The organism is Massilia terrae, from assembly GCF_024753145.1.
Lineage (GTDB): Bacteria > Pseudomonadota > Gammaproteobacteria > Burkholderiales > Burkholderiaceae_D > Telluria > Telluria terrae.
The window spans coordinates 1,486,889-1,602,231 of sequence record NZ_JANUGU010000001.1; the positions used below are offsets into that span (position 1 = coordinate 1,486,889).

Annotated in this window: 84 protein-coding genes, 3 tRNA genes and 1 pseudogene (2 of these 88 running past the window's edge); 56 read left to right on the forward strand and 32 right to left on the reverse strand. The window is 66.6% G+C overall.

Going from position 1 to position 115,343, the window contains the following annotated elements:
• Positions 1 to 2,054, reverse strand: partial view of a sensor histidine kinase gene (locus tag NX778_RS06475; RefSeq protein ID WP_258810853.1) — the 5' portion only. The gene continues 1,888 nt to the left of window position 1, outside the view; only the first 2,054 of its 3,942 coding nucleotides appear in the window; its start codon is at positions 2,052 to 2,054; its stop codon lies off the left edge, out of view.
• A gap of 108 nt (positions 2,055 to 2,162) precedes the next feature.
• Between NX778_RS06475 and NX778_RS06480 the strand changes: the two genes are divergently transcribed.
• The 4 genes from NX778_RS06480 (at position 2,163) to NX778_RS06495 (ending at position 3,775) form a co-directional block, all read left to right on the forward strand.
• A tRNA-Arg gene (locus NX778_RS06480) sits at positions 2,163 to 2,239 on the forward strand.
• A 262-nt stretch (positions 2,240 to 2,501) separates the two neighbouring features.
• A tRNA-Arg gene (locus NX778_RS06485) sits at positions 2,502 to 2,578 on the forward strand.
• A gap of 120 nt (positions 2,579 to 2,698) precedes the next feature.
• Positions 2,699 to 2,775: transfer RNA gene (locus tag NX778_RS06490), tRNA-Arg, on the forward strand.
• A gap of 439 nt (positions 2,776 to 3,214) precedes the next feature.
• The gene (locus NX778_RS06495; RefSeq protein WP_258810854.1) at positions 3,215 to 3,775 is read left to right on the forward strand and encodes an FxDxF family PEP-CTERM protein; all 561 of its coding nucleotides are present in this window, start codon (positions 3,215 to 3,217) and stop codon (positions 3,773 to 3,775) included.
• A 100-nt stretch (positions 3,776 to 3,875) separates the two neighbouring features.
• On the opposite strand, the gene NX778_RS06500 is transcribed toward NX778_RS06495, so the two are convergent.
• The gene (locus NX778_RS06500; protein WP_258810855.1) at positions 3,876 to 5,768 is read right to left on the reverse strand and encodes a sensor histidine kinase, YfiR-like protein-associated; all 1,893 of its coding nucleotides are present in this window, start codon (positions 5,766 to 5,768) and stop codon (positions 3,876 to 3,878) included.
• The gene (locus tag NX778_RS06505; RefSeq protein ID WP_258810856.1) at positions 5,765 to 6,343 is read right to left on the reverse strand and encodes a TOL_0243 family YfiR-like periplasmic protein; all 579 of its coding nucleotides are present in this window, start codon (positions 6,341 to 6,343) and stop codon (positions 5,765 to 5,767) included. The genes NX778_RS06500 and NX778_RS06505 overlap by 4 nt, the downstream gene beginning before the upstream one ends.
• A 368-nt stretch (positions 6,344 to 6,711) precedes the next feature.
• On the opposite strand from NX778_RS06505, the gene NX778_RS06510 reads away from it, so the two are divergent.
• From NX778_RS06510 to NX778_RS06520, 3 genes are all read left to right on the forward strand, one after another.
• Complete coding sequence (locus tag NX778_RS06510) at positions 6,712 to 7,548, forward strand: response regulator (RefSeq protein WP_258810857.1); 837 nt, start codon at positions 6,712 to 6,714, stop codon at positions 7,546 to 7,548.
• Positions 7,549 to 7,747: 199 nt separating this feature from the next.
• The gene (locus NX778_RS06515) at positions 7,748 to 10,774 is read left to right on the forward strand and encodes an ATP-binding protein (RefSeq protein ID WP_258810858.1); all 3,027 of its coding nucleotides are present in this window, start codon (positions 7,748 to 7,750) and stop codon (positions 10,772 to 10,774) included.
• Between the two features lie 136 nt (positions 10,775 to 10,910).
• Positions 10,911 to 11,906: a GGDEF domain-containing response regulator gene (locus tag NX778_RS06520; RefSeq protein ID WP_258810859.1), complete on the forward strand. Its 996-nt coding sequence runs from the start codon at positions 10,911 to 10,913 to the stop codon at positions 11,904 to 11,906.
• A 174-nt stretch (positions 11,907 to 12,080) separates the two neighbouring features.
• Here the strand turns inward: NX778_RS06520 and NX778_RS06525 are convergent, their stop codons facing one another.
• A complete protein-coding gene (locus NX778_RS06525) occupies positions 12,081 to 12,533 on the reverse strand; it encodes a hypothetical protein (protein WP_258810860.1) in 453 nt (150 codons plus the stop codon).
• A 264-nt stretch (positions 12,534 to 12,797) separates the two neighbouring features.
• Here NX778_RS06525 and NX778_RS06530 point away from each other — a divergent pair, with 264 nt between their 5' ends.
• Positions 12,798 to 14,429 (forward strand): response regulator, encoded by a 1,632-nt coding sequence (locus NX778_RS06530; RefSeq protein ID WP_258810861.1) that lies wholly within the window; start codon positions 12,798 to 12,800, stop codon positions 14,427 to 14,429.
• Between the two features lie 96 nt (positions 14,430 to 14,525).
• Here the strand turns inward: NX778_RS06530 and NX778_RS06535 are convergent, their stop codons facing one another.
• Positions 14,526 to 14,993, reverse strand: a complete 468-nt coding sequence (locus NX778_RS06535; protein WP_258810862.1) for a hemerythrin domain-containing protein — start codon at positions 14,991 to 14,993, stop codon at positions 14,526 to 14,528.
• A 158-nt stretch (positions 14,994 to 15,151) separates the two neighbouring features.
• On the opposite strand from NX778_RS06535, the gene NX778_RS06540 reads away from it, so the two are divergent.
• From NX778_RS06540 to NX778_RS06560, 5 genes are all read left to right on the forward strand, one after another.
• On the forward strand, positions 15,152 to 15,853 hold the full coding sequence (locus NX778_RS06540; protein WP_258810863.1) for a sensor histidine kinase: 702 nt from the start codon (positions 15,152 to 15,154) through the stop codon (positions 15,851 to 15,853).
• A 96-nt stretch (positions 15,854 to 15,949) separates the two neighbouring features.
• Positions 15,950 to 16,696 (forward strand): molybdate ABC transporter substrate-binding protein, encoded by a 747-nt coding sequence (gene modA, locus NX778_RS06545; RefSeq protein WP_258810864.1) that lies wholly within the window; start codon positions 15,950 to 15,952, stop codon positions 16,694 to 16,696.
• A 12-nt stretch (positions 16,697 to 16,708) separates the two neighbouring features.
• The gene (gene modB, locus NX778_RS06550; protein ID WP_258810865.1) at positions 16,709 to 17,380 is read left to right on the forward strand and encodes a molybdate ABC transporter permease subunit; all 672 of its coding nucleotides are present in this window, start codon (positions 16,709 to 16,711) and stop codon (positions 17,378 to 17,380) included.
• 10 nt (positions 17,381 to 17,390) lie between these two features.
• Positions 17,391 to 18,137 (forward strand): ABC transporter ATP-binding protein, encoded by a 747-nt coding sequence (locus NX778_RS06555; protein ID WP_258810866.1) that lies wholly within the window; start codon positions 17,391 to 17,393, stop codon positions 18,135 to 18,137.
• On the forward strand, positions 18,134 to 18,949 hold the full coding sequence (locus tag NX778_RS06560) for a TOBE domain-containing protein (RefSeq protein ID WP_258810867.1): 816 nt from the start codon (positions 18,134 to 18,136) through the stop codon (positions 18,947 to 18,949). Before NX778_RS06555 ends, NX778_RS06560 begins: the two co-directional genes overlap by 4 nt.
• A 115-nt stretch (positions 18,950 to 19,064) precedes the next feature.
• Here NX778_RS06560 and NX778_RS06565 read toward each other — a convergent pair whose 3' ends face one another.
• The 5 genes from NX778_RS06565 to NX778_RS06585 all read right to left on the reverse strand — a co-directional run bounded on the left by NX778_RS06565 (position 19,065) and on the right by NX778_RS06585 (position 23,752).
• On the reverse strand, positions 19,065 to 19,706 hold the full coding sequence (locus NX778_RS06565) for a hydrolase (protein ID WP_258811056.1): 642 nt from the start codon (positions 19,704 to 19,706) through the stop codon (positions 19,065 to 19,067).
• 114 nt (positions 19,707 to 19,820) lie between these two features.
• Entirely contained in the window at positions 19,821 to 21,116 is a 1,296-nt protein-coding gene (locus NX778_RS06570; RefSeq protein WP_258810868.1) for an NAD(P)/FAD-dependent oxidoreductase, read from the reverse strand.
• Positions 21,117 to 21,205: 89 nt separating this feature from the next.
• Positions 21,206 to 21,679: a hypothetical protein gene (locus NX778_RS06575; protein WP_258810869.1), complete on the reverse strand. Its 474-nt coding sequence runs from the start codon at positions 21,677 to 21,679 to the stop codon at positions 21,206 to 21,208.
• Between the two features lie 77 nt (positions 21,680 to 21,756).
• Positions 21,757 to 22,521 (reverse strand): LytR/AlgR family response regulator transcription factor, encoded by a 765-nt coding sequence (locus NX778_RS06580; RefSeq protein ID WP_258810870.1) that lies wholly within the window; start codon positions 22,519 to 22,521, stop codon positions 21,757 to 21,759.
• The gene (locus NX778_RS06585; protein WP_258810871.1) at positions 22,514 to 23,752 is read right to left on the reverse strand and encodes a histidine kinase; all 1,239 of its coding nucleotides are present in this window, start codon (positions 23,750 to 23,752) and stop codon (positions 22,514 to 22,516) included. Before NX778_RS06585 ends, NX778_RS06580 begins: the two co-directional genes overlap by 8 nt.
• 202 nt (positions 23,753 to 23,954) lie before the next feature.
• Between NX778_RS06585 and NX778_RS06590 the strand changes: the two genes are divergently transcribed.
• From NX778_RS06590 to NX778_RS06615, 6 genes are read left to right on the forward strand one after another with little or no spacing between them, the layout of a single operon-like run.
• A complete protein-coding gene (locus tag NX778_RS06590; RefSeq protein WP_258810872.1) occupies positions 23,955 to 24,626 on the forward strand; it encodes a hypothetical protein in 672 nt (223 codons plus the stop codon).
• Positions 24,627 to 24,682: 56 nt separating this feature from the next.
• Positions 24,683 to 24,805 (forward strand): hypothetical protein, encoded by a 123-nt coding sequence (locus NX778_RS06595; protein ID WP_258810873.1) that lies wholly within the window; start codon positions 24,683 to 24,685, stop codon positions 24,803 to 24,805.
• A 46-nt stretch (positions 24,806 to 24,851) separates the two neighbouring features.
• On the forward strand, positions 24,852 to 25,820 hold the full coding sequence (locus tag NX778_RS06600) for a cation diffusion facilitator family transporter (protein ID WP_258810874.1): 969 nt from the start codon (positions 24,852 to 24,854) through the stop codon (positions 25,818 to 25,820).
• A gap of 9 nt (positions 25,821 to 25,829) precedes the next feature.
• Positions 25,830 to 26,216 carry a hypothetical protein gene (locus tag NX778_RS06605; RefSeq protein WP_258810875.1) on the forward strand — a complete coding sequence of 129 codons (387 nt, stop codon included), beginning with the start codon at positions 25,830 to 25,832 and terminating at the stop codon, positions 26,214 to 26,216.
• Between the two features lie 55 nt (positions 26,217 to 26,271).
• Positions 26,272 to 27,645, forward strand: a complete 1,374-nt coding sequence (locus NX778_RS06610; protein WP_258810876.1) for a TolC family protein — start codon at positions 26,272 to 26,274, stop codon at positions 27,643 to 27,645.
• Positions 27,642 to 29,015, forward strand: a complete 1,374-nt coding sequence (locus NX778_RS06615; protein WP_258810877.1) for a multicopper oxidase family protein — start codon at positions 27,642 to 27,644, stop codon at positions 29,013 to 29,015. The genes NX778_RS06610 and NX778_RS06615 overlap by 4 nt, the downstream gene beginning before the upstream one ends.
• 3 nt (positions 29,016 to 29,018) lie before the next feature.
• Here the strand turns inward: NX778_RS06615 and NX778_RS06620 are convergent, their stop codons facing one another.
• On the reverse strand, positions 29,019 to 29,408 hold the full coding sequence (locus NX778_RS06620; RefSeq protein WP_258810878.1) for a LysR substrate-binding domain-containing protein: 390 nt from the start codon (positions 29,406 to 29,408) through the stop codon (positions 29,019 to 29,021).
• A 114-nt stretch (positions 29,409 to 29,522) separates the two neighbouring features.
• On the opposite strand from NX778_RS06620, the gene NX778_RS06625 reads away from it, so the two are divergent.
• Complete coding sequence (locus NX778_RS06625) at positions 29,523 to 30,101, forward strand: transglutaminase-like domain-containing protein (protein WP_258810879.1); 579 nt, start codon at positions 29,523 to 29,525, stop codon at positions 30,099 to 30,101.
• On the opposite strand, the gene NX778_RS06630 is transcribed toward NX778_RS06625, so the two are convergent.
• The 4 genes from NX778_RS06630 to NX778_RS06645 all read right to left on the reverse strand — a co-directional run bounded on the left by NX778_RS06630 (position 30,098) and on the right by NX778_RS06645 (position 36,329).
• Complete coding sequence (locus NX778_RS06630) at positions 30,098 to 32,536, reverse strand: heavy metal translocating P-type ATPase (protein WP_258810880.1); 2,439 nt, start codon at positions 32,534 to 32,536, stop codon at positions 30,098 to 30,100. The genes NX778_RS06625 and NX778_RS06630 overlap by 4 nt on opposite strands.
• 54 nt (positions 32,537 to 32,590) lie before the next feature.
• Entirely contained in the window at positions 32,591 to 33,595 is a 1,005-nt protein-coding gene (gene tssG / locus NX778_RS06635) for a type VI secretion system baseplate subunit TssG (protein WP_258810881.1), read from the reverse strand.
• Positions 33,559 to 35,379 carry a type VI secretion system baseplate subunit TssF gene (gene tssF, locus NX778_RS06640; RefSeq protein ID WP_258810882.1) on the reverse strand — a complete coding sequence of 607 codons (1,821 nt, stop codon included), beginning with the start codon at positions 35,377 to 35,379 and terminating at the stop codon, positions 33,559 to 33,561. The genes tssG and tssF overlap by 37 nt, the downstream gene beginning before the upstream one ends.
• Before the next feature lie 308 nt (positions 35,380 to 35,687).
• Positions 35,688 to 36,329 (reverse strand): response regulator transcription factor, encoded by a 642-nt coding sequence (locus tag NX778_RS06645; RefSeq protein WP_258810883.1) that lies wholly within the window; start codon positions 36,327 to 36,329, stop codon positions 35,688 to 35,690.
• Positions 36,330 to 36,590: 261 nt separating this feature from the next.
• On the opposite strand from NX778_RS06645, the gene NX778_RS06650 reads away from it, so the two are divergent.
• A complete protein-coding gene (locus tag NX778_RS06650; protein ID WP_258810884.1) occupies positions 36,591 to 37,289 on the forward strand; it encodes a lipid-binding SYLF domain-containing protein in 699 nt (232 codons plus the stop codon).
• A 23-nt stretch (positions 37,290 to 37,312) separates the two neighbouring features.
• Here the strand turns inward: NX778_RS06650 and NX778_RS06655 are convergent, their stop codons facing one another.
• The 10 genes and pseudogenes from NX778_RS06655 to NX778_RS06700 form a co-directional block, all read right to left on the reverse strand.
• Positions 37,313 to 39,598: a TonB-dependent receptor domain-containing protein gene (locus NX778_RS06655; RefSeq protein WP_258810885.1), complete on the reverse strand. Its 2,286-nt coding sequence runs from the start codon at positions 39,596 to 39,598 to the stop codon at positions 37,313 to 37,315.
• 119 nt (positions 39,599 to 39,717) lie between these two features.
• Complete coding sequence (locus NX778_RS06660) at positions 39,718 to 41,241, reverse strand: pectinesterase family protein (protein WP_258810886.1); 1,524 nt, start codon at positions 41,239 to 41,241, stop codon at positions 39,718 to 39,720.
• A gap of 135 nt (positions 41,242 to 41,376) precedes the next feature.
• Entirely contained in the window at positions 41,377 to 42,225 is an 849-nt protein-coding gene (locus NX778_RS06665) for an alpha-N-acetylglucosaminidase C-terminal domain-containing protein (protein ID WP_258811057.1), read from the reverse strand.
• Positions 42,226 to 42,252: 27 nt separating this feature from the next.
• Positions 42,253 to 43,575: pseudogene (locus tag NX778_RS06670) on the reverse strand (alpha-N-acetylglucosaminidase); the annotation flags it as partial.
• A 63-nt stretch (positions 43,576 to 43,638) separates the two neighbouring features.
• Positions 43,639 to 46,599, reverse strand: coding sequence for a TonB-dependent receptor plug domain-containing protein (locus NX778_RS06675; RefSeq protein ID WP_258810887.1), 2,961 nt, complete (start codon positions 46,597 to 46,599; stop codon positions 43,639 to 43,641).
• Positions 46,600 to 46,734: 135 nt separating this feature from the next.
• The gene (locus NX778_RS06680) at positions 46,735 to 49,119 is read right to left on the reverse strand and encodes a polysaccharide lyase 8 family protein (protein WP_258810888.1); all 2,385 of its coding nucleotides are present in this window, start codon (positions 49,117 to 49,119) and stop codon (positions 46,735 to 46,737) included.
• A 10-nt stretch (positions 49,120 to 49,129) separates the two neighbouring features.
• Positions 49,130 to 51,295, reverse strand: a complete 2,166-nt coding sequence (locus NX778_RS06685) for a glycoside hydrolase family 88 protein (protein WP_258810889.1) — start codon at positions 51,293 to 51,295, stop codon at positions 49,130 to 49,132.
• A 17-nt stretch (positions 51,296 to 51,312) separates the two neighbouring features.
• Complete coding sequence (locus NX778_RS06690; RefSeq protein ID WP_258810890.1) at positions 51,313 to 52,806, reverse strand: hypothetical protein; 1,494 nt, start codon at positions 52,804 to 52,806, stop codon at positions 51,313 to 51,315.
• A complete protein-coding gene (locus tag NX778_RS06695; protein ID WP_258810891.1) occupies positions 52,806 to 55,847 on the reverse strand; it encodes a TonB-dependent receptor in 3,042 nt (1,013 codons plus the stop codon). Before NX778_RS06695 ends, NX778_RS06690 begins: the two co-directional genes overlap by 1 nt.
• 79 nt (positions 55,848 to 55,926) lie before the next feature.
• Positions 55,927 to 59,241, reverse strand: a complete 3,315-nt coding sequence (locus NX778_RS06700) for a TIM-barrel domain-containing protein (RefSeq protein WP_258810892.1) — start codon at positions 59,239 to 59,241, stop codon at positions 55,927 to 55,929.
• Between the two features lie 338 nt (positions 59,242 to 59,579).
• Here NX778_RS06700 and NX778_RS06705 point away from each other — a divergent pair, with 338 nt between their 5' ends.
• The 8 genes from NX778_RS06705 (at position 59,580) to NX778_RS06740 (ending at position 69,546) form a co-directional block, all read left to right on the forward strand.
• Positions 59,580 to 60,716: an SIS domain-containing protein gene (locus NX778_RS06705; protein ID WP_258810893.1), complete on the forward strand. Its 1,137-nt coding sequence runs from the start codon at positions 59,580 to 59,582 to the stop codon at positions 60,714 to 60,716.
• Entirely contained in the window at positions 60,703 to 61,659 is a 957-nt protein-coding gene (locus tag NX778_RS06710; RefSeq protein WP_258810894.1) for an ROK family protein, read from the forward strand. The genes NX778_RS06705 and NX778_RS06710 overlap by 14 nt, the downstream gene beginning before the upstream one ends.
• On the forward strand, positions 61,656 to 62,975 hold the full coding sequence (locus NX778_RS06715) for a D-tagatose-bisphosphate aldolase, class II, non-catalytic subunit (RefSeq protein WP_258810895.1): 1,320 nt from the start codon (positions 61,656 to 61,658) through the stop codon (positions 62,973 to 62,975). Before NX778_RS06710 ends, NX778_RS06715 begins: the two co-directional genes overlap by 4 nt.
• 33 nt (positions 62,976 to 63,008) lie before the next feature.
• Entirely contained in the window at positions 63,009 to 63,776 is a 768-nt protein-coding gene (locus tag NX778_RS06720) for a DeoR family transcriptional regulator (RefSeq protein WP_258810896.1), read from the forward strand.
• Positions 63,777 to 64,862, forward strand: a complete 1,086-nt coding sequence (locus NX778_RS06725) for an N-acetylglucosamine-6-phosphate deacetylase (RefSeq protein ID WP_258810897.1) — start codon at positions 63,777 to 63,779, stop codon at positions 64,860 to 64,862.
• 19 nt (positions 64,863 to 64,881) lie between these two features.
• Positions 64,882 to 66,603, forward strand: a complete 1,722-nt coding sequence (locus tag NX778_RS06730) for an MFS transporter (RefSeq protein ID WP_258810898.1) — start codon at positions 64,882 to 64,884, stop codon at positions 66,601 to 66,603.
• Between the two features lie 145 nt (positions 66,604 to 66,748).
• Complete coding sequence (locus tag NX778_RS06735) at positions 66,749 to 68,872, forward strand: TonB-dependent receptor (protein ID WP_258810899.1); 2,124 nt, start codon at positions 66,749 to 66,751, stop codon at positions 68,870 to 68,872.
• 8 nt (positions 68,873 to 68,880) lie between these two features.
• On the forward strand, positions 68,881 to 69,546 hold the full coding sequence (locus NX778_RS06740) for a PepSY-associated TM helix domain-containing protein (protein ID WP_258810900.1): 666 nt from the start codon (positions 68,881 to 68,883) through the stop codon (positions 69,544 to 69,546).
• Positions 69,547 to 69,652: 106 nt separating this feature from the next.
• On the opposite strand, the gene NX778_RS06745 is transcribed toward NX778_RS06740, so the two are convergent.
• Both NX778_RS06745 and garD read right to left on the reverse strand, forming a co-directional pair.
• Positions 69,653 to 70,228, reverse strand: coding sequence for a PEP-CTERM sorting domain-containing protein (locus NX778_RS06745; RefSeq protein ID WP_258810901.1), 576 nt, complete (start codon positions 70,226 to 70,228; stop codon positions 69,653 to 69,655).
• 273 nt (positions 70,229 to 70,501) lie between these two features.
• Positions 70,502 to 72,055: a galactarate dehydratase gene (gene garD / locus NX778_RS06750; RefSeq protein WP_258810902.1), complete on the reverse strand. Its 1,554-nt coding sequence runs from the start codon at positions 72,053 to 72,055 to the stop codon at positions 70,502 to 70,504.
• Between the two features lie 151 nt (positions 72,056 to 72,206).
• On the opposite strand from garD, the gene NX778_RS06755 reads away from it, so the two are divergent.
• From NX778_RS06755 to NX778_RS06825, 15 genes are all read left to right on the forward strand, one after another.
• Positions 72,207 to 72,956: a FadR/GntR family transcriptional regulator gene (locus NX778_RS06755; RefSeq protein WP_258810903.1), complete on the forward strand. Its 750-nt coding sequence runs from the start codon at positions 72,207 to 72,209 to the stop codon at positions 72,954 to 72,956.
• A gap of 90 nt (positions 72,957 to 73,046) precedes the next feature.
• Positions 73,047 to 73,955 carry a 5-dehydro-4-deoxyglucarate dehydratase gene (gene kdgD, locus NX778_RS06760; protein ID WP_258810904.1) on the forward strand — a complete coding sequence of 303 codons (909 nt, stop codon included), beginning with the start codon at positions 73,047 to 73,049 and terminating at the stop codon, positions 73,953 to 73,955.
• An 11-nt stretch (positions 73,956 to 73,966) separates the two neighbouring features.
• Positions 73,967 to 75,550 carry an aldehyde dehydrogenase (NADP(+)) gene (locus tag NX778_RS06765; protein WP_258810905.1) on the forward strand — a complete coding sequence of 528 codons (1,584 nt, stop codon included), beginning with the start codon at positions 73,967 to 73,969 and terminating at the stop codon, positions 75,548 to 75,550.
• Between the two features lie 81 nt (positions 75,551 to 75,631).
• Positions 75,632 to 77,011 (forward strand): MFS transporter, encoded by a 1,380-nt coding sequence (locus NX778_RS06770; RefSeq protein WP_258810906.1) that lies wholly within the window; start codon positions 75,632 to 75,634, stop codon positions 77,009 to 77,011.
• The gene (locus tag NX778_RS06775; protein WP_258810907.1) at positions 77,004 to 77,888 is read left to right on the forward strand and encodes an SMP-30/gluconolactonase/LRE family protein; all 885 of its coding nucleotides are present in this window, start codon (positions 77,004 to 77,006) and stop codon (positions 77,886 to 77,888) included. Before NX778_RS06770 ends, NX778_RS06775 begins: the two co-directional genes overlap by 8 nt.
• A gap of 65 nt (positions 77,889 to 77,953) precedes the next feature.
• The gene (locus NX778_RS06780) at positions 77,954 to 78,763 is read left to right on the forward strand and encodes an NAD-dependent epimerase/dehydratase family protein (protein ID WP_258810908.1); all 810 of its coding nucleotides are present in this window, start codon (positions 77,954 to 77,956) and stop codon (positions 78,761 to 78,763) included.
• A 47-nt stretch (positions 78,764 to 78,810) separates the two neighbouring features.
• Positions 78,811 to 78,987, forward strand: coding sequence for a hypothetical protein (locus NX778_RS06785; protein ID WP_258810909.1), 177 nt, complete (start codon positions 78,811 to 78,813; stop codon positions 78,985 to 78,987).
• Between the two features lie 288 nt (positions 78,988 to 79,275).
• On the forward strand, positions 79,276 to 80,313 hold the full coding sequence (locus NX778_RS06790; protein ID WP_258810910.1) for a LacI family DNA-binding transcriptional regulator: 1,038 nt from the start codon (positions 79,276 to 79,278) through the stop codon (positions 80,311 to 80,313).
• A gap of 29 nt (positions 80,314 to 80,342) precedes the next feature.
• On the forward strand, positions 80,343 to 81,098 hold the full coding sequence (locus NX778_RS06795; protein ID WP_258810911.1) for an SDR family NAD(P)-dependent oxidoreductase: 756 nt from the start codon (positions 80,343 to 80,345) through the stop codon (positions 81,096 to 81,098).
• Positions 81,099 to 81,117: 19 nt separating this feature from the next.
• Positions 81,118 to 83,112, forward strand: coding sequence for a DUF4962 domain-containing protein (locus NX778_RS06800; RefSeq protein WP_258810912.1), 1,995 nt, complete (start codon positions 81,118 to 81,120; stop codon positions 83,110 to 83,112).
• A gap of 10 nt (positions 83,113 to 83,122) precedes the next feature.
• The gene (locus NX778_RS06805) at positions 83,123 to 84,124 is read left to right on the forward strand and encodes a sugar kinase (protein WP_258810913.1); all 1,002 of its coding nucleotides are present in this window, start codon (positions 83,123 to 83,125) and stop codon (positions 84,122 to 84,124) included.
• A gap of 37 nt (positions 84,125 to 84,161) precedes the next feature.
• The gene (locus tag NX778_RS06810; RefSeq protein WP_258810914.1) at positions 84,162 to 85,481 is read left to right on the forward strand and encodes an MFS transporter; all 1,320 of its coding nucleotides are present in this window, start codon (positions 84,162 to 84,164) and stop codon (positions 85,479 to 85,481) included.
• Positions 85,478 to 86,248 carry a polysaccharide lyase family 7 protein gene (locus NX778_RS06815; RefSeq protein ID WP_258810915.1) on the forward strand — a complete coding sequence of 257 codons (771 nt, stop codon included), beginning with the start codon at positions 85,478 to 85,480 and terminating at the stop codon, positions 86,246 to 86,248. Before NX778_RS06810 ends, NX778_RS06815 begins: the two co-directional genes overlap by 4 nt.
• A gap of 129 nt (positions 86,249 to 86,377) precedes the next feature.
• Positions 86,378 to 89,098, forward strand: a complete 2,721-nt coding sequence (locus NX778_RS06820; RefSeq protein WP_258810916.1) for a TonB-dependent receptor domain-containing protein — start codon at positions 86,378 to 86,380, stop codon at positions 89,096 to 89,098.
• A 569-nt stretch (positions 89,099 to 89,667) separates the two neighbouring features.
• Positions 89,668 to 92,193 carry a TonB-dependent receptor gene (locus NX778_RS06825; RefSeq protein WP_258810917.1) on the forward strand — a complete coding sequence of 842 codons (2,526 nt, stop codon included), beginning with the start codon at positions 89,668 to 89,670 and terminating at the stop codon, positions 92,191 to 92,193.
• 121 nt (positions 92,194 to 92,314) lie between these two features.
• Here the strand turns inward: NX778_RS06825 and NX778_RS06830 are convergent, their stop codons facing one another.
• Entirely contained in the window at positions 92,315 to 93,139 is an 825-nt protein-coding gene (locus NX778_RS06830; RefSeq protein WP_258810918.1) for an NAD-dependent epimerase/dehydratase family protein, read from the reverse strand.
• A 161-nt stretch (positions 93,140 to 93,300) separates the two neighbouring features.
• Here NX778_RS06830 and NX778_RS06835 point away from each other — a divergent pair, with 161 nt between their 5' ends.
• Entirely contained in the window at positions 93,301 to 94,293 is a 993-nt protein-coding gene (locus NX778_RS06835; protein WP_258810919.1) for a LacI family DNA-binding transcriptional regulator, read from the forward strand.
• 36 nt (positions 94,294 to 94,329) lie between these two features.
• Here NX778_RS06835 and NX778_RS06840 read toward each other — a convergent pair whose 3' ends face one another.
• On the reverse strand, positions 94,330 to 95,286 hold the full coding sequence (locus NX778_RS06840) for an alginate lyase family protein (RefSeq protein WP_258810920.1): 957 nt from the start codon (positions 95,284 to 95,286) through the stop codon (positions 94,330 to 94,332).
• Between the two features lie 69 nt (positions 95,287 to 95,355).
• On the opposite strand from NX778_RS06840, the gene NX778_RS06845 reads away from it, so the two are divergent.
• The 11 genes from NX778_RS06845 (at position 95,356) to NX778_RS06895 (ending at position 113,031) form a co-directional block, all read left to right on the forward strand.
• Positions 95,356 to 97,557 carry a glycoside hydrolase family 88 protein gene (locus tag NX778_RS06845; protein WP_258810921.1) on the forward strand — a complete coding sequence of 734 codons (2,202 nt, stop codon included), beginning with the start codon at positions 95,356 to 95,358 and terminating at the stop codon, positions 97,555 to 97,557.
• Positions 97,558 to 98,027: 470 nt separating this feature from the next.
• On the forward strand, positions 98,028 to 98,762 hold the full coding sequence (locus tag NX778_RS06850) for a FadR/GntR family transcriptional regulator (RefSeq protein WP_258810922.1): 735 nt from the start codon (positions 98,028 to 98,030) through the stop codon (positions 98,760 to 98,762).
• Positions 98,763 to 98,898: 136 nt separating this feature from the next.
• Positions 98,899 to 100,197, forward strand: coding sequence for a glycoside hydrolase family 28 protein (locus tag NX778_RS06855; protein ID WP_258810923.1), 1,299 nt, complete (start codon positions 98,899 to 98,901; stop codon positions 100,195 to 100,197).
• A gap of 98 nt (positions 100,198 to 100,295) precedes the next feature.
• Positions 100,296 to 103,106, forward strand: a complete 2,811-nt coding sequence (locus tag NX778_RS06860; RefSeq protein ID WP_258810924.1) for a TonB-dependent receptor plug domain-containing protein — start codon at positions 100,296 to 100,298, stop codon at positions 103,104 to 103,106.
• Positions 103,107 to 103,174: 68 nt separating this feature from the next.
• Positions 103,175 to 104,836 (forward strand): glycoside hydrolase family 43 protein, encoded by a 1,662-nt coding sequence (locus NX778_RS06865; RefSeq protein ID WP_258810925.1) that lies wholly within the window; start codon positions 103,175 to 103,177, stop codon positions 104,834 to 104,836.
• Between the two features lie 11 nt (positions 104,837 to 104,847).
• A complete protein-coding gene (locus NX778_RS06870) occupies positions 104,848 to 106,683 on the forward strand; it encodes a glycoside hydrolase family 28 protein (protein ID WP_258810926.1) in 1,836 nt (611 codons plus the stop codon).
• A gap of 9 nt (positions 106,684 to 106,692) precedes the next feature.
• Entirely contained in the window at positions 106,693 to 107,469 is a 777-nt protein-coding gene (locus NX778_RS06875) for a rhamnogalacturonan acetylesterase (RefSeq protein ID WP_258810927.1), read from the forward strand.
• Between the two features lie 14 nt (positions 107,470 to 107,483).
• A complete protein-coding gene (pelA, locus tag NX778_RS06880) occupies positions 107,484 to 108,725 on the forward strand; it encodes a pectate lyase (protein WP_258810928.1) in 1,242 nt (413 codons plus the stop codon).
• A gap of 940 nt (positions 108,726 to 109,665) precedes the next feature.
• Complete coding sequence (locus tag NX778_RS06885) at positions 109,666 to 110,547, forward strand: TauD/TfdA dioxygenase family protein (protein WP_258810929.1); 882 nt, start codon at positions 109,666 to 109,668, stop codon at positions 110,545 to 110,547.
• Positions 110,548 to 110,568: 21 nt separating this feature from the next.
• A complete protein-coding gene (locus tag NX778_RS06890; RefSeq protein WP_258810930.1) occupies positions 110,569 to 111,150 on the forward strand; it encodes an RBBP9/YdeN family alpha/beta hydrolase in 582 nt (193 codons plus the stop codon).
• Positions 111,151 to 111,252: 102 nt separating this feature from the next.
• Positions 111,253 to 113,031 (forward strand): NPCBM/NEW2 domain-containing protein, encoded by a 1,779-nt coding sequence (locus NX778_RS06895; protein ID WP_258810931.1) that lies wholly within the window; start codon positions 111,253 to 111,255, stop codon positions 113,029 to 113,031.
• A 66-nt stretch (positions 113,032 to 113,097) separates the two neighbouring features.
• Here the strand turns inward: NX778_RS06895 and yjfF are convergent, their stop codons facing one another.
• The 3 genes in view from yjfF to NX778_RS06910 are tightly spaced (each overlapping or abutting the next) and all read right to left on the reverse strand, a layout consistent with a single transcriptional unit that may run on beyond the window.
• Entirely contained in the window at positions 113,098 to 114,090 is a 993-nt protein-coding gene (gene yjfF / locus NX778_RS06900) for a galactofuranose ABC transporter, permease protein YjfF (protein ID WP_258810932.1), read from the reverse strand.
• Entirely contained in the window at positions 114,087 to 115,130 is a 1,044-nt protein-coding gene (locus tag NX778_RS06905; protein ID WP_258810933.1) for an ABC transporter permease, read from the reverse strand. The genes yjfF and NX778_RS06905 overlap by 4 nt, the downstream gene beginning before the upstream one ends.
• A protein-coding gene (locus tag NX778_RS06910; RefSeq protein WP_258810934.1) for a sugar ABC transporter ATP-binding protein crosses the window boundary here: on the reverse strand, positions 115,127 to 115,343 show its end. It continues 1,298 nt past the right edge of the window; only the last 217 of its 1,515 coding nucleotides appear in the window; the start codon falls outside the window, past its right edge; the stop codon is at positions 115,127 to 115,129. Before NX778_RS06910 ends, NX778_RS06905 begins: the two co-directional genes overlap by 4 nt.

The following is a 115,343-nucleotide window of genomic DNA, read 5'->3' on the forward strand; positions in this document are numbered from 1 at the left end:
GGGTTCTCGCGCACTTCCGACGGCACGAAGGCGGTCATGCCGTTGACGCCGCCGAAAAACAGCTCGCCCTGCGGCGAGGCCCACGCCGAGCCGACAAAATAGGAGCCGTCGATCAGGCCATCCTCCGCCGTATAGGACTTGAACTTGCCGGTGACCGGGTCGTAGCGCGAGATGCCGACCGTGCTGCTGACCCACAGCGCGCCGGTCGCATCCTCCAGGATGGCGCCGATCGGATTCGAGGCCGGACTGGCGCTGAGCGGCACCAGCTTGAAGCGCGGCGGCTTGCCGGGACGCTCCTCCATCCGGTGCAGGCCGCCGGCGGTGCCCACCCATAGCTCGCCGCGGGTCGATTCGAGCAGGTAGTAGACGCGGCTATGGCGCAGCGAGTCCGGATCGCGCGGATCGTGGCGGTAGTGGGTGAAGGTATTGGTCGCGCGGTCGTAGCGTTCCAGTCCGCTGTCGGTGCCGATCCAGATGGCGCCATGCCGGTCTTCCAGCACCGCGAAGCCGAGGTCCTCGCCAAGGCTGGCCGGATCATCGGGGTCGTGGCGCCAGCTGCGCACGGTGCCGTCGGGACTGCGCGCGTACAGGCCAAGGCGGGTGGCGATCCACAGGGTGCCATCGCGCCCGGTGCGCAAGCCGTTGATGAAGCCCGCGCTGACATCGGGCGCCAGCGGCTGCCGCACGAAACGTCCGTGCGCCGCGTCGAACCAGCACAATCCGGCCTGGGTGCCGATCCACAGCCGGCCGCCGGCGCTGGCCAGTGCGGTGACGGTGTCGTCGGGCAGGCTGGCGGGATCGCTTGTGTGCCGGTAGTGCTGCGCGCGGCCTGTCTCCGGCTCGAAGCGGGTCAGGCCGCCGCCGGTGGCGCCGATCCACAGCCAGCCGTCGCCGGCGCCGAGGATCGCGCGCACCTTGTTGCTGCCGATGCCGCCCTGCTGCCCGACGGTGTGGGTGAAGCGCGAAAAGCCGCCGCTGGCGAGGTCGACCCGGCATACGCCGTCGAACTGGGTGCCGACCCACAGCGTGCCGCTGCGGTCGACCCAGATCGATCCGACCTGGTTGCCCGACAGGCTGTGGCGGTCGTAGGCCTGGCTGCGGAAGGCGAGGAAGGTGCCGGTCGCGGGATCGCGCCAGCGCAGGCCGTCCTGGTCGGTGCCGACCCACAGGTTGGATCCGGCGTCGTGATACAGCGAGCGCACCGGCACGTCGCCCATGCCGTCGGACGCGGCGATATGTTGGCGCTGCGGGACAGCTTCGTCCAGGCGCCAGGCTTCGAGCCCGGCGCTGGTGCCGATCCACAGCGTGTTGCGCGGTCCCATCGACAGCGCCTGGATGCTGTTGCGGCGCCCGTCCTCCGCGGGCAGCACGCGGTAGTGCTGGAAGCTGTGCGATCCGGCCGCGAGGCGGTCGATGCCATTGCTGGTGCCGACCCACAGCGCGCCATCCGGTGCCAGCGCCAGCGCGTTGACGTGGTCGTCCACCAGGCTGGCGGTCTCCAGCGGGTCGTGCCGCATCAGGGCGAACTGGCCGGTGGCGGGATCGAAGTGGCGCAGTCCGGTCGCGCTGCCCAGCCACAATCCGCCCTTGCCGTCCGGCGTGATCGCCGTGATGCCGCGGATCGCGGCCGAGCCGTAGCCGCTACCGGCCGGCAAATAGCGCACAAATTTCTGGGTCGCCTCGTCAAAGCGCGCGAGGCCGCCCTTGGTACCGAACCACAGCCGGCCGGCATCGTCCTCGTAGGATGCGGTAACGAAATTGTCGGGCAGGCTGCCGGGATTGTCGGGGTCGGTGCGGAACACCGTCATGCGGTAGCCGTCGTAGCGGTTCAGGCCGGCCTGGGTGCCGAACCACATGAAGCCGTTGTGGTCTTGCAGCATGGTCAGGACCGATTCCTGCGACATGCCCTGCTCCACGCCAATGCGCACGAAGCGCAGCGTGCGCGGCCCGGCGGCCAGCGCGCCGGCGCAGTACATCAGCAGCAGCCAAGCGCACAGCCAGCGCAGCACGCGCCGCGCCCGGGCGGCCCCCTCTCGAGTGGTCGACGCCACCATATCATTCCCGTCAGATTCGCGACGCTTTAATCTACCAGAGCCCTTGCGAACATGAAAGAAATTAAGACTTCCGGAAACGAAATCACGCTGCTATAATGCGTGCCTCGGGCGGCTGTAGCTCAGCTGGATAGAGTACTTGGCTACGAACCAAGGGGTCGTGGGTTCGATTCCTGCCAGCCGCACCAGAAGACATGAGGGACCAGGTTGAGAAACCTGGTCCCTTTTTTGTTTGCGTTCAGCCCCGAACGTCGTTCCCGCGCAGGCGGGAACCCCATTTTGAATGCGCCCTGACACAACCTGCGCTTCGATCAAGAAATGGGATTCCCGCGTGCGCGGGAATGACAGCAGCTCTTCAGGCACGCTGCCATGGTCAATCTCCGCCCAATTCGCACCACCCAATTCGCAACTTTGCCATTTTGCGCACTGCTGTTATAATGCGTGCCTCGGGCGGCTGTAGCTCAGCTGGATAGAGTACTTGGCTACGAACCAAGGGGTCGTGGGTTCGATTCCTGCCAGCCGCACCAGAAGACATGAGGGACCAGGTTGAAAAACCTGGTCCCTTTTTTCTTTTGCATGAGGTCTCACGCGCGGGTCGCGGTGGCACTTTGCCATTTCGGGCAGGCCTGCTATAATGCGTGCTTCGGGCGGCTGTAGCTCAGCTGGATAGAGTACTTGGCTACGAACCAAGGGGTCGTGGGTTCGATTCCTGCCAGCCGCACCATCTTTTCAAAGTGGTCCAGAGGAAACTCTGGGCCATTTTTCATTTCTGCCCCTTTTTTCTACTGATGAGTTAGCGACAGTACCGCTGAGTTGCCGCTTTTTGTCGCCAATACACACACCATCCGTCTTAAACCGGCCTTAAAAACGGGCGCGTTGCGCCGGACAGCCTCTCTTCTCTGCGTAGGACTATCCTGACGATTAGCTTGCGCGCGCGGGAATCGTTGCCTTCTCTCAAGCACAATTTGATCGTTTTCCCTCTGGAGCCCGCTTGCAGCGTCTAGCTGTCGGGAAAACATTTTTCCGACAGCACTTTTCCCCATAGAAGCACACCGATCCGTGCACTTATACGATTTTGATCACGCTTTTGCTAATCTGGACTTCCCCCGATTCTTGAACAACCAAGCTGCAGGACGCGGCTGTTTCTCTTGAGAGGTTTAGACATGAAAAAGACTTTGCTCGCTGCACTCGTCATCGCCACTGCCTCGTTTGGCACCACTGCGATGGCAGATACGATAGGCAAGACTCCGCAAGTGCTCAACCTGACGGACAATGCCGGCTTCTTTGGCGATGTATTCGGCGCCAATAACAAGGGCAACACTTTCGCCGACAAGTTCACCTTCTCCGTGAGCGGCAGCTCCATGATGAACATGAACGCCATTGTGTCGTCGATCAGCCCCAGCGCTGACACCGGCCTCGATTTCACCGGCCTGGCACTGTACGGCGTTGGCACTGGCGGCGCCGCCGACAAGCTGATCGCCAGCGGCACGGGCAATGCGGCCGGCCCGATCGACGTCTGGACCCTGTCGACCAGCAATCTGGCCGCAGGCAATTACTACCTCAAAGTGAGCGGCAATGTCGTGGGCACCACCGCGGCATCGTTCGGCGGCGCCACGATGATGATGGCGGCCCCGGTGCCGGAGCCGGAAACCTACGGCATGATGCTGGGCGGCCTGGGCGTGCTGGGCTTCCTGGCCCGTCGCCGCAAACAGAAACAAGCCTAAGCTGCATCCCTCAGGCATCTGTCCTTGATGTACGCGGAAGCCGGCCGGCTTCCGCCCTGGTGCGCCGGAGCGGGGTTTCCCCTCTGGCGCGTTTTTACGCCTACTTGCGGCGTTTCTCGACGATCGCCCGGTTGCCGAGGATCTCCTCGATCTGCTCGAAGCGCACCGGCTTGACCATGTGATGGTCGAAGCCGGCCTCGAACGCCAGCTGGCGGTCCTTCTCCTGTCCCCAGCCGGTCACCGCGATCAGGATCGTCAGCGTCCCGCAGGGCAGCCCGCGGATCCCGCGCGCGAGGTCGTAGCCGGACATCTGCGGCAGGCCGATGTCGAGGAAGGCATAGTCCGGGCAGAAGCGGCTGGCGGCGGTCAGCGCATCCGGTCCGTTGTGCGTGATGACCACGCTGTGCCCCATGGCCGAGAGCAGCGCGCCGATGCTGTTGACGAAGTCGACATTGTCGTCGGCCAACAGGATGCGGTAGGTCTCGGCGCTGATGAAGGACGCCGGCGTCGGCTTGGTCAGCGGCTCCGGCTCGACCACGATCGGCAGGCGCACCGTGAAGCGGCTGCCGCGGCCCAGGCCCTCGCTGTGGGCGGCGATCGAGCCGCCGTGCAGCTCCACCAGGCGGCGCGCCAGCGACAGGCCGACGCCCAGCCCCGCGTTGCTGCGCTCGAGCCGAGAATCGACTTGCACGAACATCTCAAACACCTGGTCCAGCATGTCCGGCGCCAGCCCGATGCCGGTATCGGACACCTCCACCACCAGCGCGTTCTCCTCCACGTGGGCGGCCAGCGTCACGCGGCCGCCGCGGTCGGTGTACTTGGCGGCGTTGTTGAGCAGGTTCGACAGGATCTGCGCCAGCCGGGTGGCGTCGCCATGCAGGAACACCGGCCGGTCCGGCAGCTCGATGATCAGCTCGTGGCCGTGCAGCTCGATGAAGGGGCGCACCACCTCCAGCGCGTCATTGACCACCGCCTTCAGCTCGACCCGGCCCATCTTGATCGCCAGCTTGCCGGTATTGATGCGCGACACGTCCAGCAGGTCGTCCACCAGCCGCACCATCTGGCGCAACTGGCGCTCCATGATGTCGGTGGCACGCTGGGTGGACGCGGCGTCGCCGCTGCGCAGGCGCAGGATGTCGAGCCCGGTGCGGATCGGCGCCAGCGGATTCCTCAGCTCATGCGCCAGCGTGGCCAGGAATTCGTCCTTGCGCCTGTCGGCGCTGCGCAAGGCGTCCTCGGCGCGCTCGCGCACCTGCATCTCGTGCTCCAGCGTGCGGTTGGCCTGCTGCAAGGCATCCGAGCGGCGCCCGACCTCGGCCAGCATGTCATTGAAGGCGTCCACCAGCACGCCGATCTCGCCGCTCTCGCCCGGCACCCGCAACGAAAAGTCGCGCCGCTGCATCACCTGGCGCGCCACCTCGGTCATCGAATTGAGCGGGCGCGTGATCCAGCTCTGCATGCGGCGCGCCGTCAGCGAGGCGATCAGCAGCGCCACCAGCATCACGGCGACCAGGATCCCCCCGTAGTTGAGCATGCGGTCAATCAGGCCGTAGCGCGAGCGCAGGTAGACCGTGCCGATCAGTTCGCCGTTCTCGACGATGCGCTGCGTCACCACCAGCTCGCCGCGCTTGATCGAATAGCCCTGCTGCGGCGGCCGCGCCGGCACCTGCAGGTCGTCCGGGTTGGCCGCATAGGTGGCGAACAGGGTGCCGGAACTGGTGTACACGGCGCCCGCCAGGATCTGCGGGCGCACCCGTAGCACCGCCAGGTTCTGGCGCGCCGCGCTGGCATCGTTGAAGGTGAGCGCCGGCGCCGTCACGCGCGCCATGATGTCGGCCTGCGCGCTCAGGTCGCGGATCCAGTAATTGCGGAAGGTCCCCAGGTCGAACGCCATCATGGCCACCGAGGCGATCACCAGTGCGACCAGGGTGGTCACGACCGACATCGACATCAGCTTGCCGCGCACGGTTCCAGTATCGAGCCACCTGGTCATGGAGCTCCTTTCTGCACGTGGTTGGCCACCGTCAGCAGGCGCGAACTGAGCCGTACGTTGTTGTGCTCGGCGGCATCCAGCGAGACGTCGAAGCGCACGTGCTCGCCAACCAGGCGGAAGTTGATCACCGCCCCCTGCTGCAGCCCGCCGTCGCATTCGGTCACGACCAGCAGTGCGCGGGTGGCGCGGATCACCCGCGCGGCCCGCCCGCAGTCGGAGCCGCCCACGAACAGCAGGTGGGCCAGCACGCCATCCCCCTCGCGCAGGGCGCGCACCACGATCGGATGGCTGTTGACGGAGCGCCCGGCGGTGATCGCCGCCAGGTCGGCCGCCATCTCTTCCGAATTGGCGACCACCATGATGACCGGGGCGGCCGGCTCGGCGAAGGCGCCGGCCGGGAATTCGGTGTAGGCCAGGAATTTGTACAGGAAAGCGGCCTTCACCCGCCGTTCCAGCGCCGAGCCGTCCTGCGCCTGCGCCGCCCGCGGCACTGTTGCCAGGATGCCGCACACCAGCGCCAGGCAGGCCAGCCAGGCGGCCGGAACCAGCCGGCGCCAGCCTACCTGACCCGTCATCCCTCCTCGCGGGCGAGCACAGACGAACGCGCGCCGGCAGCGTGCGCGTTCGGCGAACCGTCCGCCACCCGTTTGGAGAAATGCATTCATATTTTTCAATCGTAAAACATTTTCTCCCATGCACCAACCGCCGCACGATTGGAACTGTAGCGTACATATTCATTTCGATGATGGTGCGTATTCGAAATGGAAATTGGAGCTAATTGCGGCAATGCAGCATCATGCTTCCTGTCTCCTCTATTCTCCTCCAAGGAAATAGATTGAAGCCCGCAGCCTCAGCCGCGGGCTATTTTTTTGCCTGTCGTGCGCGCGCATCCCGTCGCGGGCTTGGTGTAGGATTAGCCACCTTTTGGCATCTACACGACTCGATGTACGCAACCGGCCCTTCCCCTCTCTCCGTCAGCGACTACGACTGGTTGGCGTCCCAGCTGGGGGCGCCGGACGCCTGGCCGCTGCCGCTGCGCATCGCCGCCGACCTGTTGCTGGGCAGCCCCCTGCCCGCCCTGCTGGCCTGGGGCGAAGCGCCCGTGGTCCTGTTCAATGCCGCCTATGCCGAACTGGCCGGGCCCGGCTATGGCAAGGTTCCCGGTGGCACGGTGCCGCCGGTGATGCCGCCGCCGCTGGCGGCCGCGCGCGACGCGCTGGCCACGGCGCGCCAGGGCAAGCCCTCATGCGTCCATGACGTCGCGCTCGCCTTCGTGCGGGCCGGCGGGCGCGTGGAGGAACGGCGCGACCTCTACCTGGTGCCGGTCAAGGACGGCAATGGCGGCGTGGGCGGCGTGTTCTGCACCCTGGCCCAGCCCACCAGCGCCCCGGCGGCGGAAGCGGCCGGCTCCGGCTCCCTGCGCATCCTGGTGGTGGAAGACAACCTCGATTCCCAATACCTGGTGTGCGAGATGCTGCGCGCCTTCGGCCACCATGCCGACGGCGTCGGCCATCCCAGCGACGCCCTGGCCCGCCTCGGCGCCGAGCGCTACGACGTGCTGTTCTCGGACGTCAGCCTGCCCGGCATGTCCGGGGTGGAGCTGGCGCGCGAGGCCATCGCCGGCCAGCCCGGAATCAAGGTGATCTTTGCCTCCGGCTACGGCGACAGCTTGCTGCGCCACCTCGACTTCCCTTATCTGTCGCTGCAAAAGCCTTACGAGCTCGACCAGCTACAGGCGGCCCTCGACCGCGTTGCCGCCGCCCCCGCGGCGCGAAGCTGACGCGGCAAGCGTGTGCGGCCGGAATGCTGGGCTGGGCTAGAATCGGGCATGTTCGGCTGCCGCGGCCATGCGGCGGTGGCCGCGCGCCCCTGACTTTGACGCGCATGTATGCCATCTCCACCTCCGGCGGCCGATGTCCCCTGCCGCTTGCCGCGACACGCCCGTTCGCCTTCCGGCGCGCCCGCAGGGAGACACACGCATGAACGAACAGAAAAAAATCCCGGCGGCCGCGGCGTCGGACGGCACCTCAGGCGGCAGCATGTTCGGCGCCCGCAAGCGCGCCGAGGCTGAGCTGGAAGCGGCCCAGCTGGCCCTGCGCAGCGCCAACGCCCGCATCGAATCGATCCTCGAAAGCCTGACCGACGGCATCTGCGCGGTCGACCACGACTGGCGCATCACCTACCTGAACGGCCGCGCGCTGCAGATGCTCGACCCGCCCGAAATGACCCGCGACCACCTGCTCGGCCGCCGCCTGTGGGACGAGTTCCCGGAGCTGGAGCATTCCCCGTTCGGCATTGCCTGCCGCGCCGCCCTGCAGGAAGACCACACCGTCAGCGGCGAAATGTATTATTCGCGCCGCGGCGGCTGGATCGGCATCCGCGCCTTTCCCGCGCCGGAAGGGCTGACCATCTACGTGCAAGACATCAACCAGCACAAGACCGACCAGCAGGCCCTCGTGGACGGGAACGCCCGCCTGCAGCTGGCCCTGTCGGCCGGCGGCCTGGGCGACTGGCGCTGGGACGCCGCCACCGACCGTGTCACGCTGGGTGCGCGCGCCGCCGCCATGTTCGGCCTGCCGGCCGACGTGCCGCTCGACTGGGCCGCGCTGCGCGAACGCCTCGACGAGCCCTCGCGTGAGCAGGTGCGGCGCGCCTTCCTGCACGCCTTCGCCACCCACGCCGACGTCGACGTCGAATGTCGCCTGCTGGCCGAAGATGGCCCGGCCTGGATCGCGCTGGTCGGCCGCGCCAGCTATGCCGACCCGGGATTGCCGCAGGGCGTGATCGGCATGACCGGCGTGGTGCAGGACATCACCGCCCGCAAGCACGCCGAGGAATCGCTGCGCCAGAGCGAGGAAGTGCTGCGCGCGCTGGCCAACTCGATCCCGCAGCTGGCCTTCATGGCCGATGCCGACGGCGCCATGGTCTGGCTCAACGAGCGCTGGTACGAATACACCGGCGTCACACCCGGTGCGGCCGCCGGCTGGGGCTGGGAGCAGGTACTCGACCCCGAAGTGCTGCCCGCCGTGCAGGAGCACTGGCAGCATTGCCTGCGCACCGGCGCGCCGTTCGAGATGGAATACCCGATCCGCGGCGCCGATGGCCGCTACCGCTGGTTCCTGACCCGCATCAGCGCGGTGCGCGACCTGCACGGGCGCGTGGTGCGCTGGTTCGGCACCAACACCGACGTCGACGAGGTCAAGCGCGCCGAACATGCCCTGCGCGAGGAATCGCACGTGCTCGAGCTGCTCAACAGCACCGGCGCCTCCTTGGCCGCCACCCGCGACCTGCGCACCCTTTTGGCCACCGCCACCGACGCCGCCGCCGGCATCGCGGGCGCGCGCTTCGGCGCCTTCTTCTACCACGGCCCGGCCGGCGACAGCCGCCTGTTCACCCTGTACACCATGGCCGGCGCCACGCCGGCCCGCTTCCAGAGCTTCGGCGAGCCGCAGGCGCTGGCCCTGTTCGGCCCCAGCCTGTTCGGCGCCGGCCCGGTGCGCGCCGCCGACATTACCCACGAGCGGCGCGACGGCGTGCACTGGTTCGACCTGGCCGCGGGGCACCCGGCGGTGCGCAGTTACCTGGCGGTGCCGGTGGTGGCGCGCTCCGGCGAAGCCCTGGGCACCATGTTTTTCGGGCATCCCGAGCCAGACATGTTCTCCGAACGCACCGAGCGCATCGTGGCCGGCATCGCCGCCCAGGCCGCCATTGCGATCGATAACTCGCGCCTCTACGAAGGCGCGCAGCAGGCCGCCGAAGAGCGCAAGGTGCTGCTCGAACGCGAGCGCGAGGCGCGCGCCGAGGCCGAGCGCACCAGCCAGATGAAGGACGAGTTCCTGGCGACCCTGTCGCACGAGCTGCGCACCCCGCTGTCGGCCATCCTCGGCTGGGCCCAGGTGCTGCGCCGCGGCGGGCGCGACGGTGGCGACCTGGCGCGCGGCCTGCAGACCATCGAACGCAATGCGCGCGCCCAGGCCCAGCTGATCGAGGACCTGCTCGACATGAGCCGCATCACCTCCGGCAAGGTGTTGCTCGACATGCAGGTGCTGGCCCCGGCCAGCTTCATCGACGCCGCCATCGAGACCGTGCGCCCGGGCGCCGACGCCAAGAACGTCACCATCGACAAAGAGTACGAGGCCGATCCGGGCCTGGTCGCGGCCGATCCGGGCCGCCTGCAGCAGGTGGTGTGGAACCTGGTGTCGAACGCGATCAAGTTCACCCCGCGCGACGGCCGGGTGACCGTGAAACTGGCGCGCCGCGACGGCCAGGTGGCCATCACCGTCAGCGATACCGGCATCGGCATCAAGCCCGAATTCATCACCCACGTGTTCGAGCGCTTCCGCCAGGCCGACGCCTCGACCACCCGGCGCCACGGCGGCCTCGGCCTGGGCCTGTCGATCGTCAAGCACCTGGTCGAGCAGCACGGCGGCACGGTGCGCGCCGAGAGCGCCGGCGAAGGCCAGGGCGCCAGCTTCACCATTGAGTTGCCGCTGGCCAAGCAGCCGCCGGCGGCGGGGCGGGCCGGGCGCGGCCTGGTGCCGCTGCCCACGCCCGCCACCGGCGAGCTGACCTACCTCGACCTCACCGGGGTGGACGTGCTGGTGGTCGACGACGACCGCGACGCGCGCGAACTGATGGCGCGCATCCTGACCGACTGCCACGCCACCGTGCGCACGGCCGCCGGCGCGCGCGAGGGCTTCGCGGCCTTCCAGGCGGCGCGCCCGGATCTCCTGATCAGCGACCTGGGCATGCCCGAGGTCGACGGCTTCGAGCTGCTGGGCTGGGTGCGCGCGCTCGGGCGCGATCACGGCGGCAACGTGCCGGCCATCGCCCTGACCGCCTTCGCCCGCTCGGAAGACCGGCTGCGCGCCCTCGAAGCGGGCTTCTCGGCCCACATCTCGAAACCGGTGGAGCCGAGCGAACTGATTGCCGCCGTGGCAGGCATCGTGGGGCCGGCCAGCCCGATGTTGCTCAGCGGCCGCACGGCGCGGCCGGACGCCGGTTGACGTGGTCATGCTGCTCCTACCGGCGCACGCGGCGCTGTCCTACAAGAAATTAGCGGCGCTTTGCTAGACTATCGTGGATGGGTAGTGCTTAGCCCCGGTGGCAACGCACGCGGGTCCCGAACGGAAGAGAAATCGCATGCCGAGCCGACAAGACATCCTGAACGCGAAGATCCTGATTGTGGATGACTCGCCCGACAATATCGACCTGATGGAGGAGATATTGCGCGAGGAAGGCTACGCCTGCGTCAGCTCGACCATGGAGCCGGAGCAAGTGTGCCCCCTGCACCGCGAGCACAATTACGACCTGATCCTGCTCGACCTGCAGATGCCCGGCCTGAATGGCTTCCAGGTGATGAAGGGCCTGAAGGAAATCGAGCAAGGCGGCTACCTGCCGGTGCTCGCCCTCACCGCCCAGCCCAGCTTCAAGATCGCGGCGCTGGAAGCGGGCGCGCGCGATTTCATCAGCAAGCCCTTCGACCTGCTCGAAGTTCACAAGCGCATCCACAACATGCTGGAAGTGCGCCTGCTGTACAAGGAGCTGGCGCAATACAGCAAGGCCCAGCAGGAGCTGGCCCTGCACGATGCCCTGACCGGCCTGCCCAATCGCCGCCTGCTCGAGGACCGGATCGAAACCGCCCTGCAGCACGCCGCGCGCAGCCACGCCAAGGCGGCGGTCATGTACCTCGACCTGGACGGCTTCAAGGCGATCAACGACACCTATGGCCACGCCTACGGCGACGAGATCCTGAAGATGGTGTCGCAGCGCCTGCTGGCGTCCTCGCGCCGGGAAGACACGGTGGCGCGCCTGGGCGGCGACGAGTTCATGGTGGTGCTGGGCGAGGTGCACAGCCTGTCCGATGCGCTGGGGCCGGCGGCCAAGCTGGTCGAGGTGCTGAACGAGCCCTTCTTCATCAACGACCTGACCTTGCGGCTGTCGACCTCGATCGGCATCAGCCTGTATCCGGATGACGCCGAGAGCGTGGACGCGCTGATCAGCATCGCCGACTACGCGCTGTACGAGGCCAAGCGCAGCGGCAAGAACCGGTTCTGCACCACGGGCACCGCGCGGCAGAAGACCACCAGCAAGCTGCCCCTGCCCAGCAGCCAGGCGGAGCTGGCGCCGCATCGTTAAACCCCATTCCTGACCACCGTCGTTCCCGGCACTGCCGGAAACGACTCCCCGCGCAGGCGGGGACCCATGGACCATCTGCCTGGCCGCACAAACGCCGCGAGCCCGCAAACCCGGCATGGGTCCCCGCCTGCGCGGGGCGACGCTCACTTATTAACTCACGCGAAATCCCGAAGCTTAGTGCTTATGCTCCTCCTCCTTGCGCACTTGCGAATGCTGCAACGCCGGTTCGCCCAGCACCTCCTCATTGTGGGCTTCGATCGCGGCCGCGTTCTGGTGGTCGGTGCTGGCCTGGACCATATCCGGCGCCACCTCGATCCGCGTCACGCTGGACGTCACCGCCGGCGGGTCACTGGCCGGGAAGGTCATCTCGACCGAATCGTCGATCAAGGCATCCTCGGCCACTTCCTTCTGCGTTTCCATTTCCTCTGCCGCCAGCAGCTTGATCGCCTGCACCGTCTTGACGAGCTTGAGCTCACCCAGTTCGCCAACGGTGGTGACCCCGAACGCGGAGCGCAAGGCCGCGGCCTGCTCGTCGGTCACGTCGGTCAACGCCGTCAAGGGCGCGTGGCACAGGTCGCGCAGGCACTTTTCGCGGTATTGGTCTTTCACGATGCTGTTGATGTTCATCTTTGTCCTTTCAAGAATGGCCCTCGTTCTCCGTAGACTCAGTCGAACCGGACACGTTCCGACTATCCCACAACCGTGCCCGCCGGGTATGTGCGCTACCGTACTGTGTCCTCCCGCGCACTATAGCAATCCGCCGGGCTCGGCCCTCCTGCCTCGTGATATGATGGTTTGTTGCAACGCGCGTATGTTTTGTTTCGGCAATTTTTCAAAGCTCTGCTATGCTTTTAACAAACAGACCGCGACTCGTCGCTGAGTGATATAGCCGTGCCGAAAACTGATAAACCGAAGATCCTGGTGGTCAACGATGACCCCGCGAGCCTGCTGGCGCTGACCAGCCTGCTTGACCAATGGGCGGCGGAGACCAACTACGCCGTGGTGTCGGCCCGCTCCGGCCAGGAAGCCCTGCGGCAAGTGCTGCTGCACGATTTCGCGGTGATCCTGCTGGACGTAAACATGCCCGGCATGGATGGATTCGAAACCGCCGAGGCGATCCACCAGCGCGCCCGTTCCGCCGATATCCCGATCATCTTCGTGACCGCCTTCCTGGCCGACGAGATCGATCGCCTCAAGGCCTACCAGCGCGGCGCCGTCGATTTCCTGTTCACGCCGGTGATCCCCCAGATCCTGCACGCCAAGGTGTCGGTGTTCGTCGCGCTCGCCAACAAGAACGAGCAATTGCGGCGCCAGGCCGACAAGCTGTCGCAGCGCACCGCCGAACTGACCACGAGCAACCGCCAGCTCACCCGCGAAATCGAAGAGCGCCGTGCCATCGAGCGCAAGAGCCATGCCAAGGACGAGTTCCTGGCCATGCTCGGCCACGAACTGCGCAATCCGCTGTCGGCCATCTCCAGCGCCGCCGCCCTGTTGGCAATGCCCGGCGCCGAGAGCAATACCCGCGCCCGCGCCATCATCCAGCGCCAGAGCCAGCACCTGTCGCGCATCGTCGACGACCTGCTCGACCTGTCGCGCGCCATGTCCGGCAAGATCCTGCTGAACCGCAAGCCGCTGGATCTGTCGGCCCTGGTCTCGACCTGCCTCGACACCTTCCGCGCCACCGGCCGCACCGCCGGCTACACGATGAACGTGAACCTGTCCGAGGCCTGGGCCGAGGGCGACGCCACCCGCCTGGAGCAGGTCGCCTGCAACCTGATCGACAACGCACTCAAGTACACGCCGGACGGCGGCACCATCGGCATCACGGTGGACGGCACCGACAAGGAAGTGGTGTTCACGGTGTCTGATTCCGGGGTCGGCATCGAGCCCGAACTGCTGCCGCACGTGTTCGACGTCTTCGTGCAGGGCTCGATTTCGCTGGACCGGGCCCAGGGGGGCCTGGGCATCGGCCTGTCGCTGGTGCGCAATCTGGTCGAACTGCATGGCGGCAACGTGCATGCCTTCAGCGACGGCGACCGCAACGGCAGCCGTTTCGAGATCCGCATGCCGCGCGTGGACGCACCCAGCGTGCCCGTCCCGGCGCCGCACCACATGCCAGCGGAGCATGGCAAACCGAGCGTCCTGCTGATCGAAGACAATGACGACGGCCGCGAAATGATGGCCAGCATGCTGGGCGCTTACGACTATCCGGTGCGCCAGGCCGCGGACGGACTGGACGGCGTCGCGGCGGCCAGCGCCGAACCGTCGGACGTGGCGCTGGTGGACATCGGCCTGCCCGGCATCGACGGCTACGAAGTCGCCCGCCGCCTGCGCCAGAACCCGGCGACGGCGAATATGCGGCTGATCGCGCTTACCGGCTACGGCCTGGCCGAAGACCGTCGCCGCGTGATGGAAGCGGGATTCGACCTGCACCTGGTCAAGCCAGTCGACATCAAGCTGCTGCTGGAGGCGCTTGGGGAAACCAGGGCCGCGCAGCGGAACGCGCCGTCCAAGGCGGCTTGAGCTCCCCCTCATAAGAGAACGCCTTCATAAGCGAACGTCTTTATAAGAGAACGTCGTTCCCGCGGAGGCGGGAACGACGGCAATCTTAAGGTTCTGTCAGCTCGTCTGCTCCAGCTCCTCCTTCCGCTCCGCCATCTCCTCGCCCAGCGCCGCCAAGTCGATCCCGCTCTTCTTAGCCTTCGGGAACATTTCCTTTTCTTCCTCCTGCACGTGGTGCTCGATCTGCTCGGACAGCACCTTGATCTTGGCGTCATACAGCTCATCATCCGGATCCATCTCCTGGATCTGCGCGATCAGGTCCTTGGCTGCGGCGTGCTCGACCACGGCCTCGTCCACCGTGTCCTCGGCATCCTTGGCCGCCGCGCGCAGCGCCGGATAGAAAATTTCTTCCTCGATGCTTGCATGCAGGATCAGCGCATCGCAGATCTGGTCAGCCAACTTTTTCTTGGAAACCTTGGCCCGGTCAGTCAATTTCTCGTACTGCTCGAACAGGTCCTTTACCTCTCGGTGATCCGCCGTCAGCATGGCGATGGCGTCCTGCGCTGCGTTCGATTTCGTGGTCATTGGCAACTCCCTTGTGAAAATCATGAGTGAAATGGCGCTTGCGCCTGCCTCTAGCCTCGCCTGAAACGCGGCACGGGTATGTGCGACCACACACGCAGGTCGCGCGCCGTGCGCATCGCAGCTTGTTGTATGATCCGGGAAACATTTACCCTGCCCCTATGACCCAGCCGACGCCACCGACCGAGAACGCAGAGCAGCTCGCCGCCCGCGTGGCCGAACTGTCCGACCTGCTGGGCTACCTGGCCAACTGCTGGGACGACGAGCGGCGCCTGCTGGCGCGCCAACTGCACGACAACCTCGGTTCGACGATGACGGCGCTCACCATGCATCTCGGCCTGCTGACCCAGCAACTGCCGGAAGGCAAAGCCCGCGAGCGCGCCACCCAGATGAAGCAACTGCTAGCGCTCATCATCGACACCAACCGCCAGATGCAGCTCGCGCTGTGGAACGACAAGTTGGAATTCCTCGGCGTGAAGGCCGCGCTGGCCGAAGCCACCGCGCAATTCGGCGACGAGCACGGCATCACCGCGCGCGCCAGCCTGCCCGACGAGGATCCGCACTACTCGCGCGAACAGGGCGTGCTGTTGCTGCGCTGCGCCGAGGAGGGACTGCGCAATGTCGCCTCCCACGCGCAAGCCAGCGAGGCCGAAGTCATCCTCGACGACGACGGCGACCAGGCCATGCTGACCGTGCGCGACAACGGCGTCGGCCCTGCCGGCGATCCGGAATCGGGGACTTTCTGCCACGGCCTGCGCCTGCTGCGCGAGCGCGCCCGCCTGCTGGGCGGCAGCCTGGTCCTGACGCGCCGCCCGGAAGGCGGCACCGCACTGACCCTCACCATCCCACATCGGCAGCCATAGCCGGAGCACCGTCGTCCCGGCGCAGGCAGATCGCTATATACCGCAATATATAACGATGATGTACACTGTCGCTTCAACAACACGACAGGCATCGCCATGCCCAAGCGCCTTCTTGCCGCCCTCCTCCTGTGCGGCGCCGTCCTGACCGCGAGTGCGGGGGAAATCACCGTCTCCGCCGCCGCCAGCCTGACCGACGCCTTCAAGGAGATTGCCACCCACTTCGAGGCACAGCATCAAGGGACCACGGTGCTGCTGAACTTCGGCGCGTCCGGCGCGCTCGTGCAGCAGATCGCCAAAGGCGCGCCGGTCGACGTGTTCGCGTCCGCCGACCAGCTCACCATGGACATCGCGTCCAACCAGAACCTGCTCGCCCCCGGCGAGCGCCACGACTTCGCGCGCAACAACTTGGTCGTGGTCGTGCCGATCGACAGCAAGCTGGTCCTGCGCGACTTGGCCGGCCTGCGCCAACCCGCCGTGCATCGCATCGCCGCCGGCAATCCTTCCAGCGTACCGGTCGGCCGCTACACCCGCGAAGCGCTCGAAGCGCAGCACCTCTGGAACGAACTCGGCCCACGCCTGGTACTGGCGCAGAACGTACGCCAGGCGCTGGACTACGTGGCGCGCGGCGAGGCCGATGCCGGCTTCGTGTACGCCACCGATGCCGCCATCGCCAAGGGCCAGGTCAAGTTGGCGCTGCAGGTGCCGCTGGCACGGCCCGTCACCTACCCCATCGCCCTGGTCAACGCCAGCACCAACAAGGAAGAGGCGCGCCGCTTCATCGCCTACGTGCTGTCGCCCGAGGCCCAGGCCGTGCTGGCGAAGTACGGCTTCTCCAGGCCCTGACGCGCACGCATGATGAACGGAGCAGCAAGCGCGCTGGCCCTGTCGCTCAAGGTTTCCCTGCTGGCGACCGCGATCGACCTCGTGCTCGGCGTCGCCGTCGGCTACCTGCTCGCCCGCACGCGCTTCATCGGCCGCGACCTGCTCGACTCCATGCTCACGCTGCCGATGGTGATGCCGCCGACGGTGCTGGGCTACTATCTGCTGGTCCTGCTCGGCCGCCACGGCGCCATCGGCGCCTGGCTGCGGGACAGCTTCGGCATCAACCTGATCTTCACCTGGCAAGGCGCGGTGATCGCCGCCGCGGTGGTCGCCTTTCCCCTCGTGTTCAAGCCGGCGCGCGCCGCGTTCGAATCCATCGACCAGCGCGTCGAAAATGCCGCCCGCGTGCTGGGCGTATCGGAACGGGCGCTGTTCTTTCGCGTGACCTTGCCGCTGGCCTGGCGCGGCATCCTGGCCGGCGTGCTGCTTGCCTTCGCCCGTGCGATGGGCGAATTCGGCGCCACGCTGATGGTGGCCGGCAGCATCCCGGGACGCACCCAGACCTTGTCGATCGCCGTCTACGAAGCGGTGCAGGCCGGACAGGACGACATCGCCAACGGACTGGTGCTGATTACCTCGGCGGTCTGCATCGCGGTCCTGCTGACGGCGGGGCGCCTCGCCCCCGGCCAGGCGTTTCGGCGTTGAGGAGGCGGGCATGTTCGACATCGACATCCGCAAGACCGTCCGTTCGCCCAAGCGTGCGTTCGCGCTCCGCGTGGCATTTCGCACCGACAGCCAGCGCGTGGTGATCGTCGGCCCGTCCGGCTCCGGCAAGAGCCTGACGCTGCAAGCCATCGCCGGCCTCCTGCGTCCGGACGAGGGCCGCATCGCCGTCGCCGGAACGGAACTGTTCAACTCCGCCACCGGCCGCAACCTGCCGCCGCAAGCGCGCAAGGTCGGCTACCTGTTCCAGGACTACGCCCTGTTTCCGCACCTGAACGTCCGGCAGAACATCGGCTTCGGCCTCAACCGCGGCTGGTTCAACCGCGAAAACAGCGCCAGCGCCGTGGCGGTCGACCACTGGCTCGACATGTTCCGCCTGCGCCATGTCGCCCACCAGCGGCCGGATGAACTGTCCGGCGGCCAGCGCCAGCGCGTGGCCCTGGCGCGCGCCCTCGCCCCGCAGCCGTCGGCACTGCTGCTCGACGAACCGTTCGCCGCGCTCGACCGCGGACTGCGCGCCCGCCTGCGCGGCGAGCTGGACCGCATCCAGCGCCACCTCGGCATTCCGATGATACTGATCACGCACGACGAGGAAGATGCGGCCCTGCTCGGCGACCACGTCGTCAGGCTGCGCGACGGCATGGTCGACGACGACCCGGATCGCATTGCCGACGCTGAAGGCGAGTGCGACGATCTGGCGCTACCGCCGGGCTTCACCCAAACGAATCCGAACCCATGACGGCATCAGAGGACAAGGGCATCGCACTGGACGGATCGGTCTGGCTGACGGTCGGTGGCGAGAATTTCGGCGGCCACGCGCGGCTCGCGCTGCTGGCGCAAATCGCCGCCTGCGGATCGATCAGCCAGGCCGCCAAGGCGGTCGGGATGAGCTACAAGGCCGCGTGGGACGCGGTGGACGCCATGAACAACCTGGCCGGCGAAGCGCTGGTCGAACGGCTGGCGGGAGGCAAAGGCGGCGGCGGCACCCGGCTCACCGGGCGTGGACAGCAGCTGGTGCGCAATTTCGAGCTGGTCGAACGCGAGCACCGGCGCTTTGTCGAACGCCTTGGCCGGCAAGCGGGCGGCCTTGATGAAGATTACTTGCTCATGAGGAGAGTCAGCATGAGAACGAGCGCACGCAACCAGTTCTACGGCACCGTCAGTTCGATCAAGCAAGGGGCCGTCAACGACGAGATCGAGCTCGATGTCGCGGGCGGGCACAAGATCGTCGCCACCATCACGCGGGCCAGCACGCAGGAGCTGGGATTGCGCGTCGGCGCCGAAGCGCTGGCGCTGATCAAGGCCTCCGCCATCATCCTCGCCAGCGCGGACACCGACGCGCGCTTTTCTGCTGGCAACCGGCTGACCGGCGTCGTCTCGCGCCTGCAGCCGGGCGCGGTCAATGCCGAGGTCGTCATCGAGCTGTCTGGCGGCGGCTCGGTGGCGGCTATCATCACCAACGACAGCAGCGAAGCGCTGGGGCTCGCGGTCGGCGAGCCGGTGTCGGCGCTCTTTAATGCATCCAGCGTGATCCTCGCGGTGCCGGATTAACTGCAAAAGAGGCCGTCGCCCCGGCGAAGGCCGGGGCCCATAGACAGCTTGAGTTGTCGAGCGCTCAGCATAAATCCCGGCCTTCGTCGGGACGACGTGCAGTGCGCTACTTGGGCTACTCCGAACGATCGTAGCCGAACTGGATACCAGCCGTGCCGCCCGTCTCGATGAACAGGTTGATAAACGCAGGCACCGTTTCCTTGCGCTGCCAGTCCCGCTGCAGCTCGCAGAACAATTGCGCCACGCTGATCATCTTGCCGCCGGCCTGTTCGATGCGGCGCAGCGCCATTTCATGCGCCGTCACCGAGGTGCCACCCACCGCGTCGGCGACAACATAAACCTCGTAACCCGCCTCCAGCGCATCGAGCGACGGAAAGGTCAGGCAGGCCTCGGTCCACAAGGCCGTCATGATGAGCTTCTTGCGGCCGGTGGCTTCCACGGCCTTGCGGAATTCGACGTCTTCCCACGCATTGATGCTCGTGCGGTCATAGGTCGGGTAATCGCCCAGCACCTTGCGCAACTGGCCGATGGGCGGCTTGTTCAATCCGGTCTTCACGTTCACGGTCGAGTGAACGATCGGTAGTTGGTAGGCGATCGCGGCTTTCGCGGTGCCGACGATGTTATTCACGAGCAGTTGCCGATCCATTGAGGCGATCGAATTCACCTGTACAGGCTGGTAATCGATAACGATGAACGCCGCGTTCTGGGGAGTCAGCAGTTGATCCTGGAGCGGGTCGCGGATAGCTTCACTTGTCATGTCGGTCTCCTTCGGGTTTTCAGGGCGCTGCAGCGGAATGTCAGCATACGCCTGATTCACGCGCAATTCGCGCACTTCCCTTGCCCGGATAGGTCAGGCCAGATAGCGGACTTGTCAGTGCAACTTGACCAGAGGCGTCGCCCTCCGCACCAGGAAGCGCGCGACCGCCAGCACGCCGGTGCGTATCGGGCCCAGCACGGCCTGGTGGTGCATCAGGTGCAGGCTCACGTACATCAGCCGCGCCACGAAACCTTCGACGAACCACGACGCCCCGCGCAGCGCGCCCATCAGGCTGCCGACCGTGGTGCCGTGGCCGATCGACACCAGTGAGCCATAGTCGCGGTACTTGTACGGCTTGTCCGGCGCCGGCTTGCCTTCCGCGCGGCGTACCAGCGTGTCGCACAGATAATCGGCCTGCTGGTGCGCGGCTTGGGCACGCGGCGGGACCGGCTTGCCGTTGCCGTCGACGCAGGCCGCGCAATCGCCCAGCGCGTACACGTCCGGCACGCCCTTCACTCGCAAGCGGTCGTCGACGTCGAGCCCGCCGCCGTGACCGGTCGGCAGCCCCAGCGAACCGAGGAATTCCGGCGCCCGGATGCCCGCCGCCCAGACGCACAGGTCGGCCGGATAGACATTGCCTTTCTTGTCGTGCACCTTGTCGGCGTCGATCTGGGTGACGCGGCAATCGGTGACCACCTTGATCGAGCGCTTGTCCAGCAGTCGCAGCGCCGCATTGGACACGCGCTCCGGCAGCGGCGCCAGGATGCGCGGCGCGCCTTCCAGCAGCGTGATGTGGACGTCGCGCCGTCCCTGCAGATGCGAGAAGCCATACACGGCATACGCGCCGGACGCCTCGCGCAGCTCGGCCGACAACTCGACCCCGGTCGCGCCGCCGCCGATGATGACGATATTGATGCCGCCGTCGCCGCTTTCTTCCTTGTGCTCGTCGGCGCGCGCGAGCAGGCGCAGCAGGCGCAGGCGGAAGCGCTCCGCGTCTTCGGTGGCATTCAGGGAGATGGTGTACTCGGCCGCGCCGGGCACGCCGAAATAGTTGGAGGTGCTGCCCACAGCCAGCACCAGCGAACCGTAGCCGAGATGGCGCTCCGGCAGCACTTCCTCGCCGCCGCCCGCCACGGCGCCGACGATGACCTTCCTGGCGGCGGTGTCGAGCCCGGTCATCGGGCCGTAGATGAAGGCGAAGCCGTTATCGTGGGCCAGCATCTGGTACGACAGGCCTTCCTGGTGGATGTCCAGCGTGCCGGCCGCGACCTCGTGCAGCGATGGTTTCCAGATGTGGTACAGGCGGCTGTCGACCAGCGCAACCTTGCCCGGCCCGAGCTTGCGCCCGAGCTTGCATGCCAGTTCCAGCCCGCCGGCGCCGCCGCCTACGATCACGATCTCGCTCTGCAAACCAACCTCCGTCAAGGAGCCCGTTGCGGGCAAACGGTGTCAGTCTACTACGAGCCCGGCGGCGCTGCCGGACGGCTGGGTTCTACCGCTCAGTCGCGGTCGTGGCCATGGCCGCGGCCGTGGCCACGGTCATCGTCGTCGCGGTCCTTGTCCTTGTAGCGGCCGTAGGCGTGACCACGGCCGTTGTCGTGGTGGTCGCGGTCGCGGTCGCGCCATTCGCCGCGCGGCGGACCATAGCTGTAGACCTCGCGATAGTGCGGCACGTACACACGCTCGTACCAGTCATCGGTGACGAAGTACACCGGCGCGCCGCAGGCACCATAGGCGCCGCAGTAACGGCCCCAGTGGGCACGCTGGTACTGCGGCACGCGCAGGTACATCGGCTGGACCGCGTAGCGCGGGGCGGCGATGACCACCGGCCGCGTGTCCACCAGCACCGGGCGGGTGTCGCCGATGTCGATCCGGCCGAAGAAGCCCGGCTGGCCGACCGCGATGCTGACGTTCTGCGCCAGGGCGGAAGCGGAAACGGCTACCAAAGCGGCGCCGATGAGAATCTTTTTCATGCTGTCCTCACATGTGATTATGTTATGCCTGAAGTGTAGCAGCCCAACTCGGCGGCTACCCATGTTGTTACAGACATTCACATGTTTCGAAACAATGTCATAAATGGTTGGCTCACGGTCAATGTTTCAGGCCGATTCTTTAAGCGCAGCAATCCGCGCCCGGCTTCATCGCGCGACACCGACGCGATGGCGCGCATGTTGACGATGGTCGAGCGGTGGATCTGGCGGAACAGGGCCGGGTCGAGCGCGCCCAGCAGTTCGCGCAGCGTGGTGCGCAGCAGGGCCTCGCCGTCGGCCGTCATCACCACCGTGTACTTGGTGTCGGACTGGAAATAGACCACGTCCTCGACCATGATCAGGCGGGTCTCGGTGCCGCGGCTGGCCGTGATCCAGGCCAACGGCGGCGCCTTGCGCGGCGCGCCGTGGCCCAGCTGCCGCACCAGGTCGGCCAACAGTTGCGGATCGGGCCCGCCCTGCCCCATCCGGCTCTTCAGGCGGCGCAAGGTCGCGTCCAGCCGCTCGCGCGTGACCGGCTTGAGCAGGTAGTCGACAGCGCCGCGCTCGAAGGCATCCAGGGCATGCTGTTCGTAGGCGGTCACGAACACCACCTGGGTGCGCGGGCTGGCCTCGACCAGCGCGGCCGCCACTTCCAGCCCGGACAGGCCAGGCATGCGGATGTCGAGGAAGGCGAAGTCCGGCTGGTGCTGGGCGATCGCTTCCAGCGCGGCAGCGCCGTCCTCGCACACGGCGAGCTGTTCGACGTCCGGCGCCGCCTCGGCCAGCTGCTTGGACAGCTCGGCGCGCAGCAGGTCCTCGTCCTCGGCGATCACGCAACTAGGCATGGGCGGCCTCCACCGGCAGCTGGTACGGCAGGTTGATGGTGGCCGCAACGCCGCTCGGGAAATTCGAGGTCAGCACGAAGGAGGCGGCGTCGCCGTAGCCAAGACGCAGCCGTTCGCGCACATTCGACAGGCCGATGCCGCTGCCGCCGGCGTTGCCGGTCAGGCCCATGCCGTCGTCCGCCACCGTCACCGACAGCGTGCCGCCATGCACGCGGGCGAACACCCAGATGTTGCCGCCGCCCGGCTTCGGCTCCAGCCCGTGCTTGATCGCATTCTCGGCCAGGGTCTGGATCATCATCGCCGGGAAGGGATGCGCGTGCAGGGTCTGGTCCACCTGCAGCTGGGTTTCCAGCCGCGCGCCCATGCGGATCTTGAGGATGTCGAGGTAGGCGCGGGTGCGTTCCATTTCCTGCCCCAAGGTGGAGATGCCGTCGCCGCCACGCGGCAGCGAATGGCGCAGGTACTGGATCAGGTTGCCGAGCATCTGGTCGGCCAGCGGCGGATCGCTGCGCGTCAGCAGTTGGGCGTTGGCCAGCGTGTTGTACAGGAAGTGCGGCTCGACCTGGGCCTGCAGCAGGTTCAGGCGCGCCACCGCCAGCTCCTTGGCGGCGACGGTGTCGCGCACGCTGTCCTGTTCGCCGCGGCGGGCGGCCGCCACCCGGCGCGTAATGGCGCGCACGATCGCTTCCGCGTTCTCGAAGTTGGTGCCGTGGTCGACCAGGAACCAGTCGGTCCAGGCCGGGCGTTCCGGCTCGCAGACCAGCAGCGCGCTGCCCGCTTCGCCGTTCGGCGTGACCGTGACCAGCACCTGGTTGCGCGCGCGCCGCGCCACCCCGCCGTAGGGATCGATGCGCTTGACCTTGGCCCGCACCTGCAGGCTGTCGCGGGCGCTGTCGACCACTTGCGCGCCGGGCAGTTCGCGGATCGCGGCATCGACCAGGTCGAAGGCGGCGCCGGCCTCGAACGGGATCTCGACCTGGCGCCGCTGGCGGGCCGACAGCGCGCTGGCGTCGAGGCGGCCGGCCACCAGGCGCACCCGCAGCACGTGCGAGCAGGCGATCGACAGCACGGTCAGGGCCAGCGCGAAGCCGCCCATCACACCCAGGCCCTCGACCCAGTGGTAGCCGTTCATTCCTGGCCGGACCGCTTCTCCAATGCTGATCACGAAGAACAGGTAGACCAGGAACCAGACCAGCACCAGCCGGAAAGTAGTAAAAATGGCAGCAATCATGATGGGCTCAACTGTAGTGGGAGTGATTCGAGCTTAGCAAGCCATTTCTGCGTCTTCGCCCCTGATCCGACCAAGCCCCGCCTGCACCGACGAAGCCGGGGCGGCGCGGCGCGAAAGCCACACCCCGGGCCGTATCTGTCGCCCCGGGCGCAGGCAGCCGCTACAATGCCGCACAGTTTTTATCTTTTTAGAAAGGCACTCGATGTTTGCGAAGCACTCCGCGCTCGTCCTCGCCGCCGCCCTGCTGGCGGCCGGCGCCGCCCACGCCCAGGTCGCCGCGACGCTTGACGCCGGCACCACCGGCGCCGGCCTGCACCTGGTAGTCCCGATGGAAACCTACCTCAATGGCCGTTTCGGCGTGAACGCGTTCAATCACGACATGGACAAGCGTTCCGGCGCCGTCGATTACGACATGAAGGGCAAGCTGCGCACCGTCGACATCCTGTTCGACTGGTATCTGCGCGAGGGCAGCCCGTTTCGCCTGACCGGCGGCATCCTCTACAACGACAACCAGTTCCACGCCACCGGCAAGGCCAGCTCGGGCAGCTTCACGCTCAACGGCAACACCTACACGGCGGCCGACGTCGGCCTGCTGACCGGCACCGTGAAATTCCGCAAGGCCGCGCCCTACTTCGGTATCGGCTGGGGCAATCCGCTGGCGGGCAGCAAGCGCCTGCAGTTCAGCGGCGACCTCGGCGCTTTCTACCAGGGCAATGCGGATGTGCACCTGGTGAGCCTGGGCTGCACGACGTCGAACACGGTGTGCTCGGCCATCGCCCATGACGTGGCGGTCGAGCAGGCGCGCGTGAAGTCGGACATGCAGTCCTACAAGTTCTACCCGGTGCTGCGCGCCAGCGTCTCCTACCGTTTCTGAACGCTGCGCCGGGTGACGGCGCGCACGGCTATGATGGTTCTTGAAGGAGGACCATCATGCGCCATCCGTTCATCCGCCTGTTTGCACTCGTGCTGACCGTCGCGCTGGCCGCAGGCTGCCACGAGAAGCCGCCGAAGCCCAGCGTCGCCGTCGTCCCCGCGGCGGGCTTCTGCGATTGAAATTTTATTTCACCAATGGCAACTTATTGAAAGAAAATTTCACTCTATGCAAGAAGGCGACGCGCCACCAGCCATCAAGGAAAGTTCGCGCAAGGTCATCTTCGCGGCGGTGATCGCCAACCTGGGCATCGCGGGCGCCAAGTTCGCTGTCGCCTTGCTGACCGGCAGCGCCGCGATGATGGCCGAAGGCATCCACTCCGCGGTCGACACCGGCAACGAACTCCTGCTGCTGGTCGGCGAAAAGATGAGCAACCTGCCGCCCTCCCCGCGCCATCCCTTCGGCTACGGCAAGGCGATCTATTTCTGGGCGCTGCTGGTCGCGCTGTCCGTCTTCACCCTCGGCGGCGGCCTGTCGATCTACCACGGCGTGCAGGCCCTGCGCCGCCCCGAGCCGATCGCGAATCCGTTCTGGAACTATCTGGTGCTGGCCATCGCCGCCGGCTTCGAAGGCTATAGCTGGAATGTGTCGCGCAAGGCGCTCAACCAGGTACGCAAATCCGGCAGCAGCCTGTGGCAGGCGGTCCATAACAGCAAGGACGCGTCCGTCTTCACCGTGTTCATCGAAGACAGCACCGCGCTCATCGGCGTCGCGATCGCCGCGCTCGGCATCGGGCTCGGCCAGATATTCGACAACCCCTACTTCGATCCCGCCGCCTCGGTCGCGGTCGGCCTCCTGCTGGTCGGCGCCGCCGTCACCCTGGCGCGCGAGACCGGCGCGCTGCTGGTCGGCGAAGGCATCGGCCGCGAACAGACCGGCCGGCTGCGCGAAATCTTTTGCTCCGATCCCGGCATCATGACCGTCGGGCGCCTGCTCACCATGCAGCTGGGGCCGGACGAAGTGCTGCTGACGGCGGCCGTGCTGTTCAAGCGCGGCATGCGTATCGACGAGGTCGAGGAAGCCATCCGGCGCCTGGAAGCCAAGGTGCGCGAAGCCAACCCGGCCATCCAGCACATCTATTTCAAGTCGGCCGGACTGGCCGATGGCGAGGCGCCGAAGGACGAGCCTGCGTGCTAGAATTGCCGCGTGAAATCGTTCCTGCGCATCCTGATCGTCTGGCTGGTGCTGCTGGCGGTGCCCTTCGCGGGCTTCGCTCAAGCGGCCACGTCGTGCTGCCCGCCCGGCGGCGCGCATGCGATGCAGCAAACGCGGGCTGAGATGCATCACCACGATGGCGCCGGGCACCACGCCTGCGCCGGCCATCACGGCACGCAAGATCACACGAGCAAGCACGACGCCAAATGCGCCAATTGCGCCGCCTGCTGCACGGGCGCGATGCTGGCCCCGCTCGCCTTCGCGCCGCCGGCCGTGACGCCGCCGCCGTCCACCCACGCCATCGCCTTCGACATCGGCCACGTGCCGACCGTCGACCTCGACCATCCTGAACGACCTCCCCGGTTCGCGCGCGCCTGATCCACGTTCCGGCCGCCCGTGCGGCCGGCCAGCACGCATTCGAACCGAGAAGCACATGATCTCTATTTTCCTCGCACGGCGCACAATGTGCGTCCTCGTGGCCGCCGCACTGGCGGGCTGCGCCAGCGTCGCACCCGACCACGGCTTCGGCGACGTCGAGCGCCAGGCACAAGCGCGCACCGGCTACGCGCCCCGGCTCGCGCAGAACGATGACGCCAAGCGCGACATCGCCGAGACCGTCTCCAAACTGCTGCAGCAGCCCCTGTCCGTCAACGACGCCGTCCGCATCGCCGTCATCAACAACCCCGGCTTGCAGGCCAGCTTTTGGGACGTCGGCATCGCCCAGGCCGACCTGGCCCAGGCCGGCCGCCTGCCGAATCCCGCGCTCGACTTCAAGCGCGTGAACGCGGGCGGCGGCGTCGGCATCGAACGGACCTTCACTGTGAACCTGATCGGCGCACTGACCATGCCGCTGGCCTCGCGGCTGGAGAGCCGGCGCTTCCAGCAAGTCAAGCTGGCCGTGGGCGCCGAGATCGAACGCAAGGTCGCGGAGACCCGCCGCGCCTGGTACGAAGCGGTCGCGGCCGAGCAGAGCGTCGAGTACGCAAAGCAAGTCGAACAGGCCGCCGACGCCAGCGCCGAGTTGTCCGAACGCATGGTCAAGGCCGGCAATGCAAGCAAGCTCGACTTAGCCCGCGAACAGGCCTTCCACGCCGAATCCAGCGCCGCCCTCGCCCGCACCGAACGTGAAGCCCGCGCCACGCGCGAGAAGCTGGCGCGCCTGCTAGGCCTGGCCTCAAGCCGGTTCCAACTGCCCGAGCGCCTGCCCGGGCTGCCCTCATCCACCGCCGAGCTGGCCGATATCGAACGCATCGCGCTCGACCAGCGCCTCGACGTGCAGGCTGCCAGATCCGATGCCGAAGCCACCGCCGCCAACCTCGGCCTGACCCGCACCACCCGCTTCATCAACGTGCTCGACCTCGGCTACGTGCGCAACACCGGCGCCAACGAGCCGGCCGGGCGCGGCTACGAAGTCACGCTCGAACTGCCGCTGTTCGACTGGGGCGGCGCGCGGGTGGCAAGGGCCGAGGCGGTCTACATGCAGTCGGTGAACAAGGTCGCGCAAACCGCCGTGGACGCCCGCAGCGAGGCCCGTGAGGCCTACGCCAACTACCAATCGTCCTATGTGCTGGCGAAGCGCTACCGCGATGAGGTGATCCCGCTGCGCAAGAAAATCTCGCAGGAAGTCCTGCTGCGCTACAACGGCATGCTCGCCTCCACCTTCGAGCTGCTGGCCGATGCCCGCGAGCAGGCCAGCGCCGTCAACGCCTACATCGACGCCCAGAAGGAATACTGGATCGCCCACGCGACGCTGGAAGCGGCGCTCGGCACGCGCGTCGCCAACCCGAACCAAGGAGCACAACAATGACATCGCGCAGATCGTTCCTGACCGGCGCCGGCGCCGCCATGGTTGGCGCGTCCGTGGTCAGCAAAGTGGGCGCGGCCTCGCTGCCGGAAGCGCCTGTCCAATCGTCAGCCGCCACCGTGCCGCCACCGGCGCCATCCACCGGCCGCCCGTTCAACCCGGTGGTCACGCTCAACGGCTGGAGCCTGCCGTGGCGCATGAAGGATGGCGTCAAGGAATTCCACCTCGTCGCCGAACCCGTGGTGCGCGAGCTCGCGCCCGGCATGAAGGCCCACCTGTGGGGCTACAACGGCCAGAGCCCGGGCCCGACCATCGAAGTGGTCGAAGGCGACCGCGTGCGCATCTTTGTCACCAACAAGCTGCCGGAGCAGACCAGCGTGCACTGGCACGGCCAGATCCTGCCCTCGGGCATGGATGGCGTGACCGGCCTGTCGCAGCCCGGCATCATGCCGGGCAAGACCTGGGTCTACGAATTCGTCGCCAAACACGCGGGCACCTTCATGTATCACCCGCACGCCGACGAAATGAACCAGATGGCGATGGGCATGATGGGCTTCTGGGTGACGCACCCGAAAGACCCGCGCCAGCATGCGGTGGACCGCGATTTCGTGATGCTGCTGAATGCCTACGACATCGATCCCGGCAGCTACACGCCGCGCACCAACACGATGCTCGACTTTAACCTGTGGACCTTCAACAGCCGCGTCTACCCGGGCATCGATCCGCTGGTCGTGCGCAAGGACGAACGTGTGCGCATCCGCGTCGGCAACCTGACCATGACCAACCATCCGATCCACCTGCACGGCCACCGTTTCGAAGTCACCGGGACCGATGGCGGCTGGATTCCGCCCACCGCGCGCTGGCCGGAGGTGACCACCGACGTCGCCGTCGGCCAGATGCGGGCCATCGAGTTCATCGCCGACAATCCGGGCGACTGGACATTCCACTGCCACAAGTCGCATCACACCATGAACGCGATGGGCCACCAGGTGCCGAACCTGATCGGCGTCGACCACAGCGGCGTCGCCGAGAAGATCAACGACCTGATTCCCGGCTACATGGTGATGGGCGACAAGGGCGGCTCGATGGGCGGCATGCAGATGCCGCTCCCCGAGAACACGCTGCCGATGATGGCCGGGCGCGGTCCGTTCGGAAACGTCGAAATGGGCGGGATGTTCACCGTGATGAAGGTGCGCGAGGGACTGGCGCGTGGCGACTTCAAGGATCCGGGCTGGTACGCGAATCCGCCCGGCACGCTCGCGCGCGAGTGGATCGGCGATCTGCCGCAAGCCGCGCAGGCCCCGGCCACGCCCGCCGCGCCGGGCGATGCCGCCCTCACGGTGCGCAAGCCGAGCGGGCACAGCGGGCACTGAGGGCTACGGGAGCTCGGGCAGGTGGCCGCTTAACTGCTCCGCGAACTTTTCCGCCGCGATGGACAGCTGTCTTCCCTTGAGCTGTCCGAGCACTACCTTCAAGGGATCGAGATCCTGCGCGCTGACCGGAACGGCGCGCAGGCGCTCGTCCGCGCGCGGCACGCCATTGAAGGGCAGGAAGGTGACCGCCGGTTCGCGCAGGACAAAGTTGCGCAGGAATTCGAGCGAGCCGGACTCGACGGCAATCTGCGCTTCGATCCGGTGCCGGTAGACTGCCTCGTCGAGATGGAACTGCCGAAAAGCCCGCCGAAGGACGCAGAGCGGCACACGAAATGGGGTTCCCGCCTGCGCGGGAAGTCGTTTCCGGCAGTGCCGGTAGCGACGAATGAACAACGTTAGCGCTCGCCCCGGAGTTCGTCGTTCCCGCGCAGGCGGGAACCCCATTTCCGACGCACCACCACATGCTCCGCCATTGCCGTACACTAAATGTTTTTGCGCACCGAATTTATGGACCAGTACCTCGCCGCCAGCAAATACATCGACTTCGACCATCCTGAGGTAACGGCGCTCGCCCGCGACCTGGCGTCGCGCGCTTCGTCGGAGGCCGATCTGGTCCGCGCCTGCTTCGAATTCGTCCGCGACGAAATCCGCCACAGCTCGGATTTCAAACTGAACCCGGTCACCTGCAAGGCGTCCGACGTATTGCGTTTCAAGACCGGCTACTGCTACGCCAAGAGCCACCTGCTCGCCGCCCTGCTGCGCGCCAACGGCATTCCAGCCGGCCTATGCTACCAGCGCCTCTCGCTCGCCGGCGACGGCGCGCCTTTCTGCCTGCACGGCCTGAACGCCGCCTGGCTCAAGGATTTCGGCTGGTATCGCGTCGATGCGCGGGGCAACAAGCCTGGCGTCGACGCGCAGTTCCAGCCGCCGCGCGAGGCGCTGGCTTTCGCGACCGATGCGCCAGGCGAGCGGGACCTCCCAGAAATCTGGGCCGAACCGCTCGCGCTCATCGTCGACGCGCTCGAACGCTACGACAGCTACGACCAGGTGCTGGCCAAGCTGCCGGACATCGAACTGGCCAACTAAGCCTTGCGGTTGAGCACCGGATAGCCGGCCTCGTCGATCGCCTCCGCGATCTCGTCCAGATCCGCGCGGCTGTCGACGCGCACCTTCTTGCTGGCCAGGTCGATATCGACCTTTGCGCCCTGGTCCACCGATTGCACCGATTTGGTCACGCGGCTCACGCAATGGCCGCAAGTCATGCCGTCTACCGTCAATTCATACATCGTTTTTTCTCCAGTTGCAGTTGAAATAGTTTGCGCGGCCGGTGCCGGCTTCCAGCGCCGCAGCAGCAAGGCATTGCTGACCACGCTGACCGAGCTGAGCGCCATCGCGGCGCCGGCGATCACCGGGTTGAGCATGCCGAGCGCCGCAAGCGGAATGCCGATCACGTTGTACACGAAGGCCCACGCGAGGTTCTGCCGGATCTTGCGATAGGTCCGATGCGAGACCTCGATCGCATCCGCCACCAGCGCCGGGTCGCCGCGCATCAGCGTGATGCCGGCCGTGTGCATCGCCACGTCCGTGCCGCTGGCCATCGCGATGCCGACGTCGGCCGCAGCCAGGGCGGGCGCGTCGTTGATGCCGTCGCCGACCATCGCCACCTTTTTACCCGAGGCCATCGCTTTCGAGACGGCCTGCGCCTTGTCACCCGGCAGCACCTCGGCGACGACCTCGCGGATGCCCAGCGCGGCAGCGACGGCGCGCGCGCTCCCCCAGTTGTCGCCGGTCAGCATCATCGATTCGATCCCCATGCCGGCCAGCCGCGCCACCGCCGCCGCGGCCGAAGCCTTGGGCTTGTCGCCGAATGCGATCAGGCCATCGACATGGATCCCGCTGCCATCTTTCGCTGCGAGCCAGGACACGGTGCGGCCCGCCTCCTCGTGCTTGACGGCAGCCGGGAGCAGCGCTTCGACCGGGGCGCCAAGCTCGCGCATCAGCCGCAGGTTGCCCAGGTACAGTGTCTTGCCGTCCGACTCCGCTTGCACACCACGGCCCGCCAATGCGGCGGCCTTACTCGCGGCGGGAAGTGCCAGCCCGCGTTCCTGCGCGGCCGCAGCCACCGCCTTGGCCAGGGGATGCTCGCTATATTGCTGCACGGCCCAGGCGCGCTGCAGGATGGCCTGCGCATCTTCGCCCTCCACGGCCACCACTTGTGGCTTGCCTTCGGTCAGCGTGCCGGTCTTGTCGAACACCACCAGCTGGACGGCGTGCGCGGTTTCGAGCGCTTCCGCATCCTTGATCAGGATGCCGTAGCGCGCCGCCGTGCCGGTGCCGACCATGATCGAGGTCGGCGTCGCCAGGCCCAGTGCGCAGGGGCAGGCGATCACTTGCACCGCGACCGCATTCAGCAGCGCCTGCTGCCAGTCGCCGGTCGACAGGCCCCAACCAATCAATGTCCCCAGCGAAGCGAGCAGGACGGCCGGAACGAATACCGCGCTGACCTTGTCCACCAAGCGCTGGATCGGCGCCTTGACGGCCTGCGCGTCCTCGACCAGCCGGATGATGTGTGACAGCATCGACTCCGCGCCGACGGCGGTCGCCTGCACTAGCAACATGCCTTCGCCATTGACCGCGCCGCCGGTAACCTTGTCGCCAGGCTGTTTCGCCACCGGCAGGCTTTCGCCCGTCAACAGGGATTCGTCGAGGTGGCTGCTGCCTTCGATCACTTGGCCGTCGGCGGGCACGCGGGCGCCGGGCCTCACCACCAGCAGATCGCCCTTGCGCAATTGATCCAGCGGCAGGGTCACGTCGCCCGTGGGCCGGCGCACCGTCGCTTCAGTGGCGCGCAGGGATTCCAGCGCGCGGATCGACTCGACGGTCTGGCGCTTGGCGCGGCCTTCCAGCCATTTGCCAAGCAGGACCAAGGTGATGACCACGGCCGACGATTCGAAATACAGGTCGCCCATGCCGTCGCCATTGCCGCTCGCCAGCAGGTACAGCGACAGCCCGTAGGCCGCGCTGGTGCCGATGGCGACCAGCAGGTCCATATTGCCGCTGAACGCACGCAGGGCCTTCCAGCCGGCGCGGTAGAAGCGCGCGCCGAGCCAGAACTGCACCGGCGTGGCCAGTGCCAGCTGCAGCCAGCCGGGCAGCATCCATTCCACGCCGAACAGGCCCGTGATCATCGGCAGCACCAGCGGCAAGCTGAACGCCGCGGACGCCGCCACCGGCCACCACGAGGGCGCGCGCGACACGGGCGCCGGCGGGGCCGGCCGGTTTCGGTCCAGTGGCGCCGCCTCGTAGCCGGCCTTGTCGACCGCGGCCACGATGGCCTGCGGGTCGACGCCCGGTGCGGCGTGCACGGCAGCCTGCTCGGTTGCGAGGTTCACGGCGGCATCGGCCACGCCGGGCACGGCCTTGATCGCCTTCTCCACCCGGGCCACGCACGACGCACAGGTCATGCCGGCGATGCTGAAGTCCAGCTCGACGCTGTCCGCCTGCTTGCCAAGGTCTTGCATGCCTATCTCCACTTTTCCAATGGATACAGGATAAACCTTACCTGCGTGGGAAGGTCAAGCCTTGTCGATATTGGCGAGGGGACGGATCACGTAACGCATGTCGCTGCGGTCGCGCGAAGGATCGCTGCCTGCGAGGAAACCGTCGCGCCCGAGGCGGCCAGGCCCGGCCAGCACGGCTGTCGTGACAGCTTCCGCTTGCAGGACCAGCACGACCTCATAGCCCAGCATCGGTTCGGCGACCAGGCCGAGCATATCGGCCAGTGCGCGGGCCGCCGGCTGGCCGGGCAGGAACTCCTCGTAACGATCGCGTGCGAGCGGCCCGATCGACAAGCGCACGCGCAGGTCCGGCCGCCAGCTGCGCGCGCCGGCGACCGCATTGTCGCCCAGCGCGGCGTTGGCGAGGCCTAGCGCGGTCTGCTCCGGCGGCGCCATCGTGTCCCAGTGGTCGACCATTTCCTGCACCTGCACCGGCACATCGAAAAAGCCGGACAGGATGCGGCCCAGCGCGATCGACGATAGAGGCCGTTGCTGCAACAGGCCCGCGTACCGCGCGATCGCATCCGCCGGCACCGCGCCGCCTCCGTACCCGGCCAGCGCAAGCAGCATGGGACGGTAGTCGTCGCTGCCCTGTTCCACCAGATGTTCGATCCGGTACTTGCGCCACGCAAGGTAGAACAGGGCGAGCATGCGGTTGGTCAGCAGGTCGAGGAAGGCGCGCGGTGACTCGTCGTGCTCGTCGTGCAGCCAGGCGGCGATGTGTTCGGTGACGTGCGCGGGCAAGGCGCCCTGGGCGCCGAGCATGCCCATGAAGGCGGGCGTAAGCACGAACTGCCGCGAGTCCGGGTCCAGCCGCAGCGCCTCGATCTCGCTCGCCGGAAAAGCCAGCGACAGGCTGTTTCGGAACCGCAGGTGTGCGGCCAGCGCCTCGTCCTGCCGGACACCCTGCTCCGCGAGCCATTGCAGCGCGAGCCGCACGGCCTGGAAGAAACCGAAGCGTTGCGGGTCGGCCAGCAGGCGGGCAATCACGCTCTGGTCTGTTCTGCTGTGCGCGGCTGGCATCGGATGATCTCCTGGCCGGTCTGGGCCGACACAAGCGTCAGCTGGGTGAAGCAGTTGAGCTGCGCGTTCATTGCGAAGTAGCGGTCGATGACCTGCGCGAACACGTACAGGCTGCTGCCGGCGAAGGCTTGTTCATCGACCGTCATGCGGATCGCGATGCCAGGCATCAGCGTGGACGCGGGCAGCGTCTTCACCCACGCCCTCACCAGCCCATGTGCGAGTCCGGTGACGCCGCCGATCAGGCGCTGCGACGCCGGCGAGCGCGTCACGTCGTACAGCGAGAGCATCTGCTGGAAATCGGCCAGGCCGGCATCGGTCAGGCGCGCATAACTCAGGGCAAGCTGCGATACCAGCCGCCAGTGCGCGCGGTTGCCAGACTCGAAGCGGTAACTCGGCGTGGGCTTGCGCAACAGCCGGATCGGTGCGGCGGTGGCCAGGCCGTCGGCGCGCAGGTCGCCTTCCGGCTGGTCGTAGCGCAGGCGTGATGGCAAGTCGCGGTTGGTGCAAGTGAGTTCGGTGGACAGGGTCGCGCCGCCCGTCATGCTTGGTCGGAAGGCGGAATCGAGCAGGCAAATGCGCAGCTCGTGGCCCGGGCTGGCCGCGCCGATCGCGTCGTCACGCCGGATCAGCCACCAGTTGCGCGGGACGCCGGCCGGCGTGTCCTGCCGCACCGCATATAGCGGCCGAAAGTCCGCCACCTGCCCGCCCGCTCCTTCGCGCAGCAGGCGCACCTGGTTCACGCTGTAGACCTCGTATGCCGAGGCGTGGGCGGCGTCCGCCAGCAGCGTGTAGTCGGCGCTGGTATGGGACAGCTGGACCGGCACGCCCGCCTTCTCGAACAGGTTGATGACCGGCGTGCAGCCCGCCAGCAAATGCTTGGGCGCCAGGGTGGCGAGCAGGCGCGCTTCGTTGTAATCACCGGGGATGCCAGTCAGCAGCACATGCAGCGTGAAACGTTGGCATCGCGCCGGAAGCAGCGGGTGCAGCATGGCCAGGTCGAGGTCGATGAAATTGAACTTGTCCGGGTAAGCGAAGAATTCGGTCAGCAGCCGGAACGCCGGGTGCGCGCGCGAAGGGAAAGGCAACATGGGATCCGCTTCGGCCAGGCCGGCCAGGCGCAGCGGGGAGTGCGGAAGCTGTTGCCAGGCGACTCCAGGGCCGGGCTCGATGAATACTGCGGCGCCGTGCATGAACAAGGCATCGATCACCGCCGCGCGCAGTGAAGCTTCGCCATCCACGAACAGGCGCAGGGCGGGCGGCCCGGCTGCAATCTCGACACCCGGCGCGGCCGATTCGACCGTCAACGACACGCAGCCGGTCACGCCGCGCGGAAGGCGCAGCGCACGCGGCGCGTTCACGATGCTCGAATATTCGGCGCGCGTGACGGATAGCGGAGACAGCGCGACGTCGTACACGGTGCGGAATTGGCAGACCACGTGGTCGACCGATGCCGACTGCAGCGTGGTGCCGCGCGGCAGCGTGGCAAGCTCCGATGCGGTGCCCACCTGCGCGATGGAGTAGGAAGGCAGCGGCCGCAGGAAATGCGGGTACAGGCTCTCCAGCAGCGATTCGGTGAATTTGGGATAGTCGTCGTCCAGCCGCTTGCGGATCCGGGCGCTCATCAGGGCCACTGACTGGATCAGGCGGGCGACGCTGGGATCTTCGTAGACTTCGCCGGCGATATGCAGCTCGCCGGCCGGCTTGGGGAAGCGGTCGCGGAACTCGCGCGCATAGGCCCCGAACAGGCCCAGCTCCTCCTCGAAATAGCGCAACAGCTCGTCCATCCCCGCCCCGCCCGATCGCCCTCGACCGATCGATGCTCCCACGCAAAGCTTGGGAGGGAGTTGAGCGGAGTCAATGTCCCCGGCAACACAACGACCGACCGAGCTGCAGACAAGAGAGGCCGTCGTTCCCGCGGAGGCGGGAAACTCATTTTGCCCGCGTATCGGCAGCGCTGAGAAATGGGGTTCCCGCCTGCGCGGGAACGACATTCTGTATTGATTCTGGGTGTGCGTCCTCTCCTGCTGTTTTTTCGGACTATGCGTCCTCTCCTGCTGATTTTTCGGTCTATGCGTCCTGCCCTGCACCCGCACTAATGCCGCGCGAAGTTGTGGACCACCATCCCCACCTCCAGCTCGAAAGTCTTGAGCACCAGCTCCGCCAGCGACGACGCCCCCATCTTCTCCATCGCCCGCGCCCGGTGCACCTTGATCGTCTTCTCGGCGATGCCCAGGTCCGCCGCGATCTGCTTGTTGAGCCTTCCGCCAACCACCTGCTGCAAGACCTCGTGCTCCCGCGGCGTCAGGGATTCGAGCCGGCAGCGGATCGCCGCGAGCTCGCTTCGCACCTGGCGCCGGGCTGCGTCCCGCTCTAGCGCCGCATGCACCGCGCCCAGCAGGATGCCGTCGTCGCACGGCCTGATCAGGAAGTCCGCGGCGCCCGCCTTCATCGCGCGCACGCTGTCCTCCACCGCGCCGTGACCGGTCATGAACACCAGCTCGCGTTCATAACCGTCTGCCAGCAGCACCTGCTGCAATGCCAGTCCATCGAGATCCGGCAGACACAGGTCGAGCACGACGCAGCCGGGCGTCTCGCCATCGTGCGAATGCAGGAACTCGGCGGCTGCGCCAAACGCCTGCACCGCCAGGCCCTCCGATTCGAACAGCCGCCGCTGCGCCATGCGCACCGCCACGTCGGCGTCCACCAGGTACACAACCGGTTCACCATCCATCATAGCCCTCCGCCATCCAATGGCAGGCAGGCGCATTCGCGCAAACCGCACAGATTCGGGAAGATTCTAGACGCGGCCACGACGACGCACGACTACAGGCCGAGCTAATTTGACGTCCCACAAACTCCCTGATTGGATTCGGAACTATCGCCAATCCAGCCAGTCGCGCCGCTGCCCGAAAGTCCAATACCGCGCGCGCTTCGCCTTGCCTATTCTGCAGGCAGTCCCGCATGGGTCCCGAACCACGCTTGCTTCGAGGTCATGATGTCCACACCGTTCGCACGCAAATCCGCCATGCTGCTGGCCTGTGCCGCACTGCTGGGCGGCTGTTCAACCACCGCACCGACCAGCGAGGAAACCCATGCCTACGTCGACGATGCCCAGAAAACACTGGCGGAATTCATGCGCGATCCGCAAATGACCTGGCTGCAAAACCACGTCCACGGCGCGCGCGCCGTCATGGTCAGCCCGCGCATCTGGCAGGCGGGCTTCGTGTTCGGCGGCTCGGGCGGAGAGATGCTGGTGATCTCACGCAACCGTTCGGGTGAAGGCTGGAACGGTCCGGCCTTTTACAAGATGGGCTCGGGCAGCTTTGGGCTGCAGGCGGGCGCGCAGGAAACGCAGATGGTCGCGTTGGTGATGAACGAAAAGGCGCTCAACTCGCTGCTGTCCACCTCCTTCAAGCTCGGCGGCGACCTCAGCATTGCAGCAGGACCGATCGGGGCCGGCGCCGGCAGGCCGGTCACGTCGGACATCGTCATCTTCACCCGCAACAAGGGACTGTACGGCGGCATCAACCTGGACGGCACCGTGATCACGATCGACGACGGCAAGAACCAGGTCTACTACGGGCGCACGACGACGCCGGTCGACATCCTGATCGAAGGCCGCGCCACCAATCCATACAGCAGCAAGTTGACCCACACCGCCACGGTCGGCGTGAACGCGGGACCGGTCAAGTAGCAGACGCCCGCCGGGGCTGTTTATCAGAAGCCGCGGCCGCCGTCAGTGCGCGCCCCACCGGAACCGCCGCCGCCGCGAATGCGCGGATCCCCGGTCACGCCGCCAAACTGGTAGCGCAGGCCGGCGTAGAACACGCTCGGCTGGCCGAGGGTCAGCCCATGCACGCGAAGGATCTCGTTGCCGGTGACGCTCTCCATGTTCCCGCCGTGGAAAACGTTATTGATGTTCAGGTTGAACGACAGCTGCGGCGTGAACTTGTGCTGCCACGAGAAGTTCGTCATCGTGAACGAGTGGTTCAGGCCCTGGCCGCTCAAGCTCGGTCCGACGTGGTTGACCGTCAGCTGCAGCGACTCGGGACCGTCCTGGTAGGCCAGGCGCAGCTTGGCGCTTTCCCGGTGGACGCTCTGCTCGACGATCTGGGTCGTGCTCAGGTTGAACAGGCGCTGGCGCCGGTCGTTGCTGACGACGGTGCTGAGGTTGATCGACAGCCCGTCGAGGAACAGGCGGCGCACGTTGAAGTTCAAGTCCAGGCCAGTGGAATTGTTGGACCCAAAGTTTATCGGCGCGGTGACGATGACGTTCGAGTCGGTCGCCAGCGGCGTGCTGCGGTTGCCGATCACCTGCGACTCGACTCGCCGGAACAAGACAAAGTTCGAATCGACGTTGAAGAAGCGGTCGCGATACGCCAGTTCGTACGATGCATTACTTACCGGCACCAGGTTGGGGTTGCCCTGGCGCGCGCTGAAGTCGCTGTAGTAGACCAGATTGGGATTGAGGTCGCGCTCGTTCGGCCGCGCGATGCGGCGGCTGCTGCGCAGATGCAGCATGCCGGTGTCGCTCACGTCATAAGTGGCGTAGAAGCTGGGCAGCCAGTTCAGGTAGTGGTACTTGTATTCCTGGCCCAGCAGCGGCTGGACCACATCCATGGTGGTGTACTCGCCGCGAAGGCCGGCCAGCACCGCCACTTTGTCCATCGGTTTGGTCGACAGGGTGCCGTAGATCGCCGCATTGCGGTCATTTGATTCAAAGTCGCTGATGCGGCTTGGCACCGGTTCGTAGTTGCCGGTCAGCGGATTGACAGCAAGGTAATTGGTCGAGTCGCTGGCCTTGCTGGTCGCAACCTTGCCGCCGGCCTTCAGCTGCCAGGTCTCCCACACCACGCGGGTGTAGTCGGTGCTGATGTCGAAAATGCGGTTGCGCCGGCCGGTTTCACGGTGGTTGTTGCTTGTATAGCGGGTCGGGCGCAGGCGGTAGTCGTACCACACGTCGGAATCGGCGTTATTGGTTTGGCCGGAGTAGCGCGCGTCGAACTTCAGTTCTTCGCCCGGCTCGCCGCTCTTGTGGTTGTAGGACGTGCCGAGGCCAAAGTTCTGGGATGGCGACACGCTGTGCGAGCTGCTGCTGTAATCCGAGGTCGGGCCGACCGCCGCGTTGTAGCGGTAGGTGTTGCCGAGACTGTCGGACCGGTTCTTCACCTTTGAAAAGCTGGCGGTGGCGCTGGCCTGGTCGCGTTCGCCGACATTGGCGTTGAAGTTGGTCCCCATCGACACCGACTGCATCGGCTGCCGCGTATCGCTGTCCGAATTCGAACCACCGGTGACGTTGCCGGTCTGCGCATCGAGATCCTCGCGCTGCGATTCGCGATGGGTGGTGCGCACATCGCGGCGAATGCCGATATTGCCGCTGATCGAATACGGTCCCTCCGCGTGCTCGCCGTTGGCGCTGGCGTTGTAACGATCGCCACTGCCCTTGTTAGCGGACACGACCCCGCGGGTGCCGGCCTTGCGATTGCGCTTGAGGATGATGTTGATGATCGGACCGCTGCCACCCTCGTTTCCGAATTCGGCGCCCGGCACGTTGATCACCTCGATGGACTCGATGCTGTCCGCCGGGAAGGCGTTCAGGATGTCGCCGCGGTTGCGCCCCTGGAACTGGGCGTCGCGTTTACCGTTGATCATGACCTGCACATTCTGGTTGCCGCGCAGAGCCAGGTTGCCGTCCTGGTCCACCGTTACCGACGGTATGTTGTTCAGGATGTCGGCGGCGGAAGCGTTGCTGGCGCTGATGTCGCTCTTCACATCATAGACATCGCGGTCCACCTTGATAGCCGTGCGCGCCGCGACCACCTCAATGGTGGCCACGCCGCCGTCGACCTTCTCTGGCTCCCCTTGGACCGGCACTTTGGCCACGGGCGTTTCAGTTGCCGGCGCCTTGACCTTCGGTGGGGGCTCGACCGGCTTGTCCGTGGTCTGGGCGAACGAGGGCTGGGCCGCGAAGCAGCCGAGGATCAGGGCGGGCAAAAGTTGCATTCGGGTGCGGCGGGCGGCGGTCATGACGGCTGGTTCAGAAAAATTTCTCTACTGTAACATTTTTGACAAAAGAAAGCCGGCCAAATTGATGGCCGGCTGCGGGCGCAAGGAACTGCGACTTAACGCTGGTCGCTTACCTGTTCGAGCACTGGCTGCCAGCCCAGCACGAAGGCCGGATCGCTGTACTGTGCGATCAGCTTTGCATCCCGCACCTTGTCCAGCTGCCGCGACGCGGGATGCCGCGCGCTCGTGTCCACCGGCTTGCCATGCTCGTCGCGGCTGTTGAACTCCCAGAACCGGAGATGCGAAGTATCGCCATCGACCGGGCCCCACCCTTCCGGACTGATGCCCGACAGCGTGGCATTGATCAGCACCGCTTCGGCATACGGATAATTTTTCCCCTTGTTCGCGGGCAGGCGCGCCAGCACGGCCTGGCCGCCGCCCTGCGTGCGGAAGCTGCAATCGACGAAGACGTTGCCGTGATTGGCCGCTGTATTGCGGATCCACATGTAGGCGCCATGCGACTCGATCTCGCAGCGGCGGAAGAAGTTGGCGCCGCGGCCGAGGATGGTGTCGCCGCCGCCGGCCAGCTTGATGTCGCTGAAGTAGTTGCTGCCGTTGGCCTGCAGCGCATCGCCCCAGCCGCGGATCGTCACCTCGCTGACGATATTGTGTTCGCCGTTGATCAGCAGGCCTTCCGCCTGTCCCTGCAGCGTGGTCTCGATAGTCATGTTGAGCAGCGCGATGCCGTTCGAATGATCGACCGTGAACGCCGCGCGGCGCGACGGGAAGCTGCCCGGCAGTTCATTGGTGCCGATATTGGCCGGATGGGGATTGAAGACCTCGTTGTTCGCGTAATGAACGCGCACCTTGTCGCGGTCCTCGCCGGCGATGGTCACGTCGCGCTTGTTGCGGGTGTAGACGATCTCCTCGTAATCGCCGTTCTTCACGAATACCGTCACGCGGCCGGGGTGCTGCTCCGGCACGAAGTCCAGCGCGCCCTGCACGGTGTTGAAGTCGCCGCTGCCGTCGGCAGCGACCGTCACCCGCGTCGCATCGGGACGCGGTCCGTGCGCCTTGGTGCTGAAACGCCAGCCGTCCTTGCCCGTGATGCCCTTGAAGCTGCCGTCGGCGACCGACAGCACGCCCGGATCGATCTCGACATAGTAGGTCTTGCCGTATTCGAGCAGGTTGTTGTGTGGGTAGATCGTCGCGGTATTGTCGTGCACGATCACGGGGTGGAAGTGGAAGCCGTCGGTGAAGCCGCCGATGATCGTCAGCTGGTAGTTGCCCGCCACCGCCTGCGCGCCCGGTGCGGACGGCGTACCGGGCCTGGTGTCCGCATTGGTGCGGCGTGGGCCGGAATAATCGTATGGCGTGGCGAGGTAAGGCGGATAGGGACCGGTGGCACGCTCGGTCGGGCCGGCTGGGATGCTCACGTCCAGCGTATCGACCAGGCGGCCGCTGGCGGCATCGTAAACACGAACCTGTCCGGAAGCGCCCAGCTTCGGCTGGCTCGCGAAGCGCAGCACGAGGTGGGTGTCGGGGTTGACGTTGCTGGCGTGCTGCGTGGGGAACTGTGCAACTGGCGCGGCAGCGGCTGGAAGCGATACGGCAAGCGCGGCGAGGAAGGCGGCTCTCATCGAAACGGGCTCGGATGCGTGATTGATATCCGAACCATTGTAGCTCGCAACAGCTGGGCAATTCGACGCGCCGGCAAACAATCAAACGCCTGCGCGGCGCGTCTTTACGCGCTTCTACCTGATCGTCGTTGATGATTACTGATGCGCCAGCTGAAAACGCTTTGCACGCAAATGGGCGACGACTTCGGCCGCGACGCGGCCGGGATCGCCAGTCGGCGTCACCGGGTAAGTCTTCTGGCGGCGCGACCAGTCTTGTTCCATCGCGAACCAGTCGATGACCTCCGGGGCACCGCCATCTGCAAGCGCTTTCTCCAGCGAGGCGAAATAACGCTGCCAGCGTGCGCGGTACAAGGTGCCGACCAGCCCGGCCAGTTCGCGATTGGCGTAGTCGTGCAGCTGGCCCTTGTCCGCTCCGCTGCGCTCGCCCCAGTGGGTAATCAGGGACAGCTGGTCGTAGCGCAAGCGCGCCTCTTCGTCGGCATCATGCCCGGCTTCGGCCAGCGCAGGCTGCAGCCAGCGCCCAAGCAGGAACTCCGGCGCTGTGGCGAGCAGGCGGTCCAGCAAAGCCATATCGGTCAGCCATTCTTTGGACATCGCGCGAAAGCCTGCGAGGTCCCGCCCTTGGTACGCTTCACGCAGCATCGGCAGCATTTCGCGCGCGTGGTCCGACAGCGCCTGCCGCGCCATATCCACGACGTCGTGACGCCACGCCGAAGTGGCTTTCAAGGCCGGCCTGACCTGCAAGAGCTCGGCCGCCGCTTGCTCGAAAACCCCAGTCCGGTAGCGCATCGCGGGCGGCGACCAGGCGGCCGCACTTGAGACATCCAGGCTTGGACGCGCGTTGAACAGTCCATCCTGCGGCTCCGACCATTCGCCCGACGTTTCGGCATAAGCGCTACCAGCCAGCAGGTCCCAGGCCCGCGTAGCATGCGGATCGGCGCCGCCGTAGCGGTAGGCCGCATAACGCCCAAACCACTCCTGCACAGTCGGCGGCGTGTCCTGCCATGCCAGATCCGAAAACAAAGAGAAGGCGGCCGGGTCGATGCCGCTGGCTTCCGGAAGCCAGGCGATGCCACGCAGCGCGCTGTCGCTCTTTGCACGCCAGGCCGGATAGCGTTGCAGCCACACCCCGGCATTCGCGCCCAGCGTGCGGTGGCCGCCGAAGTTCGGGATGCTGCCGAACGCATACGGTGCACCGAGCCAGTCGCGTTCGCGGTCCAGATTGTCGTAGCGGTCGGCCAGGCCATCGACGATCAGCAGGTTTTCGCGTCCAGCGGCGCGGATCACATCGGCCGGCGGATTGTGCTGCCAGCCCAGCAGGACCCAGCGCGCGTCGGGATGCGCCTGGCGCAAGGCCGCGAACACACAGCCTGCGGCGGCGCTCACCGGGACGCCACCGGCCTTGCCGCCTTCGTGCAGCAGGTCCATCTTGTACAGCTGGCTGTCGCCGAACAGCGCGCGCTGCTCCGCGTAGAAGCTTGCCGAAATACCGGCGAAGATCGGGTCGCACGGGTCCAGCCAGTCAGGCCGCGTAAAGCCGACCCACTACCCCTGCGGCACCACGTTCGCGTCCGGATGCTTGACCGAGAAGTCCTGCGGCACCGTGCCGAAATAGCCCGGGAATACGGGCATCATGCCAAGCTCGCGCAGGCGTGCGACGATACGCTGGCCCAGCTCGACGCGGCGCGCATATTGGGCTTCCGATACCGGGCCGCCGAACGCGGACATGTTCTGCAGCAGCCACCAGGGTTGATGCGCCGGCGCTGGAATCCAGGCACGCACCTCCGCGTCGCTGTAACCGAAACCGGCGAAGGTGCGCCGGTACACTTCTTCCTGCCCCACCGGCACGAATACCTGGTTATATCCGTGCAGTGCGAGCAGATCGATCTTTCGCTGCCACGCGGGCCAGTCCAGGTACGCGTTCGCATAGCCGTCGTCGGTGTCGTTCAGCGCGAAGCGGTCAGGCATGCCGGTGTGCCCTTCGATCGGCGCTTTCGGTGCTGGCAGGCGCCGGGGCAGCCGCGCCAGGCTGTCGCCCGGCCAGCCGATGTCCACCCGCGCGACTTCGTGCAGGTAAGTCTGCACGCCGACGAGGGCTGCCAGCGGCGTGCTGCCGGCGACCACGATATGCCCGTTTTCGCCCTCGACGCGAAAGCGCTCATCGCCGTCCGCCGGCAGCACACGCACCTCGATTTGCCCGGCATGGTGGGGTAACAGTCGTAGCAAGGCCGCGCGCACGGGCGCCGGGCCGAACTCGCCCTGCCCGCCCGCCTGGACCTGCAGGCTGGCCGCAAGCAGCACGCCGCACACCAAACCCTTGAAGCGAAACTTCATTCGATGCTCTCCTAAACCAGCACGAAAAAGCCGCTTCGCAGCGGCTTTTTCGTGGCTTTCGCCTTACCAGAACTTGTAGTCTGCCGAGACCGACAATACGCGTCCGAACAGGTTCTGGCTGTGATTGTAGCCTTCCCAGCCGTTCGGATCGTAGTACGGCATCTTGTTAAACAGGTTCTTGACGTTGACGCCGACGTTCAGGTTCTTCACCGGCTTCCAGTTCAGGCCGAGGTTCACCGTGGTGTACGACGGCGCGCCGCTGCACAGGTCCGGCGGCAGGCCGACACCGGCGGCCTGGCAGTTGGCCGGGGTGTTGTCGGTGTCGTAGTCGCCGTAGGCCCACTTGGTGCCGCCGGTGTAGTTCACGAACAGGCTGGTGGTGAAGTCACGGTAGATCCAGTCGGCGTTGAAGGTGGCGCGCAGGCGCGGCGAGTTGTAGTACCCGACGTAGTTGCCCGAGAAGCCGCTGCCGTCCTCATAGTTGTAGATCTCGCGGCGGCGGATTGTCGCCGACACACCGGTATTCAGCTTGCCGTAGCTGCCGAGCGAGAAGCGGGTGCGCGCATCGATGTCGAAGCCGTCGACCAGGGTGCGGCCGCGGTTCATGTACGAGTTGATCAGGCCACCGATATTCCCCACGCTGTACTTCGGCACGCCGCCGGCGCAAGCCGCCGCATTGGCCGGGTTGGCGCACATCGCCGCCACTGCAGCCATGTTGGCGCGGTCGGCGTCGGTCAGGTCGTTGCGGATCGCCTTGTCGGTGCCGGCCAGCGTCGGGCCGTACTGCGACACCAGTTCGGTGAACAGCTGGTTGAAGTCCTGGCGCACGATCTCGTTGCGGCGGTTGACGATCCAGTAGTCCAGCGACACGCTGATGTCGCGGGTCGGCTGCAGCACCGTGCCGAGGGTGGCGATCTTCGCTTTCTCCGGCTGCAGGTTCGGGTTCGGCGGGGTCAGGCCACCTACCGTGGTCGAGCAGTTCGCGTTCAGCAGCGTCTTGCCGAGGATGACATCGGTCGGCGTGGCCGATTTCATCAGCATCTTCGCGATGGCGTTGGTCTCGTCGCAGCGCACGGTGTCGCGGATGCCGCCGACCTGCGCGAACACGCCGCCGGTGCCGGATTCGGCCAGGTTCGGCGCGCGGAAGCCTTCGGAATACGTGCCGCGCACCAGCACCTCCGGACGAGCGCGCCACTGCACGCCGATCTTCGGCGCCAGGTTGGCCTTGAAGTTCGGGTACTTGTCCACGCGCGCGGCGGCGTTCAGTTCCAGCTTGTCGGTGAGCGGAACCACGGTCTCGCCGAATACGGCGGCAATGGTGCGCTTGCCGTCGAACCAGGAGCCGCCCTGCTGCGTGATCAGGCCGTTCGCGGCGTCGGTGTTACCCGGGGTGTAGAAGCTTTCGCGCATCAGGTTGGCGCCGAATGCTGCGCGCACTTCGCGCCCGCCCAGGTGACCCAGCGTGCCTTCGACCTTGCCGTCCCAGGTAATCAGCTTGGTCCACGACTGGATGTCGAAGGTCGGATACGCGGCGCGCAGCAGTGCGGCGTTGGCTTGGCTGATTTCGCCGAACTTGTAGGCCGGCGTGTCGGAGATGTATTTGCGGCCGGTGACCGGATCCACCGTGAACGGACCGAATGCCTTCTCGAAGCCCGCCGAGTTGACGTTGATGGTCTGGTACAGGGTCGAATGGCTGCCCGCGACGGATACCGCGGTCTCGAAATCCCAGTCGCCGAACACGGTTCCGCGCAGGCCGGCCAGCGCCCGGTAGCTGTCGTCGATATTGGTCTGGCCGAAGTGGCCCGGATCGTCCTGCAGCAGGTAGTTCAGGCCAGCCGCGCCGCCCATCATCGCCGCCATGTCGGGATCGAGCTTGCCCTTCAGGTAAACGTTGTTCGGGCCGAGGTAGGGGTAGGCGAAGGTATTGAGCTTGGTGCCGGTGTTACGCGCAAACCAGTTGCTGGTGCTGCCGCTGTTGAAGGTGCGCGGGCCGTTATCGCCATGCATGCGGATGTGGGTGTCGGCGATTTCCGCGAAGCCTTCCATGCCGCCTTCGAAGCGCATGCGGCCAGCGATGTAGCCGGTGATGCGGTCAGACTTGGGACCGGTGTCGAGCTGGTACGGCAGGGTATCCCAGATGCAGCGGGTGCCGGAGGCTTCGGTAATGGTCGCCGTGCAGCCGGACACCGCGCGCTGGGTGCGCGCATTGTTCTTGGCCGGGTTGAACACGAACAGCGTGCCCGGGTTCAGCGTGCCGGGCTGGGTGCCGGTGGCGATGTTGAAGTTGTTGATGTAGTTCGGGTTGTCGACGTAGAAGTAGGCCGGGCGCTTGTTGTAGGTGTCCGCCAGCGCGATGCGGTCGCGCTGGTACACGTTCACCGAGCCGTACACGTTGTAGCCATCGCTGCCCAGGTCGCCCTTGCCGAACAGGAGGCTGCCCTGGTGCTCGCCGTAGGACTTCACGTTTTTCGAAGAATCGGTGGTGCCGCGCGCTTCGAAGCCCTGGTAGTTCTTCTTGGTGATCACGTTGATCACACCCGCGACCGCGTCCGAGCCGTACACCGCGGAAGCGCCGTCGGTCAGGATCTCCATGCGTTCGATCGCCGCGGCGGGAATTGCGTCGATGTTCACGAACATGGTCTGGAAGCCGGCCGGCGCGCCGTAGAACGACAGGCGGCGGCCATTCAGCAGCACCAGCGTGCCCTGGGCGCCGAGGCCGCGCAGGTCGGCCTGCGAGGCGCCGTCGGAGCCGGTGAACATCGAGCGGAAGTCCTGCTGCGCCGGACGCGCGGCCGGCAGGTTGTCGAGCACCTCAAGCAGGGTGCGCGCGCCCATGTTCTCGATTTCCTTGGCGTCGATCACCTGCAGCGGCGACGCGGTTTCGGCGTTGATCCGCTTCAGGCTGGAGCCGGTGACCTCCACCCGCGTCATCTTTGCATCGGCGTCGGCGCTGCTGTCCTGCGCCAGTGCGCTCGATGCGAGTCCTGCGGCCGCCAGCGCAGCCATCAAAGTTTTGAGTTTCAAAGCATCTCCTCGGTTTGTTTATGTGTTTTTTTGTACTACTGGTGAAATCAAGGGTTGAGCAGGGCCCTCCCTCGCGCGCAAGGGCCCTGTCACGGAACGGCTTGTTGGGAAAGCGGGCGAGTGCCTAGTCGGAGTTCATTCGAGGCTCCCCTCCGGAAGGCATTCAAGCTGGAAGCTGGCGCCGGCGGCGCCTGCGGTGGCGATCCTTGCTACCAGCTGGGGCGTGGTCCGCACGACCGTCACGCCAGGGCTGGCAGCCAGCACCTTGGCCACGGGCCGCAGCAGGCGAAGTTCCAGCGTGGCCTCGCGCTGGGTCGGATCGGACACATTCAGGCGCAGCTTGCCGTCAGCCTGTGTCACCAGCACGGCCGCCGGACCGCTGCTTTCGACGTACGCCCGGCCATTCCGGCTGGCCACGCCGGCGCGCCAGAGGTTGGCGAACCAGGCATGGCTGCGCAGGTCTTCGGCTGCCGCCGCCCGCTCGTCATTGCTGTCGATGCGCAGCCCCGGATCGGCGGCGGCGGCGCGCGTCGCGGATTCGCCGGCGACCGGAAGCAGCAGATAGGCATACTCCGGCGCGCCGTGGGGGATCGCCAGGCTCTGGTAAAGCCCGCTCACCTTGACTGCACTTTGCTGGTCATTGATTTCGCGCCAGCTGCCGCCGCGCTCGGCCCGTAGCGACTGGACGTCGGCGCCGCCGGGGAACACGTAGCCGATGCGGCTGCCGCTGTGCGCATCGCGCAGCCATGCCCAGCGCGCGCCTTTGCGGCTACCGGTGGACAGCGCCGCGCCATCGACCAGCAGGCTGGCCCGGTCGCTCACGCGGCGGTTGGCGACGATGGTTTCGGTCTCGCCCTCGCCACCGCCGATCCCGGAGCCCAGCGCCAAAATACGGTCGCCAAAGAAGAACCAGGACTTGCGGCCATGGAGCGCGGAGCCGGTCACCTCGCGCAGCGTGAACGCCATCCCGAGCGCGGCCAGCTTGCCGTCGGAAGCTCCGCCCGACCATGCCTCGGTATTCGGATACTTCTTCCACTCGACCGGACGCGGGCCGCCACTGTGGTCGGTGGTGATGCCGGGCAGGCGCGCGCTGTCGATGGTGGCGCGGTACTCCGGACCGTACTGCGACTGGTCGGCGTCGTACAGGTCCAGCACACCCATGCCGCTCCACCAGGCCTTGATGTTCTCGCCATTGCCGAATTCGAAGGTCGAGGTGCGCGGCGAAGCGAGGCTGAGCACCGCCGCGAAGCCAGGACCGCGCAGGATGGCGCGGTCCATCGACGGGAACAGGCGCGCCCCCGGCGCTTCCGGCGCGGCCGGGATGGACGGATCGGCGGCGATCGCCTTCAGGCGTCCCAGCTCGTACAGCGGCACGTTGGTCTGGCCCACGCCATCGGACCCGCCGAGGTAATTGGCGCCGAAGCTCTTGTCGCGCGCCATCCAGCCCTTGATCATGGCCCGCAGTTGCGCCGCCTCGGCCGGCGGCGCGGCGTCGGCGATCACGGCCAGCGCGGCGATCATGCCGCGCCCGACCCGGTGGTCGTCCTGCTCGCGAGAAGACACGCGCCGGCCGCGCACGGCATCCGGCATGGCGCCGTCCACGATCCACGGCGCGTAGGCTTCGCGCGCCCACAAGAAGATGCGGCCGGCGCGCGGATCCTTCAGCGGCCAGTCCGACCCCGACAGCAGGTACACAAGGCGCGCGTAATCGGCCAGCGCCACCGCGCCATAGCTGCCGGTGTAGGGCACGTAGTCGTGCTGGATGAAGGAATGGTCGCGGTAAAAGCCGTCGCCCGCGGTGGTCAAATCGAGCGCCGGGCCGATGGCGTCGCGCCCGCCCTCGATGCGGGCCGCATCCTTGCCCAGCATGCCTTCGAGGATGGCGACCAGGGCCTTGTCGAGCAGGTTGGCGCCGGTTTCCGGCAGGTCCAGGTACAGCGTGCCATCGCGCCGCGTGCGGTAGCGCGGATCGGGCACATACCAGCGCACCGCGGCCAGCGCGCGGCGACGCAGGTCGGCGGGCAGCTGCCCGTCCATCAGGCACAGCGCATCGAGCAGGTACTGCGGGGCGCCGATCTGCCAGTCCCACCAGTTGCCATAAGCCGGCCGGTCCGCGCGGTAGAGCGTGCGCACGAACCAGTCGATGCCGGCGCTGACGGCAGCGGCGAGCCGCGGATCGCCCTGCGAGGGCGAGCCAGGCGTGGCGTAGGCCAGGGCCATCTGCCGCAGGCGATTCGCGTTGGCGGTGACCGCGGCCGACTGCAGCAAGCCTTTGGGATTGGTGAAGTCGCCGATATCGGTCCACAGTGCGGGGCTATCGGCGTCCGGACGCATCCGCGCCCGCCAGTCCTGTGCGGCCGCGGAACGCGCGGCAAGCTGGTCCCGCACCTCCGGCGCGCGGCGGTCGAGATCGGGCGTTCCGACCAGCTTGGTCTGCCAGCGCGCGCGCATGGCATCGAAGGCATCGCCCGCATGCGCGGCGGAGGCCAGGGCGAACATGAGCATGAACAGCCAGCGCATCGCCCTGCCCTCAGTGCTTGACGCTGACCTTGAGCGGCGCGGCCACACGCGCGGCCGCCGCGCTCACATAGTCGCCCCAGGCTTGCGCATCGGGGAAGTCGCCGCTCTTGCTCCAGCCGGCACCGAGGTAGTAGACGAAGGGCTTGCCCGGCACTGCCTTCGCGGCGGCGAGGTAATTGCCGCCGTTGGATGCGTAGCCGGTCGCACCCGGCACGATCACGGCGCAGGCATTGCTGCCCTTGTCGCCCAAGGCCGGTTCCCAATAGCTCATCCAGCCGGCTTTGTCCTCCACGTACTGTCCCTGTCCTTCGCGCTGGGCGATGCCGACGCCGACTGTCAGCGGCGCCTTGCCCGGCGCCGTGAAGCGGCTTTCGACGCGGCTGAAATTGCTGCCCGCGTCGAGCGAGATACGCCGCACTTCAGCCACCTTGCGGCCGGCCGCATCCCAGGCATCGAAGCGCAGTTCGAACTCGGCGCGCAGCGGGCCGTCGGCCAGGATGTTGTAGCCCGCAAAATTCCTCGAGGTGTACAGCGTGCCGCCATCGACGATGCCAAGGCCGCCGCAGCCGCGCGTCTTGCCGACGTGGTAGAAGTCCAGTCCCTCGCCTTTGTCGATGTGGTATTCGGCGCCCTTGTACCAGGCGTCCTGCACCAGCGCGCGTGTGCGTTTGGACCAGACGTCGACGCCGCTCGAGACCAGCATTTCACGCGGGTCGGTCATGATGGCCGGGCCGTAGACGCGGTGTGCGATGCGATCGTTTTCCCACGCAAAATCGTCCATGCGCTCCGGTACGAAGCGGGCATGGGCGCGCGCCGCCACCGGCGGTTGGGCCGGTACGCGGGCGGCCGGGAACAGCAGGTAGCGGCGGGTCTCGCCCGGTGCGAAATCGGCCTGGAAGATCAGCCCCTTGGCGGTGGCCTGCACCGGCAGCAGGCGCGAGTCCAGCGCATCCATCACCACCACGCTGGCGACCGGAGCCTCGACCGTTTCTTCCGGCCGGTACAGGGCCGACGCGTTTGCGACCGTCACCACCGCCGGCCTGGCGCCGTCCTCCAGGGCCATGCGATACAGCTCGCTGCCGGCCATCAGGAAGGCGCCGACACCGAAAATATCGGTCGACTGCGGATCGAAATGCTTCGGATCCTGCCCGATCGGCTGGACGTGAATCAGCTTGCCGTCGTCCAGCACATTGGCACGCAAGGCCTGCCAGGCGCGCTTGGCGGCCGGGCCGTACTTCGCCTTTGGCAGAAGGCCCTGGTTCACGCCCCAGGCCAGCGCATAGGTGTAGAGGCCGGTGCCGCTGGTCTCCTGGTTCGGATAGCTGTCCGGATCGAGCAGGCTCGATCGCCACAGCCCATCGGCCTGCTGCAGCCCGACGATCCGCTCGGCCATCTGCTGGAACTGCTCGACGAAGCGCGCCCGCGCCGGATGATTGGCCGGCACGTACTGGAGCATGCGCGCCAGTCCGCCCAGCACCCAGCCATTGCCGCGGCCCCAGAACACCTTGTTGCCGTTGGCTTCGCGCTTGTCGAAATATCGGCTGTCGCGGAAGTACAGGTGCTCATCCTTGTCGTACAGGTAGTCCGACGCCTGCCACCAGCGCCGGATCGCAAATTCGAGATAGCGCGGATCGCCCGTCACATGCGACAGGCGCGCCCACGCCGGCGGCCCCATGAACAGGGCGTCGCACCAGGACCAGCGCCGCTGCGCGCCCGGCACCTTGATGTCGAGCGGGCCTTCGTACGGCTCCGCAAGGATGGCGTCGAATTGGGCGCGCATCGGCGCGATCATCTTCGGATCGCGCAGCATCTGGTAAAGCTCGGCGTATGTCTGGCCGATCACGTGGTCGTCCGCATGATAGGGCCGCGCGCCCAGCTTCCACTGGTTCTTCTCGCCCATCGCGACCATCGCGTCACGATAGCGCGCATTGCCCGAGATACCGGCCAAGGCCATGAAGCCGGCGTCGCCGACGCCGTCGGTCCAGTCTTCGCCGCGCCGCGCCGCCGGATGCGCGAGCTGCCAGTCGGCCGCGCGCTCCATCAAGGCCAGCACGGCGGCGGGCGCCTGGGCCGTCGATTCATGCACGGCGCTGGCTGCCGCCGCATGCGCGAGCTGCAGGCCGCCGGCGCCGGCCAGCGCCAGGCCGGTCATCAAAGTCAGAAGACGCTTCGTCATGGGCGATGACTTTCCTTTCAGCTTACGTGGAGCAGCACCGCCGAGCCGGCGGGCAGTGCGAGGTCGAGCGTGCCGTTGCGCGTGACCGGCTGCATGGCCCGGTAGCGCAGCGACCAGGCCGTGCCCGGCGCCAGCGTGCGGTCGTCCTCGCCGAAGGCCATGGCGTAGCGCGCATCGATGGCCGGCGCGTGCAACGGCGCTGCCTGTACACGGGCGCGGCGCGGCAGGCCGCCGAAGCCGAGCTTGCGCGCTTCGGCGCCGGTGTTGATGGCGACGATGCGCTGTCCGTCCGCATGCGCGCTGGCGTACACGCGCACGCCCGGCGGCGGATTCGCTTGTTCGAGCACGTGGAAGCGCCCGCCCGCCAGCTGCTGCGCGCACAGCAGGCCGTAGTACAGCGGGCGCGGCGCAAAGCCGGTATCCAGGTCGCCGCCGATCGGCGAATAGTTCGATGCGGCTGCCTCGATCCTGGCCAGGGGATTGTCGGCGCCGGCGCCGCGTCCGCCTGTGTTGTGGCCTTCGAGCGAGCTTTCGATGCTGCGGCGCGGGCCGCCCTGGAAGCACACGCCCGTGGCGCCGTTGAAGGCGGCCGACAGCGTGTAATCCAGCCCCCACAGCGCGGAGGCGAAGGTATTGCTGACGCCATCGCGCCCGCCGCGGTAGTAGGAATTGGTCTCGGTCAGCCAGAACCCATGCCGGTGGCTGCGCGCGGCGTCGGCCAGCGTGGCGATCTCGCGGTCGAATTCGTCGTCGTGCCTGAGGATGTCGGCCAGCGATCCGTTCTCCGCGGCTTCACGGTAGTAGTGACGGCTGAGCAGCAGGGATTCCGGCACGTCGGCGCCGAAACGCTGAACCCAGTCGGTATTGGCCCCGGTATCCGGGCCGGCGATGCCATTGCGGCCAAGCGGCGCCGCCACGCGGTCCCACTCTGCCTTGTAGGCTTCGTAGGTCTTGAGGTAGTTGTTGGCCTCATTGCCGACCTGGATGGCGAGCAGGCGCCGGCCCAGCCGTTCACGCACCATCGCGGCAAACCGCGCGACCAGCTCCGGGCTGCCGGCCCGCAGGTTGATGCCGAAGATGACTCGCCAGCCGGTCGCGTCGAGGAAACCGGCCAGCGCGTCGATCGCATCCGGGCTCACATCGTAATATGGCTGGATGCGCGCCTTGTCACGGTACAGCGGATGCAGCACCGGCAGCGGACCATCGAAACCGGCCGGCCTGGCCAGGTCGCTGGTATTGCCGCCCAGGCGCAGCACGCCGTTCGGGTTGAGGCGCTTGAAGCTGTCGACCAGGCCGGTGTTCGAGGCCGCGAAGAAGCGCGGGTCGCGCAGGTTGTCGGTCTCGTAGCTGAGACCGACGATGGTCTGCGCGACCGTGGCGCCGGCCGCCTGGGCCGGGATCACGATGCGGGTTCCCGCCGCCGCGTGGGCGGCCGGACCTGCCAGGCCGGCGGCCAATACGGCGCCGCCAGCCTGCGCGCTCTTCAACAGGAAGTCGCGACGATTCATCATCAGAAGTTGTACTCGGCGCTCAGGCGCACCGAACGCGGCGCGGTGCGGCCCGCCACCTGGAGGTAACTGCGCGAGATGCCGCCGCTGCCGTCTTCGCGGGTTTCGTTGTAGCGGGTGACGGTCTGGCGATTCAGTACGTTGAACACGTCCAGCTTCAGGCTCAGGCCCTTGAACGAAGACGGCATCCAGGCCGCGTTCAGGTCGACCTGGGTCTGCCACGGCATGCGGCCGGCGCTGCCGCGCGGCGAAGGCTTGCCGTTGCAGAAGAAGTAGGCCGCGCCGTAGTCGTCGCTGAACTGCAGGTTCGCCGGCAGTTCGCCGATGCAGTTGCGCGGTGCGCCCGAGATCAGCGCCACGTTCGCGCCCAGCAGCACCTGCGGGGTCACCTGCACAAAGCCGTAGCCCTTGATCTGGTGGCGGTGGTCGCCCGGCAGGTAGCCGTAGGAGTTGTACATCAGCTCCTTGTGGTCGTCGCTGACGGTCAGCGCGACGTCGCCACCGCCGATGGTGTCGGTCTGGCCTTCCATATTGCCCTTCAGCGCGGACAGGGTGTAGGTCAGCTTGCCGTACCAGCCGTCGGCGAACGGGTGCTCGACGAACATGGTCAGCGCCTTGTAGGTGCGCTTCGGCAGCGGGTTGCCCCACTCGGCGGCGGAGATGTTCACTTGGCGCTCGCCCTTGCCGTCGCCGAAATCGATGAACAGGTTGTTGTCGCGGCCCGGGTTCATGATCGCGCACTGGAAACCGCCCCAGTGGCTGGTGTCGACGCCGTTGCGCGCGGCCCAGGCGTCGATCGGACGCTGGTCGCAGGTATCGTCGTTGGTGTCGTTCAGGCGGCGGTACAGGAAGTTCGCTCCCGTCACCAGGCGGTGGCTCAGGGCCTTCTCGAAGCCGAACGACACTTCATCCTGCGACAGCGGCTTCAGGCCGATCGCGGTCACTTCGCGCGCATCGCGGGCCTGGCCGTAGGCGTTGTTGGCCGAGTATGGGTTGCTGATCGCATGCAGGCCGGTCGGCGCGCCGGTGATCGGGTCGACCCCAGTATAGGTGTAGTACTGGCTGGTGCGCAGCAGCGGGCTGGCCATGTTGCTGGACAGGTTGGACGGCACCGGCAGGTGGTAGCGGCCGGCGTTGGCGAACAGGCGCAGCGAGCTGTCGCCCATCACGTCCCAGGTCACGCCCAGGCGCGGCGCGATCATGTTGCGCTGTTCGATGAAGGCGTCGCCGGTGGTGGTGTAGTTGGTGAACTGTTCGCGGCGCAGGCCAAGGTCGAGCAGGACGCGGTCAGCCACCTGCCAGTGATCCTGGATGTATTGGGCCGACTGGGTGCTGCTCGGGCGCGCGGTTTTGGTGTTGAGGTCGCGGCTGACATAGTAGCCTTGCGGGCCGTAGCCGCCGCCCTGCGCCGTGGTTTCGAAGGCGCCGTTGATCAGGCGGGTCGGGTTGGTGGTAAAGCGGTAGGTCCAGCTATAGCCGCCCGCCAGCACGCTGCCGACCAGCGAATTGACCTTGATGCGGTCGATACCGCCGCGCAGCGAATGCGCGCCCAGCTTGTATTCCGCGTCCAGGCGCAGGCCTTTCTGGCTGTCCGACGACAGCGGGTCCGGCAGGCTGCCGGTGACGGTCTGCGGATTGTTGTAGGTCAGGCCCGGGACCTGGGTCGTGATGCTCGACGAGGTCTGCGCCAGCGTCGGATCGTAGCCGAACGGGATGCGCTGGTGGACAGAATGGGTGTCGCCGTACAGCGCGGTCACGGTCAGGTTGTCGGTCAGGTAGCCGGTGTACTTGACGATGCTGGCGTCGGCGCCCGGGTTGGAGCCGCTGCCGCAGCAGTTGATGGTCTTCGGCGTCACCGTGGTGACGGTGTCACCGCGCGTCAGGGTGGCGTAGTTGTAGCCGTAGGATGCGCCGGTGCCGATGGTGCGGTCGTACAGGCGGGTAAATTCGATGTGGTGGTCGTCGGTCAGGTTCCAGTCGAACTTGGCCAGGTAGCGGTCGGTGCGGGTGTGCGTATTGGTCCAGCCGGATTTGGCCGCAGTGGCCGCGCTCGAGTTGGTCGATGCCGACACCGCCTGGCTGTCGCTGTTGGTCTGCTCCAGCGCGACGAAGGCGAACAGCTTGTTCTTGATGATCGGGCCGCTGCCATAGACGCCCGCCACATGGCTGGCGGTGCTGTTGTCGCGGTTCCAGAACAGCAGCTTGCCGTCGGTGTCCGGATGGGCGCCGGTCTGCGGCCAGTAGGTGTTCTCCGGCGCGCCGCGCAGGCGGGCCGGCGTGTACTGCAGCTTGCCGCCGAACTCGAACTTGTTGCCGCCGCTGCGGGTGGTCACGTTGATCACGCCGCCGGTCGAGCGGCCGAATTCGGCGCCGTAACCGCCGGACAGCACCTGCATATTGGCGATCGCGCCGAACGGCAGCTCGGACGAGCCGACCTGGGTCAGGATGTTCGTGACCGGGAAGCCGTTGACGTAGAAGGCGTTCTCCGACTGGCCCGAGCCCGAGATCGACGGCGCATTGCCGTACTGGCTGTTGGTGCCGCGGTTGGCGCCCGGGGTCAGCTGCACCACCGAAGCGATGTCGTTCGCCACCGGCAGCGCGCGCAGTTCCTTGGCCGTGAACACCACGCCGTTATTGGTGTTGGAGACGTCGATCACCGGACGCGATGCCTTCACCACCACGGTCTGGGTGGCGTCGGCGCCGGCGCCGAAGCTGGCTTCCACGCCGGTGCCGACCAGCGCTTCGACCTCGCGGGTCGCTTCCACCGCGCCGCTGCGCAGCACCTTGACCGCATAGCGGCCCGGCGGCATCGAGTTCGCGGTGTAGCGGCCGCTCTTGTCCGGGGTCAGGCTGCGCTGCGCGCCGGTGGCCAGGTTCTCGATGACCACGGTGGCCCCGGCGGGCGTGCGCACCTCGCCGAAAATGGTGGTGGTGGCGTTCGACTGGGCCCAGGCCTGGCCGCTGCCGCCCGCGGCCAGCGCGATCAGGATGGCGGCGGCGCTACGGATCGCGTCATTTCGCAGTTTCAGCTGTTTGGTTTTCATTCTCATCTCCTTGGTGATGGGTTGCAGGTCCCCCTCCTCGTTCGGGACAAGGACCTGCGTGATCTCGTTGTTGTTGGAGTTAGCGTGGGCTGACGGTGGCGCCCTCGCTGCCGGTCAGCTGGGCGTTGGCCCAGTTTCCGCAAACATGGCTTGCATTCGAACCCTCGGCGCCGACGGTGCGCAGGCTGAGCTGGCCCAGGCCGCGGATGTCGATCTCGGGCTTGACCACGCCCGGCGCCTTGACCAGGCCGCTGTCGTACAGCAGGCGCTCGCCGCTCCAGACCTGGAAGTGCAGGCCGCCCGCGTTGCGGCAGCTGTCATCCACGCCGAGGTCGGCGCGCAGCAAGCTCCAGTTGCCGGACAATTGCAGGTCGAGGCGGCCGGCCGGCCCCATGCCCACGCCCTTGTTGAAGCGCAGGCCGTTCATGCGCATCTCGGTCGCCTTGCTGGCCGGACGGTCGTGGCCAAGCGCCTTCGGCAGCGCCAGTTCGCTCAGGTAGCGCCGCACTTCCGGGCCTTCCGGCAGCTGGTGTTCGAGCACGTGGAATTCCGAGATCGTGATCGGCGCGACTTCCGCCGGCACAGCAGCGTCGAAGGCACGGCCGCCCTGCCCAGGTGCTGCCGCGGTCACCATCGGATCGGCCGCCGACGCGCCATTCCCTTCCGGATTCTGGGTGCTGAGCACGCGGAAACGCAGCAGGCGTCCCGCGGTTGCCGGGAAGTCGATGGCCTGCACGTCCTTGGTCAGCTCGAGGCGGCCGCGCTTGACCGGCTTGCCCCAGTCGCCATTGCTGTCGGCGACGTAGACTTCGTAGTCGCGCACCTGGCCGTATTTCCAGTTCTTGTCGTTGCGGCCGGCGATCTCGATGCCGTCCACCAGGCGGCGCTCGGAGAAGCCGATGACGAATTCGTGCGGACCGCTCTTCACGGCCTGGCTGCGCAGGGTGCGGAACCAGGTGTCGCGGTTGCCGTCGAAAGCCTGCTCCAGCGGCTGGCCCGGTTCTTCCGCCGGACGGTTGATGACGACCATCGCATCGGCCGGCAGCGCGCGGCCTGGCACCGGTGCGGCCGGGAAGGCGTCGTCGGCGGCGGCCTGGGTCACGCCGCTCACCGCAAGCGTCAAAGGCTGGCGGATGTCCTGCACCGGCGCCTTCACGTGTACGGTGCCGAGGCGGTCGGCGCTGTCGAAATACCAGCCCGCGTCCATGCCATCGAACGCCGCCTTGTCCGCCGCCTCTTTCAGTGCGGTGGCGCCGATCAGCACCTTCGTGGGGCGCTGGCGGCTGAGCATGCGCAGGCTGTAGCCGCGCCTGGTTTCCTGTCCGTCGTACGAACCTTCGACCGGGTTGATCGTCACTTCCACATCGCCGGCATGTTCGCGCATCGCGATCTTCTGCTGGCTGAACTCTCCCTTCTGGTAGCGCCGCGTGTTGCCGTCGTCCTCGTACAGCGTGTACCCGGAGTCGCCCTGCGGGTAGACGTCGAAGGTCACGCGGTCGTTCGGCTTCTCGCCGTCGAACAGCATCTCCGGATACATCGGCACGATGGCGCCGGCGCGGACGAACACCGGCAGCTTGTCGAGCGTGACCTGCAGGTCGATGTCCTTGCCCTGCGCGCCGGCGGTCAGCTGGCGGCCATCGAAGTAGTCGAACCAGCGGCCCTGCGGCAGGTGGATGTTCTTGCGCCAGCCCTGGCTGACGGCCTGGCTGCGGTACACCGGCGCGACCAGCATGTCGCGGCCCAGCAGGAACTGGTACTTGTAGCTTTCGCTCGCGGCGGCGGGATCGTTCGGGTAGTCCCACATCAGGCCACGCACGATCGGCGCGCCGGTCTGTTCTTCCTCGCGCGTCAGGTTGTACATGTAGGGCGTCAGGCGCATCTTCAGCTTGAGGTAGCGGCGGTTGATGCTGCGGTACGGTTCATCGAACCACCATGGATGCTTGCGCTCCGCCGCCGACCACCCCGACATCCCCATCAGGACCGGCGTGAAGGCCTTCCACTGCAGGTCGCGGGTATAGGTCTCCGGGCTGCCGCCGAAGATGGCGTCGACGTCGCCCGTGGCATAGGCCTGGCCCGACAGGCCGGAGCCGATCAGGGTCGGCACGTGCCAGCGGATGTAGTCCCAGCTTGCGCTCTGGTCGCCGGTCCAGGTCACCGCGTAGCGCTGCGTGCCGGCCCAGCCCATCACGGTCCAGATGAAGGGACGGCTGTCGGAATTCTTCAGGATGCCGTCGTAGGCGGCCTTGTTGGCGTCCAGCGAGAACTGGTAGCCCTTGCCGGTCCAGGCCACGTCCAGTTTCTGCACGCGGGTGCCGGCCTGGCCGACTTCCCACGCGATCTTGTCGACGCCGTTCTCGGTCCACAGGCCGGTGCGGAAGCCCAGCTTGGCCAGGCCCTTCACGGTGTCCGGCAGCGCGGTGTAGCCGCAGCCGTAGCCGTCGTTCGGCAGGATCCATCCGCCCGGCATGTCGAACTCGCGGTACTTCCTGGCGACACTGTCGATCACGTCCGGGGTCTTGCCGGTCGGGCCGTCGGTCCAGCCGCGCGGCACCGTGCCCGGCTTCTTCACGTTGTCGCCGTCGTTGTAGCAGTCGGCGTCACCGTAGCTCAGGGCCCAGCGCGGCAGCATCCGCGCGCGGCCGGTCCATTCGGTGTAGCGGGCCAGCACGTCGTGGATCGAATTGCCGACGAAGTAGTAGGCGTCGAAGCGGCCTTCCTTATGCTGCAGCACGGCCTGGTCGTCTTCGCGCAGGTCGTAGTTACCGTCGGCCCAGGTATTGCGCAGCATGCCCCAGCCGCGAGAGCTCATCAGGAACGGCGCGGGGCTCGGGCGGTCGCCCTCTTCCCAGCCGCCGGAGTACGACACCGGCAGTTCGCGGCCCTTGAATTCGAAGCGGCCATTCTGCTGGCCGCCGCCGTAGAAGCGTTCGCCCTTGTCGCTGGAGAGCACCTGCACGCTCTGCTTGTCGCCCAGGTCCAGGCTTTGCAGCTCGTGCCACAGCGGCTTGCTGTCGCCATTGCGGTACAGCGAGAAGCGCAGCGGATGGCGGTCCACGCGCAGGGTCAGGGCGGCGGTGCGCACCACCAGCTGGTTGTTCTCTTCCTTGAATTCGTACTTGACGTCGGACGACGGGGTGGCGACGACGATGGGCGCGGCCTTGTCGCCGGGCCCGGTCAGTTCCTTGGCGCCGGCCTGGATGTGGACCACGTCGGCGCGCGGCAGGCTGATACGCACGCGGGCGCCGGAATCGGAGACCAGGTCCCAGGAGGGGCCGTCGGCCTGGCCGGCGCTGACCGCGCGCAGGTTGCCGATCGGCGCCGCGAAGGCCGAGGCGGTGGCCAGTGCCAGCGCGGACAATGCGAGCGAGCGTTGAAGAGGATGAGTAAGTTTCATGGGTTGTCTCGGGACGTTCTTTTGCGTTTCGATGAGAATAATGTATGAACAAAAGCAAGCTCGGTCAACAAAAAGGAAAGAAAAACACGAATAAAATTGAAATCAACCCGAATAATTCGTCAGAAACCTTTCGTATTGAGCGAAACTGCTCATTTGCCCTTTCGTTTTGTTGCGCAAACGGCACACCGAACAGCGCGCGCCGCCCATCCGGTCGGCGCCTGTTTTGCGTGAATCGCGCAAATCCAACACCGCAAACTTTCGAATATCTTTCACATTTGACTTTCGAAAGCTTTCTATTTAAGATAGATCGCACTGAAAAACTTTTTGCCGATCCTTCGATGACAACTCTTCTACAGCGCAGCCCCCAGGCATGGAGCGACATTGGCGGCCTCCATACCGCCGAGGAAATCGCCCAGCAACCCAAGCTCTGGGGCGAACTGTACGCGGCCCTGCGCACCGAGCGCCCACGCGTCGAGGCTTTCCTGGACGGCTGCCTGTCCAATCCTGAACAGCGGGTCATCCTGACCGGCGCCGGCAGCTCGGCCTACGCAGGCGAAATCATCGCCGACGAAATCAACGCCGCCTGGCCGGCGCAAGTGCGCGCGATCGCCACCACCACCCTGCTCACCCATCCGGAGCTGTACCTGGAACCGGGCGCGCCCACACTGCTGGTGTCCTTCGCCCGCAGCGGCGACAGCCCGGAGAGCCTGGCCGCCGTGAACCTGGTGCGCGACCTGGTGCCGGATGCGCGCCTGCTGAATATCACCTGCAATCCCGAGGGCACGCTGGCGCGCGACAGCGTCGGCGACAGCAAGGCCTGCACCCTGATGATGCCGGCCGCGAGCTGCGACCGCGGCTTCGCGATGACCAGCAGCTTCACCTGCATGCTGCTGGCGACGCTGGCAGTCCTCGGCAAGCCCGAACACGGCGAACGCATCGCCACGCTGGCCCAGCTGGCGCAAACCGCGCTGCAGTCGTGGGAAGCGCCGGCCGCGGAACTCGGCGCCATGGCGGCCGAACGCGTGGTCTACCTCGGCAGCGGCCCGCTCGAAGGCCTGGCCCGCGAGAGCGCGCTCAAGCTGCTGGAGCTGACCGGCGGCCGCGTCCCGGCGATCGCCGACACCCCGCTCGGCTTCCGCCACGGCCCCAAGTCGGTGGTCAACGGCGCGTCGCTGGTGGTTGTCTACAACAGCACCAAGCCGCTGGCGCGCCGCTATGAAGCGGACCTGGTCGATGAACTCAAGCGCGACGGCGTGGCCGGGCGCATCGTCACCGTCGGCCCCGGCGGCGACATCGGCATCGAAGTGCCGGAGTGGACCGATGCCTGGCTGGCGCCCCTGTGGCTGCTAGTCGCGCAGCAGGTCGCCCTGCACCGCTCGGCCGCGCTGAAGCTGCGTCCCGATAACCCGTTCGCCAGCGGCACCGTCAACCGCGTGGTCAAGGGCGTCACCATCTACCGTCATGACGAACACTGAAAAACCGCGCGGCTACCACGGCATCGACATCGGCGGCACCAAGATCGAACTGGTCGCCTTCGCCGTCGACGGCGATGCCCTGCGTGAAGTCCACCGCGAACGGGTGGCGACGCCGGGCCACGATTTCCAGCTCTTCGTCGACGCCATCACCGGCGTGGTCGAACGGGGCGACGCGGCGCTCGGCTTCGCGGCGCCGGTCGGCATCGGCCTGCCCGGCATCGTCGACCAGCAAAGCGGCCGCCAGCTCAGCTCCAACGTGCCGGCCCTGAACGGCCGGCTGGTCGCGCCCGTCCTCGAAGAGGCGCTGGCGCGGCGCGTCGTCATCGGCAACGATTGCCAGTGCTTCGCCCTGTCCGAGGCACAAGGCGGCGCGGCCGACGGCCTGCCCTCGATGTTCGGCGCCATCATCGGCACCGGCGCCGGCGGAGGCTACTGCACCGACGGGCGCCTGCACCGCGGCCTGAACGGCATCGGCGGCGAATGGGGCCACTGGTCCATGCCCGGGCACCTGCTGGAACGCTACGTGCTGCCGGTGATCGACTGCCCCTGCGGGCGCGAGGGCTGCCTGGAACGCTATGTTGCCGGTCCCGGCATGAGCATGCTGCACCGTCACTTCGGCGGCGACGGCGCCGCACCGATGGTGCTGGCGGCGCGCGCCAACGTGGACGATCCGATCGCGGCCAAGACCCTGGAAGCGCACCTCGACCTGCTGGCGCATGCCATGTCCTGCCTAGTGCTGGTGCTCGACCCGCACGCCATCGTGCTGGGCGGCGGGCTGTCCCAGCTTCCCCATCTTTACCAGCAGCTGCCGGCGGCGGTGCGGCGCCACCTGTTCTCCAACGCCCAGGTGCCGCCGATCCTGCCGCCGCGCTTCGGCGATGCCGGCGGCGCGCGCGGCGCCGCCCTGCTGGCCCGTCAACAACTGAGTGCGAGTGCTTCATGAACGAGGATTTGTCCCCCATCCAGCAAGTGGTCCAGGCCCATCGCCGCGGCGAAGCGGCCGGCCTGTACAGCGTCTGCTGCAGCCACCCGGCCGTCATCAAGGCCGCCATGCGCGTGGCCCAGCGCTACGACACCCTGCTGCTGGTCGAGGCGACCTCGAACCAGGTCGACCAGTTCGGCGGCTACACCGGCATGAACCCTGCCCAGTTCCGCGACTACGTGCAGCAGCTGGCGCAGGAACGCGGCTTCCCGCTCGAGCGCCTCGTGCTGGGCGGCGACCACCTCGGTCCCAACGCCTGGCAGGGCCGCCCCGCTGAAGAAGCGATGGCGCACGCCGACACCCTGATCGCGGCCTATGCCGGCGCCGGGTTTAACAAGATCCACCTCGACTGCAGCATGCGCTGCGCCGACGATCCGGCCACGCTGGACGACGCCATCGTCGCATCGCGCTCGGCGCGCCTCGCGGCCATCGCCGAAGCGGCCGCGCAGGCCGCCGGCCATCCGCCGCCGGTGTACGTGATCGGCACCGAAGTGCCGGTGCCGGGCGGTGAATCGGCGCTGGCCGACGCCGGCGCGCCGACCTCGCCGCAGGCCGCCAAACGCACGCTCGAAGTGCATTGCCGCGCCTTCCTCGATGCAGGCCTGAACGACGCCTGGCGCCGCGTGATCGCGATGGTGGTGCAGCCCGGCGTCGACTTCGACCACAGCCACGTCCAGTATTACGACGCGGACCAGGCAAGCGAGCTGTCGGCCTTCGTCGCCGACCGCCCCGGCCTGGTGTTCGAAGCCCACTCGACCGACTACCAGCGCGAATCCGGCCTGCGCGAGATGGTGCGCGACCACTTCGCCATCCTCAAGGTCGGCCCGGCCGCCACCTTCGCCTTGCGCGAGGGCCTGCAGGCGCTGTGCCAGATCGAGGACGAGCTGGTGCCGGCGGAACGCGGCTCGCGCCTGATGCAGGTGCTGGACGAGGTCATGCTGGCCAAGCCCGGCAACTGGATCAAGCACTACCCGGGCAATGCGCAAGAGCAGCGCCTGCTGCGCCGCTACGGCCTGTCCGACCGCTGCCGCTACTACTGGGGCGAAGCGCCGGTGGTGGCCGCGGTGGAGCGCCTGTTCGCCAACCTCGCCACGGTGGAGATCCCGCTGGCGCTCCTGAGCCAGCACCTGCCGGAGCAGTACCATGAAGTCGTGCAGGGCAGCCTCGGACCGGGCAGCGCCGACCTGCTCGAACATAAGATTGGCACCGTGCTGGCGCAGTACGCGCGGGCCTGCAACCGCAATGCGGCAGTCAACAACGCCGCTGCGATCTGTTAAGCTCGACGTTTATCCGATCACCGAGCCGCCGACATGCGAAACACGACCCAACGCCGTGAAGCCATCCTTGAACAACTGACCCGCCAGGGGACGGTCCAGGTGACCAGCCTGGTGGAGGAGTATGGGGTCTCGGCGGTCACGATTCGCAACGACCTGTCGGCGCTGGAAGCGCAGGGCCTCGCCTCGCGCACCCACGGCGGCGCCAGCCTCACACGCACGCCGCCGCCGGAACAGTCGATCCGCCAGAAGGACGCGATCAACCCGGAGCAGAAGGACCATATCGGCGCCCTCGCCGCCACCCTGGTGCAGGAAGGCGACAACATCATCATCGACTCCGGCACCACCACGATCTCGCTGGCGCGCCACCTGCGCAGCGCCAGCAACGTGACGGTGATGACGAATGGCCTGAACATCGCGTGGGAGCTGGCCGACGCGCCGGGCGTGGCGCTGATCCTGGCCGGCGGCCTGCTGCGCAAGCAGTCGCTGTCGGTGCAGGGCAGCCAGGCCGAAGCCACCCTGCAGGCCTACAACTTCGACAAGGTCTTCCTCGGCGTCGACGGTTTCGACCTCCAGTTCGGCATCACCACGCATCACGAGGCCGAGGCGAGCCTGAACCACAAGATGGTCGAACGCGCCAAGAAGGTGGTGGTCCTCACCGACTCCTCCAAATTCGGCCGGGTCAGCCTGCACCGCATCGTGCTGCTGGACCGGGTCCACACCGTCATCACCGATGCCGGCATCAGCCAGGAGTACCGCGACGGGCTCCAGAAGCTGGGCATCGAACTACTCATCGCGGAATAAATGGTCAGCGGCAGAATCCTCACTCCCGGCGGCTGGATCAACGGCAGCCTCGAATTCGGCGAGCGCATCGGGCGCATCATCGAAGGGCCTGCCGCCGGCAAGCACACCATCCTCCCCGGCTTCATCGACCTGCACGTGCATGGCGCGGCGGGAGCCGACATCATGGAAGGCGGCGATTCCGGCGCCATCGTGGCCCGCACCCATGCGCGCCATGGCACCACCTCCCTGCTCGGCACCACCATGACGGCCAAGGAAACCCACATCCGCCACGCGCTGCAGGGCCTGGCCGGCGTGATCGCCCAGCGGCCCGCGGGCGGCGCGCGCATGCTCGGCGTGCACCTGGAAGGACCGTTCCTGAACCTGAAGCGCCTCGGCGCCCAGCCGCCCGACGTGATGGTCGCATCGCTGGAGCTGGTCGAGAGCCTGGACGCCATCGCGAAGATCCGGGTGCTGACGATGGCTCCCGAAGTCGACGGCCACCTCGACCTGATCCCGCAGCTGGCGGCGCGCGGCATCCGCGTCCAGATCGGCCACAGCGCCGGCAGCTACGAGGATGGCGCGGCCGCGCTCAAGGCCGGCGCCACCGGCTTCACCCACCTGTTCAACGGCATGACCGGCTTTGCGCACCGCGAGCCGGGCATGGTCGGCGCCGCGCTCGCGCATGCCGAATACGCCGAAGTGATCCCCGACCTGCAGCACGTCAGCGAGGGCGCGCTGAAAGTCGCGCTGCGCGCCATTCCGCGCCTGTACGGCGTGACCGACGCCACCTCCGCCACCGGCATGCCGGACGGCGAATACGGCCTCGGTTCGCAGCGCGTATTCAAGTGTGCGGGCTGCGTGCGTCTCGCCAGCGGCTCGCTGGCCGGCAGCGTGCTGACCATGGACCAGGCGCTGCGCAATTTCGTCGGACTGGGCCTCGACCTGGCCGATGCCTCGCACCGCCTGTCGTACTACCCTGCCGACTACCTTGGCGAAACCGAACGCGGACGCATCGCGCCGGGCGCCTGGGCCGACATCGTGGTCCTCGACGAAGCCCTGCGGCCCGTCGCGGTCTACGTTGAAGGCGAAGCGATCGATCCACATTAAAACCACATCAGGAGACAAGATGACCGCATCATCCCCCGACCGCGCCATGCGCTTCATGTTGTTCATCGCCGGTATGGGAGGACTGCTGTACGGGATCGACGTCGGCATCATCGCCGGCGCCCTGCCTTACCTCGAGTCGACGGCCTCGGTGGCATGGAAGCTGAGCACACAGCAGCTGTCCTATATCGTGGCGGCGGTGCTGCTGGGCTCCGTGCTGTCCTCGCTGTTCGCCGGGGTGCTGGCCGACGCCATCGGCCGCCGCGCGGCGATGGTGCTGTCGGGCGCGCTGTTCGCGATCAGCATTCCGGTGATCGCGCTGGCTGATGGCTACACCCCGCTGCTGCTGGGCCGCCTGCTGCAGGGCATCAGCGGCGGCCTGATCGGCGTCGTGGTGCCGCTCTACCTCGCCGAATCGCTGCCGGCCGCCCAACGCGGGCGCGGCACCGCCCTGTTCCAGCTGATGCTGACCATCGGCCTGGTCGGCGCGGCCATCATCGGACTCACCCAGGCGCGCCAGGTCGAAACCGCGACCCAGGCCGCCGCCGCGCTGGAGCAGGCCGCCCGCGCCGCCGCGGTATTCGCCGCCCAGGACCACGCCTGGCGCACCATCTTCTGGATCTGCCTCGCGCCCGGCCTCGTGTTCACGCTCGGCAGCATGGCGCTGAAGGAATCGCCGCGCTGGCTCGCGCTGCGCCACGAAGGCAAATCGCCGGAAGCGAAGTCGATCAAGATCGCCCACGATTCGCTGGCGAGCCGCCGCTACGTGCTGCCCTTCCTGCTGGCCTGCCTGGTGCTGGCCCTGAACCAGGCCACCGGCATCAATTCGATCCTGGCCTACGTCGTCACCATCCTCAACCAGGCCGGCCTGCCCGGCGCGACCGCCAACTCGGGCGACGTGCTGCTCAAGGTGCTGAACGCGGCGATGACCGTGGTCGCCGTCGCGCTGGTCGACCGCAAGGGCCGCAAGTTCCTGCTCATGCTCGGCACCGGCAGCGTGGTGGTGGCCCTGCTGGCGGCCGGCCTGCTGTTCGTGCAGGCCGAATCCGGCCAGCGCGACGTGCGCGCGGCGATCCAGGCCCAGGTGCAGGACGGGCGCCTGTCGCTGCGGCTCGACCAGCAGCAGCTGGCCAGGCTCGGCGCCAGCGGCGGCGCGGCGCAGCAGCTGACCGTGGCCTATGCCTACGGCCCGTTCACCAACGTGCAGTCGCGCCGCAGCGACGACCCGATCCAGGCGCCGATGACGCTGAATCGCGACGACACCGTCGAACAGGACAGCGTTATCGGCGCCACCCTGCGCAAATGGCACCTGAACCCGTTCGCCGACCCGGCCGCCGGCAAGGCCGCGCCGCTGCGCATCGAGCGCGCCTGGATCGGCGGCGTGCCGTCCGAGACCCACGGCTGGCAGGTCGCGCTGGCGATCTGCGTGTTCGTCGCCGGCTACGCGGTCGGTCCGGGCGTGTGCGTCTGGCTGGCCCTGTCGGAGCTGATGCCGACCCGGATCCGCTCCAACGGCATGAGCATCGCCCTGCTGATCAACCAGTTCGTCTCGACCACCATCGCCGCCGTGTTCCTGCCCACGGTCGGCTACTATGGCTACTCGACCATGTTCTTCTTCTTCGCCGGCAGCACGGTGCTGTACTTCCTGACGGCCGCTTTCCTGCTCCCGGAAACCAAGGGCAAGACGCTGGAGGAGATCGAACAGCACTTCGTCGGCGCCAGCTCGCAGGGGCAGCCTGGCTGAGCGCTTCCCCGCCCTTCCCCGACAACGCCCGGTGCACTCCACCGGGCGTTTTTCTTTTTGGCCCATCAATACGCTTGTGTATCCGTGGATCATCGTGCAATAATACGAATGAGAATAATTCGCATTTAAGAACAAGGGATCACACATGAAGAAAACCCACCTGGCCGTGCTGGCGGCGATCGCGGTACAACAGATGTCGGGCGCAATGGCGGCGCCGTCGCCGGATGACGAGGCCCCGCTGACCGTGGTCACCGTCAATGGCGCCCGCAGCGGCAACGCCGGCTACAACCCCGACTCCGCGACCAGCGCCACCAAGATCGACGCGCCGCTGCGCGACATCCCGCAAACCGTCAACGTGATTCCCCTGGAGCTGCTGCGCGACCAGGGCGCCCTGTCGATGGAAGCGGCGCTGAAGTCGGTGCCGGGCGTCGGCCTGTCGAACGGCGACGGCCAGCGCGACCAGGTCACCTTGCGCGGCTTCACGGCGATCGCCGACCAGTTCATCGACGGCCTGCGCGACGACGCGCTCTACTTCCGCGACCTGTCCAATATCGAGCGCATCGAAGTGCTCAAGGGACCGGCTTCGGTGCTGTACGGGCGTGGCTCCTCGGGTGGCCTGGTCAACCGCATCAGCAAGAAGCCTGGCATCGACAAATCGGAACTGACGCTGCAGCTGGGCAGCCACAAGCAGCGCCGCGCCGAAGCCGACCTGGCGCGCGACGACAGCGAGCATGGCATCGCCTTCCGCGTCACCGGCGCAGTGGAACGCGCCGACGGCTACCGCAGCCAGCAATTCCTCGACCGCCAGGCCTTTGCGCCGTCGGTGCAGTTCAAGCTGGGCGCCGCCACCACCCTGCTGCTGCAGGCCGAACACCTGTCCGACCGCCGCGTCACCGACTTCGGCATCCCGTCCTACCATGGCCGCCCGGTCGACGTGCCCGCCTCCACCTACTACGGCGCGGCCAACGCGCGCGACGCCGACTACTCGCAGGCCGACATGACGGCGCTCGGCTTCACGCTGCAGCACCGCTTCAGCGACAAGCTCTCGCTGCGCAACGCCTTCCGCCACTACGACTACACGCTCGACCGCAACAACACCCTGGTCGGTTCGGTGAACGAAGCGGCGCGGACGGCGTCGCTGAACCACACCAATCTGAAGCGCAAGGAAGACGGCTACTTCAACCAGACCGAACTCACGCAAAAGGCCTGGCTGGGCGGCACCATGCACCAGATCCTGTACGGCGTCGAAATCGGCAAGCAGGACAAGGACCAGGTCAACCGCACCCAGAACAACGTCGCGACGGTCGGCCTGTTCAACCCGGTGCTGCCGGTGCTGTCCAAAGTCGTGACCGCGGCGCCCTCGACCGACAACCTGGGCATCATGAAAACGGAAAGCGTGTACGTGCAGGACCTGGTCGCGCTGTCCGACGAGTGGAAGGCGCTGGCCGGCGTGCGCTACGACCGCTTCGAGCAGCGCACCGAGGAGCGCCGCCCGGGCCAGCCCAACCTGGCGCGCACCGATACCGGCGCCAGCCCGCGCGTCGGCCTGGTCTACCAGCCGACCCAGGAGCAGTCCTGGTACGCCTCGTTCAGCAAATCGTTCCAGCCGTCCGGCGAAGCCTTCCCGCTCGCCACCAGCAATGCCCAGATCGCGCCGGAGAAGACCACCAACGAGGAAGTCGGCGGCAAATTCGACCTGTTCGGCGGCGCGGTGACGGCCACCGGCTCGCTGTTCCGCCTGGAGCGCACCAATATCAAAGCCACCGATCCCACCACCAACCAGTTGGTCCCGATCGGCGTGCAGCGCACCGACGGCCTTGAACTGACCCTGGCGGGCGACCTCGCGCACGGCTGGCGCGTGTGGGGCGGCTACTCCTTCCTCAACGCGCGCATCACCTCGTCGCCGGCGCTGGACAACAGCGACAATGTGATCAAGGGCGTCCCGATCCAGGGCAAGCGCGCGACCATCACGCCGCGCCACTCGGCCAACCTGTGGGTCACCAAGTCGCTGGGACATGGCCTGCGCGCTGGCGCCGGCGCGAACTACGTGAGCGACCGTTTCGCCAACCCGGGCAACACCGTGCTGCTGCCGGCCTACACCACCGTGGACGCGATGCTGTCGTACGCGATCGCGCGCGCCGAGTTCCAGCTGAACGTGACGAACCTGTTCGACCGCCGCTACATCGCGTCTGGCCACGGCAGCTCGCCCAACCTGAACACGCCGGGCGCACCGCGCGCAATCCAGCTGAGCGCACGCTACGACTTCTGACGATGCAGATGCACCCTCCGCCAATCGCCGCGGCCATCCATCCGCAGCGGCGCCGCAGCCGGCGCGCCGTGTTCCTGACCTGGCTGCGCAGGATCCACCTGTACGTCGGCCTGTGGGGCGCCGTGCTCGGCCTGCTGTTCGGCGCGACCGGCATCATGATGAACCACCGCGCGGTTCTCAAGCTTCCGGTCGAGAAGGCGGTGCAGCACACGGTGCAGCTGCCGCTGCCGCAGCGCGCGTTTGCGGCGCCAGCCGAGCTGCAGGCCTGGCTGCAGGGCGAATTGAAGTTCGCGCCGGTGGCGCCCGCCGTCACCAAGGTGCAGCGCGCGGGACCGGTGAGCTGGGACGGCCGCGAGGTCTGGCAGCCGGAACGCTGGACCATCAACCTGAATCGACCGCAAGGCGCGGTCAATGCCGAATACTTCGTCGGCAACCGCTTCGTCAAACTCGACCTGGTCGAGGCGACGCCGGTCGGCGCCATGATCCGGCTGCACCAGTCGGTCGGCGTGAACGCCTTCTGGGTGCTGTTCGCCGACACCGTCGCGGGCAGCCTGATCCTGCTGTCGATTACCGGCCTGCTGCTGTGGACCCAGCTGCATACGGTGCGCACGGCCGCGGTGCTGACCGCCGTTGGCGCCCTGCTGTACGCCTTGTGCTTCTTCTGGTCGGCTTGAACCGAAGCCGGCGCGGAATGATGTGGTGCCCCCGCGTGGAGAAGCAGATGTAGCGAGACGAAAAGCCGGCCAGGAGACCGGCTTGTCATGCGGTGAGCCACCAGATTCAGAAGTTGTTGCGACGACGGCGTGCCAGGGCGCCCAGCACGGCCAGGCCACCGAACAACATGGCATAGGTGTGTGGCTCAGGCACCGCGGGAAGGGTCATCGACAGCAGGCTCCCGATCTTGCTCGTGTTATCGCCAACGAAGAAGTTGACTTTGAGGTCAGGCGACGTGAAGTTCGTGTTGGCGCCGGTAAAGGCGTACTGGAAAATCATCTTGTCGGTCAGCACGACATGCGTCCCGTAGTAACAGACGCTTTGCTTCGAATGGGCGCCGCCTTCGCAACCGTTGGCATTCAGCTCATGCGGCGACAGTGTCCATCCGATCGCGGCGCCCGGTGCCGCCGTCAGGCTGACCGCGTCGAAGTTGCCGATGTCCTTGATTTGGAGAGCGCCAATCGTGGTCGCGGTTACCCAGTCCCCTGTGGGATGCACCGCATCGATTTCGATCGTCAGGATATTGCCGGAAACGCTGGAGGTGAAAGTTACTCCTTGGAAGGTCAGCGTCCCTGCGCCGGCCGAGGTGGCTAAACCTGCGCTCAGCAGGGCCGTGACGGTGAGTCTGCCTGGAAGTTTCACAGTCCGCTCCTTATTGATGAGCGCCGCGACGTCGCGTCGTGCGAACGTCCCGGTGACGGTGACATTGCTGTGTCCGCCTGATAAGGCTAGGCTCGCTGGACAGCTACTTCGGTTAAATAGCGCACACAGTGACCCAGCACTGTGTAAATAAAGGTAAAAACTACTCAGCAATTTGTCGGATGAGTCCTACAGGAAAGCAGAGAGATCAAGAAATGAAAATGCCGCCCCGAAACAGCTGTGTGTGGGGGCGGCATTTTTGTTAAAGACGGTCGATCAGGTCACCGGGGCCGGGTTAAACAGCGCCAAGGCGTTGTACAGTTTCCATTGCTCCGCCCAGGTCTGCTTGCGCCCGCTGGCCACGTCGAGGATGAACTTGAACAGTTCCCAGCCGACATCGGCGATGGTCGATTCACCGGTCGCGATGGTGCCGGCGTTGATGTCCATCAGGTCGTGCCAGCGGCGCGCCAGGTCGTCGCGGGTCGCGACCTTGACGACGGGCACCGCGGCCAGGCCATAGGGGGTGCCGCGGCCAGTGGTGAACACGTGCACGTTCATGCCGGCGGCCAATTGCAGCGTGCCACAGATGAAATCGCTGGCCGGCGTGGCGGCGTAGATCAGGCCCTTCTTGGCCAGCTTCTCGCCCGGCGACAGCACGCCAGAGATCGGGCTCGCGCCGGACTTGATGATCGAGCCCATCGCTTTTTCGGTGATGTTGGCCAGGCCGCCCTTCTTGTTGCCGGGCGTGGTGTTGGCGCTGCGGTCGACGCCGCCGCGCTTGAGGTATTCGTCGTACCAGGCCATCTCGCGGATCATGGCCTGCGCCACTTCCTCGTCGGCGGCGCGCGAGACCAGCTGGTCGATGCCGTCGCGCACTTCGGTGACTTCCGAGAACATCACGGCGCCGCCGGCACGCACGATCAGGTCGCTGGCAAAGCCCACGGCCGGGTTGGCGGTCACGCCCGAGAAGGCGTCGCTGCCGCCGCACTGCACGCCGACCACCAGGTCTGACGCCGGGCAGGTCTCGCGCTGGCGCTTGTTCAGCTCAATGAGGTGCTTCTCGGCGGTGCGCATGATCGAGTCGATCATCGAGCCGAAGCCGACGTGGGCGCTGTCCTGCAGGCACACCAGGTCCGGGCCTTCCGCGCCCTTGATCTGGATGCTGCCCTGCGGGAACAGGCGCTGCGGCTGCAGTTTCTCGCAGCCCAGGCTGACCACCATCGCGCGGCCGCCGAAGTTCGGGTTCCTGGCGATATTACGCAGCGTGCGGATCGGGATCTCGGCGCCCGGCGCTTCGATCGCCACGCCGCAGCCATATATATGTTCGAGCGCCACCACGCCATCGACGTTCGGGTACTTCGGCAGCAATTCTTCCTTGATGCGCTTGACCGCGAAGTCGACCACGCCCGACACGCACTGCACCGTGGTGCTGATCGCCAGCAGGTTGCGGGTGCCGACCGAGCCGTCCGGGTTGCGGAAGCCTTCGAAGGTGTAGCCCTCCAGCGGCGGCAACGCGGCCGGCGGGTTAGGCTTGGGCAGGTTGTCGAGCGAACGGGCCGGCGGCAGGCCCAGCATCGATTCCTCGATCCAGTCGCCGCGCGCGATGTCGTCCAGCGCCTGGCCGATGCTCACGTTGTAGCGCAGCACTTGCGCGCCCTTCGGAATGTCGCTCAGCGCGACCTTGTGGCCCTGGGGCACGGCGCGCTTGAGCACCAGCCCGTCCGGGAATACGGTTCCGGCCGGCAGGCCGTTGTCATTGACCACGATCGCGACGTTGTCGTGGTCATTCATGCGGATGTAGCGTGGCACCGCTGCCTGTTGCTGAGTCATGTTTTTCCTTGCGCGCTTGCTAGTTGTACGACATCTTATAACAGTTTTTCAGTATACTCGAAACTTCGCCCGCTGTCGCATGAGGTTGTACGACAACGACGTCCACGGGGTTATAATGACAGCTTATCTATTGTTGCAGGACCTTCCGCCCATGAGTTCGACCAGCACCGCCCTCGCCGCCCGCAAGAAGCCGCGCAACCTGGCCCAGGGCCTGGTCGAGGCGATCGGACGCCGCATCCGCGAGGACCAGCTCAAGCCGGGCGACAAGCTGCCGACCGAATCGGCCATCATGGAGCAATTCGGAGTCAGCCGCACGGTGGTGCGCGAAGCGATCTCCCAGCTGCAGGCCGGGGGCATGGTCGAAACCCGACACGGCATCGGCACCTTCGTGCTGGAACGCCCGCCCCAGGGCGCCCTGGGCATCGGCGCCGACAGCATCATCACGGTGCGCGACGTGCTCGCCATCCTCGAGCTGCGCATCAGCATGGAGACTGAGGCCGCCTGGCTCGCCGCCCAGCGCCGCTCCGAAGACCAGGTCGCGCAGATGGGCGAGGCGCTGGGCGAAATGCAGCGCGCGCTGGCCCAGGGCCGCACCTCGGTCGAAGCCGACGTCCGCTTCCATCAGCTGATCGCCCAGTCCACCGGCAACCCCTATTTTGTCGACCTGCTGGGCCAGCTCGGCAACGCCATCATCCCGCGCGCCCGGGTCAACACGCCCGGCCTCGACCAGGGCACCCCGTCCGACTACCTGGAACGGGTCAACCGCGAGCACGAAGACATCTATAAAGCCGTGCTGCGGCGCGACCCGGAAGCGGCCCGCGCCGCCATGCGCACCCACCTGTCCAACAGCCGCGAACGCCTGCGCGAAGCCCAGCAGAAACTGGAATCGCACGGCGAATAAACCACAGGCGAGATTTTTCTTGCCTATTCGCGCGGACGGTTGTACGATGACCGACAACTTACCTCGAACTCACTCACCTGGAGCCCTCGCATGCAACCGCAAGACCTGAAACAGATCCTGTCCTCTGGCCTGCTGTCCTTCCCGATCACCGACTTTGACGCCCAAGGCGACTTCCGCCGCGACACCTACATCGAGCGCCTGGAATGGCTGGCTCCGTACGGCGCCAGCGCCCTGTTCGCCGCCGGCGGCACCGGTGAATTCTTCTCGCTGACTCACGGCGAATACTCCGACATCATCAAGACCGCGGTCGACACCTGCCGCGGCAAGGTACCGATCCTGGCCGGCGCCGGCGGCCCGACCCGCAGCGCGATCGCCTTCGCACAAGAAGCCGAGCGCCTCGGGGCCCACGGCATCCTGCTGCTGCCGCACTACCTGACCGAAGCCAGCCAGGACGGCCTGATCGCCCACGTGGAAGAAGTCTGCAAATCGGTCAAGTTCGGCGTGGTCGTGTACAACCGCGGCGCCTGCCGCCTGACCGCCGACTCGCTGGCGATCCTGGCCGACCGTTGCCCGAACCTGATCGGCTTCAAGGACGGCATCGGCGACATCGAACTGATGGTCTCGATCTGGCGCAAGATGGGCGACCGTTTCAGCTACCTCGGCGGCCTGCCGACCGCGGAAGTCTACGCTGCCGCGTACAAGGCGCTCGGCGTGCCTGTATACTCGTCGGCGGTGTTCAACTTCATGCCGCAGATGGCGATGGACTTCTACCACGCGATCGCAGCTGACGACCACGCCACCACCAACCGCCTCATCGACCAGTTCTTCCTGCCGTACCTGAAGATCCGCAACCGCAAGGCAGGTTACGCAGTCAGCATCGTCAAGGCCGGCGCCAAGCTGGTCGGCCATGACGCCGGTCCGGTGCGCGCACCGCTGACCGACCTGACCGAGGAAGAATGCGACATGCTGCACAAACTGATCCTCGCACAGAGCAAGTAACAGGAGTTCAAATGAACGTAAGCATCAACGGAGAAATGATCATCGGCCAGCGCGCCGTGCGCGGCAGCGCCGGCAGCGTGCGCGCCTTCGATCCGGCCAAGGCGGCCGAGATCGAACCCGCGTTCGGCCTGGCCACCGAAGCCGACGTGCTGCAGGCCTGCACCCTGGCCGAGCAAGCCTTCGACGCCTACCGTGCCACCAGCCTCGAACAGCGCGCGCGCTTTCTCGAAACCATCGGCGAAAACATCCTGGCCCTGGGCCCGGCCCTGATCGAGCGCGCCTGCGCCGAATCCGGCCTGCCGCAGGCCCGCCTGGAAGGCGAGCGCATGCGCACCGTTAACCAGCTGCGCCTGTTCGCCAAGGTAGTCCGCGACGGCCTGTGGCTGCAAGCGACGCTGGACTCGGCCCTGCCCGAGCGCACCCCGCCGCGCGCCGACCTGCGCCTGCGCAAGATCCCGCTGGGCCCGGTCGCCGTGTTCGGCGCCAGTAACTTCCCGCTGGCCTTCTCGGTCGCCGGCGGCGACACCGCGTCGGCGCTGGCTGCCGGCTGCCCGGTCGTGGTCAAGGCCCACGGCGCCCACCTCGGCACCGCCGAGCTGGTCGGCAAGGCCGTGCAGGCCGCGGTCGCAGCCTGCGGCCTGCCGGAAGGCGTGTTCTCGATGATCATCGGCGAAGGCCGCCTGGTCGGCCAGAAGCTGGTCGGCCACCCGGCCATCAAGGCGGTCGGCTTCACCGGCTCGCGCCAGGGCGGCGTCGCCCTGATGCACACGGCTGCCGCACGCAAGGAACCGATCCCGGTCTACGCCGAAATGAGCAGCATTAACCCGGTCTTCATGCTGCCGGGCGCGCTGGCGGGCAACGCCGCCAAGCTGGCGCAGGGCTTCGTCGATTCGCTGACCCTGGGCGTCGGCCAGTTCTGCACCAACCCGGGCCTGGTCCTCGCGCTGGAAGGCGCCGACCTGGACGCGTTCCGCGCCGCCGCCGCCGCCGCGCTGCAGCCCAAGGGCGCCGGCACCATGCTGACCGCCGGCATTCACAAGGCCTACCGTGATGGCGTGGCGCGCCGCGCCGGCATCGACGGCGTCACCGAAGTCGCCGTCGGCAGCGCCGAAGGCACCGGCTGCGCCGCGCAGGCCGCCCTGTACGAGTGCAGCGCCGCCACCTTCCTGGCCGATCCGGCCCTGGAAGACGAAGTGTTCGGCCCGAGCTCGCTGATCATCCGCTGCCGCGACATCGCCGAAATGAAGGCGGTGGCCGATCACCTGGAAGGCCAGCTGACCGCGACCGTGCACGCCGTCGCCGCCGACGCCGACCTGGCCGCCAAGCTGCTGCCGACGCTGGAACGCAAGGCCGGCCGCATCCTGTTCAACGGCTACCCGACCGGCGTCGAAGTGTCGCACGCGATGGTCCACGGCGGCCCGTTCCCGGCCACCTCGGACAGCCGCACCACTTCGGTGGGCGCGACCGCGATCGAGCGCTTCCTGCGCCCGGTCTGCTACCAGGACGTGCCGCAGGACCTGCTGCCCGAAGCGCTGCGCGACGCTAACCCGCTGGGGATCGCGCGCATCGTCAACGGCGAGCTCCAGGCCGGCTAAGCCGCGGTGATACGGGGCCGGAGGAGACGCCGGCCCCGCATCGCCTTTCGTCAGTTTCAACAACCTACATACACACTGACCATGAACCGCACCGCCATTGGCAATTACAGGTGGACCATCTGTGCCCTGCTGTTCTTCGCAACCACCGTCAACTACCTCGACCGCCAGGTCCTGAGCCTGCTGGCCCCGTCCCTGTCGCGCGAGTTCGGCTGGACCAACAGCGACTACGCGGACATCGCGGGCGCATTCCAGTTCGTGTATGCGGTGGCGCTGCTGTTCGCCGGACGCGTGGTGGACTGGCTCGGCACCAAGCGTGCCTACACCATCGCCATCGTGGTCTGGTCGCTGGGCGCGATCGCGCACTCGTTCGCGATCCCGCTGGGCCAGGCCTTCAACAGCCTGACCGGTGTGCTCGGCTTCGCCGCCGTTCCCGCATCGATCGCCGGCTTCATCATCGCGCGCGCCATCCTGGCGATCGGCGAGGCGGGCAACTTCCCGGCCGCGCTGCGCGCCACCGCCGAATACTTCCCGAAGTCCGAGCGCTCGTTCGCGACCGGTATCTTCAATTCCGGCGCCAATATCGGCGCCATCCTCGCCCCGCTGTCGGTGCCGCTGATCGCTTCCGTGTGGGGCTGGGAAGCCGCGTTCACCTGGATCGGCGCGATCGGCTTCCTGTGGGTAGTGGTGTGGTGGCTGTTCTTCGAAGAGCCTTCGCGCCAGAGCCGCCTGTCCAAGGCCGAACTGGACTACATCCTGTCCGACTCCGGCGCCGAGCCTGACAGCGCCGTCCCGGCGCGCAAAGGCAGCTGGCTGTCGCTGCTGCGCTACCGCCAGACCTGGGCCTTCGCGCTCGGTAAATTCCTCACCGACGGCATCTGGTGGTTCTTCCTGTTCTGGCTGCCCAAATACCTGTCGAGCTCCTACCACGTCGAAAGCACCGCGCTGGCGCTGCCGCTGGCGGTGGTGTACAGCATGACCATGGTCGGCAGTATCGGCGGCGGCTGGCTGCCGGCGCGCTTCATGCGCAAAGGCGACGCCCCGTTCAAGGCCCGCATGAAGGCGATGCTGTTTATTTCCTTCTTCCCGCTGGTGGTCCTGCTGGCGCAGCCGCTGGGCGCCTTCGGCTACTGGGTCCCGGTGATCCTGATCGGCATCGGCGCCTCGGCCCACCAGGCCTTCTCGGCCAACATCTTCACGATCCCGTCGGACCTGTTTCCGAAAAACTGCGTGGCCTCGGTGGTCGGCATCGGCGGCATGGCCGGCGGCATCGGCGGCGTGCTGGTGACCAAGCTGGGCGGCGCCCTGTTCGACTACTACGGCGCGCAAGGCCACCTCGAGACCGGCTATATGATCATGTTCGCCATCTGCGGCCTGGCCTACCTGGCGGCGTGGAGCGTGATCAAGCTGCTGGTGCCGGCGAAAGCGGAAGTGCACCTGCAGCCGGAGCTGGCCAATGCTTGATGTCCAACACGTCGGCGGCGTCAGCTGCACGGTCGGCGAATCGCCGCTGTGGAATGCCGCCGACAATGCCTGGTACTGGTCCGACATCCCGGCGCGTCGCGTGTGGCGCCTGGATGGCTCCAGCGGCGCCCTGCGCCACTGGGACACGCCGGAGATGGTGGCCTGCCTGGCGCCGCGCGCCGGCGGCGGCTGGATCGCCGGCATGGAAACCGGCATCTTCAACCTTGAGTTGAAAATGGATGGAAGCGTGGCGGCGGAACGCCTTGCCGCACCGGCCTCGCTCGGCCCCGGCATGCGCTTCAACGACGGCCGCTGCGACCGCCAGGGACGCTTCTGGAGCGGCACCATGTTCATGGACATGGGCGCCGCGCGCGCCATCGGTGAGCTGTACCGCTACGACGCCGCGCACGGCCTCTCCGCGCCGCTCGTCTCGAAGCTCCTGACGCAGAACGGACTAGCGTGGTCGCCGGACGGCCGCACCATGTACCTGTCGGACTCGCACCCGAACAGCCGCACCGTGTGGGCCTTCGATTACGACATCGACAGCGGCACCCCGCACGATCAGCGCGTGTTCGCTGACATGCGCGGCTGGCAGGGCCGCCCGGACGGCGCCGCGGTCGACAGCGATGGCTGCTACTGGGTCGCCGGGAACGACGGCGCGGTGCTGCTGCGCTTTACGCCCGAAGGAAAACTGGATCGGGAGATCGCCCTGCCGGTGGCCAAGCCGTCCATGTGCAGCTTTGGCGGGCCGGGCCTGGAATGGCTGCTGGTGACGTCGATCCGCCCCGGCGATGCGCCGGCAGATTCACTCGCCGGGGGCGTGTTCCTGCTTCGCCCCGGCGTACGCGGCGTGCCTGAAACGCCGTTTGTCGGCTAGCCGCGCGCTGGCGGGCCGGAACAGAAAGAGGAAACACCGTAGTTTGTTTTTTGAGTTGAGCACTGATGACCAAACCGTTTAAACGCATTCTGTTCACCGGCGCCGCCGGCAACCTTGGCCGCCGCCTGCGCGACCACCTCCACCAGTTCGCCGACATCGTGCGCCTGAGCGACGCCGTCGATTTCGGCCCGGCCCGCGAGGGCGAGGAAATCGTGATCGCCGATCTCGCCAAGCGCGAGGACGTCTTCAAGATGTGCGAAGGCGTGGACGCCATCCTGCATTTCGGCGGCGTCTCGACCGAACAGCCGTTCGAGCCGATCATGAACGCCAACATCCTCGGCACCGTGAACCTGTACGAGGCCGTGCACAAGCTTGGCATCAAGCGCGTGGTGTTCGCCAGCTCCAACCACACCATCGGCATGTACCCGACCACCACCCAGCTCGACGCCTCGATGCCGGTGCGCGCGGACGGCTACTATGGCCTGTCGAAAGTCTGGGGCGAAGCCTTGTCGCGCTTCTACTGGGACCGTTTCGGCATCGAGACCGTGTGCCTGCGCATCGGCTACTGCTTCCCGGAGCCGACCACGCATCGCCAGGCCAACACCTGGCTGAGCCTCGACGACCTGGTCCAGCTGCTGCATCGCTCGCTGGTGGTGCCCTGCGTCGGCCACACCATCGCCTTCGGTGTGTCGGACAATCCGGGCCTGTGGTGGGACAACCGCCAGGCGCGCTTCCTCGGCTACGCGCCGAAGGACAGCTCGGCCCGGTTCCCGGAACCGCTGCAAGGCCCGGTCGATTACGCGAGCAACGAGGACATCACGCTCAAGCACCAGGGTGGCCAGTTCCTGATCAACGGGCCGAAGTACCCGGACTGACCGCGTTCACGGCAAGGCGATCCATAAAAAAGATAAGGGAGACAGTCTTGAACGAGAAAACAAGCTTGGCGGCGCTGCTGCGATCGGCCCTGCTGGCTGCGGGCTTCGGCCTATGCCTGGCGGCGCAGGCCGCGGCGCCGTTGCAGTTCTACACTTATGATCCGGCGACGCTGGCGCTGTCGAAGCAGAAGGTCGCGGCGCACGAAGGATCCGCTGTTCGCTGAAAAGGCGCGCCGGCTGCTGCAGCACTATCCGGGGCAGCTGTCGGCGTTGCTCTACCCCCTCCAGTAAATTCTCCCCAAAAAAACGTCGTCCCCGCGAAGGACCCATGCTGCACTTCGCGGATCGCGGCTAAATGTGCGGCCGCACAAGCCGCGTATGGCCCCCCTCCGCAAAGACGACATTGCTTGAGTATGCGGTGATACAAACAAGTTGTTGACTTTTCGCACCATTCCGCTAATCTTCTAAATCGTTACAGTAAATCGTTTTACTGGATCGTTACAGATAATCAGATGAGCGAACCAAAAATCCAGGACGTTGCCAGGCTGGCCGGCGTATCGCCCTCCAGCGTCTCCAACTTCCTCAACAACCGCATGCAGCAGATGCGGCCCGAGACCCAGCGCAAGATCCAGGACGCGATCGAGCAGCTCGGCTACCGGCCGAACAACGCCGCGCGCCAGCTCAAGACCGGCGTCGCCTCGATGGTCGGCCTGCTGGTGCCCTCGCTCGCCAACCAGTTCTTCGGCGCGCTGGCCTGCGCGGTGGAAGCCGCCGCGGCGCGCCACAACTGCCACGTGATGACCTTCAGTACCTTCCGCGACCCGGCGCGCGAACGCGCCGTGATGGCCGACCTGATGGCCTACGGCGTGAAGGGCATCATCACTGGCTCCGCCCTCAACGACACCGATCACCTGGTCGCGATGACGGCACGCTGCCCGGTGGTGGCCTTCGACATTCGCCGCACCGACGCCAGCCACGAACGCATCATCACGATCTCGATGGACAACGCAGCCGCAGCCGCGATGGCGGTCGAGCACCTCGCGGCGCTGGGCCACCGTTCGATCGCGCTGGTCACCCCGCCTCCGCACACGCTGAACCGCCAGGACCGCATCCGCGGCTTCGAGCAGGCCGTCGCGCGCGCCGGCATCACCGGCGAACTGGTGATCGTCGACGCCGCCGACGCCCCGGCCGATCCGCACGGCGACACCCAGCTGTTCGAGATGGGCTGCGCCGCCGCCGCCCGCATCCTGTCGGCGCCCGGCAAGCCCACCGCCGCGATCGCGATCAACGACATGATGGCGATCGGAATCGGCATCGGCCTGAAGCAGCTGGGCATGCGCATCCCGGACGACCTGTCGCTGACCGGCATCGACGACATCTTCTTCGCCGGCGCCCACGACCCGCCGCTGACCACCCTGCGCCAGCCGATCCAGGCGATGGCCGACGCCGCGGTCCAGCGCATCCTGGCCCCGGCCTCGGCCCCGCAGGACGAGCTGTTCGCGCCCGAACTGATCATCCGCGCGTCCACCGCGGCGCCACCCAAACCATAACCACTCACCAGAGAAGAAAGCGACAAAACATGGAATTAGCAGGAAAACGTGCCCTCGTGATGGGCGGAGCATCGGGCATCGGCAAGGCGACTTCGCTGGCGCTGGCAAAGGCTGGCGCGGACGTGGTGCTGACCTACTTCAGCAGCGCCGATGAGGCGCTGGAAGTGGTCACCCAGGTCCGCGCGATGGGCCGCAGCGCCCACGCCATCAAGGCCGACGTCACCGACGGCGCCATCGCCGAACGCGTGTACGCCGAAGCCGAAGGCGCGATCGGGGAGATCGACACCCTGTTCGCCAACATCGGTGGCCTGATCCAGCGCTGCCGCGTGGTCGACATGCCGCTCTCGCTGTGGAACGAGGCCATGAACCTCAACCTCACCAGTACCTTCCTGATCTGCCAGGCCGCGCTCAAGCGCATGGAAGCGCGCAAGAGCGGCGTGATCGTCACCATGTCCTCGCTGGCCGCCTTCGATGGCGGCGGCCCGGGGTCGGCGCACTACGCGTCCTCCAAGGCGGCCGTCGCGACCTTCACGCGCGCGCTGGCCAAGGAAGTCGGCCCGCTCGGCATCCGCGTCAACGGCGTCGCGCCGGGCCTGATCGCCACCCGCTTCCACGACACCTTCAACACCCCGGCCAACCGCCAGGCCATCGCCGAGCGCACCCCCGCGCGCCGCGAAGGCCAGCCTGAAGACGTGGCCGACGTGGTGGTGTTCCTGGCCTCCGCGCGCGCCGCCTTCCTGGCCGGCGAAATCATCCAGGTCAACGGTGGCCTCGGCCTTTACTGAGATTTGTCGGGAGAGCAGGATGACGCATACCTTCGGCAGGCGCCGCTTCCTCGGCGCCGCAGCCCTTAGCGGCCCGGTGCTGGCCACGCGCCAGGCGCTGGCGCAGGACGCGCGCGAGGCGCTGGGCACCATGATCGGCAAGGCGACCGGCGGTCCGCACCCGCTGGAGACCATCATGCAGGCGCACCCGGCGGCCATGCGCGCCGAGCTGCGGGGCGTACACCCGCGCGTGTTCTTCACCAATGACGGCCTGGAGCAACTGCGCCGGCGCGCCCGCGGCAGCCACCGCGAACTGTGGACCAGGGCACTTGGCCGCCTGGTCGCGCTACGCGAGGATCCGCCGCCGGCGCCGGCCCAGAAGCGCCGCGCGCAGAACACGGTCGCAATCGGAATCGTTGGCGCTGCCCTCGCCTACAAGGTCGAAGGCGATACGCGTTATCTCGAAGCGGCCAAGCGCTACATGGACGCCGCCGTGAGCTACCAGGTGTGGGGCTACACCTACAGCAAACCTGACGTCGACCTGGCCGCAGGCCACCTGCTGTACGGCCTGGGCTTCGCCTACGACCTGCTGTACGAAGTGCTGTCGGCCGAGGAGCGCGCCCGCTACCGCGACAAGCTGGTGCGCCAGGCGCGCATCCTGTTCGCGCACTTCAAGCCGGCGCCGGGCAAGTCCTACTCGTACAGCCAGAACCACTGTTTCATCCCGATCGCCGGCCTCGCCGTCGCATCGTACGCGCTGTGGGACGACACGCCGGAAGCGGCGCAGTGGTCGGCGCTGGCGCGCGCCATCTTCACCCGCGTGCTCGACGTCGCATCGCCGGACGGCTACTTCTACGAAGGCGTCGAATACTGGATCTTCTCGATGCCGTGGATTATCCACGCGCTCGACGCCTTCGCCCACGCGGCCGGCGACGACATGTACGACCAGCCCAGCCTGCGCAAGGCCCACCTCTACATCGCGCACTCGATCACGCCCAACGGCCAGGACGTGTTCGACTTCGGCGACGTGTTCGAAGGCCCGATCACCCGTTCGCGCGTCGGCGAGGAACCGGCGCGCACGCACCCGAACGGCAAGCTGCACTCCAACTACAACCTGCTCTACCGCCTGGCCGCGCGCTTCCGCAATCCCGAGGCGCAAGGCGTTGCGGCCTGGATGGCGTCGCTCGGCCACGCCTGCGAGGAAGACTACTGGAGCCTGCAGTGGTTCGACGCGGCCGTGCCGGCCAAGCCGATGGCGGCGATCGAGCCCTACCACCACTTCGACGACCTCGGCACCGTCTACTGGCGCAGCAACTGGACGCCGAAAGCGACCGCCTTCGCCTTCCGCGCCGGGCCGCCGGAAGGTCATCACGTCGCCCAGATCCTGTCGACGATGCCGGACTGGCACCTCGAAATGGGCCACTCGCACCCGGACGCCGGCAGCTTCATGCTGTACGGCGGCGGCAGCTACCTGACCGGCCCGATGGGCTACGCCGGCATCCCGAGCAGCAAATTGAGCAACACCGTGCTGATCGACGGCCAGGGCCAGGCCAACGAGGGCGGCGGCCACGACGCCTTCCGCGACTACCCCTACGCACGGCTGGACACGATCCGCATCACGAGCGCGAAACTGGGCCGCAACCAGGCCGAGATCGTGGCCGAGCTGGCGGGCGCCTATCGTCCGGAGCTGGGCGTGGAACGCCTGGAGCGCCGCTTCACCTTCGCGCACAATGGCTGGACCACCACCGACCGCATGCGCGCATCCAAACCCGTGGTCCTGACCGCGCAGCTGCACGGCGACACCGCGATCAGCCAGGTCTCGCAGCGCAGCTTCGTCATCGCCGGCAAGCCTTCTTCGCTCAAGGTCGAGGTCCAGACGCCGGGGGCGAAAGCGGTGATCGAACCGGGCGTCGTGATTGCGGCCGGGCCGCCGGGCCACGTCGACCAGGGCCCGCGCGAAGAACGCGGCATGGTGCTGCGCCTGTCGCTGCCGGCCAGCCAGGACGCAACGCTGGTCACCAGCATGCGTTTCTAGGGAGGGCACGATGCGCAATCCGGATGTCGTCACCATGGGCGAAGCGATGGCCCTGCTGATCGCCCGCCAGGCCGGGCCGCTGGCGGGCGTCGGGGAATTCCAGCGCGCCACCGCCGGCGCGGAGCTGAATGTCGCGGTCGGCCTGAGCCGGCTGGGCTACCGCGTCGCCTACGTCAGTCGCCTCGGCGACGACAGCCTGGGCCACGGCCTGCGCGCCTTCATGGCCGCCCAGGGCCTCGACCTTGGCTACGTCCGGACGGATCCATCCAATCCGACCGGCTTCATGTTCAAGGCGATGGCCGGCGATGGCGCGGATCCGGAGATCGAGTACTTCCGGCGCGGCTCGGCCGCCAGCCACATGACGCCATCCGACGGCCATGACGTGCCGGTAGCGGAGGCGCGCCTGCTGCACCTGACCGGCATCGCGCCGGCACTGTCGGCCGGCTGCCGCGAGCTCGCCTTCCAGCTCGCCGAACAGGCCCGCGCCGCCGGTCGCCTGGTCAGCTTCGATCCCAACCTGCGCCCGCGCCTGTGGCGCACGCAGGCCGACATGATCGACACCGTCAACGCGCTGGCCGGCCTGTCCGACGTTGTGATGCCCGGCCTGGCCGAAGGCCGGCTGCTGACCGGCTACGCTCACGCCGCCGACATCGCCGAGTTCTACCTGGCACGCGGTGCGCGCCAGGTGGTGGTCAAGCTGGGACCGCAGGGCGCCTATTTCGCCAACGCGCTGTCCAGTGGCGTGGCGCCGGGACATGTGGTGAGCGAAGTGATTGACACCGTGGGAGCCGGCGACGGCTTCGCGGTGGGCGTCATCAGCGCGCTGCTGGAAGGCCTGCCGCTGGATGGCGCGGCGGCGCGCGGCAATGCCATCGGGGCGCGCGTGCTGCAGTTCCGCGGCGACTGCGACGGCCTGCCCGACCGCAGGGAACTGGCGCGGATGCCGGGGGCGATACTCGGAGCGATGGCGAGCCTTCTACCTGGCGGCGAACGGCGGCCCACCATCCACTGACGCCGCCAACAATAAGAAAACATCTGGAGACAACGGCATGAAAACAATGAAGGGGCTGCGCTGGCTGGTCATCGCGCTGGTAGCCGCCGCCACGATCATCAACTACATCGACCGTTCGGCGCTGGCGGTCATGTGGCCGGCGATCGCGGACGAACTGGGTATGAGCAAGAGCGACTATGCCGATATCATCACCATCTTCCTGATCGGCTACGCGGTCGGGCAGTCACTGTTCGGCAAGCTGTTCGACGCGCTCGGCACCCGCATCGGCTTCCTGCTGTCGATTGTGGTGTGGTCGGCCGCCATCGGGTTGCATTTCGCCGCGCGCTCGGTGATGTCGTTCAGCCTGTTCCGCGCGCTGCTGGGCGTGGGCGAAGCCGGCAACTGGCCGGGCGCCACCAAGGCCATCGCCGAATGGTTCCCGGTGCGCGAGCGCGCGCTGGGGCAAGGAATCTTCGGCGCGGGCGCCTCGATGGGTTCGATCATCGCGCCGCCGCTGGTCGCTTTTCTCTACGCCTTCCTGGGCTGGAAGAACACCTTCATCATCATCGGCGCACTGGGCCTGGTGTGGATCCTGCCCTGGCTGATCGTCTACCGCGCCGGCCCGGACAGCCACCCGTGGATCGGCGCCGAGGAACGCGCCTACATCCTCGACGGCCAACGCCCTGCCGCTGCGGCCGCGCAGCCGGAATACGTGCCGACCACCCGCCAGCTGCTCGGCCACCGCCAGAGCTGGGGCGTGATCGCGGCGCGCTTCTTCATCGATCCGATCTGGTGGCTGTTCGTGGCCTGGCTGCCGCTGTACCTGAACGAGAAATTCCACTTCGACGTCAAGCAGATCGGCATCTTCGCCTGGGTGCCCTACGTCGGCGCCGGCATCGGCGCGGTGCTCGGCGGCTGGCTGTGCGGCCGCCTGCTGCAGCGCGGATGGACTGTCAACAAGGCGCGCAAGACGGTCATTGGCATGGGCCTGGTGGTGATGTTTGCCGCCGCCCTGTTCAGCGCCGCCGCCGACACGCCGCTGCTGGCGGTCCTGTCGATCGGCGCGCTGCTGTTCGGCTTCCAGGCCGCGATCAGCAATATCCAGACGCTGCCGAGCGACTTCTTCTCCGGGAAGACGGTCGGCACGCTGGCAGGCTTCAGCGGCACCTCGGCGGTGCTGGGCACGATCGTGTGCATGCAGCTGGTGCCGGTGCTGACCGCCGGCGGCAACTACACGCCGTTCTTCATCCTGGCCGCGCTACTGGTGCCGCTGGTCTTCGTCTCGCTTTGGCTGGGCGGCCCCGCCACCCTGGTCAAGCCGCACGACGCGGCCGCCGCGCACACCCCACAACAGACCAACATCAAGGAGTTTCAATGAACCTGCTTCCGCGATCCTGCGGCCTGTCCCTGCTGTGCGCGGGCCTGCTGGCAGCGTCCGGCCACGCGCTGGCCGACGGCTTCACCCCACAGAAAACGCTGGAAAGCGTCTTTGAACTGGAAGGCAATGCGCCCTGGTCCTCGCCGTACGACGGCAGCCTCACCTTCAGCGCCCTCGGCTCGAAGTTCGCCACCGCCAATGGCCACGGCTACCGCAATGAGCTCAAGATCGGCAAGAACAACCGCCGACCGATCGAACAGACCCACGAACACTTCGCGGCCACCATCACGCCGACGCTGTCGAACGGTGCGAAGACCATCGTCGCGCAGTACCACGTCGACGGCCTGGAGACCATCCTCAAGGTCTACGTGCAGGACACCGAAGACCGCGGCCTCCTCGACGGCAAGGACAATAACGGCGTGTTCGACATCGTGGTGAAGATCCTCGGCACCGACGGCGTAGACGCTCCGACCGCGCTCGGCACGATCCGCTCCGGCGAAAGCTTCGACCTCGACATCCGCTTCGACAATGGCGTGGCCACCGCGAGCGCGAAGACCGCCGCCAACGGCAGCATCCGCACCGCGGCCACCCGCATCAAGGGCGACAAGCGAAACATCTACTTCAAGTTCGGCGACTACCTGCAGGCGCTTGACCCGGCCACCAATGGCTTCACCTCAAGCCCGGCCAAGTGGGACGAGTACTACCGCCTGCACCACGTCAACAGCGACAGCATCCGCTTTACCCGCACCATCTTCGAACGCGAGTGAGGTTCGAAGGTGAGCAGATTTTTTTGGTTACGATGTTAAACGTTTTCCAAGAAAGACCGGACGCCGGACAATAACAAGGGATCAGGCCCGGCGGCCAAGTTTTCAATAACAAAGATAGGAGACAGCGTCTTGAACAACCGTACTAACACCCAGTGGCATGCCCCGCTTCCGATCGCCTCGGCGGTCGCCATGGCCGTGCTGGCGATGAGCGTCCCGGCCTTCGCGCAGGAGGCGCCGTCGGCGCCGATGGCCAAGGTCGAGATCACCGGATCGAGCATCAAGCGCGCGGCGGCCGACCAGCCGCTGCCGATCACCGTCACCAAGGCTGATGACTGGATCGCGCAAGGCGCGGTGACCGTCGCCGACATCCTGATGTCGATGTCGACCGCCGCCGACTACGAGCCGAACACCACCTCCGGTAACGGCAACAGCGCCAATATGCGCGGCATCGGCGCGGCGCGCACCCTGGTCCTGTTGGACGGCAAGCGCCTGAGCGACAGCTCGATCGACCCGAACACCATCCCGACAAGCGCCCTCGACCGCACCGAAGTGCTGCGCGACGGCGCCTCGTCGATCTACGGCTCCGACGCGATCGGCGGCGTGATCAACTTCGTCACCAAGAAGGCCTACAACGGCGCCTCGATCACCGCCAAGGGCACGGTACCCAAACGCAAAGGCGGCGGCGAGAACGAAGGCTTGAGCTTCATCGTCGGCAAGGGCGACCTGGCCAAGGATGGTTGGAACGTCTACCTCACCGGCGACCTGAACAACCAGCTGCCGCTATCCCAGACCAGCCGCCCGAACATCACCAATTCCGACCGCCTGATGAGCGCCGGCTTCGAAGGCCCGCACCTGAGCAAGGGCACCAACGCCGTGCCGGCCAACGTCACCCTGGCCAACGGCTCGACCAAGGTCGGCAGCGTCACCATCACCGGCAACCCGTACTACAGCACCGGGTGCCTCGCGCCATTCTCCGTCCAGGGCACCAGCAATACCTGCGCCTCGACCTATACCGCGAACTCGCTGACGCTGACCACCGCGAAGAAACAGGGCTCGCTGTTCCTCAAGGGCTCGAAGATGCTGGGCGAGGACAACAAACTGACCGCGACCCTGCTGTATTCCTCGATCTACACCCGCCCGGTGAAGAACCCGACCTTCGGCATCAACGCCTCGGTCACCAACTTCCCGGCGCTGACGATCACGCCGACCAGCCCCTTCTACCCCGGCAAGGGCATCACGCCGGCCATGAACGGCATCACCAACCAGACCCTGACGCTGGCCTGGTCGCTGATCGGCGATCTGGGCCCGACGGTGCTGAACTACCAGAAGTCCGCGTCGCGCATCACCGTCGAGGACGAAGGCCACCTCGGCGCCTGGGACTACAAGGTCGGCGTATTCAATGCGGTGTACGCGACCGAGACCACCTTCCGTTCGGGCTTCGTCAACAGCTTCAAGCTGCTCGATGGCGTCGCCAACGGCAAGCTCAATCCCTTCGGCCTGCAGGACCAGACCGGCAAGGACTACCTGAAAAGCATCTCGACCGATGGCGAGACCGCCAACAAGGGCCTGACCCGCCTCTCCGGTGCGCACCTGACCGTGAACCGCGACCTGATGCAGCTGTCCGGCGGCACCCTGGCCTTCGCGGCCGGCGCCAGCATGTACCACGACTACGGCCGCACCTTCATTCCGCCGAGCGTCGCGCTGTCGGGCGGCCAGACCGGCACCACCGCCGCCATCGACGTCGCCGCCTCGCGCAACGTCAGCTCGGTGTACGCCGAACTGGATGCGCCGCTGACCAAGTCGCTCGACGTCGACCTGGCGGTGCGCACCGACCGCTACAGCGATTTCGGCAGCACCACCAATCCGAAGGTCAGCTTCCGCTACAAACCCACCGACTGGCTGGCCTTCCGCGGCGCGGTCGGCACGGGCTTCCGCGCCCCGACCCTGAACGAGCGCTATTTCGGCGCCGTCAACGGCCCGACCGGCGTGACCAGCTCGACCTACAACGACCCGGTGCTGTGCCCGGGCGGCAAAGTCGGCGGCAACACCGGCGGTACCGCCCTCCCCGGCTACACGCCGACCACCGTGTGCGCGGCCAAGCTGCCGATCAACACCGGCGCCAATCCGTCGGTCGGTCCGGAGAAGTCGGAAACCATCAACTTCGGCATCGTGCTGACCCCGACCAACTCGCTGCTGGTCTCGCTCGACTACTGGAACGTGCGCATGAAGGACGCGATCGGCCAGCTGGCGCAGGCGACCCTGTTCCAGCCACAGTACGCCAACCTGTTCATCCGCGATCCGAAGACCAATATGCTGGTCTACATCGACGACCGCCTGAACAATATGGGCGGCCAGCGCACCGACGGCATCGACGTCACCGCCACCTACACCTTCCCGCGCACGCGCTACGGCCGCTTCGGCGTGCAGCTGGACGGCACCTACGTCCACAGCTTCAAGACCCAGCTGACCAACGACAGCGACTGGATCGACAGCGTGAACAAGTTCGGCCCGCTCGACGCCAACGTCTTCACCTACCGCTGGCGCTACACGATGTCGGAGAAATGGCAGAGCGCCGGCGGCGACTGGACCTCGACGCTGACCGAGACCTATCGCCAGAGCTTCGAGGACCTGAATGCGTCGTCGCTGTTCTACCACCGCATCGACCCGTACCTGCTGGTGAACTGGTCGCTGTCGTACAGCGGCTTCAAGAACTGGACGCTCATGGGCGGCATCAACAACTTGTTCGACCGCGACCCGCCGGCCGCGAACTACCGCAACGAGGGCTACCTCAGCGGCCAGGCCAGCCCGGTCGGCCGCGCCTTCAACCTGCGCGCGACGTACAAGTTCTGATGGCCCGCGCCGGAAGTCGTCCGGCTTAGCCCGGCGGGACAAGTTCCTCCACACGCCCGGTCACGCACCCTGCACGGTTGCCTGGCCGGGCGTTTCCATGAGCAGCGGGCTCCTCGCCCTGCGGCTCTCGATCACCGTGATTCGCCACCTCACCCGACTGATCCGGCTCAGCTGGTCTTTTTTTTCCCGGCACGCCCGATCCAGCCAGCCAACACCGCGGCCGCCGTCACAAAAACGTTTTCGTATCTGCCCATTCCTGCTGTATCGACACCAACAAAACTGCCATTTTTGCTGGACGGCGGGAGGTGTATCGCGTGCACGACACGAAGTTAATCGTTTTCCTTCTTTCGTTGACATCGAAGATTTATGTCATTACTATCCGCTGAACAATATGGCCCTCCCTGCTGGAGGAGTGAAGGTTTCCAGCCCTGCCTGGCGTGGCGTCGGTGCCGCTAAGCATTTTCCGCGCGGTTCTTGTGTCGCCGATTGGAAAGCTTTCCAGTCGAGACCACCCGGCCCGGCCAGATAGCGCTTCGGTTTCACATTTTGTAGAAAATCAAGGAGACAATTTGAAGAATCAGACTGCACGGGGCAAGCGCTTCGCGATCAAACCCCTTCCCGCCCTTGTTGCGCTCCTGGTCGCCAACTGGGCACTGGCCGCCCAGGCGCAGGAAGCGCAGGACAAGTCCGCCAACCCAAACCAGCTGCAGACCGTGCTCGTCACGGCCAACAAGCGCGTGGAGCGGCTGGAGAACGTGCCCGAATCGATCTCGGTGTTGTCCGAGGCGGAACTACAGCGCAACAACGTGCGCGAGATGGAAGACATCATCAACATCACGCCGTCGCTGTCGCTGGCGTCCGGCACAACGGCCGCGAACAACGCCATCTTCATGCGCGGCATCGGCACGGTGTCCGTCGGCATCGGCGTCGAGTCCGACGTCTCGGTCATCATTGACGATATCCCGATCGCGAGCCAGTTCCAGGCCTTCCGCGACCAGGCCGACGTAGCCCGCGTCGAAGTATTGCGGGGACCGCAGAGCACCCTGTTCGGCAAGTCGGCCGTGGCCGGCGCCATCAATATCGTGACCAAGCCGATCACCGGTCCGATCGTTTACCGCGCCAACGCCTACTACACCAACGACCATGAATGGCGGGTCGGCGCCTCGGTCGGTGGCAAGCTGCGCGACGATTTCGGCATGCGCATTGCCGTCAACAAGAGCGACATGCCGGGCAACTTCACCAACCTGACCACCGGTGGAAAGGTCAACGGTTCGGGCGGCAAAACCATCATGACGAAGTTCGAGTGGACGCCGATCCGGGATCTCAAGATCGACTTCACGCCGCACTACAACACGCAGGAGAACAGCCGCGGCGTGACCGCCGTGAACGGCTTCTACCGCACCACCGGCTCGGCCGCCGCCGGCAACCTCGTGACCACGCCCGCGGATATTTCGACGGCCTACCTGAACGGCAACGCGCAGCTACCCGCCTCGCTCACGCTGCAGGGCATTGACCCCTACGACAAAAACAACCGCAACGTGCGACGCGACTTCCCGACCGGGATCAATTCGTCGACCTTTGGCACCGGCCTGCGATTCTCGTACACGCTGCCGAACGATGCCACCCTGATGTCGATCTCCTCGTACGAACACTACAAGGCGCACGACTACCGCGACCAGGACTTCGTCGACGTGCCGACCATCGCCAGGCCGGGAGAGACCAAGCTTACCGTCGGCAATAACCAGTTCGGCACCTACGACATCCGTTCGAAGACGCAGGAACTGCGCTACGTTTCACCGGACCTGGGCAAGCTGCGCTACGTGGCCGGCCTGTGGTGGGCGCAGAACGAGATCGACCGCCACTTCATCCGCGGCTTCTGCGTCCAGCCGACCGTGTGCAGCGCGAGCTCGCCGTCGAGTCCAACCAACTACTACACCGACATCTACAACATCAACCGCGCCGTGTTCGGCCAGGCCACCTGGGATTTCTACCCGAGCTACACGCTGGTGGCGGGCATTCGCCGCAACGTCGAAGATTCGGGCTTCAACTACATCCGCAACTTCTACACCGACCAGCTGGACCGCTCGACCTTCGTCCCGGGCCCCGTCGGCAAAGACCAGTTCCACAGCGCGGGCAACAAGGACTATGCGACCACGGGCAAGCTGTCGATCCAGAAGCAGCTGAACAGCGACTGGATGATCTACGCCATGACCTCGTCCGGCTACAAGGGCCTGGCCTACGACGTGACCAGCGGCCTGCAGGCCGCCGCCGCGTTCCCGGTTTCGCCCGAGACCAGCCGCAGCTACGAGATCGGCACCAAGGCCAATCTGTTCCACAACCGCATGTCGCTCGCGGCCACGATCTACAAGACCGACTTCAAGCACTACCAGCAGAACACCTCGTTCGTGCTGCCGAACGACCCAACTATCTATACCCAGCTCAATTCCATTCCGAAGGTCGGCACGCGCGGGCTTGAGCTCGACAGCAATTTCCTGCTGACCTCGACCTGGTCAATGAACGTGTCCTACGCCTATACGCGCCCGGAGATCATCGACTGGAAGAACGGCACCTGCTACCAGGACAGCACCAATCCTGCGATCGGCACTACCGGCCTGGGCGAAGGCGGTTCGCTGGGCGGCTGGAACCGCGCCTGCTTCCCGATTGTGGCCGGCGCCAAGACCGGCGTGCAGGACCTCTCGGGCGGCATATTCCCGGGCACACCGAAGAACAAGGTGAACATCGGCACCAACTACGACTACCACATCGCCGACCGTCCGTTCTGGGCCTTCGTGAACGCCAACGTGCGCTATCAGAGCGAGTACCAGACCAACATCAACAACGACCCGCGTTCGGTGAACAACGCGTACTCGATCACCGACCTCGGGTTCGGCCTGCGAGAGAACAAGGACACGTGGCGCCTGAGCTTCCGCGTCAACAACCTGTTCAACCGCTTCTACATCGGCAATGCCAACGCCAGCGGCCCGTCGTACCGCGCCGGCCCGACGTCAAGTTCGCCGAGTATCACGGTCAACAGCTGGGTGCCGCCGCGCGATGTATTCCGTTTCTACAGCGTGCGCCTGGACGTCAAGTTCTAACACAAGAAATGGGGTTCCCGCATTCGCCGGGAACGACGTCCTCAAACAAAAACTGGCCTGCGCAGCATGCCACGCAGGCCAGTCAAAAAAGGCGCCCGATCCGCGCGCCGCAGGAAACCCGTCAGTCCTTGTAGATCGGCCCAGCCGTCAGAAACGGTCCACCCTGGTAAGTGGCGGTGATATCGCCGGCCGGCGGCCACGCGCCGCCCTGCGGGAAGCGGTCGGCGAATTCGCTCGAACTACGCTTGGCGTGAAAGCCCAGGTGATCCGCCTCGTGGTTGTCCCACCAGCGCACCGGATTGTCCGACACGCCGAAGGTGATCGTGTGCCCCACGCGCGGCGTAAACAGCGCACAACGCAGCAGCTCCACCAGGTCGTCGTGCGCCAGGAAGGTCACCATCATGCGCGCGTTGCGCGGTTCTTCGAACGAGGAGCCGATGCGCAGGCACACGGTCTCGATGCCGAAGCGGTCGAAGTAGTAGCGCGAGAGCGCCTCGCCGAAGCACTTCGAGACGCCGTAGATGCCGTCCGGCCGCAGCGGCGCGTTCGCATCCACCACCTTCGTGGTCGGATAGTAGCCGACCACGTGGCTGGAGCTGGCGTAGATGACGCGCCGGATCCCCAGCTTGTGCACGCCTTCGTACAGGTGGTGCAAGCCGAGGATGTTGGCGTTCATGATGTTCTCGAATGTGTCCTCGACCGACACGCCGCCGAAGTGCAGCACCGCGTCCACACCCTCCAGCAGCGACATCACGGCGGCGCGGTCGCCCAGGTCGCACTGCACCACTTCCTCGCCGGGACCGGCCGGGGCGATCTCCACGATGTCCGTGAGGCGAACGATGTCGGCCCAGGGCTTGATGCGCTCGCGCAGCATCTTGCCGAGGCCGCCGCCGGCGCCGGTCAGGAGAAGTCGTTTGAAAGGTTTGGAGGTGCTGGCTTGGGTCATTTGGCTGTGGGGATGAGATTGAGAGGAAAACGTTTAACTCAGTATAGCCAAACCCGATTTGCTTTGCCAAGCATTTGTCGCCGAATGTCGACGGACCGGCGCTTGGGTTTATATTCCGACAATGCGTGCTAACATGATGTGATCAGCCACGGCCTACGCCCATGAAAAAATCCACCCCGACCATTCGCGACGTCGCCGCAGCCGCCCAGGTTTCGACCGCCACGGTATCGAAGTTCATCAACGGTGCGCAGCGCTTCTCCCCCAAGGTCGAAGCTGCGCTGGCCACCGCAATCGCCAACCTGGGCTACAAGTCGAACCCGCTGGCGAAGTCCATGATCACCGGCCGCACCAACACCATCGGCCTGTCGGTCCTCGACATCACCAACCCGCACTTTTCCAGCATCCTCAAAGGCGCGAGCCGGGTCGCCAACGAGCACGGTTACTCGGTGCTGCTGGCCGATACCGAGGAAACGCCGAGCCGCGAGCGGCGCACGCTGGAAGACCTGAGCCTGCGGGTGGACGGCATGATCGTGTTCTCGCGGATGCGCGAGCACGAGATGGGCTGGATGGCCGAGATCGACAAGCCGCTGGTGTTCTTCGGCAGCCTGAACGAACTGCCGATCCCCACCGTCGCCAGCGACGACCACGGCGGCGCCTTCATGCTGTGCCAGCACCTGCGCATGCTGGGCCACAAGCGGATCGCCTACCTCGGTTTTTCCAAATCCCGGCGCGACGAGGAACGCCTCGGCGGCCTCCGCGAGTGCCTGGACGCGGCCGGCCTCGGGCTGGCCGTCTACGACGCCGATGCGCCATCGCTGGCCGAGGGCGAACGCCTGTGCTCCAGCATCGTGCTGGGCAGCGGCCGGCCGGATGCGCTGGTCTGCTACAACGACCTGATGGCGCTCGGCTTCATGAAGGAAGCGGAAAACCTCGGGGTGGCGATCCCGCGCGACATCTCGGTGGTCGGCTTCGACAATATCCCCTACGGCAAATACACGACGCCGGCCCTGACCACCGTCGACCTGCAGAGCGAACGCATGGGCGCGACCGCGATGGACAAGCTGCTGGCCGTGATCCGCGGCGAGCCGGTCGAGAAGCTGACCCGCATCGCGCCGCAGCTGATCCTGCGCGCGTCGACCGTGGCGCGAACCTGACGGTTTTTCGTCTCACACAAAGCGATCGCCTCGCGCTTACGCGCCCTTCGGATGCTCCAGCGGATTGACGAGATTGCGGTCTCCCCCCATGCGCGCATCGAAGTTCTTCGCCGGCACCCGCACCGGCGCAGCGAGGTGCCCGCCATGGCGCAGGTAGATCGCAATCCAGCCCGGCTCACTCGCGCGCTCCTGCTCGAACCCGGTCAACTTCTGTACGATCCCCGGATCCGCCACGCCGGCCATCGAAAACGCCACGAGCCGGTCCAGCGGCGCCGCCTGCACGTCGAGGATCGAGGCCATCATCACCAGTGGCGCGGCCGCAAACAGGTGGTAATTCAGAGCCCGCCCGGCACGCTCAAGTTCGAGCGGCAGTGAGCCATCGGGCTGGATTTGCCCCATCGCGAAATCGAACACCTTGCGTCCCCACTCCAGGCAGCGCGCGTCGTGTGTCACTGCGCCGGTCGCGGTGACGGCCAAGCCTTCCCAGTAATAGTGGTTGTTGCGCGCGCCCTTGTGTGCATCCGAATGACGGATCGTGGCGTCGGCCAGCGTCAACAGCCAGCCCTCGATGCGCTTGCGCTCCTCCGGCGATGCCGCCGCCTGCACGCGCGCGTAGCTCAAGGCCAGTCCCGCCAGCGCCCATTTGCGCGTGTAGTAGGACTGCTGCGTCGTCATCTTGCCAAGCATGGCGTTCTGCCCCGCCCATGCCGACAGCCAGCCGATCGCGCAGCGCGCATCATCTTCCTTGTGACGCTGCTGCGATGCGCTCGCAGCGCGCGCGACCTCCCGGACGAATTCGTCGACCGGTTTGGTCGCCGCCTCGTTGCGCGCCTTGAGCGCCGGGTCGATCACCGAATGGTGGCTGTCGATGTAGTAGCTGTTGGCGTCGATGTCGATGACCGCCGGCGGCGCAGGCTCGCAGGCCAGCGCCTGTTGGCCGGCCGACGCCAGCAGCAGGACGGAAAAACGGAGTGCGGTAGCGCTGCATTGCATGACTTCTCCTTGCGTTATTAATACCGAACGGACATATAATAGGTTAAACGTTTTCTTTCATCCATCGCCATGCACATTTCCGCCCGTTTGCGTTGCACCGCCCGCCTCCTGCTGCTGCCCGCCGCCCTCCTCGGCGCCTTCGCCTCCCCAACGCTGCAAGCCGCGCCGGCCGTCGCAAACGTCGCCCCGGACGTGGCGCAGTCACCCGCCGCCGTACTGGCCGCGATGGAGCGCGTCGCCGACTGGCAGCTCGCCCACCCGAGCGAGCACCGTCCCGACGACTGGACCCAAGGCGTGGGCGATGCCGGCTTCATGGCGCTGTCGAACCTGTCCGCCACGCACCGCTACCGCGATGCGATGGTCGCGATGAGCGAACACAATGGCTGGAAGCCGGGGCCGCGCGTCTACCACGCGGACGACCACGTGGTGGGCCAGACCTACGCCGAACTCTATCTGCAGCTGCGCGAGCCGGCGATGCTGGCGCCGCTGCGCGAACGCTTCGATGACATCCTCGCCCACCCGCGCGACGTTCCGCTGGACTTCACCGTGCCAGGCAACCAGGAGCGCTGGTCGTGGTGCGACGCGCTGTTCATGGGACCGCCGGCGTGGGTGCGCATGTACGCCGCCACCGGCGACCAGCGCTACCTCGACCACGCCGTCAAGGAATGGTGGAACACGTCCGATTACTTGTACGATAAAGAGGAGCACCTCTACTACCGCGACAGCAATTACTTTAATCAGCGCGAGGCGAACGGCAAGAAGGTGTTCTGGGCGCGTGGCAACGGCTGGGTGATGGCCGGCCTCGCGCGTACCCTGCAGTACCTCCCCGCCGCCCATCCGGTGCGGCCGAAATTCGAGCAGCAGTTCCGCGAGATGGCGGCCGCCGTCGTGAGCGTCCAGCAGCCCGACGGCCTGTGGCGCGCCAGCCTTCTCGATCCCGCCGCCTATCCGGCGCGCGAGACCAGCGGCACCGGCCTGTTCACCTACGCGCTAGCCTGGGGCATCAACCAGGGACTGCTGGACCGCGCCCGCTACGAGCCGGCCGTGCGCCGCGCCTGGAGCGCGCTGCTCGACAGCGTCCAGCCGGACGGCAAGCTGACCCACGTCCAGCCGATCGGCCGCGCGCCGGGCGGTTTTCCTGAAGACGCCACCGAAGTCTATGGCGTCGGCGCCTTCCTGCTGGCCGGCAGCGAAGTGTTCCGCATGGACCTTCAGCAGCGCGTGGCGCCACAGGTGGTCACGGCCGCCAACCCCGGCGATTTTTACCGCGCCGACGAGACCATCGAAGTGAAGGCGCCCGCCGCGCCGGTGCTTGTGATGGAAGCCGATACCTCGCGCATCCTGCCGAGCCAGCGGCTGGGCGATACGCTGCTGTTCCAGGCCAATTTCGCGCCCGGGCAGCAGCGCCGCTTCCTGCTGTTCCCGGCCGCAGCGCTGCCGCCCCTGGCCGCGCCCGACATCAAGGCCCACGCCCGCTACGTCCCCGAGCGCTACGACGACTTCGCCTGGGAGAGCGACCGCATCGCGCACCGCATGTACGGCCCCGCCATCCTGAAGGTGCCCAAGGAGCACGTCAGCAGCGGCGTCGACGTCTGGGTCAAGCGGGTACGCCGCCCGATCGTCGACCTGTGGTACAAGCGCGGCGAATACCACAGCGATCACGGCGAGGGACTGGATTACTACGACGTCGGCACTGGCCGCGGCTGCGGCGGCTCGGAGATCATCAAAGGCGGCAAGGCGTATGCCGCGCCGGTCTATTCAAGCTGGAAGCTGCTGGCCGACGGCCCATTGCGCGCCGCCTTCGAACTGCGCTACGACGGCTGGGACGCGGGCGGGCAGCGGGTGTCTGAGACGAAGCGCATCTCGATCGACGCCGGCTCCAACTTCAGCCGCGTCGAAAGCGTCTACACCGGCGACGGGCGCGGGCCGCTGCAGGTCGGCATCGGCATCGCCCAGCGCAAAGGCGAAGGTCGCCTCACCAAGGACGAAGGCGCCGGCTGGATGAGCTACTGGGAACCGGAACACGTCCCCAACGGGAACACTGCGTGCGCCGTCATCGTCCCGGGCCAGCAGGTACACACGGGCGCCGACGGCGGCGATGCCCTCGTCATGGCCCAGGCCCAGCCGGGCTGGCCCTTCGTCTATTACCTCGGCGCCGGCTGGAGCAGGAGCGGCGACTTCGCCGACGCGCCAGCCTGGGAAGCGCAGGTGCGCAACGTCGCGCTGCGCATCGCGAAACCGCTCAAGGTGAGCGGTCCGGCGTCGAGGTAAGGTTGGCGATTTCCCATGACCACTTGCCGAGCCTGCGGGGCGTGATGCCCAAGCCGGACGATGACGGCAGCAGCAAGCATCAAAAGGAGTGGAAAAAATCCCGCACATCGCGCTCGCCTTGTTGCCCATACGCTACGCCCGCGCCCGCTTGATTCTTCTATGGTTATGCAAGGATCGCAAGCTGATATATCATCTGATATATCAGATATTGCAGGGGGCTCCAGAAGACGATGCGGAACGAGGAAAGTGGCAGCCGGTCCACGGGCGGGGCCTTGCAGCCGAGCTTTGTTGCTCGGGAGCAGGCCAGCTCTTGCGCGCCCGGTTTATCGTTTTCCTCTGCGGCTTCGTTGCGGTTTAGCAGCTTATCCTGCAACTCCCTGTTTCGAAATCCACGAAGGCCGATTACGATTATTCGCCTTCGGGCAAAGCCTGCTGGCCGGCAACCGCCGCGTTTGCTACGCTGCCGGCCAATGGACAACAGGGATACGCGGGAGACCGCAGGAAAGGCCGCCGAGCGCCCGGCGCAGCTGGCCATTCATGAGCCGTTTCATGAGCAGCGCCCTTACCTGCTGGTAGCCGAACGCGTACGCGAATTCGCGCGCCAGAACGGCATCGGGCCGGGCGCGCGCCTGCCGTCGGAACGCATCCTGGCGAGTAAGCTGCACGTCAGCCGCGCCTCGCTCCGGGAAGCCCTGATCGCCCTTGAACTGGGCGGACTCATTGACGTGCGTAGCTGTTCCGGGGTATATCTTCGTGCCTGCAAAGTTAATCGATTACCCGAAGCTGGCCCGGGCCCGTTCGAACTATTGTCCGCGCGCCGCCTGGTCGAACCGGAACTGGCCGCGATGGCCGCCCGGGTGGCCACCGACGGCGCGATCGACGCCCTGTTCGCCGCCGCGGCCGAGATGGAACGGCTCCAGGGCGACAAGGCCGGCTGCGAGCGCGCCGACCGCGCCTTCCACCAGGCGATCGCCGAGGCCACCGGCAACAGCGCACTGGCCGGAGTCGTGGACTACTTGTGGAACCAGCGCGGCAGCCTCTGGCTCACGCTGGAAGAGCTTTTCGAAACCGAAGAGCTGAGGAAGGAAACGCTGGCCGACCACCGGCGCATCGTGCAAGCCATCTCGGCGCACGATCCGGCGGCCGCAAGGCAAGCGATGCGCGCGCACCTGGAGCGCGTAAGCCGGACGCTCTCACGTGGCTGACCGGACCAGGAACCAGATCGACCGTGCGACCTCGGCTACGCATCCGCGTGCCCTCGTCAGAACGGCACGGAGCACGCGAGGTGCTCCTGTTTGCACCGCTTCCCGGGTGCGGCTAACTATAACAGGAGACATCCGAATGCTCATTTCCACCCGCCCGGCATTGGCCGCTGGCGCCGCCGCGCTGGCCTGCGCGCTGGCGCCGCACGCGCACGCGCAGGACACGCGCAAGGTCAGCGAGCCCGTGGTCCCTCCCTCATGCGCGGTGCTGCACGCCGACCCGGCCACGCCCGGCCAGGACGACACCGCGCGCATCCAGGCCGCGATCAAGGCCTGCAAGCCCGGCCGCGCGCTGCACCTGGCGCCGCGCGACGGCGCCACCGGCTTCGTGTCCGGCCCGCTCACGCTCACCGACGGCGTGACGCTGGTCGTGGACCGCGGCGCGACCCTGTACGCGAGCACCAACCCGGCCCTGTTCGACCGCGGCGCCGGCACCTGCGGCACCAACGACCAGAATGGCAGGGGCTGCAGCCCGCTCATCACCGTCAAGGGCGGCGCCGGCAGCGGCATCATGGGCGAAGGCGTGATCGATGGCCAGGGCGGCCGCCTGATCGACGGCAAGACCGAGAGCTGGTGGCAGATCGCGCGCCGCGCGCAAAAGGAAAAGAGCCGCCAGAACGTGCCGCGCCTGATCGTGGTCGACCAGGTGCGCGACTTCACGCTGTACCGCATCACCCTGCGCAATTCGCCCAACTTCCACGTGACCACCAACCGCGTGGACGGTTTCACCGCCTGGGGCGTTCGCATCGACACGCCGCACGACGCCCGCAACACCGACGGCATCGACCCGGGCGCATCGCGCAACATCACCATCGCGCACAGCTACATCCGCACCGGCGACGACAATATCGCGATCAAGGCCGGCAGCGGGGCCACGGAAAACGTCTCGATCCTGCACAACCACTTCTATAGCGGCCATGGCATGTCGATCGGCAGCGAGACCAACGGCGGCGTGCGCAACATCCTGGTCGAAGACCTCGACCTGGACGGCACCACCTCGGGCCTGCGCATCAAGAGCAATGACCGGCGCGGCGGCGAAGTGCGCGGTGTCGTCTACCGCAACGTCTGCATGCGCGACGTGAAGTGGCCGCTGTTCATCGACACCCATTACGAACCCGGCGAGAACGGCAACCTGATCCCGAATTACACCGGCGTACGCATGGAGCAGGTGCGCAGCCTGACGCCGGGCCGCCTGGCGCTGGGCGGCTACGACGACGCGCATCCGCTCAAGCTCGCGCTGCGCGACGTCGTCGTCGACGGCAAACCGCAGCTCAAGACCGAGTTCGCGCAGTTCGACGGCGCGATCAACGCCGCGGGCGCGCAGGCGCTCGACTGCAGCCGCCGCTTCGAGCCCTTCCCGGGAGACGAGGCGCACTGAAACAGGATTCGAATCCGGCAAGGGATGACCCCTCGCCGGCCGAAAGCAAGTAGGCATATGAAATGCCTCACACACAAACCAAGCATGGGAGACCCCACATGAAGCAATACATTCGTCATCCAGGCTCGCGACTGGCTCTGACCTCGGTCGCACTGGCAGTGCTGACGCTCACCAACCCGGCCTTCGCGCAAGCGCAAGACGGCCAGGAGAAAATGGAGCGCGTCACGGTGACCGGTTCGTCGATCAAGCGCATCGCGACCGAGAACGCGCTGCCGCTGACGACCTACAAGGCGGAGGAACTGGAAGCCCAGGGCCTGACCACGATGTCCGAAGTCGCGGTCTCGCTGGTCACCGCGTCGACCAATGAACCGGTCGGCGGCGGCGGCAGCGGCACCATGATCAATATGCGTGGCCTGAACAGCAACCGCACCCTGGTCCTGCTGAACGGCCGCCGGCTGCCGAACGAGTCGATCGGCGACGCCACGGTCAACGTCGACGTGATCCCGATGAGCGCGATCGACCGCGTCGAAGTGCTGCGCGACGGCGCATCCTCGATCTACGGCACCGACGCCATCGCCGGCGTGGTCAACTTCATCACCAAGCGCACCTACACCGGCGTCAAGCTGATCGCCAGCGACGTCAAGCCCGAGCGCAAGGGCGGCGGCGAGCAGCCGCGCGCATCGATCATCGCCGGCAAGGGCGAGCTGCAGAAGGATGGCTGGAACGTCTACACCGCGCTGGACGTCCAGAAGCGCCACTCGCTGATGCAGAAGGACCGCCCGGAGATCTGGGACCCGGCCACCATCGTCGCGCTGGGCGGCACCCAGTTCACCACCAACACCTCCGGTTCGTCGGCCTCGCCGGCCAACTTCACCGTCTACAACAACGGCAAGGCCACCAGCACCACCGGCAACCCGTACTGGGCCACCGGCTGCACCAGCAACTACGCCAGCCAGTACAGCCTGGCCTCGACCAAGTCGAAGAACACCACCTGTGTCCTCGACCCGACGATCTACCCGCAGCTGCTGCCGGAAGCGGCGCAGAGCACCCTGCTGACCAAGGCCTCGCTGCGCCATGGCGAAGACGGCGTGCTGTCGGTCGAGATGCTCAACACCGTGTCGTATATCGACGCGCTGAACCCGCCGCAAACCTTCGGCGCGAACGTCGACTACTCGGCGCTCAATCCGGGCGTGCGCCTGCCGCTGATGATCACCAAGTCGAGCAAGTGGTATCCGGGTAACGCCGGCGGCGTGCCGGCGGTGTCCGGCGTCACCGGCCAGGACCTGGCCCTGACCTGGAGCATGGACGAAGCCGGCCCGGCGATCACCGACGACCGCCAGCACACCAACCGCATCGTCGTCAACGACGAAGGCCTGGTGGCCGGCTGGGATTACCGCCTCGGCCTGAACGTGTCGCAGAGCCGCCGCGACGTCGGCTGGAAGAGCAACTTCTTCTCCACCCCGGGCATCTACCAGGGCGTGGCGAACGGCACCCTGAACCCGTTCGGCGTGCAGGACAGCGCGGGCAAGACCTACCTCGACAGCATCCGCGAGGATGGCAAGACCTACCGCAGCGCCAAGGTGAAGTACTACGGCGCCGACTTCAACCTCTCGCGTTCGCTGTACGAGCTGCCGGGCGGTTCGCTGGCACTGGCGTTTGGCGGCGACCTGCACCGCGAATCCTACCGCGACAACACCGACATGGTGGCCGACCTGGTGACCTACAAGGTCTCAGGCAGCCCGGGCGCCAGCGCCGGCGGCGGCCGCAATGTCGGCGCGCTGTACGCCGAGGTGGACGCACCGGTCACCAAGACCCTGGACCTGACCGGCGCCGTGCGCGTCGACCGCTTCAGCGACTTCGGCTCGACCGTCAACCCGAAGATCAGCGCCCGCTGGGAAGCGAGCAAGAAGGTCATGCTGCGCGCCACCGCCAGCACCGGCTTCCGCGCCCCGACCCTGCCGGAACTGTACGGCACCCCGCGCGTGCTGACCCCGTCGACCAACCGCTGGGATGATCCGCTGCTGTGCCCGAGCGCGACGCCGTCGGTCCCGAACACCGGCACGCTCAATCCGAAGTACGCGAACCTGAACCTGGACCCGGCCACCGTCTGCAACACCCGGCTGACCACCCTGACCGGCGCCAATCCGAACCTGCAACCGGAAAAGTCGAAGACCTTCACTGCGGGCATCGTGATCGAGCCGATCAAGAACTCGATGGTCTCGTTCGACTTCTGGGACGTGCGCATGAAGGGCACGATCGCGCAGATGACCGAGGACACGATCTTCAGCAACCCGGCCAAGTACGCCAATCTGTTCGTGCGTAACCCGGACGGCACGCTGCAGTACATCGACGTCTCGCGCATGAACCTGGGCGGCCTGCACACCCAGGGCATCGACGTCGGCGCGAACTACGTGTACCCGACCGCGACCATGGGCAAGTTCGGCGTCGCGCTGGACGGTACCTACGTGCGCAAGTACGAGACCCAGACCGAATCTGGCGGCGCGTGGAACGACAGCGTGGGCCAGCCTGGCGCGCTCGCGACCGGCGGCACCTCGTCCAATACCTACGTGTTCCGCTGGAAGTCGAACCTGCGCTTCTCGTGGTCGTACAAGGACTTCGGCGCGCAGCTGACCCAGTCGTACACCTCGCACTACATCGACACCAATGCACTGCCGACCCAGCAGCCGGGCCAGCCGTTCTACAACGTGATCTCGCCGTACAAGATCTACAACCTGTCGACCAACTACAAGTTCAGCAAGAACTTCAGGTTGAGCTTCGGTGTGAACAATCTGCGCGACGTGAACCCGCCACTGTCGAACCAGCGCCTGTCCTCGCGTGTCGTCTTCGCGCGTAACATCGCCAAGCCGATCGGACGCACCTACGTCCTGAAAGGCGAATACACGTTCTAAGCGATTAGGCGTTCGCAAGCCGGCCGGTCCCAGGCCGGCCGGCTTGTCCACCACAGCGAGACACCGCAATGATTCGACCGTCTTACCGCAGCGCCGCCGCCCTCGCCGGGGCGGTACTGCTTCCGATGCTGCTGGCCGCCTGCGCAACCGCGCCGCGCGCACAGCAAGCTTCACTGGCCAACGAACCCTGGGTTGCCGACCTTGGCGATGGCCGCTACAAGAATCCCGTCCTCCACGCCGACTACTCCGATCCGGATGCGATCCGCGTGGGCGACATGTACTACATGACCTCGTCGAGCTTCAACAGCGTGCCCGGCCTGCCCCTGCTGGCCTCGCGCGACCTGGTCAACTGGGAGCTGGTCGGCCACGCGCTGCCCAAGCTGGTCCCCGCCGAACACTTCGCCACGCCGCGCCTGGGCGACGGCGTGTGGGCGCCCTGCCTGCGCTACCACGACGGCAAATTCTGGATCTTCTATCCTGATCCCGACTACGGCATCTACGTGATCACGGCTGACAATTTCGCCGGTCCGTGGAGCGAGCCGCACCTCCTCCTAGCCGGCAAAGGCCTGGAGGACCCTACCCCGCTGTGGGACGACGACGGCAATGCCTGGCTGCTGCACGGCTGGGTCAAGAGCCGCGCCGGCATCAACAACCTTCTCACCCTGCGCCGCATGGCGCCCGACGCCAGCCGTGTGCTCGACGAACAGGGCGAGACCATCATCGACGGCAGCAAGCTCCCCGGCTACCGAACCCTGGAAGGACCGAAGTTCTACAAGCAGGACGGCTGGTACTACGTGTTCGCGCCCGCCGGCGGCGTGGAGGAAGGCTGGCAGGCGGTGTTCCGCTCGCGCAGCATCCACGGCCCGTATGAAGTGCGCACCGTGATGGACCAGGGGAAGAGCCCGATCAATGGCCCGCACCAGGGCGCATGGGTGCGCGCGCAGGACGGGAGCGACTGGTTCCTGCACTTCCAGGACAAGAACGCCTACGGCCGCGTGGTCCACCTGCAGCCGATGCGCTGGGCCGACGGCTGGCCGGTGATCGGCGAAGATGGCCCTCATCCGGGCACCGGACAGCCGGTGCTCACCCACGCCAAACCCGTGCAGGGCATGCCGGTCAAAGTCCCGGCCACCTCCGACGAATTCGACGCGCCCACGCTCGGCTTGCAGTGGCAATGGAACGCCAACAGCCAGCCCGGCTGGTACTCGCTCAGCGAGCGCCCCGGCATGCTGCGCCTGCATACCATCGCCGCGCCGGAAGCCACGGGCTACGTGCGCGCAACGCCGTCCATCCTGTCGCAGAAACTGCCGGCGCCGGCATTTGTCGTCAATACCCATGTGCAGTTCAACGACGCGGTCGACGGCGACCGCGCGGGCCTCATCGTCAACGCCATGCAGTACGCCTGGATCGGCCTGCGCAAAGCGGGCGATGCGACACAGCTGGTGTACACCACCTGCTCGCCGGCCAAGATGCGCTGCACCGAAACGCCCAGCGTGATCCTGGACCACGCGCCCTCCTCGCTCTACCTGCGCATGCAGATGGCGGATGGCGCCGTGGCCAGCTTCGCGTACAGCCTCGATAACGCCAACTTCATCACGGTCGGGCAGCCCTTCAGCGTCAGCAAGGGCCGCTGGGTCGGCGCGCAGGTCGGCCTGTTCAGCGTGGGCGACAAGCCCGGCGCGAAACAGTCCAGCCTCGACGTCGACTACTTCCGCGTCACCGCACACTAAAGGCTTCAAACATGAGCAATCACATCAACCAACAACGCCGCCTGGTCCTGCGCGGCGCCGCCGGCGCGGCCGCCCTGCTGGCCGGCGGCGGCACGGCTCTCGCGGCCGGCCCCGCCAACGCCAATCCCTGGGCCGAGGCCGACCGCATCATCAGGTACTTCGCCAAGCCCCTGAACTTTCGCAAGCAGGACTTCGTCATCACCGCCTACGGCGCCAGTTCGTGCGACGTGGTGCAGGCCGAAGCCTGGATCTCGTTCACCGACCGCGGCCAGGTCAGCACGCCGGCGCCGGGCGCCAAGGACTGCTACCCGGCCATCGCCGCCGCCATCGCCGCCTGCCACAAGGCCGGCGGCGGCCGCGTGCTGATCCCGGCCGGTAACTGGCTGTGCGCCGGCCCGATCGTGCTGCTGTCGAACGTGAACGTGCACCTCGCGGCAGGCGCCCACGTCTACTTCAGCAATAACCCGGCCGACTACGCCAAGTATGGCGAATTCGATTGCGGCGCGAACGGCAAGTTGACCTTGTCGCGCTGGGAAGGCAACGACTGCCTGAACTATTCGCCGCTGGTCTACGCGCGCGGCCAGAAAAATATCGCTCTCACCGGCGAGGACTGGACCTCGATCCTCGACGGCCAGGCCGGCCTGCCGTTCCAGGGCGATCCCGATTGCTGGTGGTCGTGGAAGGGCCGCGTGCGCAAGGGGATCGACCACGTGCCGCACACCGACGGCAAGACCGAAGTCGCGATCAACCCGATCAACCCGGCCTCGCTGGCCGAAGCCGCGCCGCACCTGTCTGCCGAAGAAGCCAACCGCATCCAGGGCGGCGACAAGGACTTCCAGTCCGACGTCCACCTGCTGCGCGCGCTGGGCGAGGCCCGCGTGCCGGCCGAGAAGCGTGTGTTCGGCATCGGCCACTACCTGCGCCCGCACGGCGTGCAATTCATCGACTGCGCCGGCGTGCTGTGCGCCGGCTACCAGCTCAATCACACCCCGTTCTGGCAGCACAACCCGGTCGGCTGCCGCGACCTGCATGCCAAGGGCGTGTTCGCCAACAGCATGGGGCCGAACAGCGACGGCTTCGATCCGGAATCCTGCCATCGCGTGCTGATCGAAGGCTGCCAGTTCAACACCGGCGACGACTGCATCGCGATCGACTCGGGCAAAGGCCCGGACATCCAGTACGGCCCGTCGCAGGACATCGTGATCCAGGACTGCACCATGCAGAGCGGCCACGGCGCGCTGACGCTTGGCTCGATCATGTCTGGCGGTATCCAGAACGTGTACGCGCAGCGCCTGCTGTTCGAGAACAAGCACTGGAAGACCGACCCACTGAGCATCGCGATCCGCCTCAAGACCAATATGAGCCGCGGCGGCTTCCTGCGTAACTTCTACGTCCGCGACATCAAGATCCCGAACGGCATCGCCACCAAGCCCTCGTTCTACAAGCCTGCGAAAGGCTCGGGCATCCCGGCCAACACAGTGGCCAGCGGCGCCGGCGCAGTGATCACCTTCGACTGCGACTACGACGCGGCGAACGACACCATGCGTATCCGTCCGCCGGAAGTCCACAACGTGCACATCTCCGGCGTCGTGGTCGGCAATGTGCAGGCCCAGGGCGGCAGCTACTCCTGCTACCAGCCGCTGGTGGTGCTCGGCCCGGTCGCGGCCAACTACAATGGCGCGGGCACGCCGGACATCAGGCCGGTCGCCAACGTCACGATCAGCGACTGCGACTTCGGCACGCCGGTCAACGGCAAGCAGCCGTTCTACCTGTACAACGCACGCGACATCAAGCTGAAGAACGTGAAGCTCGGCGCGCAAATCGTCAACCAGACGCTGTCCTCCTGAAGGAACACGATGAACAAGCATCTCACCGCACTCGCCGCCGCCCTGCTCCTGCCGATCGCTGGCGCGCAGGCCGCAAGCCTCGAACCGATCCGCGTGATCCTGGTCGGCGACTCCACCATGGCCTCGCGCAGCGGCTACGGCGACGCCCTGTGCCAGCGCTTCACGCCTGAAGTCACCTGCGTCAACCTCGCGCGTGGCGGCCGCAGTTCGGCCAGTTTCCGCAAGGAGGGCCGCTGGGCCGAAGTGCAGTCCATGCTGCGCGACGGTGGCAAGTACAAGGCCAGCTACGTGCTGGTCCAGTTCGGGCACAACGACCAGCCGGGCAAGCCGGGCCGCTCGACCGACCTGGTGACCGAATTCCCTGTCAATATGGCCAGCTACGTCACAGAGGCGCGCGCGCTCGGCGGCGTGCCGGTGCTGGTGACGCCGCTGACGCGCCGCAGCTTCAAGGGCGACTACCTGCGCGACGACCTCGCGCCCTGGGCCGCCGCCACGCGCAAGGTCGCGCAGGAGAACCATGCGGTCCTGCTCGACCTGAACGCCGACAGCGCCGCCGCCGTGCAGCAGATGGGCCAGGAGGAAGCCGACACGCTGGCGATGGCGCCGCCGCCACCCAAGGCCGCCGCGCCCACGGACCTCAACAAGGCCGAACCGGTCGGCACGCCCAAGAGCGCCTTCGACCGCACCCACCTCGGCAAGAAGGGTTCTGCGCTATTCTCGGGGATGGTCGCGAAAGAACTGGTGCAGGCCGTGCCGGACATCGCGCCTTACCTGAAACAGCAATAAAGAGGAGCAGGCAGATGCGCAAGACGACGATCCTGATGCTGCTGGCATGCGCCGTGCAAGGTGCGGCAATGGCCGCCGTGGTCGGCCACATGTCGCCCGCCGAACCGCTCACCGTGGAGCGCATCCGCACGCTGCCGCAAGCGCAGCAGGCGCCCTGGTTCACCTACCTGGCGCGTTCGCGCGCCCAAATGGAGGAAGACAAGGCAACGCTGGCGGCCGAACGTGGCGACCAACCCGCCCCGCCTCCGCCGCCGATCGGGCACGCCGGCACCGGCATGCCGCTGCGTAAACCCGCGGCCTGGTACGCCAAACCCGAGGCGCGCCGCGTGGCCGACACCATCCTCAGCTTCCAGACGCCGGCCGGCGGCTGGGGCAAGAACGCCGACCGCACGGGTCCCCCGCGCGCACGCGGCCAGAACTATGTCGGCGACGAAAACTGGAGCTATGTCGGCACCATCGACAACGACGCCACCATCACCGAACTGCGCTTCCTCGCGCGGGTGCAGGCGCAACAGCCCGGTGCGGCGGGCGACGCGTATCGCGCATCCTTCGTCAAGGGCGTGCGCTACCTGCTGCGCGCGCAGTATCCGAACGGCGGCTTCCCGCAGGTCTATCCGTTGCAGGGCGGCTACCACGACGCGGTGACCATCAACGACGATGCGATGGTCAACGTCGTCACGCTGCTGAGCGAGGTCGCGCGCCGCCAGGACGATTACGCCTTCGTGCCGGCCAACGTCGCCGACGCCGCGCGCGATGCGGTGGGCCGGTCCGTGAATGCGATCCTGATGGCGCAGGTGACCGCCGGCGGCGTCCTCACCGGCTGGGCCCAGCAATACGACGAGCTCACGCTGGCGCCGGCCGGCGCGCGCAATTTCGAGCCGATCGCCTTGTCCAGTTCCGAAAGCGCCAAGCTGCTGGCCTTCCTGATGACCATTCCCGATCCCTCGCCGGAAGTTATACGCTCGATCCGCGCCAGCGCGGCCTGGCTGGAGCGCGTCGCGGTGCGCGATGTGGTGTGGACGGGTAAATCGCCGGACAAGGGACGCATGCTGATCCCCGGACCGGGCGCCGGTCCGCTGTGGTCGCGCTACTACGACATCGCCACCATGAAGCCGATCTTCGGCGACCGCGACCGCAGCATCCACGACGACGTCAACGAGATCAGCCTGGAGCGGCGCAACGGTTACGGCTGGTACGGAACGTGGCCGCAGGAAGCGCTGGCACGCTACGCGGCCTGGTCGCGCGCGCATCCGTAAGCAGGCCTTTGAACTCGCGCGGGAACGACTTTTCTACTTGTGCCCCTAAAAAAGCCTTAAACTTACTCTAATGGCAACAAGCTCGTAGACTGAGCCATACTGATCGTCCGCAGTCGGCCAGAAGCGGGCATCTAAGATAGGGTTTATGGAAAGAATATTAGGCTCACTCGAATGTGATCGATGTGGCGCATCGATTACCTCGTTTTGCCCGTCACTTCGTACAATTTCATTGATCAGCAACTACCTCGGGGGCCCTCGCGATGTGCTTGAATCAAAAATCGCTGATCTAGAGGCCGTCCCAAATGAAGTCGTACACGAATATATGAGACACAGAATGTTTGCGGAATGCGAAGTGGTCTATGGGATTTGTCATAAGTGTGGACACCGTCTTGCGAGTAGGCGCGCGAAACAGTGTCTACACTGCCACACATCGTGGCACGAGGAGGTTCACAACATGGAATGACGTTGGCTGCCAACCGCGGTCACTCGAAAACACTTGATAGCAACCGGCGTATTCAACTAATGATGCCGGAACGTCCGCAACGGGTCGGAGGCGGTCGTGCACGAGCGGCCGGTGTCCGCCAATAGCAGCCGTTACATAAGTCGATGCCTATGCCGCTGTATGGACCATGAAGTCATGGCAGTATCGTTTTTATCTGAAGAACATGGTGGGCGTAAAGGACATCCCGTCCACGGCATCAATAGACCAGACATTCCATCAGACGTTTCTTCCGCTTGCCTGCACACCCATCTGCTGGAAGTGTGTCGAACCGTTGTGTCAGACGCCGATTTTTTTCGCCGCGATCGTCTTTAGAAATCAAGTAAGCAAACACGCTTTTTGCCTGATGCGCAATGCATCTATCGATGCGCGTTTTGATTCGTTGGCCCGGCAGTTGTGCGTTCCTAGAATGGTCCCTTCGCACAACAGCCAACGAAGCACATGCCAGCCCTATTCGAACCTGCCCGCCCGCGCGAAGCGACAATCCTCCAGTTCAACGCCGCACTCGGCGCCGAAGTCCTCGGCCTGGACCTGGCCGCACCGCTGCCGTACGAGGAATTCGCCCGCATCCACCGCGCCCACCTCGACCACCACGTCCTGATTTTCCGCGACCAGCGCATCACCCCGCGGCAGCAGATCGCTTTCAGTCGCCGCTTCGGCCGGCTCCAGGTCCACGTGCTCAAGCAGTTCCAGCTGCAAGGCCACGAAGAGGCCATGGTCATCTCAAACATCAAGGAGAACGGCAAGCCGATCGGACTCGGCGACGCCGGCCACATGTGGCACTCGGACCTGTCGTACAAGGAGCTGCCCAGCCTTGGCTCGCTGCTGCATGCGCAGGAACTGCCGCGCAACGGCGGCGACACCCTGTTCGCCAACATGCACCTCGCCTGGGACGAACTGGCGCCGCCGCTGCGCCGCGCCGTCGAGGGCCTGCGGGCCGAGCACAGCTACCTGGCCAATTACGCCGAGCTGCAAAAACGCAGCCCGTGGCGCCCGAACCTGACGCCGGAGCAGATCGCGGAAGTGAAGGCGGTGGCGCATCCGGTGGTTCGCACCCACCCCGAAACCGGCCGCAAGGCGCTGTTCGTCAGCGAGCATTTCACCACGCGGATCCTCGGCATCCCCGAGGACGAGAGCCACGACCTGCTGGCACAGCTGTTCTCCCATTCAGTGCGCCCGGAATTCGTGTACCGTCACCGCTGGCTGCCGCACGACCTGGTGTTCTGGGATAACCGCTCGGTGATGCACCTCGCAGCCGGCTGTCCGGACGACCAGCGCCGCAAGTTGTACCGCACCACCATCGAGGGCGACGCCCCGTACTGAAAAACGAGCAAAGGAGCTGGCATGGGCCGCTTATCGGATTTTCGCATCCTGGTCGCGCCAGGCCTGTACGGCAGCGACGAGAGACACTGGCAGACGCGCTGGGAGGCGCTGCATCCCGCGTTCGAGCGGATCGAGCAATGGCGCTGGGACTGCCCGGACCTGTTCGCGTGGTCGGCGCAGGTGGGCCACGCGCTGCGCCGGTCAGCGCGGCCCGCGATCGTGGTCGCCCACAGCTTCGGCTGCCTCGCGACCGTGCACCGCGCTGCCGCCGGGGCGCCCCAGCTGGCGGGCGCGCTGCTGGTTGCGCCTGCCGACCCCGCCAAATTCGGCATCGTCCGAGAGCTGAAAGTAGGCCAGCTACCGGTCCCCTCGCTCGTCGTCGGCAGCGAGAACGATCCTTGGCTGACGGCCGAGCGGGCGCGCCTTTGGGCCTCCGAATGGGACAGCGATTTCGTTAACGCCGGGGCGCTGGGCCACATCAACGCGGAATCCGGGCTGAACGACTGGCCGGCCGGGATCGAGCTTCTCGATGCCCTGGCCGCGCGCATTCAACACGTGCCGGCGTGCCGGTGTGGCCGGGATGATCGCAGCATGCGCGCGTAATCGAGCTCCACGATCAGCGCGATGATTATTGTGTAGCCGGACGCACGCCGGCTTCCCGTGCATTGGTTAATATGCGTATCGTCCAACCAAGCTCGAATACCAATGCACATTCGCCAGATCACGCTCGTCACGCTGATGGCTACAAGCAGCGCCTGCGCCCAGCCAACCGGCGCCACCGCGCTCACGCCGCCGATGGGCTGGAACCCGTGGAACGCGTTCCATACAGAAGTCTCCGAGTCCAAGATCCTGGCCGTCGCCGAAAAGCTGAAGCAGTCCGGCCTGGCCGATGCGGGCTACGTCTACGTCAACATGGACGATGGCTGGTGGCTGCGGCGCCGCGCCGACGGCGGCATCGATGTCAGGACCAGCATGTTTCCCAGCGCTGACCTGGGCAATGGGAAAACCAGCATGCGCCCATGGGTCGACCGCCTGCACGCGATGGGACTGATGGCAGGCATCTACACGGACATCGGCCGCAATTCGTGTTCACAGGCGTGGGAGGCGAAGTCGCCGAACCTGCCGGTCGGCTCGCAGACGGAGCGCGAGATCGGCACCTACGGCTACCAGCAACAGGACATGCGTCTGCTGCTCGGCGACTGGAACTTCGACTACGTGAAGATCGACGCCTGCGGCCTCGCCGACTACGGCAGCGACAAGCGCTTTGTGGGTGATGGCAGCTACCGGGCCTTCGAACCGATCATGATCCGCAACCATCCCGAACGCGGCGACTCGAAAGAAGTGGAGGCGCTGTACGCCAGGCTGAAGCGCGCACTGGTGGAAGCGCGGCCGCTTGGCGATTACGTGCTGTCGATCTGCACCTGGGGCGAGGCTTACGTCAACGATTGGGGCGGCCACTACGGCAACCTGTGGCGCACCAGCGCCGACATCCGGGCCTCGTGGTCGTCGATGCTGCAAAATTTCGACAGTGCGGCATCGCGTCCGCTGTACGCGGGACCTGGCCACTGGAACGATCCGGACATGCTGGAGATCGGCCTCGGCGACTTCGACGCCTCCCATCCTGTCGAGGCGCGTGCGCACATGTCGCTGTGGGCCATCATCAGCGCACCGTTGATCCTCGGTGCAGACCTGAGCACGGCGCCGCAAAGCGTATTCGACATCGTCGGCAACCGCGAAGTCATCGCCATCAACCAGGACCCGGCCCGCAACCAGGGAGTGACCATCGCCCGCGATGGCGATACGCAGGTAATCGCCAAGACGCTCGCCCAGCCGGGCCGCAAAGCGGTCGCACTGGTCAACCGTGGCAAGAGTCCACGCACCGTGAGCGTGTCGCTGGCGCGGCTGAACCTGGCCTCGGCCACGGTCCGCGACGTCTGGACCGGCAAGGAAAGCACCGTCGACAAAGGTGTCATCAGCGTCGACCTGGCGCCGCACGAGACGGCGCTGCTCACCGTGCAGGGCAAGCCGCGCCGCGGCGAGGTCGCCTACCTTGGCGAGATGCCGGCGCGCGTGCAAGTACTGGCGGACGGCAGCGATGCCCTGCCCGCCGCGCTGCGCAAGGCGTGGGTGCCGGTGCAGGCCGATGCGGCGCCCTCCGGTGAAGTGCTGGTCCTCGACGGCCGGCGGATCGAAAACGGGATCGGCGCATTGGCCAACTCGCGCATCGCAGTGCGCCTCGATGGCGCGTTCCGCCGTTTCCGCGCGACTGCCGGCGCCATGGACACGCCGGCACTAGGCGAGAAACCGGCGACGACCACGTGGCGCGTCTACGGCGACGGCAAGCTGTTGTTCGAGCGCACGGTCGCAGTCACCACCTCCATCGACGTGCCGGTCGCCGGCGTGAAGACGCTGGAACTGGCCGCGCTCAGCACGACCGGCGCAGCCGGTGTTGTCGCGTGGGGGCAGGCGGAACTGGCGCGCTAGGTGCAGCCCCGAACTCTCGACGACGATGAAGCGCCACGCCGCAGGCGGCGCTGGCGACCTTCGATTTCATCCTGCCTTGCGCTTCCCGCCCGCGATCAGGCGCTGCACGGCGCAGAAAACGAACACCAGCGCGCCGATCACGATCTTGGTCCACCACGAACTGAGCGTACCGTCGAAGACGATCAGGGTCTGGATCGTCCCCAGCACCAGCACGCCGGACAGCGCGCCAGCGACGTAGCCGTAGCCGCCGGTCAGCAGGGTGCCGCCGATGACCACGGCGGCGATTGCATCCAGCTCCGTGCCCTGCGCATGCTGCCCGTAACCCGACAGCATGTAGAACGAGAACAGCACGCCCGCCAGCGCGGCGCAGAAGCTGGAGAATGCATAGACGGCGATCTTGGTGCGACCGACCGCCAGGCCCATCATCGCGGCCGATAGCTCGTTGCCGCCGACCGCATACACCGACCTGCCGAAGGACGTGAAATGCGCCACCCACGCCGCCACAAGCAGCGTCACAAGCGCGATCACCGCCGACGTCGATACGAAGCCGCCGAAGAACGGCAACTGCGCCTGCGAGACCGCGACAAAGAACGGGTTATCGATCGGGATCGAATCAACGCTGATCAGGTAGCACAGCCCGCGCGCGAGGAACATGCCGGCCAGTGTGACGATGAAGGGCTGCAGCTTGAAGAAGTGAATCAGCGCGCCCATGCAGGCGCCGAACACGGCGCCCAGCACCAGCACCAGCGCGATTACGGCGGCGGGCGGCCAATGGGTCTTGTGCAGAAGCCAGGCGCACAGCATGGTGGTCAGCGCGAGCACGGAGCCCACCGACAGGTCGATGCCGCCGGACAGGATCACGAAGCTCATTCCGACCGCGATCACCAAGAGGTAGGCATTATCGATCAGGAGGTTGAGCAGCACTTGCAGCGACAGCAGCCCCGGATAGGCCGCGCCGCCGATGCCCAGCATGGCGACCAGCAGGACCAGCGTGACGATGGACGTAAACCACGGCGCGTTCGACACCGCCCGCATTGAACTTATCACAGCCGCCGTCATGCCGCCCTCCGCCGCCACAGGCGCTTGAATTCGGCCGACTGCGCGATGCAGACAGCGAAGACCACCATCGATTTGACCACCATGTTGACCTCGGGCGGAACGCCCAGCGAATAGATCGTGTACGTGAGCGTCTGGATGATCAGCGCGCCGATCATGCTGCCAACGAGGCTGAACTTGCCCCCTGCGAGGGAGGTGCCGCCCAGCGTCACCGCGAGGATCGCATCAAGCTCCAGCAGCAGGCCGGCATTGTTGGCGTCCGCGCTCTTGATGTTGGAGGTGACGATCAGGCCGGCCAGCCCCGCGCAGGCGGCGCAGAACACGTAGACGAAAAACACCAGCGTGGCCGTGCGCAGGCCGGCCAGGCGCGCCGCCACCGGGTTGATGCCCACCGCCTGGATGAACAGGCCAAGCGCCGTTTTCCGCATCAGCACGGCCGTGACTGCGAACACCGCCGCCACCAGCCAGAGCGAAACCGGCAAGCCAAGCAGGTAGCCCCCGCCGAGGAAGAAGAACGGCTTGTAGTACACGGTGACGATCTGACCGTCGGTGAACAGCTGCGCCAGTCCGCGTCCCGCGACCATCAGGATCAGGGTCGCGACGATCGGTTGCAGCTTGAGCCCCGCCACCAGCAGGCCGTTCCATGCGCCGCACAGCAAAGCAATGCCGAGCGCCGCGGCAAGCGCCAGCGGCAGTGGCGCACTGCTGGCCGCATCGCTGCCACCGATGAGGGTTGCCGCCACGGTTCCGGACAGCGCCACCACAGCGCCCACCGAGATGTCGATGCCGCGTGTGGCGATCACCAGCGTCATGCCGAGCGCCGCCAGCATCAGCGGCGCCGCGCGGTTGAGGATGTCGATCACGCTGCCGTACAGGTGCCCGTCCTTGACCTCCAGCCGGAAGAAGCCTGGCACCAGCACCAGGTCGAGCAGCAGCAGGAAGGCCAGCGCGGCGGCCGGCCGGAACAGCGGATGCTGCAGGAATGCGAAGCGCTCCTTTGCTGCCGGCGCCTTGAGCACGGTGTCTTGTACCTGGGCGTTCATTGGACCGTTTCCCCCGCGATGACATGCAGGACCGAAGCTTCATCCAGCTCGCCACGGCGGTATTCGCCGCAGGCCTTCCGGTCGCGCATCACGACCATGCGGTCGGATACGCGCAGCACTTCCGGCAGCTCGGACGAGATGAACAGGATGGCCATGCCCTTGCGGCACAGCGAGGTGACGTAATCCATGACTTCCTGCTTGGCGCGCACGTCG

What these genes read in the sequence shown, in the direction of transcription:
- NX778_RS06555 (WP_258810866.1), top strand. Translation starts at nt 17,391, where the DNA reads ATGTTCGACATCGACATCCGCAAGACCGTCCGTTCGCCCAAGCGTGCG.
- NX778_RS06585 (WP_258810871.1), bottom strand. Translation starts at nt 23,752, where the DNA reads ATGATTGCTGCCATTTTTACTACTTTCCGGCTGGTGCTGGTCTGGTTC.
- NX778_RS06740 (WP_258810900.1), top strand. Translation starts at nt 68,881, where the DNA reads ATGCACCCTCCGCCAATCGCCGCGGCCATCCATCCGCAGCGGCGCCGC.
- NX778_RS06535 (WP_258810862.1), bottom strand. Translation starts at nt 14,993, where the DNA reads ATGACCACGAAATCGAACGCAGCGCAGGACGCCATCGCCATGCTGACG.
- NX778_RS06650 (WP_258810884.1), top strand. Translation starts at nt 36,591, where the DNA reads ATGTCCACACCGTTCGCACGCAAATCCGCCATGCTGCTGGCCTGTGCC.
- NX778_RS06565 (WP_258811056.1), bottom strand. Translation starts at nt 19,706, where the DNA reads ATGACAAGTGAAGCTATCCGCGACCCGCTCCAGGATCAACTGCTGACT.
- NX778_RS06845 (WP_258810921.1), top strand. Translation starts at nt 95,356, where the DNA reads ATGCACATTTCCGCCCGTTTGCGTTGCACCGCCCGCCTCCTGCTGCTG.
- NX778_RS06655 (WP_258810885.1), bottom strand. Translation starts at nt 39,598, where the DNA reads ATGCAACTTTTGCCCGCCCTGATCCTCGGCTGCTTCGCGGCCCAGCCC.
- NX778_RS06715 (WP_258810895.1), top strand. Translation starts at nt 61,656, where the DNA reads ATGAACGAGGATTTGTCCCCCATCCAGCAAGTGGTCCAGGCCCATCGC.
- NX778_RS06645 (WP_258810883.1), bottom strand. Translation starts at nt 36,329, where the DNA reads ATGATGGATGGTGAACCGGTTGTGTACCTGGTGGACGCCGACGTGGCG.
- NX778_RS06885 (WP_258810929.1), top strand. Translation starts at nt 109,666, where the DNA reads ATGCCAGCCCTATTCGAACCTGCCCGCCCGCGCGAAGCGACAATCCTC.
- NX778_RS06810 (WP_258810914.1), top strand. Translation starts at nt 84,162, where the DNA reads ATGAAAACAATGAAGGGGCTGCGCTGGCTGGTCATCGCGCTGGTAGCC.
- NX778_RS06790 (WP_258810910.1), top strand. Translation starts at nt 79,276, where the DNA reads ATGAGCGAACCAAAAATCCAGGACGTTGCCAGGCTGGCCGGCGTATCG.
- tssG (WP_258810881.1), bottom strand. Translation starts at nt 33,595, where the DNA reads ATGCCAGCCGCGCACAGCAGAACAGACCAGAGCGTGATTGCCCGCCTG.
- NX778_RS06510 (WP_258810857.1), top strand. Translation starts at nt 6,712, where the DNA reads ATGTACGCAACCGGCCCTTCCCCTCTCTCCGTCAGCGACTACGACTGG.
- NX778_RS06515 (WP_258810858.1), top strand. Translation starts at nt 7,748, where the DNA reads ATGAACGAACAGAAAAAAATCCCGGCGGCCGCGGCGTCGGACGGCACC.
- NX778_RS06505 (WP_258810856.1), bottom strand. Translation starts at nt 6,343, where the DNA reads ATGACGGGTCAGGTAGGCTGGCGCCGGCTGGTTCCGGCCGCCTGGCTG.
- NX778_RS06770 (WP_258810906.1), top strand. Translation starts at nt 75,632, where the DNA reads ATGAACCGCACCGCCATTGGCAATTACAGGTGGACCATCTGTGCCCTG.
- NX778_RS06755 (WP_258810903.1), top strand. Translation starts at nt 72,207, where the DNA reads ATGAGTTCGACCAGCACCGCCCTCGCCGCCCGCAAGAAGCCGCGCAAC.
- NX778_RS06700 (WP_258810892.1), bottom strand. Translation starts at nt 59,241, where the DNA reads ATGAAACTTACTCATCCTCTTCAACGCTCGCTCGCATTGTCCGCGCTG.
- NX778_RS06780 (WP_258810908.1), top strand. Translation starts at nt 77,954, where the DNA reads ATGACCAAACCGTTTAAACGCATTCTGTTCACCGGCGCCGCCGGCAAC.
- NX778_RS06575 (WP_258810869.1), bottom strand. Translation starts at nt 21,679, where the DNA reads ATGAAAAAGATTCTCATCGGCGCCGCTTTGGTAGCCGTTTCCGCTTCC.
- NX778_RS06710 (WP_258810894.1), top strand. Translation starts at nt 60,703, where the DNA reads ATGACGAACACTGAAAAACCGCGCGGCTACCACGGCATCGACATCGGC.
- NX778_RS06860 (WP_258810924.1), top strand. Translation starts at nt 100,296, where the DNA reads ATGAAGCAATACATTCGTCATCCAGGCTCGCGACTGGCTCTGACCTCG.
- NX778_RS06875 (WP_258810927.1), top strand. Translation starts at nt 106,693, where the DNA reads ATGAACAAGCATCTCACCGCACTCGCCGCCGCCCTGCTCCTGCCGATC.
- NX778_RS06595 (WP_258810873.1), top strand. Translation starts at nt 24,683, where the DNA reads ATGCGCCATCCGTTCATCCGCCTGTTTGCACTCGTGCTGACCGTCGCG.
- NX778_RS06815 (WP_258810915.1), top strand. Translation starts at nt 85,478, where the DNA reads ATGAACCTGCTTCCGCGATCCTGCGGCCTGTCCCTGCTGTGCGCGGGC.
- NX778_RS06725 (WP_258810897.1), top strand. Translation starts at nt 63,777, where the DNA reads ATGGTCAGCGGCAGAATCCTCACTCCCGGCGGCTGGATCAACGGCAGC.
- NX778_RS06865 (WP_258810925.1), top strand. Translation starts at nt 103,175, where the DNA reads ATGATTCGACCGTCTTACCGCAGCGCCGCCGCCCTCGCCGGGGCGGTA.
- NX778_RS06730 (WP_258810898.1), top strand. Translation starts at nt 64,882, where the DNA reads ATGACCGCATCATCCCCCGACCGCGCCATGCGCTTCATGTTGTTCATC.
- NX778_RS06805 (WP_258810913.1), top strand. Translation starts at nt 83,123, where the DNA reads ATGCGCAATCCGGATGTCGTCACCATGGGCGAAGCGATGGCCCTGCTG.
- NX778_RS06560 (WP_258810867.1), top strand. Translation starts at nt 18,134, where the DNA reads ATGACGGCATCAGAGGACAAGGGCATCGCACTGGACGGATCGGTCTGG.
- NX778_RS06680 (WP_258810888.1), bottom strand. Translation starts at nt 49,119, where the DNA reads ATGCGCTGGCTGTTCATGCTCATGTTCGCCCTGGCCTCCGCCGCGCAT.
- NX778_RS06660 (WP_258810886.1), bottom strand. Translation starts at nt 41,241, where the DNA reads ATGAGAGCCGCCTTCCTCGCCGCGCTTGCCGTATCGCTTCCAGCCGCT.
- NX778_RS06625 (WP_258810879.1), top strand. Translation starts at nt 29,523, where the DNA reads ATGGACCAGTACCTCGCCGCCAGCAAATACATCGACTTCGACCATCCT.
- NX778_RS06855 (WP_258810923.1), top strand. Translation starts at nt 98,899, where the DNA reads ATGCTCATTTCCACCCGCCCGGCATTGGCCGCTGGCGCCGCCGCGCTG.
- NX778_RS06905 (WP_258810933.1), bottom strand. Translation starts at nt 115,130, where the DNA reads ATGAACGCCCAGGTACAAGACACCGTGCTCAAGGCGCCGGCAGCAAAG.
- NX778_RS06540 (WP_258810863.1), top strand. Translation starts at nt 15,152, where the DNA reads ATGACCCAGCCGACGCCACCGACCGAGAACGCAGAGCAGCTCGCCGCC.
- NX778_RS06835 (WP_258810919.1), top strand. Translation starts at nt 93,301, where the DNA reads ATGAAAAAATCCACCCCGACCATTCGCGACGTCGCCGCAGCCGCCCAG.
- modA (WP_258810864.1), top strand. Translation starts at nt 15,950, where the DNA reads ATGCCCAAGCGCCTTCTTGCCGCCCTCCTCCTGTGCGGCGCCGTCCTG.
- NX778_RS06590 (WP_258810872.1), top strand. Translation starts at nt 23,955, where the DNA reads ATGTTTGCGAAGCACTCCGCGCTCGTCCTCGCCGCCGCCCTGCTGGCG.
- NX778_RS06765 (WP_258810905.1), top strand. Translation starts at nt 73,967, where the DNA reads ATGAACGTAAGCATCAACGGAGAAATGATCATCGGCCAGCGCGCCGTG.
- yjfF (WP_258810932.1), bottom strand. Translation starts at nt 114,090, where the DNA reads ATGACGGCGGCTGTGATAAGTTCAATGCGGGCGGTGTCGAACGCGCCG.
- NX778_RS06850 (WP_258810922.1), top strand. Translation starts at nt 98,028, where the DNA reads ATGGACAACAGGGATACGCGGGAGACCGCAGGAAAGGCCGCCGAGCGC.
- modB (WP_258810865.1), top strand. Translation starts at nt 16,709, where the DNA reads ATGAACGGAGCAGCAAGCGCGCTGGCCCTGTCGCTCAAGGTTTCCCTG.
- NX778_RS06840 (WP_258810920.1), bottom strand. Translation starts at nt 95,286, where the DNA reads ATGCAATGCAGCGCTACCGCACTCCGTTTTTCCGTCCTGCTGCTGGCG.
- pelA (WP_258810928.1), top strand. Translation starts at nt 107,484, where the DNA reads ATGCGCAAGACGACGATCCTGATGCTGCTGGCATGCGCCGTGCAAGGT.
- NX778_RS06580 (WP_258810870.1), bottom strand. Translation starts at nt 22,521, where the DNA reads ATGCCTAGTTGCGTGATCGCCGAGGACGAGGACCTGCTGCGCGCCGAG.
- NX778_RS06795 (WP_258810911.1), top strand. Translation starts at nt 80,343, where the DNA reads ATGGAATTAGCAGGAAAACGTGCCCTCGTGATGGGCGGAGCATCGGGC.
- NX778_RS06600 (WP_258810874.1), top strand. Translation starts at nt 24,852, where the DNA reads ATGCAAGAAGGCGACGCGCCACCAGCCATCAAGGAAAGTTCGCGCAAG.
- NX778_RS06870 (WP_258810926.1), top strand. Translation starts at nt 104,848, where the DNA reads ATGAGCAATCACATCAACCAACAACGCCGCCTGGTCCTGCGCGGCGCC.
- garD (WP_258810902.1), bottom strand. Translation starts at nt 72,055, where the DNA reads ATGACTCAGCAACAGGCAGCGGTGCCACGCTACATCCGCATGAATGAC.
- NX778_RS06895 (WP_258810931.1), top strand. Translation starts at nt 111,253, where the DNA reads ATGCACATTCGCCAGATCACGCTCGTCACGCTGATGGCTACAAGCAGC.
- NX778_RS06690 (WP_258810890.1), bottom strand. Translation starts at nt 52,806, where the DNA reads ATGATGAATCGTCGCGACTTCCTGTTGAAGAGCGCGCAGGCTGGCGGC.
- NX778_RS06705 (WP_258810893.1), top strand. Translation starts at nt 59,580, where the DNA reads ATGACAACTCTTCTACAGCGCAGCCCCCAGGCATGGAGCGACATTGGC.
- NX778_RS06495 (WP_258810854.1), top strand. Translation starts at nt 3,215, where the DNA reads ATGAAAAAGACTTTGCTCGCTGCACTCGTCATCGCCACTGCCTCGTTT.
- NX778_RS06685 (WP_258810889.1), bottom strand. Translation starts at nt 51,295, where the DNA reads ATGACGAAGCGTCTTCTGACTTTGATGACCGGCCTGGCGCTGGCCGGC.
- NX778_RS06695 (WP_258810891.1), bottom strand. Translation starts at nt 55,847, where the DNA reads ATGAAAACCAAACAGCTGAAACTGCGAAATGACGCGATCCGTAGCGCC.
- NX778_RS06610 (WP_258810876.1), top strand. Translation starts at nt 26,272, where the DNA reads ATGATCTCTATTTTCCTCGCACGGCGCACAATGTGCGTCCTCGTGGCC.
- NX778_RS06520 (WP_258810859.1), top strand. Translation starts at nt 10,911, where the DNA reads ATGCCGAGCCGACAAGACATCCTGAACGCGAAGATCCTGATTGTGGAT.
- NX778_RS06775 (WP_258810907.1), top strand. Translation starts at nt 77,004, where the DNA reads ATGCTTGATGTCCAACACGTCGGCGGCGTCAGCTGCACGGTCGGCGAA.
- NX778_RS06720 (WP_258810896.1), top strand. Translation starts at nt 63,009, where the DNA reads ATGCGAAACACGACCCAACGCCGTGAAGCCATCCTTGAACAACTGACC.
- tssF (WP_258810882.1), bottom strand. Translation starts at nt 35,379, where the DNA reads ATGGACGAGCTGTTGCGCTATTTCGAGGAGGAGCTGGGCCTGTTCGGG.
- NX778_RS06735 (WP_258810899.1), top strand. Translation starts at nt 66,749, where the DNA reads ATGAAGAAAACCCACCTGGCCGTGCTGGCGGCGATCGCGGTACAACAG.
- NX778_RS06525 (WP_258810860.1), bottom strand. Translation starts at nt 12,533, where the DNA reads ATGAACATCAACAGCATCGTGAAAGACCAATACCGCGAAAAGTGCCTG.
- kdgD (WP_258810904.1), top strand. Translation starts at nt 73,047, where the DNA reads ATGCAACCGCAAGACCTGAAACAGATCCTGTCCTCTGGCCTGCTGTCC.
- NX778_RS06890 (WP_258810930.1), top strand. Translation starts at nt 110,569, where the DNA reads ATGGGCCGCTTATCGGATTTTCGCATCCTGGTCGCGCCAGGCCTGTAC.
- NX778_RS06630 (WP_258810880.1), bottom strand. Translation starts at nt 32,536, where the DNA reads ATGCAAGACCTTGGCAAGCAGGCGGACAGCGTCGAGCTGGACTTCAGC.
- NX778_RS06830 (WP_258810918.1), bottom strand. Translation starts at nt 93,139, where the DNA reads ATGACCCAAGCCAGCACCTCCAAACCTTTCAAACGACTTCTCCTGACC.
- NX778_RS06615 (WP_258810877.1), top strand. Translation starts at nt 27,642, where the DNA reads ATGACATCGCGCAGATCGTTCCTGACCGGCGCCGGCGCCGCCATGGTT.
- NX778_RS06500 (WP_258810855.1), bottom strand. Translation starts at nt 5,768, where the DNA reads ATGACCAGGTGGCTCGATACTGGAACCGTGCGCGGCAAGCTGATGTCG.
- NX778_RS06800 (WP_258810912.1), top strand. Translation starts at nt 81,118, where the DNA reads ATGACGCATACCTTCGGCAGGCGCCGCTTCCTCGGCGCCGCAGCCCTT.